The organism is Halodurantibacterium flavum, assembly GCF_042681825.1.
Lineage (GTDB): Bacteria > Pseudomonadota > Alphaproteobacteria > Rhodobacterales > Rhodobacteraceae > Halodurantibacterium > Halodurantibacterium flavum.
Map to the genome: position 1 here is coordinate 168,200 of NZ_JBHUGH010000012.1, position 108,571 is coordinate 276,770.

111 protein-coding genes and 1 pseudogene (1 of these 112 only partly in view) are annotated in these 108,571 nt (G+C 65.4%); 63 read left to right on the forward strand and 49 right to left on the reverse strand.

The features are described 5' to 3' along the window. The 6 genes in view from ytfQ to ACFSGJ_RS15785 are tightly spaced (at most 54 nt apart) and all read left to right on the forward strand, a layout consistent with a single transcriptional unit that may run on beyond the window. Nucleotides 1-280 carry the 3' end of a galactofuranose ABC transporter, galactofuranose-binding protein YtfQ gene (gene ytfQ / locus ACFSGJ_RS15760; RefSeq protein WP_390263877.1) on the forward strand. It extends 680 nt beyond the left edge of the window, so only the last 280 of its 960 coding nucleotides appear in the window; its start codon lies beyond the left edge, outside the window; the stop codon is at nucleotides 278-280. Between the two features lie 54 nt (nucleotides 281-334). Further along, a complete protein-coding gene (locus ACFSGJ_RS15765) occupies nucleotides 335-1,852 on the forward strand; it encodes a sugar ABC transporter ATP-binding protein (protein WP_390263880.1) in 1,518 nt (505 codons plus the stop codon). Then, nucleotides 1,852-2,853 carry an ABC transporter permease gene (locus ACFSGJ_RS15770; protein WP_390263883.1) on the forward strand — a complete coding sequence of 334 codons (1,002 nt, stop codon included), beginning with the start codon at nucleotides 1,852-1,854 and terminating at the stop codon, nucleotides 2,851-2,853. Before ACFSGJ_RS15765 ends, ACFSGJ_RS15770 begins: the two co-directional genes overlap by 1 nt. Continuing rightward, nucleotides 2,850-3,821, forward strand: coding sequence for a galactofuranose ABC transporter, permease protein YjfF (gene yjfF / locus ACFSGJ_RS15775; protein WP_390263886.1), 972 nt, complete (start codon nucleotides 2,850-2,852; stop codon nucleotides 3,819-3,821). The genes ACFSGJ_RS15770 and yjfF overlap by 4 nt, the downstream gene beginning before the upstream one ends. Continuing rightward, nucleotides 3,818-4,657, forward strand: a complete 840-nt coding sequence (locus tag ACFSGJ_RS15780; protein WP_390263889.1) for an SMP-30/gluconolactonase/LRE family protein — start codon at nucleotides 3,818-3,820, stop codon at nucleotides 4,655-4,657. The genes yjfF and ACFSGJ_RS15780 overlap by 4 nt, the downstream gene beginning before the upstream one ends. Next, the gene (locus ACFSGJ_RS15785) at nucleotides 4,654-5,634 is read left to right on the forward strand and encodes an aldose epimerase family protein (RefSeq protein WP_390263891.1); all 981 of its coding nucleotides are present in this window, start codon (nucleotides 4,654-4,656) and stop codon (nucleotides 5,632-5,634) included. Before ACFSGJ_RS15780 ends, ACFSGJ_RS15785 begins: the two co-directional genes overlap by 4 nt. 31 nt (nucleotides 5,635-5,665) lie before the next feature. Here ACFSGJ_RS15785 and ACFSGJ_RS15790 read toward each other — a convergent pair whose 3' ends face one another. Together ACFSGJ_RS15790 and ACFSGJ_RS15795 are read right to left on the reverse strand one after the other, a co-directional pair. Then, nucleotides 5,666-6,088: a GlcG/HbpS family heme-binding protein gene (locus ACFSGJ_RS15790; protein ID WP_390263894.1), complete on the reverse strand. Its 423-nt coding sequence runs from the start codon at nucleotides 6,086-6,088 to the stop codon at nucleotides 5,666-5,668. Then, nucleotides 6,082-8,214, reverse strand: a complete 2,133-nt coding sequence (locus ACFSGJ_RS15795; RefSeq protein ID WP_390263897.1) for a malate synthase G — start codon at nucleotides 8,212-8,214, stop codon at nucleotides 6,082-6,084. The genes ACFSGJ_RS15790 and ACFSGJ_RS15795 overlap by 7 nt, the downstream gene beginning before the upstream one ends. A 68-nt stretch (nucleotides 8,215-8,282) precedes the next feature. Between ACFSGJ_RS15795 and ACFSGJ_RS15800 the strand changes: the two genes are divergently transcribed. Beyond that, the gene (locus tag ACFSGJ_RS15800; RefSeq protein WP_390263900.1) at nucleotides 8,283-9,098 is read left to right on the forward strand and encodes an IclR family transcriptional regulator; all 816 of its coding nucleotides are present in this window, start codon (nucleotides 8,283-8,285) and stop codon (nucleotides 9,096-9,098) included. Between the two features lie 38 nt (nucleotides 9,099-9,136). On the opposite strand, the gene ACFSGJ_RS15805 is transcribed toward ACFSGJ_RS15800, so the two are convergent. From ACFSGJ_RS15805 to ACFSGJ_RS15850, 10 genes and pseudogenes are all read right to left on the reverse strand, one after another. After that, on the reverse strand, nucleotides 9,137-10,723 hold the full coding sequence (locus ACFSGJ_RS15805) for an FGGY-family carbohydrate kinase (RefSeq protein ID WP_390263903.1): 1,587 nt from the start codon (nucleotides 10,721-10,723) through the stop codon (nucleotides 9,137-9,139). Then, entirely contained in the window at nucleotides 10,724-11,395 is a 672-nt protein-coding gene (locus ACFSGJ_RS15810) for an HAD family hydrolase (RefSeq protein WP_390263907.1), read from the reverse strand. Continuing rightward, the gene (locus ACFSGJ_RS15815) at nucleotides 11,395-12,873 is read right to left on the reverse strand and encodes a mannitol dehydrogenase family protein (protein ID WP_390263910.1); all 1,479 of its coding nucleotides are present in this window, start codon (nucleotides 12,871-12,873) and stop codon (nucleotides 11,395-11,397) included. The genes ACFSGJ_RS15810 and ACFSGJ_RS15815 overlap by 1 nt, the downstream gene beginning before the upstream one ends. After that, entirely contained in the window at nucleotides 12,861-13,634 is a 774-nt protein-coding gene (locus ACFSGJ_RS15820; protein ID WP_390263913.1) for an L-iditol 2-dehydrogenase, read from the reverse strand. Before ACFSGJ_RS15820 ends, ACFSGJ_RS15815 begins: the two co-directional genes overlap by 13 nt. Then, on the reverse strand, nucleotides 13,631-14,629 hold the full coding sequence (locus tag ACFSGJ_RS15825; RefSeq protein WP_390263916.1) for an ABC transporter ATP-binding protein: 999 nt from the start codon (nucleotides 14,627-14,629) through the stop codon (nucleotides 13,631-13,633). The genes ACFSGJ_RS15820 and ACFSGJ_RS15825 overlap by 4 nt, the downstream gene beginning before the upstream one ends. A 10-nt stretch (nucleotides 14,630-14,639) precedes the next feature. Continuing rightward, complete coding sequence (locus ACFSGJ_RS15830) at nucleotides 14,640-15,470, reverse strand: carbohydrate ABC transporter permease (protein ID WP_390263919.1); 831 nt, start codon at nucleotides 15,468-15,470, stop codon at nucleotides 14,640-14,642. Between the two features lie 7 nt (nucleotides 15,471-15,477). Beyond that, entirely contained in the window at nucleotides 15,478-16,350 is an 873-nt protein-coding gene (locus tag ACFSGJ_RS15835) for a carbohydrate ABC transporter permease (RefSeq protein ID WP_390263922.1), read from the reverse strand. A gap of 57 nt (nucleotides 16,351-16,407) precedes the next feature. Further along, nucleotides 16,408-17,715, reverse strand: a pseudogene (locus ACFSGJ_RS15840) (ABC transporter substrate-binding protein). 148 nt (nucleotides 17,716-17,863) lie between these two features. Continuing rightward, the gene (locus ACFSGJ_RS15845) at nucleotides 17,864-18,805 is read right to left on the reverse strand and encodes a sugar-binding transcriptional regulator (RefSeq protein WP_390263925.1); all 942 of its coding nucleotides are present in this window, start codon (nucleotides 18,803-18,805) and stop codon (nucleotides 17,864-17,866) included. An 87-nt stretch (nucleotides 18,806-18,892) separates the two neighbouring features. Next, entirely contained in the window at nucleotides 18,893-20,521 is a 1,629-nt protein-coding gene (locus ACFSGJ_RS15850; protein ID WP_390264197.1) for an MFS transporter, read from the reverse strand. Nucleotides 20,522-20,771: 250 nt separating this feature from the next. On the opposite strand from ACFSGJ_RS15850, the gene ACFSGJ_RS15855 reads away from it, so the two are divergent. Further along, nucleotides 20,772-22,418, forward strand: coding sequence for a BCCT family transporter (locus tag ACFSGJ_RS15855; RefSeq protein ID WP_390263928.1), 1,647 nt, complete (start codon nucleotides 20,772-20,774; stop codon nucleotides 22,416-22,418). 56 nt (nucleotides 22,419-22,474) lie between these two features. On the opposite strand, the gene gyrB is transcribed toward ACFSGJ_RS15855, so the two are convergent. The 9 genes from gyrB to mutM all read right to left on the reverse strand — a co-directional run bounded on the left by gyrB (nucleotide 22,475) and on the right by mutM (nucleotide 32,357). Further along, entirely contained in the window at nucleotides 22,475-24,892 is a 2,418-nt protein-coding gene (gene gyrB, locus ACFSGJ_RS15860) for a DNA topoisomerase (ATP-hydrolyzing) subunit B (RefSeq protein ID WP_390263931.1), read from the reverse strand. Between the two features lie 78 nt (nucleotides 24,893-24,970). Continuing rightward, complete coding sequence (locus ACFSGJ_RS15865; protein ID WP_390263935.1) at nucleotides 24,971-25,591, reverse strand: LysE family translocator; 621 nt, start codon at nucleotides 25,589-25,591, stop codon at nucleotides 24,971-24,973. Then, entirely contained in the window at nucleotides 25,588-26,025 is a 438-nt protein-coding gene (locus ACFSGJ_RS15870) for a VOC family protein (RefSeq protein ID WP_390263938.1), read from the reverse strand. Before ACFSGJ_RS15870 ends, ACFSGJ_RS15865 begins: the two co-directional genes overlap by 4 nt. Next, the gene (gene recF / locus ACFSGJ_RS15875; protein WP_390263940.1) at nucleotides 26,022-27,128 is read right to left on the reverse strand and encodes a DNA replication/repair protein RecF; all 1,107 of its coding nucleotides are present in this window, start codon (nucleotides 27,126-27,128) and stop codon (nucleotides 26,022-26,024) included. The genes ACFSGJ_RS15870 and recF overlap by 4 nt, the downstream gene beginning before the upstream one ends. Before the next feature lie 9 nt (nucleotides 27,129-27,137). After that, on the reverse strand, nucleotides 27,138-28,256 hold the full coding sequence (gene dnaN / locus ACFSGJ_RS15880) for a DNA polymerase III subunit beta (protein WP_390263942.1): 1,119 nt from the start codon (nucleotides 28,254-28,256) through the stop codon (nucleotides 27,138-27,140). A 137-nt stretch (nucleotides 28,257-28,393) separates the two neighbouring features. Beyond that, on the reverse strand, nucleotides 28,394-29,761 hold the full coding sequence (gene dnaA, locus ACFSGJ_RS15885; RefSeq protein WP_390263945.1) for a chromosomal replication initiator protein DnaA: 1,368 nt from the start codon (nucleotides 29,759-29,761) through the stop codon (nucleotides 28,394-28,396). A 538-nt stretch (nucleotides 29,762-30,299) separates the two neighbouring features. Further along, the gene (gene rpsT / locus ACFSGJ_RS15890; RefSeq protein ID WP_390263948.1) at nucleotides 30,300-30,569 is read right to left on the reverse strand and encodes a 30S ribosomal protein S20; all 270 of its coding nucleotides are present in this window, start codon (nucleotides 30,567-30,569) and stop codon (nucleotides 30,300-30,302) included. Between the two features lie 97 nt (nucleotides 30,570-30,666). Then, entirely contained in the window at nucleotides 30,667-31,443 is a 777-nt protein-coding gene (locus ACFSGJ_RS15895; RefSeq protein ID WP_390263950.1) for an enoyl-CoA hydratase, read from the reverse strand. Nucleotides 31,444-31,505: 62 nt separating this feature from the next. Beyond that, the gene (mutM, locus tag ACFSGJ_RS15900) at nucleotides 31,506-32,357 is read right to left on the reverse strand and encodes a bifunctional DNA-formamidopyrimidine glycosylase/DNA-(apurinic or apyrimidinic site) lyase (RefSeq protein WP_390263953.1); all 852 of its coding nucleotides are present in this window, start codon (nucleotides 32,355-32,357) and stop codon (nucleotides 31,506-31,508) included. A 118-nt stretch (nucleotides 32,358-32,475) separates the two neighbouring features. Here mutM and ubiE point away from each other — a divergent pair, with 118 nt between their 5' ends. Beyond that, nucleotides 32,476-33,252 (forward strand): bifunctional demethylmenaquinone methyltransferase/2-methoxy-6-polyprenyl-1,4-benzoquinol methylase UbiE, encoded by a 777-nt coding sequence (gene ubiE, locus ACFSGJ_RS15905; RefSeq protein ID WP_390263956.1) that lies wholly within the window; start codon nucleotides 32,476-32,478, stop codon nucleotides 33,250-33,252. Beyond that, nucleotides 33,252-34,781: a 2-polyprenylphenol 6-hydroxylase gene (gene ubiB, locus ACFSGJ_RS15910; protein ID WP_390263959.1), complete on the forward strand. Its 1,530-nt coding sequence runs from the start codon at nucleotides 33,252-33,254 to the stop codon at nucleotides 34,779-34,781. Before ubiE ends, ubiB begins: the two co-directional genes overlap by 1 nt. Here the strand turns inward: ubiB and ACFSGJ_RS15915 are convergent. From ACFSGJ_RS15915 to fliK, 3 genes are read right to left on the reverse strand one after another with little or no spacing between them, the layout of a single operon-like run. Beyond that, nucleotides 34,744-35,619: a phosphotransferase family protein gene (locus ACFSGJ_RS15915; RefSeq protein ID WP_390263962.1), complete on the reverse strand. Its 876-nt coding sequence runs from the start codon at nucleotides 35,617-35,619 to the stop codon at nucleotides 34,744-34,746. The genes ubiB and ACFSGJ_RS15915 overlap by 38 nt on opposite strands. Nucleotides 35,620-35,668: 49 nt before the next feature. After that, nucleotides 35,669-36,325: a flagellar hook capping FlgD N-terminal domain-containing protein gene (locus tag ACFSGJ_RS15920; RefSeq protein WP_390263965.1), complete on the reverse strand. Its 657-nt coding sequence runs from the start codon at nucleotides 36,323-36,325 to the stop codon at nucleotides 35,669-35,671. A 9-nt stretch (nucleotides 36,326-36,334) separates the two neighbouring features. Beyond that, nucleotides 36,335-37,498, reverse strand: a complete 1,164-nt coding sequence (gene fliK, locus ACFSGJ_RS15925) for a flagellar hook-length control protein FliK (protein ID WP_390263968.1) — start codon at nucleotides 37,496-37,498, stop codon at nucleotides 36,335-36,337. A gap of 99 nt (nucleotides 37,499-37,597) precedes the next feature. On the opposite strand from fliK, the gene ACFSGJ_RS15930 reads away from it, so the two are divergent. From ACFSGJ_RS15930 to ACFSGJ_RS15955, 6 genes are all read left to right on the forward strand, one after another. Further along, nucleotides 37,598-37,888, forward strand: a complete 291-nt coding sequence (locus ACFSGJ_RS15930; protein WP_390263971.1) for a rod-binding protein — start codon at nucleotides 37,598-37,600, stop codon at nucleotides 37,886-37,888. Then, entirely contained in the window at nucleotides 37,885-38,241 is a 357-nt protein-coding gene (locus ACFSGJ_RS15935; protein WP_390263973.1) for a hypothetical protein, read from the forward strand. The genes ACFSGJ_RS15930 and ACFSGJ_RS15935 overlap by 4 nt, the downstream gene beginning before the upstream one ends. Before the next feature lie 196 nt (nucleotides 38,242-38,437). Beyond that, nucleotides 38,438-39,643 carry a flagellin N-terminal helical domain-containing protein gene (locus tag ACFSGJ_RS15940; protein ID WP_390263976.1) on the forward strand — a complete coding sequence of 402 codons (1,206 nt, stop codon included), beginning with the start codon at nucleotides 38,438-38,440 and terminating at the stop codon, nucleotides 39,641-39,643. Nucleotides 39,644-39,736: 93 nt separating this feature from the next. Next, entirely contained in the window at nucleotides 39,737-40,114 is a 378-nt protein-coding gene (gene flaF, locus ACFSGJ_RS15945) for a flagellar biosynthesis regulator FlaF (protein WP_390263979.1), read from the forward strand. Next, nucleotides 40,111-40,515: a flagellar biosynthesis repressor FlbT gene (gene flbT, locus ACFSGJ_RS15950; protein WP_390263982.1), complete on the forward strand. Its 405-nt coding sequence runs from the start codon at nucleotides 40,111-40,113 to the stop codon at nucleotides 40,513-40,515. The genes flaF and flbT overlap by 4 nt, the downstream gene beginning before the upstream one ends. A 59-nt stretch (nucleotides 40,516-40,574) precedes the next feature. Next, on the forward strand, nucleotides 40,575-41,324 hold the full coding sequence (locus ACFSGJ_RS15955) for a DUF1217 domain-containing protein (RefSeq protein ID WP_390263985.1): 750 nt from the start codon (nucleotides 40,575-40,577) through the stop codon (nucleotides 41,322-41,324). Here the strand turns inward: ACFSGJ_RS15955 and ACFSGJ_RS15960 are convergent. After that, nucleotides 41,321-42,637, reverse strand: coding sequence for a FliI/YscN family ATPase (locus tag ACFSGJ_RS15960; protein ID WP_390263987.1), 1,317 nt, complete (start codon nucleotides 42,635-42,637; stop codon nucleotides 41,321-41,323). The two genes, ACFSGJ_RS15955 and ACFSGJ_RS15960, sit on opposite strands and share 4 nt — an antisense overlap. Nucleotides 42,638-42,724: 87 nt before the next feature. Here ACFSGJ_RS15960 and ACFSGJ_RS15965 point away from each other — a divergent pair, with 87 nt between their 5' ends. Genes ACFSGJ_RS15965 through ACFSGJ_RS16005 form a run of 9 tightly spaced genes read left to right on the forward strand, consistent with a single transcriptional unit; the run spans nucleotide 42,725 to nucleotide 47,195 of the window. Then, nucleotides 42,725-43,102 (forward strand): FlgB family protein, encoded by a 378-nt coding sequence (locus ACFSGJ_RS15965; protein ID WP_390263990.1) that lies wholly within the window; start codon nucleotides 42,725-42,727, stop codon nucleotides 43,100-43,102. A 2-nt stretch (nucleotides 43,103-43,104) separates the two neighbouring features. After that, the gene (gene flgC / locus ACFSGJ_RS15970; RefSeq protein ID WP_390263993.1) at nucleotides 43,105-43,497 is read left to right on the forward strand and encodes a flagellar basal body rod protein FlgC; all 393 of its coding nucleotides are present in this window, start codon (nucleotides 43,105-43,107) and stop codon (nucleotides 43,495-43,497) included. A gap of 16 nt (nucleotides 43,498-43,513) precedes the next feature. Beyond that, complete coding sequence (gene fliE, locus ACFSGJ_RS15975) at nucleotides 43,514-43,804, forward strand: flagellar hook-basal body complex protein FliE (protein WP_390263996.1); 291 nt, start codon at nucleotides 43,514-43,516, stop codon at nucleotides 43,802-43,804. A gap of 10 nt (nucleotides 43,805-43,814) precedes the next feature. Beyond that, nucleotides 43,815-44,081 (forward strand): flagellar biosynthetic protein FliQ, encoded by a 267-nt coding sequence (locus ACFSGJ_RS15980; RefSeq protein ID WP_390263998.1) that lies wholly within the window; start codon nucleotides 43,815-43,817, stop codon nucleotides 44,079-44,081. Between the two features lie 10 nt (nucleotides 44,082-44,091). Next, nucleotides 44,092-44,805 (forward strand): flagellar hook-basal body complex protein, encoded by a 714-nt coding sequence (locus tag ACFSGJ_RS15985; protein WP_390264001.1) that lies wholly within the window; start codon nucleotides 44,092-44,094, stop codon nucleotides 44,803-44,805. A gap of 11 nt (nucleotides 44,806-44,816) precedes the next feature. Then, nucleotides 44,817-45,602 carry a flagellar basal-body rod protein FlgG gene (flgG, locus tag ACFSGJ_RS15990; protein ID WP_390264004.1) on the forward strand — a complete coding sequence of 262 codons (786 nt, stop codon included), beginning with the start codon at nucleotides 44,817-44,819 and terminating at the stop codon, nucleotides 45,600-45,602. After that, nucleotides 45,602-46,018: a flagellar basal body P-ring formation chaperone FlgA gene (gene flgA, locus ACFSGJ_RS15995; protein ID WP_390264007.1), complete on the forward strand. Its 417-nt coding sequence runs from the start codon at nucleotides 45,602-45,604 to the stop codon at nucleotides 46,016-46,018. Before flgG ends, flgA begins: the two co-directional genes overlap by 1 nt. Then, nucleotides 46,015-46,740: a flagellar basal body L-ring protein FlgH gene (gene flgH, locus ACFSGJ_RS16000; protein ID WP_390264010.1), complete on the forward strand. Its 726-nt coding sequence runs from the start codon at nucleotides 46,015-46,017 to the stop codon at nucleotides 46,738-46,740. The genes flgA and flgH overlap by 4 nt, the downstream gene beginning before the upstream one ends. Before the next feature lie 8 nt (nucleotides 46,741-46,748). Beyond that, complete coding sequence (locus tag ACFSGJ_RS16005; protein ID WP_390264013.1) at nucleotides 46,749-47,195, forward strand: flagellar basal body-associated FliL family protein; 447 nt, start codon at nucleotides 46,749-46,751, stop codon at nucleotides 47,193-47,195. A 52-nt stretch (nucleotides 47,196-47,247) separates the two neighbouring features. Here ACFSGJ_RS16005 and ACFSGJ_RS16010 read toward each other — a convergent pair whose 3' ends face one another. Further along, nucleotides 47,248-47,595 (reverse strand): hypothetical protein, encoded by a 348-nt coding sequence (locus ACFSGJ_RS16010; RefSeq protein ID WP_390264016.1) that lies wholly within the window; start codon nucleotides 47,593-47,595, stop codon nucleotides 47,248-47,250. Between the two features lie 96 nt (nucleotides 47,596-47,691). Here ACFSGJ_RS16010 and ACFSGJ_RS16015 point away from each other — a divergent pair, with 96 nt between their 5' ends. From ACFSGJ_RS16015 to ACFSGJ_RS16030, 4 genes are read left to right on the forward strand one after another with little or no spacing between them, the layout of a single operon-like run. Then, nucleotides 47,692-48,693, forward strand: a complete 1,002-nt coding sequence (locus tag ACFSGJ_RS16015) for an ABC transporter permease (RefSeq protein WP_390264200.1) — start codon at nucleotides 47,692-47,694, stop codon at nucleotides 48,691-48,693. After that, complete coding sequence (locus tag ACFSGJ_RS16020; RefSeq protein ID WP_390264019.1) at nucleotides 48,690-49,598, forward strand: ABC transporter permease; 909 nt, start codon at nucleotides 48,690-48,692, stop codon at nucleotides 49,596-49,598. The genes ACFSGJ_RS16015 and ACFSGJ_RS16020 overlap by 4 nt, the downstream gene beginning before the upstream one ends. Next, nucleotides 49,595-50,428: an ABC transporter ATP-binding protein gene (locus ACFSGJ_RS16025; protein WP_390264022.1), complete on the forward strand. Its 834-nt coding sequence runs from the start codon at nucleotides 49,595-49,597 to the stop codon at nucleotides 50,426-50,428. The genes ACFSGJ_RS16020 and ACFSGJ_RS16025 overlap by 4 nt, the downstream gene beginning before the upstream one ends. After that, nucleotides 50,425-51,150 (forward strand): ABC transporter ATP-binding protein, encoded by a 726-nt coding sequence (locus ACFSGJ_RS16030; protein WP_390264025.1) that lies wholly within the window; start codon nucleotides 50,425-50,427, stop codon nucleotides 51,148-51,150. The genes ACFSGJ_RS16025 and ACFSGJ_RS16030 overlap by 4 nt, the downstream gene beginning before the upstream one ends. Nucleotides 51,151-51,153: 3 nt before the next feature. Here the strand turns inward: ACFSGJ_RS16030 and ACFSGJ_RS16035 are convergent, their stop codons facing one another. From ACFSGJ_RS16035 to ACFSGJ_RS16045, 3 genes are all read right to left on the reverse strand, one after another. Then, the gene (locus ACFSGJ_RS16035; protein ID WP_390264027.1) at nucleotides 51,154-51,513 is read right to left on the reverse strand and encodes a ribbon-helix-helix domain-containing protein; all 360 of its coding nucleotides are present in this window, start codon (nucleotides 51,511-51,513) and stop codon (nucleotides 51,154-51,156) included. A 37-nt stretch (nucleotides 51,514-51,550) separates the two neighbouring features. Beyond that, nucleotides 51,551-52,108, reverse strand: a complete 558-nt coding sequence (locus tag ACFSGJ_RS16040; RefSeq protein ID WP_390264030.1) for a DJ-1/PfpI family protein — start codon at nucleotides 52,106-52,108, stop codon at nucleotides 51,551-51,553. An 88-nt stretch (nucleotides 52,109-52,196) separates the two neighbouring features. Further along, nucleotides 52,197-53,459: an ROK family transcriptional regulator gene (locus tag ACFSGJ_RS16045; RefSeq protein WP_390264032.1), complete on the reverse strand. Its 1,263-nt coding sequence runs from the start codon at nucleotides 53,457-53,459 to the stop codon at nucleotides 52,197-52,199. Between the two features lie 192 nt (nucleotides 53,460-53,651). Between ACFSGJ_RS16045 and xylF the strand changes: the two genes are divergently transcribed. From xylF to ACFSGJ_RS16090, 9 genes are all read left to right on the forward strand, one after another. Then, nucleotides 53,652-54,677: a D-xylose ABC transporter substrate-binding protein gene (xylF, locus tag ACFSGJ_RS16050; RefSeq protein ID WP_390264035.1), complete on the forward strand. Its 1,026-nt coding sequence runs from the start codon at nucleotides 53,652-53,654 to the stop codon at nucleotides 54,675-54,677. A 76-nt stretch (nucleotides 54,678-54,753) separates the two neighbouring features. Further along, on the forward strand, nucleotides 54,754-56,043 hold the full coding sequence (locus ACFSGJ_RS16055) for a sugar ABC transporter permease (RefSeq protein WP_390264037.1): 1,290 nt from the start codon (nucleotides 54,754-54,756) through the stop codon (nucleotides 56,041-56,043). After that, a complete protein-coding gene (locus tag ACFSGJ_RS16060; protein ID WP_390264039.1) occupies nucleotides 56,043-56,789 on the forward strand; it encodes an ATP-binding cassette domain-containing protein in 747 nt (248 codons plus the stop codon). The genes ACFSGJ_RS16055 and ACFSGJ_RS16060 overlap by 1 nt, the downstream gene beginning before the upstream one ends. Beyond that, nucleotides 56,789-58,225, forward strand: a complete 1,437-nt coding sequence (gene xylB / locus ACFSGJ_RS16065; RefSeq protein ID WP_390264042.1) for a xylulokinase — start codon at nucleotides 56,789-56,791, stop codon at nucleotides 58,223-58,225. Before ACFSGJ_RS16060 ends, xylB begins: the two co-directional genes overlap by 1 nt. Further along, nucleotides 58,222-59,526: a xylose isomerase gene (gene xylA, locus ACFSGJ_RS16070; protein ID WP_390264044.1), complete on the forward strand. Its 1,305-nt coding sequence runs from the start codon at nucleotides 58,222-58,224 to the stop codon at nucleotides 59,524-59,526. The genes xylB and xylA overlap by 4 nt, the downstream gene beginning before the upstream one ends. Before the next feature lie 267 nt (nucleotides 59,527-59,793). After that, a complete protein-coding gene (locus ACFSGJ_RS16075) occupies nucleotides 59,794-60,804 on the forward strand; it encodes a TRAP transporter substrate-binding protein (RefSeq protein ID WP_390264047.1) in 1,011 nt (336 codons plus the stop codon). Further along, complete coding sequence (locus ACFSGJ_RS16080; protein ID WP_390264049.1) at nucleotides 60,804-61,328, forward strand: TRAP transporter small permease; 525 nt, start codon at nucleotides 60,804-60,806, stop codon at nucleotides 61,326-61,328. The genes ACFSGJ_RS16075 and ACFSGJ_RS16080 overlap by 1 nt, the downstream gene beginning before the upstream one ends. Further along, nucleotides 61,325-62,683 carry a TRAP transporter large permease gene (locus tag ACFSGJ_RS16085; RefSeq protein ID WP_390264052.1) on the forward strand — a complete coding sequence of 453 codons (1,359 nt, stop codon included), beginning with the start codon at nucleotides 61,325-61,327 and terminating at the stop codon, nucleotides 62,681-62,683. Before ACFSGJ_RS16080 ends, ACFSGJ_RS16085 begins: the two co-directional genes overlap by 4 nt. A 15-nt stretch (nucleotides 62,684-62,698) precedes the next feature. Beyond that, nucleotides 62,699-63,814 carry a 5-methyltetrahydropteroyltriglutamate--homocysteine S-methyltransferase gene (locus ACFSGJ_RS16090; protein ID WP_390264054.1) on the forward strand — a complete coding sequence of 372 codons (1,116 nt, stop codon included), beginning with the start codon at nucleotides 62,699-62,701 and terminating at the stop codon, nucleotides 63,812-63,814. Between the two features lie 60 nt (nucleotides 63,815-63,874). Here ACFSGJ_RS16090 and ACFSGJ_RS16095 read toward each other — a convergent pair whose 3' ends face one another. From ACFSGJ_RS16095 to ACFSGJ_RS16120, 6 genes are all read right to left on the reverse strand, one after another. Beyond that, nucleotides 63,875-65,176, reverse strand: coding sequence for a TRAP transporter large permease (locus ACFSGJ_RS16095; RefSeq protein ID WP_390264057.1), 1,302 nt, complete (start codon nucleotides 65,174-65,176; stop codon nucleotides 63,875-63,877). Beyond that, the gene (locus ACFSGJ_RS16100; RefSeq protein WP_390264060.1) at nucleotides 65,173-65,688 is read right to left on the reverse strand and encodes a TRAP transporter small permease; all 516 of its coding nucleotides are present in this window, start codon (nucleotides 65,686-65,688) and stop codon (nucleotides 65,173-65,175) included. Before ACFSGJ_RS16100 ends, ACFSGJ_RS16095 begins: the two co-directional genes overlap by 4 nt. Nucleotides 65,689-65,759: 71 nt before the next feature. After that, nucleotides 65,760-66,881 carry a TRAP transporter substrate-binding protein DctP gene (gene dctP / locus ACFSGJ_RS16105; RefSeq protein ID WP_390264063.1) on the reverse strand — a complete coding sequence of 374 codons (1,122 nt, stop codon included), beginning with the start codon at nucleotides 66,879-66,881 and terminating at the stop codon, nucleotides 65,760-65,762. Nucleotides 66,882-66,912: 31 nt separating this feature from the next. Then, complete coding sequence (locus tag ACFSGJ_RS16110) at nucleotides 66,913-67,785, reverse strand: amidohydrolase family protein (RefSeq protein WP_390264066.1); 873 nt, start codon at nucleotides 67,783-67,785, stop codon at nucleotides 66,913-66,915. Next, complete coding sequence (locus ACFSGJ_RS16115) at nucleotides 67,782-68,261, reverse strand: MarR family winged helix-turn-helix transcriptional regulator (RefSeq protein WP_390264069.1); 480 nt, start codon at nucleotides 68,259-68,261, stop codon at nucleotides 67,782-67,784. The genes ACFSGJ_RS16110 and ACFSGJ_RS16115 overlap by 4 nt, the downstream gene beginning before the upstream one ends. After that, nucleotides 68,254-69,048, reverse strand: a complete 795-nt coding sequence (locus tag ACFSGJ_RS16120) for a crotonase/enoyl-CoA hydratase family protein (protein WP_390264072.1) — start codon at nucleotides 69,046-69,048, stop codon at nucleotides 68,254-68,256. The genes ACFSGJ_RS16115 and ACFSGJ_RS16120 overlap by 8 nt, the downstream gene beginning before the upstream one ends. A 132-nt stretch (nucleotides 69,049-69,180) precedes the next feature. On the opposite strand from ACFSGJ_RS16120, the gene ACFSGJ_RS16125 reads away from it, so the two are divergent. From ACFSGJ_RS16125 to ACFSGJ_RS16145, 5 genes are all read left to right on the forward strand, one after another. Next, nucleotides 69,181-71,028 carry a feruloyl-CoA synthase gene (locus tag ACFSGJ_RS16125; protein ID WP_390264075.1) on the forward strand — a complete coding sequence of 616 codons (1,848 nt, stop codon included), beginning with the start codon at nucleotides 69,181-69,183 and terminating at the stop codon, nucleotides 71,026-71,028. 25 nt (nucleotides 71,029-71,053) lie between these two features. Further along, a complete protein-coding gene (locus ACFSGJ_RS16130; RefSeq protein WP_390264078.1) occupies nucleotides 71,054-71,812 on the forward strand; it encodes an SDR family NAD(P)-dependent oxidoreductase in 759 nt (252 codons plus the stop codon). A gap of 3 nt (nucleotides 71,813-71,815) precedes the next feature. Beyond that, nucleotides 71,816-73,411: an acyl-CoA dehydrogenase family protein gene (locus ACFSGJ_RS16135; protein WP_390264081.1), complete on the forward strand. Its 1,596-nt coding sequence runs from the start codon at nucleotides 71,816-71,818 to the stop codon at nucleotides 73,409-73,411. 60 nt (nucleotides 73,412-73,471) lie between these two features. Further along, a complete protein-coding gene (locus tag ACFSGJ_RS16140) occupies nucleotides 73,472-73,741 on the forward strand; it encodes an EF-hand domain-containing protein (protein WP_390264084.1) in 270 nt (89 codons plus the stop codon). A gap of 143 nt (nucleotides 73,742-73,884) precedes the next feature. After that, on the forward strand, nucleotides 73,885-74,469 hold the full coding sequence (locus ACFSGJ_RS16145) for a HupE/UreJ family protein (RefSeq protein ID WP_390264086.1): 585 nt from the start codon (nucleotides 73,885-73,887) through the stop codon (nucleotides 74,467-74,469). On the opposite strand, the gene trhO is transcribed toward ACFSGJ_RS16145, so the two are convergent. Further along, nucleotides 74,470-75,390: an oxygen-dependent tRNA uridine(34) hydroxylase TrhO gene (gene trhO, locus ACFSGJ_RS16150; RefSeq protein WP_390264203.1), complete on the reverse strand. Its 921-nt coding sequence runs from the start codon at nucleotides 75,388-75,390 to the stop codon at nucleotides 74,470-74,472. 124 nt (nucleotides 75,391-75,514) lie between these two features. Here trhO and pncA point away from each other — a divergent pair, with 124 nt between their 5' ends. The 5 genes from pncA (at nucleotide 75,515) to ACFSGJ_RS16175 (ending at nucleotide 80,918) form a co-directional block, all read left to right on the forward strand. Beyond that, complete coding sequence (pncA, locus tag ACFSGJ_RS16155) at nucleotides 75,515-76,120, forward strand: bifunctional nicotinamidase/pyrazinamidase (RefSeq protein WP_390264089.1); 606 nt, start codon at nucleotides 75,515-75,517, stop codon at nucleotides 76,118-76,120. After that, a complete protein-coding gene (pncB, locus tag ACFSGJ_RS16160) occupies nucleotides 76,121-77,413 on the forward strand; it encodes a nicotinate phosphoribosyltransferase (RefSeq protein ID WP_390264091.1) in 1,293 nt (430 codons plus the stop codon). Nucleotides 77,414-77,524: 111 nt separating this feature from the next. Then, nucleotides 77,525-78,550 (forward strand): GTPase ObgE, encoded by a 1,026-nt coding sequence (gene obgE / locus ACFSGJ_RS16165; protein ID WP_390264094.1) that lies wholly within the window; start codon nucleotides 77,525-77,527, stop codon nucleotides 78,548-78,550. After that, nucleotides 78,547-79,653 (forward strand): glutamate 5-kinase, encoded by a 1,107-nt coding sequence (gene proB, locus ACFSGJ_RS16170; protein ID WP_390264206.1) that lies wholly within the window; start codon nucleotides 78,547-78,549, stop codon nucleotides 79,651-79,653. The genes obgE and proB overlap by 4 nt, the downstream gene beginning before the upstream one ends. Nucleotides 79,654-79,661: 8 nt before the next feature. Further along, nucleotides 79,662-80,918, forward strand: a complete 1,257-nt coding sequence (locus ACFSGJ_RS16175; RefSeq protein ID WP_390264097.1) for a glutamate-5-semialdehyde dehydrogenase — start codon at nucleotides 79,662-79,664, stop codon at nucleotides 80,916-80,918. A 2-nt stretch (nucleotides 80,919-80,920) separates the two neighbouring features. Here the strand turns inward: ACFSGJ_RS16175 and ACFSGJ_RS16180 are convergent, their stop codons facing one another. Next, nucleotides 80,921-81,514 carry a histidine phosphotransferase family protein gene (locus tag ACFSGJ_RS16180; RefSeq protein ID WP_390264100.1) on the reverse strand — a complete coding sequence of 198 codons (594 nt, stop codon included), beginning with the start codon at nucleotides 81,512-81,514 and terminating at the stop codon, nucleotides 80,921-80,923. Nucleotides 81,515-81,541: 27 nt separating this feature from the next. Between ACFSGJ_RS16180 and ACFSGJ_RS16185 the strand changes: the two genes are divergently transcribed. The 3 genes from ACFSGJ_RS16185 to olsA all read left to right on the forward strand — a co-directional run bounded on the left by ACFSGJ_RS16185 (nucleotide 81,542) and on the right by olsA (nucleotide 83,482). Then, nucleotides 81,542-81,724 (forward strand): DUF3553 domain-containing protein, encoded by a 183-nt coding sequence (locus ACFSGJ_RS16185; protein ID WP_390264103.1) that lies wholly within the window; start codon nucleotides 81,542-81,544, stop codon nucleotides 81,722-81,724. A gap of 148 nt (nucleotides 81,725-81,872) precedes the next feature. Continuing rightward, the gene (gene olsB / locus ACFSGJ_RS16190; RefSeq protein WP_390264105.1) at nucleotides 81,873-82,658 is read left to right on the forward strand and encodes an L-ornithine N(alpha)-acyltransferase; all 786 of its coding nucleotides are present in this window, start codon (nucleotides 81,873-81,875) and stop codon (nucleotides 82,656-82,658) included. Next, nucleotides 82,655-83,482 carry a lyso-ornithine lipid O-acyltransferase gene (gene olsA / locus ACFSGJ_RS16195; RefSeq protein WP_390264108.1) on the forward strand — a complete coding sequence of 276 codons (828 nt, stop codon included), beginning with the start codon at nucleotides 82,655-82,657 and terminating at the stop codon, nucleotides 83,480-83,482. The genes olsB and olsA overlap by 4 nt, the downstream gene beginning before the upstream one ends. Here olsA and ACFSGJ_RS16200 read toward each other — a convergent pair. Continuing rightward, complete coding sequence (locus tag ACFSGJ_RS16200) at nucleotides 83,463-84,077, reverse strand: thiamine phosphate synthase (RefSeq protein WP_390264111.1); 615 nt, start codon at nucleotides 84,075-84,077, stop codon at nucleotides 83,463-83,465. The two genes, olsA and ACFSGJ_RS16200, sit on opposite strands and share 20 nt — an antisense overlap. Nucleotides 84,078-84,195: 118 nt before the next feature. On the opposite strand from ACFSGJ_RS16200, the gene ACFSGJ_RS16205 reads away from it, so the two are divergent. The 4 genes from ACFSGJ_RS16205 (at nucleotide 84,196) to ade (ending at nucleotide 89,373) form a co-directional block, all read left to right on the forward strand. Further along, on the forward strand, nucleotides 84,196-84,948 hold the full coding sequence (locus ACFSGJ_RS16205; RefSeq protein ID WP_390264209.1) for an RNA methyltransferase: 753 nt from the start codon (nucleotides 84,196-84,198) through the stop codon (nucleotides 84,946-84,948). 62 nt (nucleotides 84,949-85,010) lie between these two features. Then, nucleotides 85,011-86,153, forward strand: coding sequence for a heme A synthase (ctaA, locus tag ACFSGJ_RS16210; RefSeq protein ID WP_390264114.1), 1,143 nt, complete (start codon nucleotides 85,011-85,013; stop codon nucleotides 86,151-86,153). Then, nucleotides 86,150-87,619, forward strand: coding sequence for a carboxypeptidase M32 (locus tag ACFSGJ_RS16215; protein ID WP_390264117.1), 1,470 nt, complete (start codon nucleotides 86,150-86,152; stop codon nucleotides 87,617-87,619). The genes ctaA and ACFSGJ_RS16215 overlap by 4 nt, the downstream gene beginning before the upstream one ends. A gap of 68 nt (nucleotides 87,620-87,687) precedes the next feature. Beyond that, nucleotides 87,688-89,373, forward strand: a complete 1,686-nt coding sequence (gene ade, locus ACFSGJ_RS16220) for an adenine deaminase (RefSeq protein WP_390264120.1) — start codon at nucleotides 87,688-87,690, stop codon at nucleotides 89,371-89,373. 31 nt (nucleotides 89,374-89,404) lie between these two features. Here the strand turns inward: ade and ACFSGJ_RS16225 are convergent, their stop codons facing one another. The 8 genes from ACFSGJ_RS16225 to ACFSGJ_RS16260 form a co-directional block, all read right to left on the reverse strand. Continuing rightward, nucleotides 89,405-90,562 (reverse strand): iron-containing alcohol dehydrogenase, encoded by a 1,158-nt coding sequence (locus ACFSGJ_RS16225; protein WP_390264123.1) that lies wholly within the window; start codon nucleotides 90,560-90,562, stop codon nucleotides 89,405-89,407. Beyond that, nucleotides 90,559-91,950, reverse strand: coding sequence for an aldehyde dehydrogenase family protein (locus ACFSGJ_RS16230; protein ID WP_390264126.1), 1,392 nt, complete (start codon nucleotides 91,948-91,950; stop codon nucleotides 90,559-90,561). Before ACFSGJ_RS16230 ends, ACFSGJ_RS16225 begins: the two co-directional genes overlap by 4 nt. A 29-nt stretch (nucleotides 91,951-91,979) precedes the next feature. After that, the gene (locus ACFSGJ_RS16235; protein ID WP_390264130.1) at nucleotides 91,980-93,347 is read right to left on the reverse strand and encodes a glutamine synthetase family protein; all 1,368 of its coding nucleotides are present in this window, start codon (nucleotides 93,345-93,347) and stop codon (nucleotides 91,980-91,982) included. 87 nt (nucleotides 93,348-93,434) lie between these two features. Then, entirely contained in the window at nucleotides 93,435-94,514 is a 1,080-nt protein-coding gene (locus tag ACFSGJ_RS16240) for a TRAP transporter substrate-binding protein (protein ID WP_390264133.1), read from the reverse strand. Nucleotides 94,515-94,560: 46 nt separating this feature from the next. Further along, a complete protein-coding gene (locus ACFSGJ_RS16245; protein WP_390264136.1) occupies nucleotides 94,561-95,883 on the reverse strand; it encodes a TRAP transporter large permease in 1,323 nt (440 codons plus the stop codon). Then, a complete protein-coding gene (locus ACFSGJ_RS16250; RefSeq protein ID WP_390264138.1) occupies nucleotides 95,880-96,413 on the reverse strand; it encodes a TRAP transporter small permease subunit in 534 nt (177 codons plus the stop codon). Before ACFSGJ_RS16250 ends, ACFSGJ_RS16245 begins: the two co-directional genes overlap by 4 nt. Next, nucleotides 96,410-97,165, reverse strand: a complete 756-nt coding sequence (locus ACFSGJ_RS16255) for a DeoR/GlpR family DNA-binding transcription regulator (RefSeq protein ID WP_390264141.1) — start codon at nucleotides 97,163-97,165, stop codon at nucleotides 96,410-96,412. The genes ACFSGJ_RS16250 and ACFSGJ_RS16255 overlap by 4 nt, the downstream gene beginning before the upstream one ends. Before the next feature lie 167 nt (nucleotides 97,166-97,332). Then, nucleotides 97,333-98,160, reverse strand: a complete 828-nt coding sequence (locus ACFSGJ_RS16260) for an aldo/keto reductase (protein ID WP_390264143.1) — start codon at nucleotides 98,158-98,160, stop codon at nucleotides 97,333-97,335. Between the two features lie 131 nt (nucleotides 98,161-98,291). Here ACFSGJ_RS16260 and ACFSGJ_RS16265 point away from each other — a divergent pair, with 131 nt between their 5' ends. Together ACFSGJ_RS16265 and ACFSGJ_RS16270 are read left to right on the forward strand one after the other, a co-directional pair. Next, a complete protein-coding gene (locus tag ACFSGJ_RS16265; RefSeq protein ID WP_390264146.1) occupies nucleotides 98,292-99,476 on the forward strand; it encodes a hypothetical protein in 1,185 nt (394 codons plus the stop codon). 65 nt (nucleotides 99,477-99,541) lie between these two features. After that, a complete protein-coding gene (locus ACFSGJ_RS16270; RefSeq protein WP_390264149.1) occupies nucleotides 99,542-100,450 on the forward strand; it encodes an alpha/beta fold hydrolase in 909 nt (302 codons plus the stop codon). Here the strand turns inward: ACFSGJ_RS16270 and ACFSGJ_RS16275 are convergent. Next, nucleotides 100,366-100,995: a DedA family protein gene (locus ACFSGJ_RS16275; RefSeq protein WP_390264152.1), complete on the reverse strand. Its 630-nt coding sequence runs from the start codon at nucleotides 100,993-100,995 to the stop codon at nucleotides 100,366-100,368. The genes ACFSGJ_RS16270 and ACFSGJ_RS16275 overlap by 85 nt on opposite strands. 186 nt (nucleotides 100,996-101,181) lie before the next feature. Here ACFSGJ_RS16275 and phnD point away from each other — a divergent pair, with 186 nt between their 5' ends. The 4 genes from phnD to phnE (ACFSGJ_RS16295) all read left to right on the forward strand — a co-directional run bounded on the left by phnD (nucleotide 101,182) and on the right by phnE (ACFSGJ_RS16295) (nucleotide 104,638). Beyond that, nucleotides 101,182-102,126: a phosphate/phosphite/phosphonate ABC transporter substrate-binding protein gene (gene phnD, locus ACFSGJ_RS16280; protein WP_390264156.1), complete on the forward strand. Its 945-nt coding sequence runs from the start codon at nucleotides 101,182-101,184 to the stop codon at nucleotides 102,124-102,126. 69 nt (nucleotides 102,127-102,195) lie between these two features. Continuing rightward, nucleotides 102,196-103,023: a phosphonate ABC transporter ATP-binding protein gene (gene phnC, locus ACFSGJ_RS16285; RefSeq protein ID WP_390264159.1), complete on the forward strand. Its 828-nt coding sequence runs from the start codon at nucleotides 102,196-102,198 to the stop codon at nucleotides 103,021-103,023. Further along, nucleotides 103,020-103,820 carry a phosphonate ABC transporter, permease protein PhnE gene (phnE, locus tag ACFSGJ_RS16290; protein ID WP_390264162.1) on the forward strand — a complete coding sequence of 267 codons (801 nt, stop codon included), beginning with the start codon at nucleotides 103,020-103,022 and terminating at the stop codon, nucleotides 103,818-103,820. The genes phnC and phnE (ACFSGJ_RS16290) overlap by 4 nt, the downstream gene beginning before the upstream one ends. Beyond that, nucleotides 103,817-104,638, forward strand: coding sequence for a phosphonate ABC transporter, permease protein PhnE (phnE, locus tag ACFSGJ_RS16295; RefSeq protein WP_390264165.1), 822 nt, complete (start codon nucleotides 103,817-103,819; stop codon nucleotides 104,636-104,638). Before phnE (ACFSGJ_RS16290) ends, phnE (ACFSGJ_RS16295) begins: the two co-directional genes overlap by 4 nt. A gap of 99 nt (nucleotides 104,639-104,737) precedes the next feature. Here phnE (ACFSGJ_RS16295) and efp read toward each other — a convergent pair whose 3' ends face one another. Next, on the reverse strand, nucleotides 104,738-105,304 hold the full coding sequence (gene efp / locus ACFSGJ_RS16300) for an elongation factor P (protein WP_390264167.1): 567 nt from the start codon (nucleotides 105,302-105,304) through the stop codon (nucleotides 104,738-104,740). Between the two features lie 96 nt (nucleotides 105,305-105,400). Between efp and epmA the strand changes: the two genes are divergently transcribed. Beyond that, a complete protein-coding gene (gene epmA / locus ACFSGJ_RS16305; RefSeq protein WP_390264170.1) occupies nucleotides 105,401-106,486 on the forward strand; it encodes an EF-P lysine aminoacylase EpmA in 1,086 nt (361 codons plus the stop codon). On the opposite strand, the gene ACFSGJ_RS16310 is transcribed toward epmA, so the two are convergent. After that, nucleotides 106,483-107,022: a hypothetical protein gene (locus ACFSGJ_RS16310; protein WP_390264173.1), complete on the reverse strand. Its 540-nt coding sequence runs from the start codon at nucleotides 107,020-107,022 to the stop codon at nucleotides 106,483-106,485. The two genes, epmA and ACFSGJ_RS16310, sit on opposite strands and share 4 nt — an antisense overlap. A gap of 358 nt (nucleotides 107,023-107,380) precedes the next feature. On the opposite strand from ACFSGJ_RS16310, the gene ACFSGJ_RS16315 reads away from it, so the two are divergent. Then, nucleotides 107,381-108,316 carry an NAD(P)H-dependent flavin oxidoreductase gene (locus tag ACFSGJ_RS16315; RefSeq protein ID WP_390264176.1) on the forward strand — a complete coding sequence of 312 codons (936 nt, stop codon included), beginning with the start codon at nucleotides 107,381-107,383 and terminating at the stop codon, nucleotides 108,314-108,316. Nucleotides 108,317-108,571 lie beyond the last annotated feature (255 nt).

The following is a 108,571-nucleotide window of genomic DNA, read 5'->3' on the forward strand; positions in this document are numbered from 1 at the left end:
GATCCAGGCCATCAAGGAGGCCGGGCTGACGCCGGGCGAGGATATCCTGATCGTGTCGATCGACGCGGTGCCGGACATCTTTGCCGCGATGGCCGCCGGTGAGGCGAACGCGACGGTGGAGCTGACCCCGAACATGGCCGGACCCGCCTTTGACGCGCTGGAGGCCTTCTGGGCCGATGGCACCGAGCCTGAAAAGTTCATCCAGACGGAATCGCGGCTTTACACGCAGGCCGACGACCCGGCAGGTGAATATGAAGCCCGCAAGGATCTGGGCTACTGACACCGGCGCGCGGGGCCGCCCCATGGCCCCGCGCGACCTTCCGGAAGGATGACCATGCTTCTTTCGATCACATCGCTTTCCAAATCCTTTCCGGGCACCCGCGCACTGGACGCGGTGAATTTCGACCTGCGCGCGGGCGAGGTTCACGCCCTTCTGGGCGAGAACGGCGCGGGCAAATCGACGCTGATCAAATGCCTGACCGGCGCCTATCGCCGCGACGCGGGCGTGATCGCGCTGAACGGCACCCCCATCGACCCGCAATCGACGGTCGAGGCGCAGGATCTCGGCATCGGCACCGTCTACCAGGAGGTGAACCTGCTGCCGAACCTGACCGTGGCACAGAACCTTCTGTTCGGGCGCGAACCGCGCCGTCTGGGCCTGATCAATACGCGCGCCATGCGGGCCGAGGCGCGCGCGATGCTGCAGCGCTACGGTCTCGATATCGACGTGGACCGCGATCTGGGCAGCTATTCGGTGGCGATCCAGCAGATCGTGGCCATCGCCCGGGCGGTGGCGCTCTCGGGCAAGGTTCTGATCCTCGATGAACCGACTGCCAGCCTCGATGCGCGTGAGGTGCAGATGGCGTTCGAGGTGGTCCGTGGCCTGCGGGCACAGGGGCTGGGGATCGTCTTTGTCTCCCATTTCCTCGACCAGGTTTTCGAACTCAGCGACCGGATCACCGTGCTGCGGAACGGGCGGCACATCGTTACCGCCGACACGGCCGCGCTGGACCGGGTCCGGCTGATCGAACATATGCTTGGCCGCGCGCTGGAGGATGCGGTGACGGGTCATGGCCCGGGTCATGGTGGGGGCAGCGCCCGGCCCGGTGAACGTCCCCCGATGCTCAGCTTCAGGGGGATGGGACGGCGCGGGGTGATCGAACCCTTCGACCTCTCGGTCGCGCAGGGCGAGGTCGTGGGGCTGGCCGGGCTTTTGGGCTCGGGACGGACCGAAACGGCAGAACTGCTGTTCGGCGTGCGCAGCGCCCATGGCGGCACTGCGCAGGACCGGGCGGGGCCGATCGACATCTCGAACCCGCGCGCGGCCATCGCGACCGGGTTCGGCTTTGCGCCCGAGGATCGCAAGACCGACGGCATCGTGGCGGATCTTTCCATCCGGGAAAACATCGTGCTGGGGCTTCAGGCACGGCGCGGCTGGATGCGCCCGATCCCGCGGGGCGAGCAGAACCGGCTGGCGGACGATTATATCAGGCGGCTCGACATCCGCACCTCGGGCCGCGAAAAGCGGATCGGAGAGCTTTCGGGCGGCAACCAGCAAAAGGTCATTCTGGCGCGCTGGCTGGCCATGAACCCGCGCTTTCTGATCCTTGACGAACCGACGCGCGGCATCGATGTGGGCGCCCATGCCGAGATCCTGCGCCTGATCCGCGAACTGGTCGGCAGCGGCATGTCGCTTTTGGTGATATCGTCCGAGATCGACGAGCTGATCGCGGTCAGCGACCGGGTGATCGTGCTGCGCGACCGTCAGCATGTGGCCGAACTGGAGGGCGAGCGGATCAGCGGCGAGACGATCATGCGCGCCATCGCCGACACCACCGAGAGGAGGATCTGATGCAGGCGACCCTATTGCGCATAGCACCGCAACTGATCGCGCTTGCCGCGCTGATCGCGTTGATAAGCCTGTTCTACCCGGCCTTTCTGAACGTGAACTATCAGGGCGGACGGCTGATCGGCGCGCCGATCGACGTGCTCAAGCGCGGGGCGCCGGTCGCGCTTCTGGCGGTGGGCATGACGCTGGTAATCGCGACGCGGGGCATCGACCTGTCGGTCGGCACGATCATGGCGATCAGCGGGGCGGTCGCCGCCTCGGCGCTGACCGGCGGGTCGGGGATGTGGGCGGCGCTGGCGCTCGGCCTCGGGGCCGGGGCGCTGGCGGGGCTCTGGAACGGGACGCTCGTCGCGGTCGTGGGCATCCAGCCCTTTGTGGCGACGCTGATCCTGATGACGATGGGGCGGGGCGTCGCGCAGCTGATCACCGACGGGCGCATCCTGACCTTCAACGATCCGGGCTTTTCCTGGATCGGGTCGGGCGTCTTGCTGGGGCTGCCCGTCCCGGTCTGGATCTGGGTGGCGACGGCGCTGGCGGTCACGATCCTGATGCGGCGCACGGCGCTGGGGCTTCTGGTCGAATCCATCGGGATCAACCGCCGGGCGTCTGCCCTTGCCGGGGTGAATGCAAAGGTGCTGCTGATCGCGGTCTACATGGCGTCGGGCCTTTGCGCGGCGCTGGCGGGGATGATCGTCGCGGCCGACATCCGCGGGGCGGATGCGAACAACGCGGGCCTGTGGCTGGAGCTTGACGCGATCCTCGCGGTGGTGATCGGCGGCAATTCGTTGCTGGGGGGCCGGTTTTCCATCGCGGCTTCGGTGATCGGGGCGCTGATCATCGCGACGATCACCATCGGTATCCGGCTGATCGGCTTCCCCTCGGAATACAACCTCATCATCAAGGCGGTTCTGGTGCTTGTGATCCTTGTCCTTCAATCCCCCCGGATCGCGGCCGAATGGCATTTCTGGCGGGCCGAGATCGCCCGGCGGAGGGCAGAGGCATGAATACCCGCGCGCTGCCGCTTTATGTCACCATCGCGATCTTCCTGCTGGCCTGGGTGATCTGCTGGATGCAGTTCCCGGCGATGCTGTCGACCCGCGTGATCGGAAACCTGCTGACCGACAACGCCTATCTGGGGATCGTCGCGGTCGGCATGACGCTGGTGATCCTCTCGGGGGGTATCGACCTCTCGGTCGGCTCGGTCATCGCCTTTTCGGGGGTTTTCATCGCGGTGATGCTGCGCGACACGGGGCTGCACCCGCTGGTCGTCTTTGCCATGCTGCTGGTCATATCGACCACCTTCGGCGGCGCGATGGGTTTCCTGATCGACCGGCTGGCGATGCCCGCCTTCATCGTGACCTTGGCGGGGATGTTTCTGGCGCGGGGTGCGGCCTATCTCCTGTCGATCGATTCCATCCCGATCCAGCATCCGTTCTTCCAGTCGTTGCAAAGCACCTACTGGCTGCTTCCGGGGCGCGGGCGGCTGACGCTGATCGGGATCGTGATGCTGGCGGTCTTTGCCCTGGGCATGATCATCGCGCACAAGACCCGGTTCGGCACCAGCGTCTACGCCCTTGGCGGGGGTGAGGCGACGGCGCGGCTGATGGGGGTGCGGCAGGGCCGGACGACGGTGCTTGTCTATGCGTTCTCGGGTGCGATGGCGGGGCTGTCGGGGATCGTCTTTGCGGTCTACACAGGCTCGGGCTATTCGCTGGCGACGGTGGGCACGGAACTGACCGCCATCGCGGCGGTGGTGATCGGGGGCACGCTGTTGACCGGGGGCGCGGGCTACATGTTCGGCACGCTGGTCGGCGTGTTGACCATGGGCCTGATCCAGACCTACATCGTCTTTGACGGAACCCTTTCAAGCTGGTGGACAAGGATCGTGATCGGCATTCTGCTGCTCTCCTTCATTCTGCTTCAGAAACTGCTTCTGAAACTGTCGCAGGCGCGGCTTGGGGCGGCTGGATGACTGCGTTCGATCCCCGCCCCTGCGCCCTGGGCGAAGGCGCGTTCTGGCACCCGGCGCGGCAGCAGTTCTTCTGGTTCGACATCCTCGGGCGGCGCCTTTTGTCGCGTCGCGGGGAGGAGGCGCTGGAATGGCGGTTCAACCGCATGGCCTCGGCCGCGGGCTGGATCGACGCGGACCGGCTGTTGATCGCGACGGAAACGGGTCTCGCCATCCTCGATCTGGAGGGGGGCGGGTTGTCCGACCATGTCGCGGTCGAGGAGGACCAGCCCGAAACCCGGTCGAACGATGGCCGGGCCGACCGGCTGGGCGGCTTCTGGTTCGGCACGATGGGCAAGGGGGCCGAGGACGGGGCCGGCGCGATCTATCGCTATTGGCGGGGTACGGTCCATTGCCTCTTTTCCGCCGTCTCCATTCCAAACGCGATCACCTTCAGCCCGGACGGGCGGATCGCGCATTTCGCCGATACGGCCGAAGGGCTGGTCTGGACGCAAGCACTGGATGCCGAAGGCTGGCCCGAGGGGCCGCGGCAGGTCTTTCTCGATCTCCGTGCCGAGGGGCTGAACCCCGACGGTGCCGTCATCGACGCCGAAGGCGGGTTCTGGTGCGCCAAGTACGGCGCGGGGGCGGTGATGCGTTACGACACGGCGGGGCGATGCACCCACCGTCTGCCGGTGCCGGGGCTGCAATCGACCTGCCCGGCCTTTGGCGGTGCGGATCTGGCCGAGATGATCGTGACGACTGCTTATCACGGCGGGCCCGACGATGCGGCGCAGGGTCGTACCTATCACTTGCGGCCCGGGATGCGCGGGCTGCCCGAGCCAAGGGTGATCCTGTGATCCGCCATTTCGACACATTGCCCGACGGGCGCGAGGTTCTGGCCGTGGATCTGGCCGGGCCGCAACTGCGGGCCACCGTGCTGACGCTGGGCGCGACGGTGCAGGACCTGCGTCTGGACGGTGTGGACCATCCGCTGGTCCTGCGCCTGCCGACATCCCGCGCCTATCTGGAGGAAGGGCTCTATGTCGGCGCCATCGTGGGCCGTTTCGCCAACCGGATCGGCAACGCCCGGTTCGAACTTGACGGCCGCACCCATGAGGTCGATCCGAATTTCCTGGGCCGGCATCTCTTGCATGGCGGCAGCGATGGCATCCATGCCCATCTGTGGCAGATCGCCGACGTCCAGCCGGCGCAGGTCACGATGACGCTCGACCTCGGGGACGGGCATATGGGCTTTCCGGGGGCGCTGCGGATCACCGCCACGCTGGGCGTTTCGGGCGATGCGCTGGATGTGGACCTGCGCGCGGTGGCCGAGGCGGCAACGCCCTGCAACCTGGCCCATCACGGCTATTTCGACCTGGATGGCGCAGGCGATATCCGCGGGCATGAACTGTGGATCGCGGCGGATCACTACGTCCCCGTCGACGCGGACCTGATCCCGACCGGAGAGATCGCGCCGGTCGAGGGGACACCCTTCGATTTCCGGACCATGCGGCCGATCGGGGATGCGGGCTATGACCACAACCTCTGCCTGTCGCCCACCCGACAAGAGATGCGGCATGTCGCGACGCTGAAGGGTCGCAACGGTCTGCGGATGGAGATCGAGACGACCGAGCCCGGCCTTCAGGTCTATGACGGGGCGATGTTCGGCAGGCTCGTCGTCGCTGACGGTCAGGTGCGCGGTCCCTATGCCGGGGTGGCGCTGGAAACGCAGGGCTGGCCGGACGCGCCGAACCAGCCCGGCTTTCCCGATGCGATCCTGCGGCCGGGGCAGGAATACCGCGCCCTGACCGCCTATCGCCTCGTCCGGCCGTGAGCTCGACGGAAATTTCGCCCAGCCCCCAGGATCAAAGCGTCGCGAGAAACGCGTCGATCCCCGCCTGCGCCACGTCGCGATCCTGCGCGGGCGTGCCAGAGCTTACGCCGATGCCGCCCACGACCTCAGCCGCCACGATGACCGGCAGGCCACCGCCCACCACCATCAGCCGGCCCTGGATCGCCGAGGCGATGCCATAGGCGGGCGCGCCGGGCTGGCTCGATTCCCCGTATTCATGGGTCGCCTTCTTTGCGGCGGCGGCGGTAAAGGCCTTGTCGATCGCGATGGTCGCGGATGTGACCTTGCCGCCGTCCATCCGCTCGAAGGCGATCAACTGGCCGCTCTCGTCGGTGATGGCGATGCACATGGGAACGCCGATCTCTGCGGCCCGGGCGCGGGCGCCCTGCAGCAGGATACGGGCGTCGTTCAGGTCCAGCCTGCGAATGGTCAGCATGATTTCAACTCCCGGCGGCGGCGATGCAGGATCGGTTCGGTATAGCCCGAGGGCTGGTTGATCCCCTCGAAGATCAGGTCGCGCGCCGCCTGAAAGGCGACCGAGCGGTCGTAATCGGCGGCCATGGCCCGATAGGCCGGGTCGCCCGCATTCTGCCGGTCCACCGCGACCGCCATCCGGCGGAGCGAGGCCTCGACCTCTTCGCGTGTCGTGATCCCGTGCAGCAGCCAGTTCGCGAGATACTGGGACGAAATCCGCAGGGTCGCGCGATCTTCCATCAGGGCCACGTCGTTGATGTCGGGGACCTTGGAACAGCCGACGCCCTGATCGACCCAGCGCACCACATAGCCAAGGATCGACTGGCAGCTGTTGTCGATTTCGCGGCGCACCTCTTCGTCGGACAGGTTCCGCCCGCGCAGGATCGGCGGCGACAGAAGATCGTCGAGCCCCGCCCGTTCGCGCGTCGCAAGTTCCGCCTGACGGGCGGCCACATCGACTTCATGATAATGGGTCGCGTGCAGCGTCGCCGCGGTGGGCGAGGGCACCCAGGCGGTGTTCGCGCCCGCAAGCGGATGGTTCTGCTTGGTGGCCAGCATCTCGGCCATGGCGTCCGGTTTCGCCCACATGCCCTTGCCGATCTGTCCGTGGCCGCGCAGCCCGGTTGCCAGACCCGCATCCACGTTTCCGTTTTCATAGGCGGCCAGCCACAGGGCGTCCTTCATCTCGCCCTTCGGGATGACCGGGCCGGCCTGCATCGAGGTATGGATCTCATCCCCCGTGCGGTCGAGGAAGCCGGTATTGATGAAGACGAGCCGGTCCTTCACCGCGCGGATACATTCGCGCAGATTGGCCGAGGTGCGCCGTTCCTCATCCATCACGCCGATCTTGAGCGTGTGGCGCGGCAGGCCGAGGATATCCTCGACCCGGTCAAAGAGCGTATTGGCAAAGGCGACCTCTTCCGGCCCGTGCATCTTGGGCTTGACGATATAGACCGAGCCCGCGCGCGAATTGCGCAACCCGTCCGTTTTCGCGAGATCATGCATCGCCGCGGCCGAGGTCACGAGCGCGTCGAGGAACCCTTCGGGCGTTTCCTCTCCGTCCAGCAGCACGGCGTCGGTGGTCATCAGATGGCCGACATTGCGCACCAGCAACAGCGCGCGGCCCGGCAGGGTCAGCGTGCCGTCGCGGGTCCGACAGGTGCGATCGGGGTTCAGGCGGCGGGTCATCACCTGTCCGCCCTTTTCAAAGCTCTCTTCCAGATCGCCCTTCATCAGGCCAAGCCAGTTCGCGTAGACCGCCACCTTGTCCTCGGCATCGACCGCGGCGACGCTGTCCTCGCAATCCTGGATGGCGGTCAGCGCGCTTTCAAGCACGACATCCCGCAGGCCAGCCGGATGGGCGCGGCCCACCGGGTGCTGCGGGTCGATCACCAGTTCGACATGCAGCCCGTTATGGCGCAAAAGGAAGCTGTTGTCGGTCCAGCCGACAAAGGCCGCCGGGTCCTTCAGCCCGGTGGACTGTCCCCCCACCTCGGCGTGAAAGACGCCATCTTCCTGCCAGTAGCGCGTCACATCCTGGTGGCTGCCCGAGGCAAGCGGAAGGGCGCGGTCAAGGAAATCCGCGGCCCATGCGACGGCCTGCGCCCCCCGTGCCGCGTCATAGCCTGCGCCCGAAGGCTTGCCCGGCAGCGCGTCGGTTCCGTAAAGCGCATCGTAAAGCGAGCCCCAGCGCGCATTCGCGGCATTGAGCGCAAAGCGCGCGTTCATCACCGGAACGACCAGCTGCGGCCCGGCGATCTGCGCGATTTCGGGATCGACATTCGCTGTCGTGACCTCGAAATCCGGGCCTTCGGGCTGAAGATAGCCGATCTCGGTCAGAAAGGCGCGGTAGGCTTCGGGGTCGTGATCCTGCCCGCGCCGCGCCTGCCACCAGCCGTCGATCTGGCGCTGCAGGTCCGCCCGTTTCTGCAACAGGGCGCGGTTCTGGGGCCAGAGATCCCGCAAAAGCGCCGCATAGCCCGCCCAGAAGGCCTCGGCCGCGACCGGAAGGCCCGGCAGCACCCGGTCCTCGATCAGCCGGGCAAGGGGGGCTGCGACCTGCAACCCGGAACGATCCACATAGGTCATTGCCATCCTCCGCATGTCATTCCTGTTCCATCTAGCGCATCGGCGGCGAAAGTGGCACGGATGGCTGCATGGTTTTCCACGATGCGGAAAAGGTCATGGCCAATCCCGACAGCGGCGTCCAGTCCGTCAGCCGCGCGCTGACGCTGCTCGAACTCCTGGGACAAGAGGAAGAGGGCCTGCGGCTCAGCGATCTTGCGCGGGCGGCGGGACTGGCCCTGTCCACCACCCATCGGTTGCTGACGACGCTGGAACTGCGCGGCTTTGCGCATTTCGACGGGCAGGGGGCGCGGTGGCATGTGGGCCGGCAGGCATTCGCCACCGGATCGGCCTATCTGCGGCGGCGGCATTTCACCTCGCCCGCGCTGCCGGTCCTGCGCCGCCTGCGCGACCAGACGCGCGAGACGGCCAATCTCGGCATCCTTGACGGGGCCGAGGTCGTGACCCTGCATCAGGCGGAAAGCCGGGAAATCGTGCGTGCCATCTCGCCGGTGGGGGGGCGGGCGCCGTGGCATGCCTCGGGGATGGGCAAGGCGATCGTCGCTGTCTGGCCCGATGACCAGATCGGGGCGATGGCCGCGCGCCACGGCCTGCGGCCGCTCACGCCGCGCAGCCTGACGACGCCAGACGGCCTGTGGGCGGAAATCGCGGTCATCCGGCACAGGGGCTATGCCGTGGATGATGAGGAATTCGTGCCGGGCCTGCGTTGCGTTGCCGCCGTGGTCTGGTCGCCCTCGGGCGAACCGGCCTGCGCGATCTCGGTCTCGGCCCATGCGGGGCGGTTGACCCGGCAGCGCGTCGCGGCCGTGGGCTCGATCGTGGTCGCGGCCGCCGATGCCCTGACCCGCAGCCTGGGCGGGAGGCGTCCCGATCAGGCATTGCCCTGAAAGGGCCAGGCGTCCCCCTGAAAGGGCCAAGCGTTGCCCTAGACAGTCTGTGACATCGCCTCGATCCGGCGGCGCTGGTCCTGCATCTCCAGAAAGACCGCGTAGTCGCGGGCGATAGCGGGGGCGCCCGATGGGTCGGGCCTGTGCAGAACGGTTTCGGCCCGCATCGCGGCTGCGGCGCTGCGCAGGTCGGGATGGATGCCCGCAGCCGTCATGGCGCAGATCGCCCCGCCCAAAAGCATGGCATTCGGCGCGGCTGACCGGTGCACCTCGCACCCTGTCGCGGTCGCATAAAGATCGGCGAGCATCGGGCTGCGCGCCTGCCCGCCCACCAGAAAAAGCCGCGAGACCGCCGTTCCATGCGCCGCGAAATGGTCCAGAACCTGTCTCAGCCCAAGGGCGAGCGACAGCGCCGCGCGCCAGTAGACCCGGCAGAGACCGTCAAAGCCCTGATCCATGCCCAGCCCGCTGAGAACCCCGAGCGCGGAGGGATCGCCCTGCGGCGACCGGTTGCCCTGAAAATCCGGCAGCACATGCAACCGGTGGCCAAGGTTCCAGCCCTCTTCCGCGCGCAGCTTGGCGATCCGGCGCATGACCGAGGCGTGAAGCGCCGCCGTCGGCTCGGCCCCCGTCCAGAGGCGGCAAAGGTGGTTCAGAAGCCCGCCCGAGGCGCTTTGCCCGGCCTCGCGCATCCAGAGGTCCGGCAGCGCTACGTCCGGAAAGGGGCCCCAGACGCCCCGCATGGGCCGGGGGTCAGGCGCAAAATGCATGATGCAGCCCGAGGTCCCGGCGACCAGCGCGGCAGACCCCTGCAAGCCCGCGTCGTCAAGTCCCCCAAGTGCTGCGAGCGCGCCCGCATGGGCATCTATCATCCCGGTGGCGACGGGCAGGCCGGGGGCAAGGCCCAGTTCCATCGCCGCCGCATCCGTCAGGCGCCCGGCAACGCCCCCGACCGGCAGCGGCGGGTCCGGGATGCCCGTCTGCCGGGGCAGGTCGACAAGCCCGGTCGCAGCCAGAAACGGCGCGCTGAAGCCGCCCTCTGCCGGCAGGTAGCCCCATTTGCAGGTGAGCGTGCAATGCGACCGCGCGGCATTCCCCGTCGCCCGCCATGTCAGGAAATCGGCAAGGTCAAAGGCGTATCCAAGCCGGCCCCACAGGTCGGGCCGTTGACGGCAAAGCCACATCAGCTTGGGCGGCTGCATTTCGGGTGACATGCTGCCGCCAAGATGGTCCAGAACCGGCCCGGTCAGCGCGCTGCATTCGGCGGCCTCGGCGGCGGCACGGTGATCGTGCCAGGCCAGCGTGTCGCGCAGGGGGGCCGAGAGGCCCAGCGGTCGCCCCGCGCGGTCCCGCAGCACGAGCGAACAGGTCGCGTCGAACCCCAGCGCGGCAATGTCGCCGGGGGCGGCTCCGGCGGCAAGGCGGGCCTCGGTCAGGGCACGGCAGAGGGTGAACCAGATTTCCTCGCTGTCCTGTTCCGCACCGGCCTGTTCCGCACCGGCCTGTTCGGGAAAGACGGTGGAGATCGGCGCCTCGGCCAGCCCATGCAACTGGCCTGCCGCATCAATGACCGCCGCGCGGACGCTTGCCGTTCCCACATCGACCGCCGCGACAAGGGGGGTCATTCAGCGCGGTCCGGCGTCCAGCAGGTCGGGCAGGTCATCCATCTCCTCCAGAATATGGTCGGGGTTGAGGGCGCCAAGCGTCGTCCGAAGGCCGGCCGCAGCGGCATGACCCCCGCCCACGAAACCCACCGCCCGCATCCCCGCCGCCTGCGCCGCGACAAGGCCCGCCGGGCTGTCCTCGATCACGAGGCAATCCGGCGGCGCCGCGCCCATCGCCGCGGCCGCGTGCAGAAAGAGATCGGGGGCCGGTTTGCCACGCTCTACCATCGTCGCACTGAACATCCTGCCCTCAAAATACGGCGAGAGGCGGGTCAACTCAAGGCTGAGCCGGATGCGTTCCGGCTGGCTGGACGAGGCGACGCAGAAGGGCAGGCGCAGACCGGCCAGAACGCCCGCGATCCCGGGGACCGGGCGCAGGTCCTTGCGGAACGCGGCATAAAGCCGTTCGCGCATCCCATCCAGATGCCGGGGGCCAAGGGCGAGGCCGAACTCCTGATCGAGGATGGCGATCGTGCTGGCAAGGCTCCGCCCCAGAAACCGCGTGTAGCCCAGGGCGGGGTCGAGCGTCAGCCCGGCCTCGCACAGGGTTTCGAGGAGCACCCGCATTGCGATCGGTTCGCTGTCGACCAGAACCCCGTCGCAGTCAAAGATCACAAGCGCGGGCCGCGCCATCAAAGCGTGCCGTCAAGGTACCGGCGCAACACGGCCTCGGTCCCCGCCTCGGTCAGGGCGTGGCGGGCGTGGGCAAAGGCCGTGCGGAACGCAGGGTCATCGGCGGTCGCCCCGTAGACGTCGCGCATGTCGAGCCAGGCGGCGGGATCATCGACGGCCCGGCGGGCCTGCGCCTGCAGGCGGTCCCAGGCGGGATCGTTCGGCGCGATTTCGGCGCCGCTGTCGGTCAGCCCGAGGCAATAGCGGCACCAGAGCGCGGATTCGAGCGCGAGGCCCTGGACCGGCAGCCCCTGTGCAAGACGATCGGCGATTGTCGGGACGATGAACTTGGGCTGCCGGTTCGACCCGTCGAGGCAGAGCCGGCGCACCGTGTCCCCGATGGCGGGATTGGCGAACCTCCCCTCGATCAGCGCCACATAGTCGTGCAGGTCGACACCGGGAACCGGCGGCACCACGGGCAGGATCTCTTCGCGTTCCAGCCTGGCGAGGAAGGCCGCGATCAGCGGGTTCTGCATCGCCTCATGAACGAAGTGGATATCCATCAGCCCGGCGGGATAGGCGATGATCGCATGGCCGCCGTTGAGGATGCGGATCTTCATGTTCTCGAAGGGCGTGACGTCGTCCACGAACGTCACCCCCGCCTGTTCGAGCGGCGGCCGCCCGGCGGGAAAGTGATCTTCCAGCACCCACTGGATGTAGTCTTCGCAAAAGACCGGCCATGCGTCATCGATGCCGAACTGGCTGCGGCAGATCCCCCGCTCCCGGTCGTTCGTCACCGTGGCGATGCGGTCCACCATCCCGTTCGGGAAGGCGACGTTGCCCGTCACCCAATCCGCAAGTGCGGGATCGGAAAGCCGTGCAAGACCGGCAACGGCATTGCGCGTGACGACGCCGTTATGGGGAACGTTGTCACAGCTCAGCACCGTGAAGGGCACGAGGCCCGCGTCACGCCTGCGGCGCAGCGCGGCAAGGATCAGGCCAAAGGCTGTCCGGGGCTGGTCGGGGGTGGCCGCATCCGCCCTGATCGCCGGATGCGCGGCATCGAACGCCCCGGTCGCCGGGTCGATGAAATAACCTCCCTCGGTTACGGTGAGCGAGACGATCCGCACCGCCGGATCGGCCATTGCCGCCAGAATGCCGGCCCGGTCCCCGGGGGCGATGAAATCGACCATCACCCCGGTGACACGCGCCTGCGCCTCTTCGGCGGTCTGTTCGACGACGGTGCTCAGCCAGTCCTGGGGTTCCAGCGCGGCGCGCATCCGTGCATCGTGATCGGTGACGCCGGTGCCGATGATCGCCCAGTCCCGCGCCAGCCCCTGGTTCATCAGCCGGTCGAGATAGACCGCCATATGCGCCCGATGGAAATTGCCGACGCCGATATGAACGATGCCGGCCCGCAGGTCGGCGCGCACATAGGACGGCAGGGCCGCGCCCGACAGATGCGGCAGCGCGGCGAGTGAAAGGGTCAGCTCATCCATTGGCCACCATCCACGTTGTAGGTTTGCGCCACGATATATTCGGCCTCATCCGACGCGAGGAAGATCGCCATGCCGGTCAGATCCTCCGCCCGGCCCATGCGGCCATAGGGGACCGAGGCGCCGACCTGCCGCTTTTTCTCGCCCAGCGGCAGGTTTTCATACCTGGCGAAAAGCGCATCCACCCCGTCCCAATGCGCCCCGTCGACCACACCGGGGGCGATGGCGTTGACGTTGATGCGATGCGCGATCAGGTTCAGCGCGGCGGATTGGGTCAGGCTGATGACGGCGGCCTTGGTCGCGCAATAGACGGCGACCAGCGGCTCGCCCCGGCGCCCGGCCTGGCTGGCCATGTTGATGATCCGCCCGCCCCGGCCCTGCGCGATCATCTGCCGCGCAGCCGCCTGCATCATGAAAAGCGTCCCCGAGACGTTGATGGCGAACAGCCGGTCATGGCTGTCGCGCGTGATGTCCACGATGGGGGCCGCGTCGAACACGGCCGCGTTGTTGATCAGGATATCGAGCCCGCCGGTCTGCGCCACGACACTTTCCATCGCCGCGTCGATCGACGCCTGTTGCGTCACATCGAGATGCACGGCATAGGCGCCGGGGCCGATTTCGGCCGCCGTCGCTTCCGCCCCCGCAAGGTCAATATCGGCGATGGCGACCGTCGCACCCTCGGCCACATAGGCGCGGGCAAAGGCCGCCCCGATGCCCCGGGCCGCGCCGGTGATCAGCGCCGATTTTCCGTCCAGTCGTTTCACAATGCCTGTCCTTCCCGGTCGAAGCGGTAGATCCGGTGCTCGGCCGGGGTCATCCAGACCTCGTCGCCGGGGCCAGCGCCGAATTCACCCGGCGCGCGGGCGGTGATCTGCCCCAGCCCCGGCACATCCACATGAAGGAACGTGTCCGAGCCGAGATGTTCGCCCACCACGACCTTGCCGCGCCAGAGCCCGCCCTCTCGGCTGACGGCCAGATGTTCGGGGCGCACCCCGATGGCGGCGGCGCCGTGGCGCGCCGCCTCTTCGCCCTCGATGAAGTTCATCCGGGGGCTGCCGATGAAGCCCGCGACAAAGCGGTTGGCGGGGCGGCTGTAAAGGTCGATGGGGCTGCCGACCTGTTCGATGCGGCCAGCGTTCAGCACGACGATCTTGTCGGCCATGGTCATCGCCTCGACCTGGTCATGGGTGACGTAGATCATCGTCGTGCGCAGCTTCTGGTGCAGTTCCGATATTTCGAGCCGCATGTTCACACGCAGCGCCGCGTCGAGGTTCGAGAGCGGCTCGTCAAAGAGAAAGGCCGCCGGTTCCCGCACGATCGCGCGGCCGATGGCGACCCGTTGCCGCTGGCCGCCCGACAGCGCGCCGGGGCGGCGGTCGAGGTAGTCCGTCAGGTTCAGGACGCGTGCGGCCTCCTGCACCTTTTGCTCGATCACGGCCTTGTCGGCCCCTGCCATCTTGAGCGGAAAGCCGATGTTCCGGCGCACGGTCATATGCGGATAAAGCGCGTAGGACTGGAACACCATCGCCAGCTTGCGCTGCGCGGGGCCGAGTTTCGTCGCCTCCTTGCCGTCGATCGTGATCTTGCCGCCGGACACGTCCTCAAGCCCGGCGATCAGCCGCAGCAGGGTGGATTTGCCGCAGCCCGAGGGGCCGACGAACACGACGAATTCGCCATCCTCGATGTCGAGGTCGAGGCCGGGGATGACCTCGGCGGCGCCGAAGGTCTTGCGAACGTTCCTGAGTTGGATCTGTCCCATTGGTCGGGTCCTATTTGACGGCGCCGAAGGTCAGGCCGCGCACAAGCTGGCGCTGGCTGAACCAGCCCATGATGAGAATGGGAGCGATGGCGAGGGTGGATGCCGCCGAAAGCTTGGCCCAGAAAAGGCCCTCGGGGCTGGAATAGCTGGCGATGAAGGCGGTCAGGGGCGCGGCCCGCGATGCCGTGAGGTTCAGGGTCCAGAAGGCCTCGTTCCAGGCGAGGATGATGTTCAGAAGCATCGTCGAGGCGATCCCCGGCACCGCCATCGGCAGAAGGACATAGATCACCTCTTTGGGCAGGCTGGCGCCGTCCATCCGCGCGGCTTCGAGGATGTCGTTCGGGATTTCCCGGAAATAGGTATAGAGCATCCAGACGATGATCGGCAGGTTGATGAGGCTGAGCACGATCACCAGCCCCGTCCGGGTATCAAGGAGCCCGTAATCCCGGAAAATCAGGTAGATCGGCACAAGGACACCCACCGCCGGCAGCATCTTGGTCGAGAGCATCCACATCAGCACGTCGCGCGTGCGGCGCGTCGGCGAAAAGGCAAAGGCCCAGGCGGCGGGGATCGCCACGAGAAGCCCCAGCAGCGTGGAGCCGAGCGAGATCACCACCGAGTTCAGCGCATGGAGCGGATAGTTCGACCGCGCGTTGACGGTGTAGTAGTTTTCCAGCGTCCAGCTGAAGTTGAGAAAGCGTGGCGGGATGGCAATGGCCTCCGCCTCGGTCTTGAGGCTGGTGAGCACCATCCAGAGGATCGGGAAGAACACCAGAAGCCCGACGGCCCATCCAAGGGCGGTGATGCCGGCCCGGCGGGCGGGTGTGGTTGCGCGTGCCATTATCCCCTCACTTGTCCAGGTTCTTGCCAAGCATCCGGATCAGGAAGATCGCGACGATATTGGCAAGGATGACGGCGATGATCCCGCCGGCCGAGGCGCCCCCCACATCGAACTGCAGCAGCGCCTGCACATAGACGAGGTAGGTGATCGTGGTGGTCGCGACCCCCGGCCCGCCATTTGTGGTGGTCAGGATCTCGGCGAAGATCGACAGAAGAAAGATCGTCTCGATCAGCACGACAACCGTCAGCGCGCGGCTGAGATGCGGCAGCGTGATATACCAGAACCGTGCCAGCGGCCCGGCGCCGTCCATCTCGGCGGCCTCCATCTGTTCCTGATCCAGCGATTGCAGCGCGGTCAACAGGATCAGCGTGGCAAAGGGCAGCCATTGCCAGGCGACGATCAGGATGATCGAGAACAGCGGCATCTGCCCGAACCAGTCGATCGGTTGCATCCCGAAGACGCGCGCGATCCAGGCAAAGAGCCCGTTCACAGGGTGCATCAGCAGGTTCTTCCAGACCAGCGCCGACACGACCGGCATGATGAAGAACGGCGCGATCACCAGAAGCCGGACGATGCTGCGCCCCCAGAACGGCTGGTCCATCAAAAGCGCGAGCAGCGTGCCGCCGATGGTGGTGATGGCCAGCACGCTTGCCACCATCACAAGCGTGTTGCGAAAGGCGGTGGTAAAGGCCGGGTCGGTCAGGAAGTAATGATAATTCTCCCACCCGACGAAGCTTTCCGTGCCCGGCATCAGCAGGTTGTAGCGGAGCGTCGAGAAATAGAGCGTCATGCCCAGGGGGATCAGCATCCAGGCCAGAAGCAGCAGGATTGCCGGTGCGGACATGATCCGCGCGGCCGCGCGGGTCTGGAGCGTCGCCATGGCAGGGTCTCCGGGAGGGGAAAGGGGGGCGGGCCGGTTGCGGCCCGCCCGGAAGGCTTACTGGAAGTAACCGCCGCGGCGCATCTCACGCTCGGTCAGTTGCTGGGCCGCCTGCAGCGCCGCATCGACGGTCGTCTGCCCGGCAAGGGCCGCCGAGAACTGCTGACCCACCGCGGTGCCGATCGCCTGAAACTCGGGGATGGCCACGAACTGCACACCGGTATAGGGCACCGGGTCCACGGTCGGGTTGATCGGGTCGGCCGACAGGATGCTGTCCAGCGTCATCTGCGCAAAGGGCGCGGCTTCCTGATATTCCGGGTTCTCGTAAAGCGAGGTGCGGGTTCCGGGCGGGACGTTGGCCCAGCCGTCGCGTTCCGCCACAAGCTCCAGATACTCCTTCGAGGTCGCCCATTCGATGAAGGTCTGCGCGGCCTCGGCGTTCTGGGTGCCGGCGGGGATGGCCAGCGTCCAGGCCCAGAGCTAGTTGCCGCGCTTGCCCAGGCCGTTATCGGGCGCCAGTGCGAAGCCCACATTCTCGGCCACCTGCGATTCCGCCGGGTTCGTCACGAACGAGGCTGCCACGGTCGCGTCGATCCACATTGCGCAATTGCCGGTCTGGAACAGCGCGAGGTTTTCGTTGAACCCGTTCGACGACGCGCCCGGAGGGCCGGCCTCGTTCATCAGGTCGACATAGAACTGGAGCGTGTTGCGCCATTCCTCGCTGTCGAACTGCGGCTGCCATTCCTCATCGAACCAGCGGGCGCCGAACGAGTTGGCCGTCGCGGTGAGGAAGGCCATGTTCTCGCCCCAGCCGGCCTTGCCGCGCAGGCAGATGCCGTATTGTTCGGCCCCGCGATCCGTCAGCTGGCGGGCGGCGTCGGCGATGAATTCCCATGTGGGCGCCTCGGGCATCTCCAGCCCTGCGGCCTCGAACAGGTCGGTGCGATACATCACCATCGAGCTTTCGCCGTAGAAGGGCGCCGCATAAAGCGCGCCGTCGCGCGAAAGGCCGTCGCGGATCGGGCCGATGATGTCATCCACATCGTAATCGGCATCGAATTCCAGCGGCAGCAGCCAGTCCTGCGCGGCCCAGATCGGAACCTCGTAGGTGCCGATGGTCATCACGTCATACTGGCCGCCGCGGGTGGCGATGTCGGTGGTGACACGCTGGCGCAGGATGTTTTCCTCCAGCGTGACCCAGTTCACCTGAATGTCGGGGTGCTGGGCGTTGAACTCGGACGTCAGACCCTGCATCCGGATCATGTCGCCGTTGTTCACGGTAGCGATGGTGATCGACTGGGCCTGCGCGGCCGCAGTCAGTGCCAGCGATGAGGCGAGCCCCATCAGCAGCGTCCGATACGTCATGATTTCCTCCTCCGTCGCCCTTCGGGCTTTTGCCTTTGGTGCGAGCGAATATTCGACTGTCAAAAAAATCTGTCAACGGGAAAATGAGCATCGGCCCGCAGGGCGGGCAAATGCTGCGGATGCGAGATTGCAGGTGCGGAATGGTCAGTCAGGCTTGCTGCAAGAGCGCGATCGCCGTCGCCTCATCCGTGATGAGGCCGTTGAGCAGCCGGCCGCGCAGGGCCGCGAGAATGGCCCTGACCTTGCGCGGCCCCTTGGCGAGCCCGATCACCACAGCGGTATCCCGCGACGGGATCGGGGCCGAGGCCGTCCGGTCGTTCGGTGTCGTCGTCAGTAAATGCCCCGCCTCATCATAAACCCAGCCGCAGATTTCCCCCGCACCGCCGAGCGCGTGCAAAAGCTCCAGATCGCCCCGGTCGAGGAAGCCGTCCAGAAACAGCGGTGCCTGCGGCCCGATCTCGCCGATCCCCACAAAGGCCACATCCGCCGAGGCCGCCAGCGACAGCGTATGCGAGATGAGCGCCTGACGGTGCATCAGGGCGCGTTCCTCGGCGCTGGTGACATAGACGGGCAGGGGGAAGGGGAAATGGCGCGCATTGATCGTGTCGGCCATGGAAAAGATCACGTTGTAATAGGCGGCCGAGCCGTCGATCCCGATATTCCCGGTCAAGGAGACGATCCGGTGCTGCGGACAATCCATAGGGGGCAGATGATCCACGGCGGCCTTCAGGCTGCGCCCGGTGCCGACCGCCATGACCATGGGCTTTTCCCGCCGCAGCCAGCGGTGCATCTCGGCGGCGCCCGCCTGCGCGATGCCAAGCGTTCCGTCGGTTTCATCGGCGATGCTGGGCACCACCTCCGCGCGCTTCAGCCCGAACCGGTCGGTCAGGCGCGCGGCAAGGTCCATGCATTCCGCGATCGGGTGATCGAGCCACACCTTGACCAGCCGTTCCGACACCGCGAGCGACACGAGGCGCTGCGCCGCCTGCCGCGAAATCCCCATGGCCGCCGCGATCTCGTCCTGCGTCTTGCCGGCGATGTAGTAGAGCCAGCCGGCGCGGGCGGCGTCGTTCAGGCGGGTGGTGTTCATAGGGCGCCTCGGGTCTTTGCGGATGCCCGGACGACGCTATAGGCAAACGCTTGCCACGGGCAAGATTGCGCCCGCGGGAATCGCGGATCAGGAAATGTCCACGGGGCTGCGCAGAGGCAGGTCGTCGGCGGGCGAGACGCTGTGGCGTTCGATCATGCGGTGAACGCGGGGCGGCTCGTCCCCACGGTGGAGCGCGCGCAGCGCCTCGGTCACTTCGGCATCGGCCTTGGTGCGGCGCAGATTGTGCCGCAGATATTCGTCCCAGGTCGCGACATGGTAGGATTCCGTCCAGATCTCCGGCGCCTCCAGATCCCTCAGCAGCGCCCAGTTGCGGGCCCCGTCGCGCCGGCGGATGCGGCGCCGCTCGGTCATCAGCCGCAGGAACTCCGGCACATCGGCCAGATCGATCCGGTAATCCACCATGATCATGATCGGGCCGCTGCTGCGGCGCAGGTCGAGCCGCAGGACCGGTTCGCGAAACCGTCCCAGCGGATCGAGATCGAGCGGCGTGAATTCCGGCAGCGCAAGGAATATCCCCGCCACCGCCCCCACCAGCATGGCCAGCGCCGAGGCGGCAAGGGCGGCATCCACCCCCTGCGCCGTGGCGACCATGCCCCAGACCCAGGACCCGGCCGCCATGCCGCCAAAGCTGGAGACCTGGTAAAGCGACAGCGCCCGCCCCAGAACCCAGCGCGGTGTCGAAAGCTGGACCGACACGTTGAAAAGCGACAGCGCCAGAACCCAGGCCGCCCCCGCCGGCAGCATCGTGAGCGCGCTGAGCGCGGGCACCCGGCTTTGCGACAGCACAAAGGCGGAAACGCCAAAGATCACGAAGGCCAGCCGCACGATCCATTCGTTACCCAATGCGGCCCGCAGCCGGGCGTTCAAAAGCGCGCCGCCGATCGCCCCGATCCCGAAACATCCCAGCAGGATGCCGTAGATGAACGACCCGCCCCCGGTCAGATCCCGCACCACAAGCGGCAGCAGCGCAAGGATCGAGACGGCCGAAAAGCCGAACAGCCCCGCGCGCAGCATGACCCGCAGGATATTGGGCGACAGCGCGACATAGCGCAGGCCCGCGGCAACGGCGGGTCCGAGCGATTCCCTTGTCATGGCGCGGTCGCGCCGCGTCGGGCGCCAGCGGGCCAGCGCGCCGATCAGCGGCAGATAGCTGACCGCGTTGACCGCAAAGGCCACCGAGGCGCCGAAGCTCGCCACGATGATCCCGCCCACCGCCGGGCCGACGCTGCGCATCAGGTTGAACCCCATGCTGTTGAGCGAGACCGCCGCGGGCAGGTCGTCCCGTGGCACCAGATCGCCCATCGATGCCTGCCACGACGGGTTGTGAAGCGCCGTGCCCGCACCGATCAGGAAGGTCAGCCCCAAAAGCAGCCACGGCGTCAGCCCGTCCATCCAGGCGATCACGGCCAGCAGCACGGAAAAGCCGAACATCAGGCTTTGGGCGGTCAGCATGATGCGCCGCCGGTCGAAATTATCCGCCAGCGCCCCGGAAAACATGGCAAAAAGCATCACGGGCAACGTGGTCGTCGCCTGCACCAGCGCGATGAGCGTGGGCGAGGTCGTCAGCAGCGTCATCGCCCAGGCCGCCCCCACGCCCTGCACCAGCCCGCCGAAATTCGACATGAGGCTCGCACCCCAGAGCGTGCGAAAGTCCCTGTGCCGGAACGGCACGAAGGCCGATTGCCGGTGCGGCATGGATGCGGAGGATCTGGGGGGCATCGACTTCTCCCGTATGGGCCGACCATAGGGAGCGCGGCTGCGCCTTGCAATCGGGCGCGGCGCGCGGCGGCGGGGGGTTGCAAAAACCGGCGGTGGTCACGAGCGCACGGATTTGTTACATGCCAGCAGGGGCTTCCCCTATCGCCGGGCGCTGACGCGCGCCCCTCTGACGTAACGGAACCCGTGCAGGCAGCCCGGGTTGTCCGCCAAAGCAAAGGGACAGCGGATGAACAACGACACACATCCAGACGAGTCAATCGAACCGATACCGGAACCCGAGGGGGAGACGGAGATCATCTCGACCGATTACGAAATCGGGCAGGACAATATCTCGCGCAGCTTCACGCTGACCTTTGATGTGCACCACATCGTCTTTACCGTGGCGGCGCTGGGCGTGGTCGCCTTCACCTTCCTCACGCTCGCCTTCCAGAATGAGGCAGAGCCCCTGTTCACCGGGTTGCGCGATGCGCTGACCTCCCGGCTCGACTGGTTCTTCCTGCTGGTGGGCAATGTCTTCGTGGTGCTTTGCCTTGCGCTGATCGTGTCGCCCCTGGGTCGCATCCGGCTGGGCGGACCAGACGCGACGGCGGATTTCAGCTATCCGGGCTGGATGGCGATGCTGTTCGCGGCGGGCATGGGGATCGGCCTCATGTTCTATGGCGTGTCCGAACCGCTTGGGCATTTCGATGCGGCCTTTGGCGGGATCGAGCGGGGCCCTGACGGGGCGCGGACCGACTGGGCGCCGCTGGGCGGGGCCGAGGGCGACGCCGAAACCGCGCGGCGGCTCGGCATGGCGGCGACGATCTTTCACTGGGGCCTGCACCCTTGGGCGATCTATGCCGTGGTGGCGCTGGCACTGTCGCTTTTCGCCTATAACAAGGGGCTGCCGCTGACCCTGCGGTCGTGTTTCTACCCGATCTTCGGTGAACGGGTCTGGGGCTGGCCGGGCCATATCATCGACATCCTCGCGGTCTTCGCGACCGTCTTCGGCCTTGCCACATCGCTGGGCATCGGGGCGCAGCAGGCCTCGGCCGGGCTTGGGTTCCTGTTCGGCTGGCCCACAACCGACCCGGCGATGATCATCCTGATCCTCTTCATTACCGCCATCGCGGTCGTGTCGATCATCCGGGGTCTGGAAGGGGGCGTGAAGATCCTGTCCGAGATCAACATGACGCTGGCTGGGTTGCTGCTGCTGTTCGTGATCCTTGCCGGGCCGACGATGCAGATCCTGAGCGGGTTCTTCCTGAACCTCGGGGCCTATGGCCGCTATCTGCCGGAGCTCGCCATGCCCTTCGGGCGCGAGGACGCGAATTTCGCCCAGGGCTGGACGGCCTTTTACTGGGCCTGGTGGATCAGCTGGTCGCCCTTTGTCGGAATGTTCATCGCCCGGGTCAGCCGTGGCCGCACGGTGCGCGAGTTGCTGATCGCGGTGCTGATCGTGCCGACGCTGCTGTCTGTCCTGTGGATGACGGCACTGGGCGGCACGGCCATCACGCAGGTGGTGAATGACGGCTTTACCGGGGTGCAGGAGGCGGCGCTTGAAATCCAGCTGTTCGAGATGCTCTCGCAACTGCCGCTGACGGCGATCACCTCGCTCGTGGGGATCACGCTGGTGATCGTGTTCTTCGTCACCTCGTCGGATTCGGGCAGCATCGTGATCGACACCATCGCCGCGGGCGGCAAGATCAACCCGCCGGTGATCCAGCGCGTGTTCTGGGCGACTTTCGAAGGGCTGGTGGCGATCGCGCTGTTGCTCGGCGGCGGGCTCGCGGCGTTGCAGGCGATGGCGGTGTCCACCGGGCTGCCCTTTGCGCTGGTTCTTCTGGGCGCGGCCTATGCCATTGTGCGGGGCCTGATGAACGAACCCCGCTGAAATGAAACGGGGGCGCCCTGTGGCGCCCCCGGATTATCTGTCGCTGTCAGCCTGTATCAGGCATCCAGGTTTTCGACGCTCAATGCGTTCTGCTGGATGAATTCGCGCCGCGGTTCGACCACATCGCCCATGAGCTTGGTAAAGATGTCATCCGCCTCGGCCAGATCCTCGACCCGCACCTGCAACAACGTCCGCGCCTCCGGGTCCAGCGTGGTTTCCCACAGCTGTTCAGGGTTCATCTCACCCAATCCCTTGTAGCGCTGCAGGCTCAGGCCCTTTTCCCCCTCGGTCAGGATCGCGTCGAGCAGTTCCACCGGCCCGTGGATCAACTGGTCGCGATCCTTGCGCATCAGCCGTGCGGGCGCTGCGTAAACGTCCTGGAGCGCCTGCGTATGGCCGGCAAGCCGCCGCGCCTCACCGGACCGCAGAACCTGACCATCAAGCGTGCGCACCTCTTCGACGCCGCGCAGAAGACGCGAAAAGCGCAGGCCGTGATCCTGGGTCGGGCGCCCCTTCCAGCCGCGTTCGTATTCGACGGCAACAAGGTCGAGCCGTTCGGCAACCGCATCGGCGGTGCCCTGCGGGTCCTGATCGACGCGGCCTTGCAGCAGCGCGCCGGCAATCGCCGCCTGTTCCAGGATGCGCTGCGGATAATGGGTCGGGAAGGATTGCAGGCTGCGCCGCACGGCGCGGGCCTCTTCGACCACGCGGGCCAGATCCTGCCCGCTGATCTCCTCACCCGTGCCAAGACGCAGCCGCGCACCGTCGACACCCTGCTGGATCAGATAGTTTTCCAGCGCCGCCTGATCCTTGAGATAGACCTCGGACTTGCCGCGGCTGACTTTGTAGAGCGGCGGTTCGGCGATATAGAGATGCCCCGCCTCGATCAGATCCGGCATCTGCCGGAAGAAGAAGGTCAGAAGCAGCGTCCGGATATGCGCGCCATCCACATCGGCATCGGTCATGATGACGATCTTATGGTAGCGCAGCTTGGCGATGTTGAACTCGTCCCGGCCGATGCCCGTTCCCAGCGCGGTGATGAGCGTGCCGATCTCCTGGCTGCTCAGCATCCGGTCAAAGCGCGCTCGTTCCACGTTCAGGATCTTGCCCCGCAGCGGCAGAACCGCCTGATTGGCACGGCTGCGCCCCTGCTTGGCCGAGCCGCCGGCCGAGTCGCCCTCGACCAGGAAAAGCTCGGACAGGGCAGGGTCCTTTTCCTGACAATCTGCAAGCTTGCCGGGCAGGCTGGCCACATCCATCGCGGTCTTGCGGCGCGTCAGTTCGCGGGCCTTGCGCGCCGCCTCGCGCGCCAGCGCCGCCTCGATCACCTTGCCGACGATCTGCCGGGCATGGGCCGGGTTTTCCTCGAACCACTCTGCCAGCTTTTCGTTCACCAGGTTCTCGACCGCCGGCCGCACCTCGGAGCTCACCAGCTTGTCCTTGGTCTGGCTGGAGAATTTGGGGTCGGGCACCTTCACGGACAACACACAGGTCAGGCCCTCGCGCGCGTCGTCGCCCGAAAAGCTCACCTTTTCCTTTTTTGCGATCCCCGAGGATTGCGCATAGATGTTCATCGTCCGCGTCAGCGCACCGCGGAAGCCCGCCAGATGGGTGCCGCCGTCGCGCTGCGGGATGTTGTTGGTAAAGGGCAGCACCGATTCATGGTAGCTGTCGTTCCACCACATCGCGACCTCGATCCCGATCCCGTCCCGTTCGCCGGTCATGAAGATCGGTTCCGGGATGAGCGGGCTTTTGGAACGGTCGAGGTAGCGCACGAATTCGCGCACCCCGCCCTCGTAGAAAAGCTCGGACCGGAGCGGTTCCGCCGGGCGCTCATCCTCCAGGATGATGCGGACGCCGGAGTTGAGGAAGGCAAGCTCGCGCAGCCGCGTTTCCAGCGTCTTGAAGCTGAAGTCGAGGTTCGAAAAGGTGGTGGTGGATGCAAGAAAACGGACCTCGGTCCCCTTGCGCCCGTTCGCGTCGCCGACGACCTCCAGATGCTTGACGGTCTCGCCGCGTTCGAACCGGGCGTAATGTTCCTTGCCGTTGCGCCAGATGCGCAGGTCGAGCCAGTCGGAAAGGGCGTTCACCACCGACACGCCCACGCCATGCAGACCGCCCGACACCTTGTAGCTGTTCTGGTCGAATTTCCCGCCGGCATGAAGCTGGGTCATGATGACCTCGGCTGCGGAAACGCCTTCTTCCTTGTGGATGTCCACCGGAATGCCGCGCCCGTTATCCGTCACCGAGACGCTGTTATCGGCATGGATCTTGACCGTGACAAAATCGGCATGACCCGCCAGCGCCTCATCAATGCCGTTATCCACCACCTCATAGACCATGTGGTGCAGGCCCGACCCGTCGTCGGTATCGCCGATATACATACCCGGACGTTTGCGGACGGCATCCAGGCCTTTGAGAACCTTGATGGATTCAGCGCCGTATTCTTCGGGCATCTGTGCAGCTTCGGCCATGCGGAACTTTCCTTTCAACGTGCGCGACTTATAGGGCTTTTGCCCGGGATTGTCACGCGCGGCACACCATATTTAGGGTCAGGCGACGCCGATTACCACGCCTACGAGGATCAACAGCACCCCGGCGATCCGATTGGTCCGCTGCAATGCGGCAGGCGAGGCGAGAAGCCGCCGCGCCCGGTCGATGAAAAGCGAAAAGGCGAGGTTCCCGGCAAGCGGAATGGTCATCGAAATCGCCACGATCGCGGCGATGTCCCAGCCCGTGACGCGGGTGAGGTCAAAGAACCCCGGCAGGACGCCCATGTAGAACAGGATCGCCTTGGGGTTCGCGAGGATGACCGCGACACCGGCCAGAAAGCCGGCCAGCCGCCCCGGTCGCGTCAACCGGCTGTCCGAAGAGATCTGGTGCCCCGCGTTGCGGATCAGCAGGGCGCCCATCACGATGAAGGTCGCAACGGCAACCCAGCGCATCAGGATGAGGAACCCGTCGAACGCCGCCAGCAGCCATGTCAGCCCGAAGATCGCCGCCAATGGCCAGAGCGCGTCGCCCAGCACCACCCCGACCGCGAGCGGCCAGGCCGAGGCGAAGCCGCCCGAAAGCGCGCGCGCCGTCAGCGCCACCCAGACCGGGCCGGGGGTGAAGAACAGCACCACGAGCGCGCCCGCGTAAAGCAGCAGTGAAGTGGCCGGGATCGTCACGACAGGGGCGCCTCTGGCAAGGTGAGGCTTCCATCCCCGTTCAGCGGCCAGAAGGGATTATGGGCCAGTTCCCACACATGCCCGTCGGGGTCCGCGAAATAGCCCGCATAGCCGCCCCAGAACACCTCGACCGGTGGTTTGAGCGGCGTGGCCCCGGCGGCCAGCGCCGTGGCATAGGCCGCATCCACCCCCGCGCGGTCAGGGAAATTCTGCGCAAGGGTCATCGCCCCTGTTCCCAGCCTTGTGTCTGGCCGGCCCTGATCGCGCGCCAGTTCGTCCAGATCGAACAGTGCCAGCGCCTGCCCGTGCATCTGGTAAAAGGCGACGCCCTCGGCCTCTTGCGCCGGGGTCCAGCCGAGCTGGCGGTAGAAATCCCGCGCCCGGTTCAGGTCGGCGACCCCAAGGGTAATCAGCGTCACGCGCTGCGGGGTCATGGCATCGTCCTCTCGGTTACGGTCGAAGAACCGCCGGCTTCGGTCACCTCAAAGCTCTGCGCCTGTCCTTCGAGTTCGGCGAAAAGCTCGGCCCCGGTTCCGGTCAGGAAGGCCTGTGCACCCAGACCCAGGATTTCGGCATAAAGCGCCGAGCGCCGGGCGGCGTCAAGATGGGCGGCGATTTCATCCAGCAGCAACACGGGTGCCGCGCCGGTTTCCTGTTTCAGCGCCCGCGCATTGGCAAGGATGAGCGATATCAGAAGCGCCTTCTGCTCGCCGGTCGAGCAGCTTGCGGCGGGCATGTCCTTGGCGGCATAGATCGCGCCCAGATCGACCCGGTGCGGGCCGGTCAGGCTGCGCCCGGCCGCCATGTCGCGGCGACGCCCCTCGGCAAAGGACGCGGCCATCGCATCAGCCGTTTCCGGAAAGGGCTCGGCGCCCTCGATCCGCAGAAGGGCCGCGGGAAAGGCCGTTTCCGCGCCCGCCTGCGCCGCCTCCAGCCGGGCAAGGGCATCGCGGCGATGTTGCATCAGGCTGGCGCCCGCCTGCGCCATCTGTTCCTCGAGCGCGCCATACCAGCGTGCATCGGCCACCTGATCGCGCAACAGCCGGTTGCGCTCGCGCATCGCCTTGTCATAGCTCAGCGCCGCCTCGGCATGATCGGGAAAGAAGCTGAGCGTGATGCGGTCCAGAAAACGGCGGCGGCCTTCAGCGGATTCGGTCCAGAGCCGGTCCATCGCCGGCACGAGCCAGAGCACCCGCACCAGCCGCCCCAGCATCACCTGTGTCGCGGGCTTTTCGTCGATGGCGACCTGCCGCCCCGACCCCGGTTCCGCCCAAGTCTCAACCAGATGTTCCGCGGCCGGGGCCTGCAACTGCGCCCGGATCTTCCATCCCAGCCGCTCCGGCCGCCGCATCAGATCCTCGGCCGCCGCCCCGCGCAGCCCCCGCCCGGGCGAAAGGAGCGAGACAGCCTCAAGAAGGTTGGTCTTGCCCGCGCCGTTGGGCCCATGGATCGTGATCACGCGCTGCCCGAAGGTCAGCCGCGCCAGCCTGTGCGATCTGAAATGCGAAAGGGTCAGTGCCTCAAGGGCGAGCGTCATGCAGACCCGTCAGACCCGCATCGGCATGACGACGTAAATCGCGCTGTCATCCCCGCCCTCGCGCATCAGCGTCGGATCGGCGGAAGAGTTGAACATGAAGACCGCATTCTCGCGGTCGACCTGGCTTGCGATTTCCAGCAGGTATTTGGCGTTGAAACCGATATCGAGCCGCTCGTCGGCATAGGCCACGGCCAGTTCCTCTTCGGCGGCACCGCTGTCGGGGGCGTTCACCGAAAGAACCAGCCGGTCGTCTTCGAGCGAGAGTTTCACGGCGCGCGACCGTTCCGAGGATACCGTGGCGACGCGATCCACCGCCTGCGCAAATTCGGTCGCATCGACCTCCAGCCGGCGGGTGTTGCCGGTGGGAATGACGCGGGCGTAATCGGGGAATGTGCCGTCGATCACCTTGGAGGTCAGCGTGATGTCGGGGGTCGCGAAGCGGACCTTGGTCTCCGAAACAGACACGGCGATTTCGGTCTCGTCATTGTCCAGAAGCTTGCGCAATTCCCCTACCGTCTTGCGTGGGACGATGACGCCGGGCATGCTTTCCGCGCCTTTGGGCAGGGGGGCATCGATGCGGGCCAGACGGTGGCCGTCGGTGGCGACACAGCGCAGGACCTGCCCGCCCTCCGTATCCGCCACATGCATGTAGACACCGTTGAGGTAATAGCGCGTCTCTTCGGTCGAGATCGCGAATTTCGACTTGTCGAAGAGCCGCCGCAGCGCCCCTGCGGGGGCGGCGAAATTGGCGGTGTATTCGGTGCTGGTCATCGCCGGGAAATCTTCGCGCGGCAGGGTGGCAAGTGCGAAGTTCGACCGCCCCGCCTGAACCGTCAGCCGGCCCGAGGCCGCGTCATCGGTCAGGGTCACAAGCGCGCCATCGGGCAGCTTGCGCACGATCTCATGCAGCATCACGGCGGAAACCGTGGTCGCCCCGGCCCGTTCGACCTGCGCGGGGGCACGATCGACCACCTCGATGTCGAGATCGGTCGCGCGAAAGCTCACGTTGCTGCCTTCGGCCTCGATCAGCACATTGGCGAGGATCGGGATGGTGTTGCGCCGTTCGACCACAGACTGCGCCTGGCCCACGGCCTTGAGCAAGGTGCCGCGCTCGATGCTGATCTTCATTCTGTTCCCCATCCGTCTCGGGCGCAAGGCCGGGGGGGCAACCTGTGCCAAATCCCCCGGACGCTCAAGCCTTTTTCTTGTCCGGACTTTCCGCCCGAAACGCCGCAGCGTCAAGGCCCGCGCTGCAGTCCGCCCGATCAGGCCTCCAGCAGGCGGCGCAGAAGCTGAAGATCCTCGGCGATCTGGTGGTCCGAGGTTATCAGTTCCTCGACCTTGCGCACACCGTGCATGATGGTCGTATGGTCGCGCCCCCCGAACCGCCGCCCGATTTCGGGCAGGCTGCGCGAGGTAAGCTGCTTGGCCAGATACATCGCGATCTGCCGGGGCCGCGCGATCGTGCGCAGCCGTTTCGGCCCGATCAGGTCCGACAGGCGGATGTTGTAATGTTCCGCCACCTTGCGCTGGATCTCCTCGACCGTGACCTTGCGGTCCGAGGCGCGCAGGATATCGGCCAGACAATCCTGCGCGAGATCGAGCGTGATTTCCCGCCCCACAAGCGAGGCAAAGGCGAAAAGCCGCGTCAGCGCCCCTTCCAGCACGCGGACGTTGGTCGTGATCCGGTGGGCCAGGAATTCGAGCACGCCCGGCGCCAGTTGCAGGCCATGATACTGCTGGCGATAGCTTTCGACCTTTTGCTGCAGGATGCCCAGACGCAGTTCGTAATCGGTCGGGTGCAGATCGACCACCAGCCCGCATTGCAGCCGCGACTTGATGCGATCCTCAAGGTCCTTGATCTCCCCGGGGGCTCGGTCCGCGGAAATGACGATCTGCTTGTGCTGGTCCACAAGGGCGTTGAAGGTGTGAAAGAACTCTTCCTGCGTGCTGTCCTTGCCGGCGATGAACTGCACGTCATCGACCATGAGCACGTCGACCGAGCGGAAAAGCTCCTTGAAGTTCATGATCTGCTTGTCGCGCAGGGCCTGAACGAAGCGATACATGAATTGTTCGGCCGAGAGGTAGAGAACCCGCATCTCCGGGCTGCGGCTGTGCAACTCATGCGCGATGGCGTGCATCAGGTGCGTCTTGCCAAGCCCGACCCCGCCATAAAGGAAAAGCGGGTTGAAGGTGGCAGGCCCGCCTTCGGCGACGCGGCGGGCGGCGGCATGGGCAAGCTCGTTCGGTTTGCCGACGACGAAGCTGTCGAAGGTGAAACGCGAATCGAGCGGCGCGCCCGGAAGCTCACCCTCGTCGGCGGGACGCCCTGGTTCGGCGCGGGTTTCGGCCCGGATTTCGGTAGCGCGGGCCGGCGGGTGCGGGCGGTTCGCGGCGGCCACCGCGAATTCGACCCGGTCCACCGACGCGCCCGTGGCCGCAAGCTGATAGCGGATCTGGTCCGCGAAATTGCGCGCCACCCAGTCGCCGATGAAGTTCGTCGGCGCCTCGAAGCGCGCTACGCCGTCGTTGAGCCCCGCAAAGCTCAGCGGCTCGATCCAGGTTACAAAGTTGTTCCGCCCGACCACCTTAAGAAGTTCTTCACGCGCCTGCCCCCAAGATTCTTGTTGCATTTTCCAACCGCCATTTGCCCCGACCTGATATCCGCCCGGCACACACACATCGCCGGAACAGACACCGCTGCTGGATTCGCAGGCCTTGGGGAACAACGGAACTGCCCCGCGACCAGGATCGCAGGTTGCCGTGATCGGCCATCCGGATTGCGCGGCAGCAGGGTGAATGTCGCACCCCAGCGCATCCGAAGGACCTCTGTCATAGACATGTCGCAAATGCAGGAGATGATCCCCGCATATCAGGCGCCGCGGAGAAGCCCCACTTCCCGCAACCCTTCCCTGCCTTCTGCCGCAAGCGCGGTCAGGGCAGAGTTCTGCTTCATGTCCCCCCAAGGCGATGTGAATCGCCCTGTCACGCTAGCTTGAGGCTGTGATGGGCTGCAACAGAACTCTTGGCTTGACTCAGCGATTGCCGAACCGAATCCGGAACAGCGATGAAATTTCGCCACGGTGGTAAAAAATCATCTAAAAACAAAGGATAAATGCAAAAAGGCGTGCCTGATGGCACGCCTTTGGAATAGCCGTTCTGGTCGCCTGATCAGGCTGCAGCGAGCGCTTTGACGCGGGCCGAGAGGCGCGACATCTTGCGGGCCACGGTGTTCTTGTGCAGCACACCTTTGGTGACGCCACGGGCCAGTTCCGGCTGCGCGATGCGCAGTGCCTGAGTCGCGGCTTCCTGGTTGCCGGAGGCGATTGCCTCTTCGACCTTGCGCAGGAAGGTGCGGATCCGCGAGCGGCGCGCCTTGTTTACGGCATAGCGCCGCTCGTTCTGGCGTGCGCGCTTCTTGGACTGGGGCGTGTTGGCCATGTATCCTGTTCCGGTTCGGGTTCGTGTAAATTCCTGAAGCCGCGCTATTACGCCCGACTCGGAACCGAGTCAACCGCCTGGCACAGCTTTTTCGTGATCAGCGGTCGCGAAACTGGGGTTCGCGTTTCTCCAGAAAGGCGTCCATGCCCTCTTTCTGGTCCTCGGTCGCGAAGAGCGCATGAAAGAGCCGGCGCTCGAACAGAAGACCCTCTCGCAGCGGCATTTCCTGGCTGCGGTTCACGGCCTCCTTGACCGCCATCGCTGTCAGCACGGATTTCTCGGCGATCTTGTGGGCGGCCGCCATAACCTCTTCCATCAGGCGTTTGGCGGGGACCACGCGGCTCACCAGGCCCGATCTTTCGGCCTCGGTCGCGTCCATGAAACGCCCCGTCAGGTGCATGTCCATGCTTTTCGACTTGCCCACCAGCCGGGTCAGGCGCTGCGTGCCGCCGATCCCCGCGACGATACCCAGATTGATTTCGGGCTGGCCGAATTTGGCGTTGTCTGCCGCGATGATGAAATCGCACATCATCGCAAGCTCGCACCCGCCGCCCAGGGCATAACCTGCGACGGCGGCGATGACGGGCTTTCTGACGCGGAGCATCGCCTCGACATCGGCACCAAAGAGATCGTCGGAAAAGACGTCGACAAAGGTCTTGTCGGCCATCTCGCGCACGTCGGCGCCGGCGGCGAAGGCCTTTTCCGACCCTGTCAGCACGATGCAGCGCACCCGGTCATTCGTATCCGCAGCCCGCAGTGCCGCCGCAAGTTCCGACAAGAGCCGCGCGTTCAGCGCATTCAGCGCCTCGGGCCGGTTGAGCCGGATCACCGCGACATGGTCGGAAATCTCGACGATCAGCGTTTCATAGGCCATGGGGGCACCTTTGTTGCCTCTGTCACGCCCGACTCAATAGCACTGCGCCCCCCGCGATCAAGCTATCTTTGGCAACGTGGGCAGTGGAAGCTTGAGCGTCCGGCCTGAACGCTGCGTCGGATCGTGCCGTCGCAGCCGGGGGTTGGGCAGGGGGCGCCTTCGCGGCCATAAACCCGGAAGTTGTGCTGGAAATAGCCCAGCTCGCCGCCCGTCTGGCGATAATCCCGCAGCGATGAACCGCCCGCCTCGATCGCTTCGGCCAGAACGTCGCGGATGATGGGGACGAGCCCCGCGACACGCCGCGCGGCAATCGCACCAGACAGGCGCGCGGGCGCGATCCCGGCCCGGTGCAGCACCTCGCAGACATAGATATTGCCCAGACCCGCGACCACACGCTGATCCAGAAGTGACGTCTTTATCGGCGTCCGCCGGCCGTTCAGGCGCGCGACGAGGTAGTCCTCGTTGAAGTCGTTCCCGAACGGTTCCGGCCCGAGTTGCGCCAGCAGCGGATGCAGATCGACCGTTGCCGTGGGCCAGAGATCCATCGCCCCGAAGCGCCGCGCGTCGTTGAACGTGACGCGTGCCCCGCCCTCCATGTCCAGGACCACATGATCGTGCTTTTCCGGTGCGGGATGGTCGTGGTGGAACCGGCCCTGAACCTGTCCCGAAACCAGCATCCGCCCCGACATGCCAAGGTGGATGAGCAGGGTTTCCCCCGATGCCAGATCGGCAAGGATGTATTTCGACCGGCGGCGCAGACGCTCCACCCGCTGCCCTGACAGGCGATCCGCCATGCCGGGCGGCAGGGGCCAGCGCAGATCGGGACGGCGGACATCGGCCCTCAGGATCACGCGCCCCTCCATCGCGGGCAGAAGCCCCCGGCGGACGGTTTCAACCTCGGGCAGTTCAGGCACGGCATTCCCCAAAACGTCTTGCGGCCCGTGGCGGGGCCGGCGGGCGGACATCGGGGCGCATTGTATCACCCCGCAGGCGCTCTATAAGAAGGGGAGGCGAAGAGGACGGCAAGACCCCATGACGGAAACCCCTGACGAAGCCCTCGGCGGCGAGACGCAGACGACCACCCATTTCGGTTTCCGGACCGTGGCAGAGGGCGACAAGGCGGGCATGGTGCACGGGGTCTTTACCCGCGTCGCCTCTCGCTACGATGTCATGAACGACCTGATGTCGGGCGGGGTGCACCGGCTCTGGAAGGATGCGATGATGGACTGGCTTGCGCCGCGCCCGCATCAGCGCCTGCTGGATGTGGCGGGCGGGACCGGCGACATCGCCTTCCGCTTTCTGCGCCGCGCGCCGGACGCGCAGGCCACCGTTCTCGACATGACGGAACAGATGCTGATCCAGGGGCGGCAACGCGCCGAGGCGGAGCAGATGGCCGACCGCCTGACCTGGGTCACAGGCGATGCGATGGCACTGCCCTTTGCCGACAGCAGCTTTGACGTCTACACGATCTCGTTCGGCATCAGGAACGTGACGCGGATTGAGGCGGCGCTGCAAGAAGCGCAGCGCGTGCTGCGCCCCGGCGGCCGGATCATGGTGCTGGAATTCAGCCAGATTCCGAACGCGGCGCTGCAATGGGCCTATGACCGCTATTCTTTCAACGTGATCCCGGTGATGGGCCAGATCGTCGCGAACGACCGCGACAGCTATCAATACCTAGTGGAATCGATCCGCAAGTTTCCCGACCAGGAAACATTTGCCGGGATGATCCGGCAGGCCGGGTTCGGGCAGGTCAGGTATCGCAACCTTTCGATGGGGATCGCCGCGCTCCATTCCGGCTGGAAGATCTGATGCGGGGTCCCCACAATATCTGGCGGCTGATCCGCACCGGCGCGACGCTGGAGCGGACAGGCGCGATGGGCGTGGTGCTCGAGGCGTTTCGCGCGCCCCCGCGGCTGCGGCTTGTCGCGCGCATCCTCGGCTGGCCGTTCAAGTGGCTGGGTCACGAAGGCGACCCGGCGCATCCGCCGCTGACCCGGGCGCTCACGGCGCTGGGGCCGGCCTATATCAAGTTCGGCCAGATCCTCTCGACCCGGCCGGACGTGGTGGGCGACGACCTTGCGCTGCAACTGCGCCTGCTTCAGGACCGGCTGCCGCCCTTTCCGACCGCCGATGCGCGCCGGGTGATCGAACAGGAACTGGAGCTGCCGGTCGAGGCGCTGTTTTCCGAATTTTCCGAACCTGTCGCCGCAGCCTCGATCGCGCAGGTTCACTACGCCCGCCGGGCCGATACGGGCGAAGAGGTCGCGGTCAAGGTGCTGCGCCCCGGTATCCTTCGGGCGTTCCGAAAGGATATCGACGCCTTTTACTTTGCCGCGTCGATGATCGAGTTTCTTTCGCCCTCTTCCCGCCGCCTGCGCCCGCGCGAGGTCATCGCGCATTTCGAGGGCGTGGTCATGGGCGAGCTTGACCTGCGGCTAGAGGCCTCGGCCTCGGCCGAGTTCGCCGCGAACACGGCGCAGGATGCGGGTTTTCGTGTACCGCGCGCCGACTGGATGCTGTCGGGGCGGCAGGTGATGACCATGTCCTGGGTCGACGGCGTCCCCCTAGGCGACAATGCGGCCCTGGATGCGGCGGGGCATGACCGGCCTGCAATCGCGGCAAGGGTCCTGCAGCTTTTCCTGCTCCATGCGCTGCGCGACGGCTATTTCCATGCCGACATGCATCAGGGCAACCTGAAGGTGGCGCCGAATGGCGATGTCGTCGCGCTCGACTTCGGGATCATGGGGCGGATCGATCAGTATACCCGTCGTGTCTATGCCGAGATCCTTTATGGCTTTATCCGCAAGGACTATCGCCGGGTTGCCGAGGTGCATTTCGAGGCGGGCTACGTCCCTGCCGATCGCGATATCGACGAGTTCGCGCGCGCGCTCCGCTCGGTCGGAGAGCCGATCTTCGGCATGGATGCAACGCGGATTTCGATGGCGCGGCTGCTCAACTACCTTTTCGAGGTGACGGAACGCTTCGGGATGGAGACGCGCACCGAACTTATCCTGCTTCAGCGCACGATGGTGGTGGTGGAAGGGGTGGCCCGCTCGCTCGATCCGCATATCAACATCTGGAAGGTGTCCCAGCCTGTGGTCGAGGGGTATATCCGCGACCATATCGGCCCGCGCGCCATGCTGCGCGATCTGGCCGAGACCGGGCGGGTCCTTTCCCGCTTCGGACCCCGTCTGCCGCAGATGGTGGAGATCATGCTGCGGCGGCAGATGCACGATCCGATCCCGGTGATTGTCGAGCGGCGCCGGACGCCCGTCCTGTGGATGGCGGCGGGGGCGGCGCTTACCGCGGCGGGGGTGTGGCTCGGGACGCTGATCTGAGCGCGGCGAGCTCAAGCGCAAAGGCGGTAGCGTAGTCGCCGAGCCCCTGCCGGCTGCGCCACAGACAATGCGCTGCAAGACGCCAGTGAAAGATCCTGCGGCGACGGTTCAGGCGGTCGATGGTGTCGCGGCAGGGATAGGCCGACAGAAACTCTGCCTCTTCCGCCGGCGACAGGACCTTGCCGCGATAGAGATGCTGCATCGCAGGCGACAGGAAGGCGGCAAGGTCCTCGCAAGGATCGCCAAGCCCGGGGGATTGCCAGTCGATCAGCGACATTTTTTCGCCCTGGACGATGATGTTTCCGGGCACGGGATCGCGGTGGATCAGGCGGGGGTCGGGCGCTGGCCCCGGGTCATCCGGGTCTGGCCGGTGACGCAGAAGCTCCGGCAGAAGCGGATCGTCGGTCGCGGGCAAAAGCCCCGCTGCCTCTTCAAGCAGCCCGTCGGCAGAGACGGGTCGATGCGGCAGCCCCGGGGGCGGGGGCAGGCTGTGCAGGGCGCCGAGCAATCGTGCCACGCCCGCCGTGCCCTGACGCCATGGGGCGCCGGGAATATGGCTGTAGATCAGACATTTCCCTGCCGGTGTTCCCTCAAGCCGTGCAGCGGTCGGCACAAGACCGGTTGTCGTCAGCGCGTGCAAGGTCGCCAGTTCCGCCCCCGGCATGTTTCGGAACAAGGGGCTGTTGCGGCAATCGCGGTACAGCCGGACGACAAGATCGACGTCACGCCCCTGCACACGCCACAACAGATTGACGCGACCCCCTTCCAGCCGTTCCCACCGGCAGACTGCGGGCACCGCGCCTGTCGCTATTAATGCGTCCCGGACGCGCTGTTCCACCGTTTCCATGGCCGGAGGAATAGCCCGGCTTTCGATCCTGCGGAAGGCTTCAGACCGGGTTGCGCATCCCCGATGCATCGCTGGCGAGGATGCGTTTCCCGCCTTCGAACACCAGGACGATCTGGCCCTGCTCGACCTGGGTTTCGACGACCCTGGCATAAAGCGGCACGACTTCAGTGGTGAGGACCTTGTCCCCTTCATAGCTGATCAGTTCGAAACTGTAATGCCCGCTGGGATAGGGGGTGCCGGCCGCCGAAAGGCCTGACCACTGCATCACCTCGGTCGTGAGCGCGATGTCGCGGCGCTCGACCTCATTTCCCATCTCGTTTTTCACGACAAGCGTCGCGCGATCCGCCACCATCGGTATCCGCGGTGTGAGCGTGACCGGATCGCCGTCATACCATGCGTCGACCGGGGCCCGCGCCTCCATTCCGACCCAATGGGCAAGCTGCCCCAGCCCCATCAGCGCCATTTGTGAGGCAAGCGCCTGCAGCAACTGATTCGTCTGCACCTGCTGTTCCACTCCGGAAAAGGTCGCGAGCTGGACGGCAAAATCACTCGCCTCCATCGGGTTGAGCGGGTCCTGATTCTGAAGCTGTGTCGTCAGCATCCTCAGGAAGGTCTCGTAGTCGCCGCCCACCGACCCCGTCTGGGTCATGGCGCCGTTTGTTGAAGTCGTCGTCGTGGAGGTTGATGTGATTTCCATGGTCCGTTCTCACAGCAAGAGGTCGAGGCCGCTGGCCGGCGGCAGGGTGAGCGTTCGCGCAAGGGATGGCGTCACGGGTGCGGGCTCTGCCTCGGCGGTGGCGGTGTGCGACCGGGGATTCGGCGCGCCGCCGCCCGAGGATTGGCCGAAGTGAAAGGCGATGCCGCCAAAGCCGATATTCCGGAATTCCTGCGCGAGCCCCTCGATGTTCCGGCGAAACAGCTCCAGCGTTTCGGGCCGTTCGGCCTGAACGAAAACGACCAGATCATTCTGGCTGGACCCGAGGCGCAGCTGAACCCGCCCCAGTTCCTCGGGCGAGAGGCGCAATTCCACCTGCCCCGGCGGACTATCAGCCAGAACCTCCGCGATCTGCGCGAGGACCGGCTGGGTCAGGGTCATTCGCGATGTGGCCGCCACCGTCTCCGTCCGGGCCATCTGAAAGCTGCTTTCGTGCAAGGCCAACTGGGCCGGCCCGGATTCGGATGCCGGGATCACCGAGATTTCCAAGCGAACGGGTTCTGGTGCTGCAGGATCAGGCAGCGGCGCCGCTGCGGCGACCGGGGCCGGTGTGTCGTCCTGAGGCGCCGGACCGGGTTGCGCGGCGCTGTCCGGACCCCCGGTTCTGGCGGCCTTTGGCGGCGCTTCCGGCCGGGGGGGCGGCAGATCAGCGGAGGCCTGTTCCGGCAGGGCCGGGGTCTTGCGGTCGGGTTGGCCGCTGTCAGGTGCATCGGGCAGCCGCGCCTCGGCTTCATCGACAACAGGCATTGGCGCCTGTGGTAAAGGGCTGCTTGCCGTTACGGGTGTTCCCAAAGTCATCGCGGCCGTTTGCGGCGCCTCTGTCGTGGTAGGCGGCGGTGGCGGCGAGAACCCGGAGTCCGGAACAAGAGCGGCATCAAAGGCCGGCGTCGCCGCCGCGCGCGGCACAGCTACCCAGAGGCGCTCAGGCGGGTCGTCGGGAACCGTGGCGTCAGGCTCCGGCGTCTCGGCCTCGGGCTCTTGCTCCACCACTTCCTCAGGCTGCAGCTCGGAAAGCGGCAGGACCTCGCCCTCCTCCTCCAGCAGGGCTGAGAACACCTCACCCCAGTCGAGGGACATCGCCCGGCCCAGCGGGGGCGCCGGTTGTTGCGGTGCGGCGGCCGGCGCGGCAGCAGGCGTCAATGGCGTCAGAATCATGGGTTCCCCCGTTTCTTCGGTCTGACGCCACTATCCCTACAGTTGATTACTGATCCTTTACCGCGCTGCCGGATGATTGCGCCGTTCGACAGGAGAGACATGATGATCGACACCGGCACCGCGACCCGCGCCACGCTTGTGGCAAATGAAAAACCCCGCCCCACGCCCGACCCGCAGTTGCGGGAGGTTGCGCAGAAACTGGAAGCCCAGTTTCTTGCGGAAATGCTGTCGAGCGCCGGTCTGGGCCGGCCATCCGAATCGCTCAACGGCGGAATCGGCGAAGAACAGTTCAGTTCGTTCCTCGTCCAGGCCTATGCGGCAGAGCTTTCGCGCGCGGGCGGCATCGGCCTCGCTGCGGCAATCGAGGCCGCGATGGAGCGGCGCTCATGATCTTCAAGTCGACGAAATCTCCCACTGCCGAGCTTCGGGATCTGCTTGGCGCGACGCGCGCACGCCTTGCGCAAGGCCATCTTCAAGGTCTGCAAGACCTTGGCGCGCGCCATATGAAAGCATTGGAGCGCTTCATATCGGGACCGGTACCCTCCGAGGCTGAGCTTTTGAAGCTGAAAACCGAAGCGCAGGCGACCGAGGCGATGATCCTCGCCGCCCGGGAGGGATTGCAAGCGGCAAGGCGCCGGCTTGCGGAGATCGAGCGGGAGCTTTCCGGTTGGAAAGCCTATGACAAGACGGGGCAGCGAAGTGAGGTTGCCGCAAGCCGTGTCACGCTGGAGCGAAAGGCATGACATCGGCGAGCGCATTTAACTCAATTGCGAGCTAACTGGACGTGTGCAGTTAGGCTTCCGTTAGAGGTTGAGCGTAATTCTGGGACAGCACCTTGGGGTGGCGCGGCGAACCGGCCGCACTGGGCAGAAAGTCCTGTTCCGTCGCCGTCTGGCGACACCTCAACCCGGCGCAAAGCGCCAATAGCGGAGATTTCGGATGTCGAGTATTCTGACCAACACGGGTGCCATGGTGGCGCTTCAGACGCTCAAATCGATCAACACCAACCTCAACAAGACCCAGGCCGAAATTTCGACCGGCAAGTCGGTCGGCTCGGCCAAGGACAATGCGGCCACCTGGGCAATCTCCAAGGTCATGGAGTCGGATGTGAGCGGCTTCCAGGGCATTTCCGAAAGCCTTTCGCTGGGTCTCGCCACCGTTGCCGTCGCCCGCCAAGCATCGGAGTCGGTGACCGAGCTTCTGAAAGAGATCAAGCAGAAGATCGTCGGCGCGCAGGGCGAAAACGTTGACCGCGGCAAAATTCAGACGGATATCGCCGGACTTCGCGATCAGATCTCGTCGGTTGTGGAAGCGGCGCAGTTCAACGGCCTGAACCTCGTCAACGGCATCAACACCGAGATGAACATCCTGTCGTCGCTGGATCGCAGCGGGTCGTCGGATGTCAAAGCCGCCCAGATCACCGTCAACGGCCAGAACCTTTCGCTTGGGGAATACGTGGGCAAGGCAGTGTTCAACGGTACGACGGGCGCGTCGACCCAGGGCGACACTGCGGCGTTCTTCCTTGATGCCGGTGACACCGCGGATCTCGTGATCGACCCGGCAGTTGTGTTTGAAGCCGGCGATCGGGTTTCGATCAGCATTGCCGGCAAATCGGTGAGCTATACCGTCCGCGAGCAGGATCTTGCAGCGGGTGCGAGCACGGCTGACCTCGTGGCGGTCGGTCTGAAGCAGGCCATCGACGCGCTCAACATTGCCGATCTTGAAGTGAGCTATGACAGCGGTACGCCGGGGACGCTCTCGCTCACCAACAACACCGCCAACGACATGACGGTGAATGCAAGCTTTCTGAACGCCGGTTCCGGTGCGCTGGGGATGCTGAACACCATCGACGTAACCACGGCCGGTGGTGCGGCGAACGCGCTGACGGAAATCGAAGCCCTGATCCAGACCGGTATCGACGCCTCGGCGGCCTTCGGTTCTGCCGAAAAGCAGCTCGATATCCAGAAGGACTTCGTGTCCAAACTGACGGACGCCCTGCGGACGGGTATCGGCGCCCTCGTCGATGCGGATATGGAAGAGGTTTCGGCCCGCCTTCAGGCACTTCAGGTGCAGCAGCAGCTTGGCATTCAGGCACTGTCGATTGCGAACCAGGCGCCGCAGAGCGTGCTCGCCCTGTTCCGCTGATCTGAGGATCGGGGGCCAATCGCGGCCCCCGACGCCCCCTGACCACCACCAATAATCGTAATGGACCAGCCCAATCCACGGGGAGGATGAAACTTGTACGCCCAGCATCTGGCGAAGACTGCTTATTCAGGACGGGAAACGCCCACACGCACGCTTCGCGGGATTGAATATGACGTGCTTGCCCGGGTGACCCAGGCATTGCGCGGGTCCGGAACGGGCGCGATCACGGATTTTTCGGCTACAGCCGCGGCCCTGCATGAGAACGGGCGCCTCTGGCGGCTCTTTCTGGTGGCGGTGGCCGACCCGCAGAACGGTCTGCCGGCACAGCTTCGCGCCAGCCTGTTCTATCTTGCGGAATTCACCGCGATTCATACGGAACGCGTTCTTGCCGGGCGCGCCACACCCGAGGCACTGGTCGATATAAATACCGCCGTGATGCGCGGCCTCCGCCAAGAGCGTTCGGCGCAATGAGCGGTCTCGTCATAAAGCTCGGCCCGAAAGAGCGTGTGCTGATCAACGGTGCGGTCATCGAAAACGGGGACAAGCGGTCCCGGATTTCGATCCTCACCCCCAAAGCGCATATCCTGAGGCTCCGCGACGCGATCCATCCCGAGGCGGCAACGACCCCTGTGCGGCGGGTGTGCTATGTGGCGCAACTTGTCCTGTCCGGCGATGCCACGCCCGAGGATGCAAGGCCGCAGCTCTTGCGCGGAATCGAGCAACTCAGCCAGGTGTTGACCGATCATGACAGTCGCAGTCAGCTTGCCCTTGCGACGGCCGCGGTTCTGCGGTCCGACCACTATCACGCGCTCAAGGCCCTTCGGGGGCTTTTGCCGAGAGAGGAGCGCCTCCTGGCGACGGATGAACCATGAGCTTTACCCCCTTGATCCCCGTCGGCGGCTTTGCCGGTTGGAGCTTTCTGAACCGGACGATGGATCGCCAGACCGAACTCTTCAATCGTGCCCCGCAGATCGAGCGGGACAAGGCCTATTTCCTTGAAAAGATCGGCAGCATCGATACGGCAGAGGAATTGGTCGGTGATCGCCGGCTGCTTCGCGTGGCCTTGGGGGCCTTCGGTCTGGAGGACGACGTCAACAACACATTCTTCATCAGGAAAGTGCTGGAAGAGGGGACGCTGGACCCGAAATCGCTTGCCAACAGGCTCGCGGACAAACGCTATCAGGAAATGGCGAAGGCGTTCAATTTCGATCTTTCGCCACCCAGCACCAAGATCAGCGACTTTGGCGCAAGGATCGTCGACGCCTATAAATCCCGCAGTTTTGAAGTCGCGGTAGGAGAGCAGGATCAGAACCTGCGCCTTGCCTTGTCGCTGCGTCGTGAACTGGCAAAACTGGCCGAAGGCAGCGCGTCAGAAAACACCAAATGGTTCACCTTGCTCGGTTCGGCCCCCATGCGTGAGGTCGTGCAAACCGCGTTCGGCCTGCCGTCCTCGTTTGGCTCGATTGATCTCGACATCCAGCTTTCGACGCTGAAGGCGAAGGCGCGCAGCATCTTTGGCGATGATTCCGTGAGCCAGTTCCAGGATCCGGACAAGGTTGAACAGCTGATCCAGCGGTTCCTCCTTCGGTCCGAGGTGAACAACCTCGGGACCGGGATGAACAGCGGGTCGATCGCGCTTCAGCTGCTGCAGACATCCGCATCGCGGTTCTCTGCGCGCTAGGGGAGCCTTCCCAGATACCGGCCCAGCCTTTGAAAGCTGTCGCTCACATCGCCGGTTTCCCCCTCGGCAAGGAAAGCATCAAGCTTTGGCCACAGCGCGACGGCGCGGTCGATCTCGGGGTTGGACCCGGCCGTGTAGAGGCCCGCCTGAATCATCATCTCGGCGGCATGATAGATCGAGAGGGTGTGCCGCGCTTCGGATATGAGAGCATTTTCCTCGTCGGTTGCAGCGGCGGGCAGGCTACGTGAAACCGAACGCAGAAGATCAATGGCGGGGTAACGGCCCCGCTCTGCGATCGCGCGATCAAGGACCACATGCCCGTCCAGAACCCCGCGCAGGATATCTGCAACCGGCCCCTCCATGTCGGAGCCGGCCACGAGCACGGTGAAGATCGCCGTTATATCCCCCGCCGTCGCCTCACCCGGTCCGGCCCGTTCCGCCAGAGACATGATCATGTGGGCGACCGAGGGCGGATAGCCCCGCAGTGACGGCGCCTCCCCTGCGGCAAGGGCGACCTCGCGATGGGCTTCCGCAAATCGCGTCACAGAATCCGCCACCAGAAGAACATGCCTGCCGGAATCCCGAAAATGCTCGGCCACGGCTATGGCCGTCCAGGCCGCCTGCCGCCGCAAAAGCGGCGACTGATCGGAGGTCGCGACGACGAGAACCGCCCGCTTCATGCCTTCCGGGCCCAGGACATGCTCCACAAATTCGCGCAGTTCACGCCCGCGCTCACCGATCAGGGCGATCACCACGACATCGGCCGAAACACCTTTCGCGAGCGTGCCGAGCAAGCTCGTTTTTCCCACGCCGGACCCGGCGAAAAGGCCAATCCTCTGACCGCGCACGATCGGCAGCATCGTGTTGAAAACGGCAACGCCGGTGCTCAACCTCGGCCCGAGAGGACGACGCCGGGCCGGGGCCGGGGGCGCTGTTCGCAGAGGGCGCGGCGAAGGCCCCGGCAGCAGCGGTGCATCATCCATGGGGTTCCCCAGCGGATCGACGACGCGGCCCAGCCAGCTGTCGTCCGGCGCAATGGTCAGGGCACCGTCAAGCAAGACCCGATCGCCAATTCGGAAACCATCGAGGGGGCTTTCGGGCAGCACGATGATATTGTCTTGGGTTACCTCGATCACCTCGCCGCCGACGCGGGCCCCGGGGGCGGCCAGAACGGTCACCCTGTCCCCCGCAGCCGCCGACAGGCCGCTGACGCTCAGCACCCCGCGGCCGACGCCCGTCACTCGCCCGAATCTTCGCGCGGCGCGGATCGTTCTGATTTCTGCCACCAGTCCGCCGAAAACCGAATCTCTCATCCATGACCCCTGAGCCGCTGCACTGGATACGGTTTCTAAAGGAATCACTCTTAAAGCTTGGTGTAGGCAACACGAGGCAGAACCCCGATGTTCAGGCAACTCGAACTTTTCAAGATGGCGCACGGGCTCGCGGCCCATGCGGCAAGCCGACAGGGCGTCATTGCCCAAAACGTCGCGCACGCCGACACTCCCGGATATCGCGCGCGGGATATTGCATCATTCTCGGATGTGTGGCGGCAGCAGGGCGGTGGCGGCCTGCGTCAGACCCGCATGTCCCACGATTTCGGTCCGGCCTCCGGCGCGCGCCTGCAGGAGGTTCGCGCCGGTAGCTCCGAGCCGAACGGCAATTCGGTCTCGCTGGAACAGCAGATGATCCACGCGGCAGAGGTGCGGCATCAGCACGATCTCGCGCTTAGCGTCTACCGCACCGCATCGACAGTCCTGCGCAAAAGTCTCGGAAGATAGCGATGTCCGACCTCATTCAAAGCCTCGCCATCTCCTCCTCCGGTATGCAGGCACAGGGGCAGCGGCTGCGCCATCTGTCCGAGAACGTGGCGAATGCGGACACTCCCGGTTATCGACGCAAGACGATCTCTTTCGAACCGGAACAGAGGTTCGGGCGCGACACCGGCCGGGTAGAGGCGGGGCCCGTCCAGCTTAGCCAACGGGATCTGACGCAGATATTTGCGCCGGATCACCCGCTGGCCGACGCGTCGGGCTATTATGCCGGGTCCAACGTCGATCTCATCGTCGAGATCGCGGATTCGCGTGAGGCGCAGCGGAGCTACGAGGCAAATCTGAGGATGTTCGACCAGGCCCGGCAAATGTCGGCCAGCCTGCTCGACCTGTTGAAACGGTAATCAAGGAGAATCCAGAATGGATGCCAAGGCAGTCATTGCGGCGCAGTCATATGTTCAGGCCCGGCCGGCGACGGCCCCCGGGGCCTCGTCCGGCGGGCTTGGCCCCAAATTCGCCGAAGTCGCACGCGATTTTGCGGAAACCCTCTCGCAGGGGGAACAGACAGCGAAATCCGCCCTGCTGGGTGAGGCGGATCCACACGCCCTGGTGCAGGCGCTTGCGGCCACCGAACTCGCGGTCGAAACGGCTGTGACAATCCGCGACAAGGTTGTCGAGGCGTATCAGGAAATCCTGCGGATGCCGGTCTGAGGTCACCCCCGTGCCCGAAGAGATTTTCTACGACATCCTGCGGCAAGGTCTCTGGACGGCGGTCGTCATCTCTGCCCCCATTCTGTCCGTGGCGCTGATTGCCGGCATCGCCGTCGGGCTGTTTCAGGCGCTGACCTCGGTGCAGGAAATGACCCTCACTTTCGTGCCCAAGGCGCTCGCGATGCTCGTCGTCTTCTGGGTCTCGATGAGCTTCATGTCGAAATCGCTCGTTTCGTTTTTCAGCGGTCAGATCATTCCCCTGATCGCCGGCTTTTAGGAAGGCTGTCATGGACAACGCCAGTTACACCACGCTCACGCGGCAGTCCGGGTTGAGGCGCGAGATGGATATCGTCGCGCATAACATCGCCAATGCGAATACGACCGGTTTCCGGCGCGAGGGGATCATCTTCTCGGAATTCCTTCGCGGCCTCGATGGGCAGGAACCGTCGCTCTCGATGGCGACCGTGAATGCACGGCATATCGGCGAGGCGCAGGGCGGCCTCACGGCGACGGGCGGCCCGCTCGATCTTGCGATCGAGGGACCCGGATACTTCGTCGTCCAGACCCCGGACGGTGAGCGGCTGACCCGGGCCGGTCATTTCACCGCGAATGCAGAGGGCGAGGTCGTGAACCAGGATGGCCACCCGCTCCTTGATCTGGGCGGCGGCGCAATTGCCCTTCCGCCCGAGGCCGGGTCGATTGCGGTTGGCGCAGACGGGACGCTCAGCGCCGATGGCGTGGCGGTCGCCCAGGTTGGCGTGGTTCTGCCGGTCGATCCGCTGAGCCTTCAGCGAGAGGCCGGGACGCTTTTGCGTGCCGGTGACGTGGAGCCTGTCGAGCAACCCTCTGTCCTCCAGGGATATCTGGAGGAATCGAATGTCGATGTCATCACGGAAGTGGCGCGGATGATCGAGGTGCAGCGCGCCTATGAGCTGGGCCAGACCTTTCTGGACCGTGAAGACGAACGTATCCGCGCCGTTGTCCAGACGCTCGGGAAATAGAAAGGGAAATCATGCGCGCCTTGCAAATCGCCGCCAGCGGCATGACCGCACAACAGATGCGGGTCGAGGTCATTTCCAACAACCTCGCCAACATGAACACGACAGCCTACAACGCGCGCCGCGCCGAATTCGCCGATCTGCATTATCAGCAGGTCACGCGCCCCGGCACGGTCACATCAACCGAAGGAACGTTGCTTCCGACCGGGGTCCAGATGGGTCTGGGCGTCAGGCCGGCGGCCGTCTCGGTGATGCTGTCCCAAGGGTCCCTTGCCCATACCGGCGGTGATCTTGATATCGCGATCGAGGGGCGCGGCTATCTTGAGGTGGTCTTACCCGACGGGGGCGCGGCCTTCACTCGCGATGGCAGCCTCAAACGCTCGGCCGAGGGGCTGATCGTCACCTCCGACGGCTATGAGGTCGTTCCGGGCATGGTCATTCCCGACGATGCGCGAAGCCTGTCGATCAATGCCGAGGGCGAGGTCTTTGTCTATTTCAATGACAGAGCCGAGGCCGAATTGCTGGGTCGCTTTTCCCTTGCGAGTTTCACGAATGAAAAGGGCCTTGAGGCGATCGGGTCCAACCTATTCCGCGAGACCGAGGCATCGGGGCAGGCCGCCGTCGCGGCGCCGGGGCAGGACGGGTTGGGGACGTTGCGGCAGGGCTATCTGGAGGACAGTTCCGTCGATGCCGTGCGCGAGCTGACAGAACTGATCAAGGCGCAGCGGGGCTATGAGCTCAATGCCAAGGTCATCACGGCGGCCGACCAGATGCTGGCTGCGACGGCACAAGTGCGATGATGATCCGGCTCGCCTTGCTCGGCCTCCTCTTCGCGGCCCCCGCTTTTGCGGACCCGGCGACTGCCGCCCGCAACCTCCGCCCCGGCACGATCCTGTCCGTTCAGGACATAACGCTCGCACCCGGCGCCGGTCCGGAGGTGCTGACAGGCCTCGTCGGGATGGAGACGCGGACGACCATTTATGCCGGCAACCCGGTGCGCGCTGCCGATCTCTCTTCTCCAACACTGGTCGAGCGAAACCAGCTTGTTTCGCTTGTGTATCAGCGCGGGGGCCTCAGCATAACGACCGAAGGGCGGGCCTTGGCGCGGGGTGGCGCGGGCGACGTCATCCGGGTGATGAACCTCGCCTCGCGCACGACGATCACGGGGCAGATAGACCCCTCCGGACAGGTTCTCGCCGTGGGGGGCTTGCAATGACGCGAGCGCTTGTCGTTCTTCTTCTGGTGCTGTCGGCCGGGTGTTCCAGGCTCTCGGAGGTGGGCAAGGCGCCCTCCTTCACCCCGCTCGAGGGCAGTTATCAGCATCACGCGCTTTATTCTGTACCGTTGCCGATGACCCAGGACCGGCAGCGCGCCTCTGACAGTGCGTCGCTCTGGTCTTCGGGGCATCGCTCGCTTCTGGGGGATCGCCGTGCCGGGCAGCGGGGGGATATTCTGACGGTCGTCATCCAGATAGACGACCGGGCAGAGATGACAAACACCTCGGACCGGACGCGGGCGGCGTCGGGAAACATGAGCATCCCGTCGCTCATGGGGATACCGCAGCGCGTGGATCAGCATCTGCCCGAAGGGGCCAGCATGGCCGATGCCGTCGATGCAAGCTCTGCCAGCAGTTATCGTGGCAACGGGTCCATCCGGCGGCGAGAGACGCTCACCCTGCGGATCGCCGCGACGGTGGTGGAACGGCTGGCGAACGGCGTCCTCAGGGTCGAGGGCGCGCAGGAGGTGCGGGTCAACCATGAGCTGCGGGAGCTTGTGGTCTCGGGCTATGTACGCCCCGAAGACATCTCCCGGCAGAACGAGATCACCTATGACAAGATCGCCGGCGCGCGCATTGCCTATGGCGGCCGCGGGCTCATCAGCGATGTGCAGCAGCCGCGCTATGGCCAGCAGATCGCCGATATTCTCCTTCCCTATTGAGGCGCCGCATGACCAGGATTCTGCCAATCATCATCGCCATGCTGGGAATAGTGGCCGGCGCCGGCGCCGGATTTTTTCTGCGACCGGGGCCGGAGCCGCAGGCGGATGTCGCGACAGCCCAGCACTCGCGCCCGACAACCATCATTCCCATGGCCAATCAGTTCGTCATCCCGCTGGTTGAAGGGGGGCGTGTGACCTCCATGGCGGTCCTGTCGATCAGCATCGAGGCGGATGCGGAATCTGCGGCAGAGGTGGAACAACGTCTGCCTCGGCTGCAGGACGCTTTCCTGCAGGTGATGTTCGACCATGCGAATGCGGGGGGGTTTTATGGGAATTTCACGTCCAGCAATACACGCTCGCAGCTTCGCGGCGCGCTGCGCGAACAGGCACAGGCGGTTGCCGGCCCGATTGTGCGCGATGTGCTGATCACCGAGTATCGGCGGCAGGACAGCTGAGCCGCGCAGCATGCAAGAGCATTGGGCCTGGCTGGGCTGATCTGGTCTTGAGTTACGAGACTATGGACGCTGGTTCCGGGGGAGTGACGACGTAGGGCTGGTTGACAGCGCGGGAAGCTATCTGCACCCGGTCCTCGGTGTCCTCGGTGTCCTCGGTGTCCTCGGTGTCCTCGGTGTCCTCGGTGTCCTCGGTGTCCTCGGTGTCCTCGGTGTCCTCGGTGTCCTCGGTGTCCTCGGTGTCCTCGGTGTCCTCGGTGTCCTCGGTGTCCTCGGTGTCCTCGGTGTCCTCGGTGTCCTCGGTGTCCTCGGTGTCCTCGGTGTCCTCGGTGTCCTCGGTGTCCTCGGTGTCCTCGGTGAAGGGCCCCTCCGGCCGCTCAGTATAAAAATTTTGATCAGCCAAAGTTTTTTGATATGGAGGGCAAAACGCAACCGCGACCAAGCTTGAAAGGATAAGGGCATGACGGCAACCGGTTCAGGCGTGCTGCTTTCCCGGGCGATGCCTCTGCTCTGGTTCCTGCTGATCGTTGCCCTGACATTTCTCGGGCTTTTGGCGATCACCTTTGTCATCGGCCGCGTCGTGCCGATCGATCCGGTTCTGGCGGTTGTCGGCGACCGCGCCTCGCGCGAAACATATGAGGCCGCGCGGATCGCAATGGGGCTTGATGACCCGCTGCCCGTTCAGTTCTTTCGCTATGTCGCCGACGTTGCGCAGGGGAATCTCGGTCGTTCGGTCAGCACAGGGCGCCCGGTGGCCGAGGATCTCGCCCGGGTTTTTCCGGCCACGCTTGAAATGGCGACGCTCGGCATCCTGATCGGCGTGGCGGTGGGTGTGCCGATGGGCGTCATGGCTGCGGCGCGACAGGGAAGCTGGACGGACCAGATCATCAGGGTCGTGGCCCTTGCGGGCTATGCCATTCCGGCCTTCTGGCTGGGGCTGGTCGGGCTGGTCATATTTTACGCCCGTCTGCGGCTGGTGGGCGGGCCGGGGCGGATCGACATTTTCATGGACGGGATGGTGCCGGTCCGAACGGGGCTTTTGCTGATTGACAGCCTGATTGCGGGCGACATGCGCGCCTTTCGTTCGGCCTGGTCGCATCTTGTTCTGCCGGCGACGATCCTCGGGTTCTTCAGCCTCGCCTATATCGCGCGGATGACGCGCAGCTTCATGCTGGAACAGTTGAACCAGGAATATATCACGACGGCACGGGTCAAGGGCGCGCCCGAGCGGGTGGTGATCTGGCGCCACGCCTTCCGGCCGATCCGCGTGCAACTGATCACTGTGATCGGGCTGAGCTATGCCGGCCTTCTGGAAGGGTCGGTGATGATCGAGACGGTCTTCTCCTGGCCGGGGATCGGGAACTACCTGACAACGGCCCTTCTCAACGCCGACATGAACGCGGTTCTTGGGGCGACCCTTGTGATCGGCGCCGTCTTCATCACGATCAACAAGGGCTCGGACCTGCTCTATCGTCTGCTGGACCCGAGGGCGCGCGCATGAACGCCCTGTCGCGCAACTGGCTGCTGAGCGAGGAACCCGAAACACGGGCGCAGGCGCGGCTCGGTCAGTTCTACCGGCTCTGCCGTGCTCTATTCCGGAACCCGCTTGCGATGGTCGGGCTTGCGATCATCGCGGGCCTGCTGCTGGTCGCGGCATTTGCACCGCTGATCGCGCCGTTCTCTCCGTTCGAGGGGAGCCTGCAGAACAGGTTGCAGCCTCCCTCGGCCACGCATTGGATGGGGACGGACGAACTGGGGCGCGACATCCTCAGCCGGGTGATCCATGGTGCGCGGATCACGCTGGTGATCGTGCTGCTCGTTGCGGTCATCGCGGCACCGCTGGGCCTGATCATCGGCGCAGTCTCGGGCTATTTCGGCGGCTGGGCGGACAGGTTGCTGATGGGCGTCACCGACATCTTTCTGTCCATGCCGCGGCTGATCCTTGCGCTGGCCTTTGTCGCGGCCCTTGGCCCGGGGATCGAGAATGCAGTGATCGCCATCGCGATTACCGCCTGGCCGGTCTATGCGCGGATCGCGCGGGCCGAGACGCTGACCTTCCGCAATGCCGATTTCATCGCGGCGGCACGGATGCAGGGGGCGGGGCCCGTGCGCATCATCGGCCGCCATGTGCTGCCGCTTTGTCTTTCGTCCTGCATCGTGCGGGTCACGCTCGATATGGCCGGCATCATCCTGACAGCGGCGGGACTCGGGTTTCTGGGGCTCGGCGCGCAACCGCCACTGCCGGAATGGGGCGCGATGATTTCGCGCGGGCGCGCCTTCATCCTGGATCAGTGGTGGGTCGCCACCATGCCCGGCTTTGCGATCGTCGTGGTGAGCCTCGGGTTCTGCCTCTTCGGGGACGGGTTGCGCGACGTGCTCGACCCACGCGGAAAGGCCAAGTCATGACGCTGCTGAAGGTCGAAAACCTCCGCGTCCGCTTTCCCACCGACCATGGGGAGGTCGAGGTCGTCAAGGGCCTCAGCTTTCAGCTGGGGCGCGAAAGGCTTGGCATCGTCGGCGAAAGCGGGTCGGGCAAGTCGATGACCGGGCGCGCCCTTATGGGATTGATCGCGCCGCCCGGAAGGGTGACGGCGGACCGGCTCGAATTCGACGGGACAGACCTGCGGGACCTGCCAGAGAAGCGCTTTCGCAAGTTGCGGGGCGCGCGCATGTCGATGGTGATGCAGGACCCCAAATTCAGCCTGAACCCGGTGATGCGGATCGGCGAACAGATCGGCGAGGCGCTGCAGTTTCATCGCAGCCTCGGCCCCCGTGCCCGTCGCACAGCGGTGCTGGAGGTTCTGGAAGCTGTCCGGATCAATGACCCGGAACGGGTCTATCGCCTTTATCCGCATGAGGTATCGGGCGGCATGGGGCAGCGGGTGATGATCGCCATGATGGTCGTCCTCTCGCCGGACCTGATGATTGCGGACGAACCGACCTCGGCGCTGGATGTTTCGGTCCGGGCGACCGTGCTGGAGATTCTCGACGATCTTGTCCGTCGCCGCGGCATGGGGCTGATCCTGATTTCGCACGACCTGGATATGGTGTCGCGCTGGTGCGACCGGATTCTTGTGATGTATGCGGGCCGGGTGGTCGAGGAATGTGCCGCGGGCCAGCTTCATGCGGCGACGCATCCCTATACGCGCGGGCTTCTCGCCTCGGTCCCGCGGCTGGATGAGGATCGGTCGCGCCTGCCGGTTCTGGATCGCGCAACTCTCGGGACGGGCACATGATCGAGATCGAAAACCTGACCGTCTCGTTCGGGCGCACGGCGGTGGTGCATGACCTGAGCCTTTCTGTCGCGGCGGGGGAAAGTTTTGCGCTGGTCGGCGAAAGCGGCTCGGGGAAGTCCACCATCCTCAAGGCGATTGCGGGGCAGGCGGATGACTGGACGGGCCGCATCGCGATCGGCGGCCAGCCCCTGGCGCGCCGTCGAGACAAGGCTTTCGTGCGGCGCGTGCAGATGGTCTTTCAGGACCCTTATGGCTCGCTCCACCCACGGCGCACGGTGGATGATACCCTGACGGAACCTTTGGCGATCCACGGCATCACCGGTCGCGACGGGCGGGTGCTCGCCATGCTCGACGCCGTGGGTCTGTCGCGGCGCTTTCGCTTTCGCCTGCCGCACCAGATGTCGGGCGGTCAGCGCCAGCGTGTCGCGATTGCCCGTGCCCTGATGCTGGAACCCGAGGTGCTGCTGCTTGATGAGCCGACATCGGCGCTCGATGTTTCCGTGCAGGCGGAGATCCTGAACCTGCTCGCCGACCTGCGGGCCGAGCGGCGCCTGACCTATCTTCTGGTGACCCATGACCTGCCCATCGTGTCGTTTCTCTGCGACCGGCTGGGCGTGCTGCGGGACGGGCGGCTGCAAGAGATCACGCCGACAGAGGCGCTGCGGGCCGGAACGTTGCAAAGCGCCTATGGGCGCGAACTGGTCGCGCGCAGCGGCCACTGACCGTCAGTTCATCCGGGCGCGCCGGTCGGCTTCGCGCGCAAGGATTTCCCGCGCCGGATGTCCCGCAATCGGGACCGAAAGATCCGCGGAGATCTCGCCTGCCGCGATCAGCGCGTGATAACGCGTGCAGCACACCCGCAGGAACGAGGTGAAGTTGCCGAGATCGTGGTCGGCATCCATCGCCTCATGCCAGAGTCGGGTGATAAGCTGCGCGACGGTCATGCCATCGCGCGCCCCGATTTCGGTCAGCGTGTCCCAGAAATGGTTCTCGATCCGGATCGAGGTGGCGACCCCGTCGATGCGCAAGGAATGGGTGCGGCTTTGCCATTGCCGGGCATCGGCCTTGATGAAGAGTTCGCACATCGCGGGGCCTCCCTTTCCCTGTGATGCCAGAATGACGTCAGAGGAGCGCCATGAACTGCTTCAGCCAGGCCGGATGGGCGGGCCAGGCCGGCGCCGTGACCAGATTGCCATCGGTGACCGCCTCTGTCACCGCAATATCGGCGAAGGTCCCGCCCGAGGCCGTGACTTCATAGGCGCAGGCGGGATAGGCGGAACAGGTCCGGCCCTTCAGCACCCCGGCGGCGGCAAGCAGTTGCGCGCCGTGGCAGATTGCGGCGACGGGTTTCCCTGCGTCGAAGAAATGGCGCACCATGGCCAGAACCTCGGGGTTCATCCGCAGGTATTCCGGCGCCCGGCCGCCCGGGACCACCAGCGCGTCATAGCCGGCGGCGTCCACCGCGTCGAAATCCGCGTTCAGCGCGAAATTGTGCCCCGGCTTTTCGGAATAGGTCTGGTCACCCTCAAAGTCATGGATCGCGGTCTTGACCGTGTCGCCCGCCTTCCTGCCGGGGCAGACCGCATCGACGCTGTGGTCGCAGGCCAGCAGTGTCTGGAACGGGACCATGGTTTCATAGTCCTCGGTGAAGTCGCCGGTGATCATCAGGATCTTCGCCATCTCATGCCCTCCCTTGCCGATGGTTGAGGCAGTCTAGGGCAATGCCGGCCGGCGAGGTGTTAACCGGATACTACAGGCGGCAGGCTGTTCAGGCCGCGACCTCCCGCGCCGGGACAAGCAGGCCGTCGCTGACCGCCGAAAGGGCCAGCGCCGCCGCACCATGCGCCCAGAGAAGATCGCCCCAGGCGTGGATGCGGATCGGCGGCGGCGGGCGGCCCGAGCTGAGCGCGAGCGCCTCCATCTCGGCCAGCGTGTCGGCAGCGTATAGGTAATCGTATCGCATCCGGTCGCCCGAAAGAAAGATCAGCGCCGGATCGAACAGGTTCACCACATTCGCAAGACCCACCGCGAGGTAGCGCCCCGCCCGCCGGAAGATCGAGCGTGCCGCCTGATTGCCGGCCTTGGCGTGGTCATAAAGGCTCTCCAGCACGACCGGCACGGGTTGCCCGTCCTTGTGCACCCAGTTGAGCGCGGTCGTCGCCTCTCGTACAAGGGCGTAGTCGGCCACATAAGCCTCAAGGCAGCCACGCTGTCCGCAGCGGCAAAGGGCACCGTCAAGCTGGACCTTGGTGTGGCCGAGCTCAAGGCCGAGCCCCTGACCCCCGCGATAGATGCGGTGGTTGATTACCAGGCCCATTCCCACGCCATGCTCGATCGTCACCACGGCGAAATCCGAAAGGTTGCGCCCGGCCCCGAACCAGAGCTCGGCCAGCGTCACGAGGTTTGCGTCATTGTCCACATGGACCGGCAGGCCCAGCCGCGCCGAGGCGAGCCGGGCGAGGTCGGTGTTCCGGTCGCGCATCACGGGCGACCAGAGAACCGTGCCGCTGGCGCTGTCCACGAACCCCGGCACGCCAAGCCCCACCGCAGACAGATCCTGACGCGACACGCCCGCCTTGGCGCAGACGCGGTCCAGCAGATGCGCGGCGGCCAGCAGGATTTCCTGCAGATCAAGGAGCCCCGGGCGCCGGGGAATGATGTCGTCGGCGACAAGGTTTCCGGCGAAATCCACGATCACGGCCGTATGTTCGCGATCCGAAAGCTTCATGCCCGCAACCAGATGCGCCGCGGGGTTGACCCCCAGCAGAACCGCGGGCCGGCCCCGGCCGCCGTCGCCATCCCTGATCCCCGAGACCTCGTGGATCAGGCCCCGTTCGATCAGTTCCGAAGTGATGGTCGTGACAGAGGCGGGGCTGACCCCCAACTCCTTGGCCACCTGAACGCGCGCGATCTGGCCTGCGGCGCGCACCCGGTCGAACACCTGCTGCCGCAGGGGGCGCTGCGTTTCGGCCAATGGCGGGATCAGCGGGCCACAGCCCGCCTTCCCGGGCGCGTCATCGCGACCGTACATTAATTCACCCCCCAAATCAAAACCTGTGAAGTGCCGGCCGGTCATGGCTGCCTTTGCCGCCATAAGACGCCGCCGGGCGCCTCATCCTCCATCACTGTCAAAATTGCGCAGCATTTATATTTTGACAACTAAAATTATTAACGCCATCTTCACAGAGTTTCGGCGAATCCGCCAAACCGTAGGGAGGTCTACATGCACAAGACAGTTCTGGCCGCCGTGCTTGCCACGGTGGGCTTTTCCGCAGCAGCATATGCGCAGGATATCACGGTCGGCGTAAGCTGGTCGAACTTTCAGGAAGAGCGGTGGAAAACCGACGAAGCGGCCATCGTTGCCGCGCTGGAGGCTGCGGGCGCACGCTATGTTTCCACCGACGCGCAGTCGTCGTCTTCCAAACAGCTTTCGGATGTCGAAAGCCTGATCGCACAGGGCGTCAACGCGCTGATCATCCTCGCGCAGGACAGCCAGGCCATCGGGCCGGCCGTGCAGGCCGCGGCCGACGAAGGCATCCCGGTCGTGGGCTATGACCGTCTGATCGAGGATCCGCGCGCCTTTTACCTGACCTTCGACAACGTCGAGGTCGGCCGGATGCAGGCGCGTGCCGTTCTCGAACAGGCGCCCGAAGGCAACTATGTGATGATCAAGGGCTCGCCCACCGACCCGAACGCGGATTTCCTGCGCGGCGGCCAGCAGGAAGTGCTGCAAGAGGCGATCGACGCCGGCCAGATCACCATCGTCGGCGAAGCCTATACCGACGCCTGGCTTCCGGCCAACGCGCAGCGCAACATGGAACAGATCCTGACCGCACAGGACAACAACGTTGACGCGGTCGTGGCCTCGAACGACGGCACGGCTGGCGGCGTGGTCGCGGCCCTGACGGCACAGGGGATGCAGGGCATCCCTGTTTCCGGACAGGATGGCGACCATGCGGCGCTGAACCGGATCGCGCTGGGCACCCAGACCGTTTCGGTGTGGAAAGACGCACGTGAACTGGGTCGCAACGCGGCCGAGATCGCGGTGGCCATGGCGAACGGCACGGAAATGGCCGATGTCGAAGGCGCACAGACCTGGACCTCGCCCTCGGGGACGGAACTGACGGCGCTCTTCCTGTCGCCGATCCCGATCACCGCTGACAACCTCAGCACCGTCGTCGACGCGGGCTGGATCACGCAAGAGGCGCTCTGCCAGGGCGTCTCCGCCGGCCCGGCCCCCTGCAACTGACACCAAGCGGCGCCCCTTTCACGGGGCGCCCCCTTTTCGGCCGCTTCATGCGGCTGCTCTGCCACAGGATAAGCCCATGACTGACGCGGCCCATGTCCCCGTCCAACGACGGAGCCTGATCGACACGCTGGAAATCGACACCCGCCTTCTGGGGATGATCGGTGCCTTCATCGTGCTCTGCATCGGCTTTCACCTGATCACGGACGGGCGCTTTCTGACCCCGAGAAACATCTTCAACCTGACGATCCAGACGGTGTCCGTCGCGATCATGGCGACCGGCATGGTGTTCGTCATCGTCACACGCCACATCGACCTGTCGGTCGGCGCATTGCTTGCGACTTGTTCGGCCATCATGGCGATGACGCAGACGGTGTTTCTGCCGCAGGTGATGGGGATCGGGCTCAACACGGGCATGAACGCCCCCCTGGCGATCGCGGTCGGCCTGGTCGCGGGCACCGCCATCGGCGCCTTTCACGGCTGGCTGGTGGGCTATCTGACGATTCCGGCCTTCATCGTGACGCTGGGCGGGCTTCTGGTCTGGCGCAACGTGGCCTGGTATCTGACCAGCGGCCAGACCATCGGTCCGCTCGACAGCACCTTCATGCTCTTTGGCGGTGCGAACGGCACGATCGGCGAGACCGCCTCATGGGTCGTCGGCGTGCTCGCCGTTATCGCCGCGCTCTATGCCCAATGGATGGCGCGCCGCGGCAAGATGAGTCATGGATTCGTCGTCAAGCCGCTCTGGGCCGAGGCCGCCATGGCCGCCGTCATCGCCGGGGCGATCCTGGGTTTTGTCGCGACGCTGAACGCCTATGCCGTTCCGGCAGCCCGTCTGCGTCGTATCTTCGAGATGCGCGGCGAGGTCATGCCCGAGGGCTATACCGAAGGTTACGGCCTGCCGATCTCGGTACTGGTGCTGCTGGCCGTCGCCATCGTCATGACGCTGGTCGCGCGGCGCACCCGTCTGGGCCGCTACATCTTTGCCACCGGCGGCAACCCCGAGGCGGCAGAGCTTTCGGGGATCAACACCCGTCTTCTGACGGTCAAGGTCTTCGCGATCATGGGGGCGCTTTGCGCGCTGTCCGCGGTCGTCGCCTCGGCCCGGGCGGCCAACCACGCGAACGATATCGGCACGCTGGACGAATTGCGCGTGATCGCCGCCGCCGTCATCGGGGGCACGGCCCTTTCGGGCGGGATCGGCACGATCTATGGCGCGATCCTGGGGGCTCTGATCATGCAGTCCCTGCAGTCGGGCATGGCGATGGTGGGCGTTGATGCACCGTTCCAGAACATCGTCGTCGGATCGGTTCTGGTGCTCGCCGTCTTCATCGACATTGTTTATCGCAAGCGCACGGGAGCGAACTGATGACACCTCTTGTCGAAATGCGCGACATCTCCATCGCCTTTGGCGGTATCAAGGCGGTGGATCATGTGTCGGTCGATCTCTATCCCGGCGAAGTCGTGGGCCTGCTGGGCCATAACGGCGCCGGCAAGTCCACGTTGATCAAGATCCTGTCGGGGGCCTATCAGGCCGATAGCGGCGAGATCCTGATCAATGGCGAAAAGGCCGATATCCGCAACCCGCGGGATGCCCGCAGCTACAATATCGAAACGATCTACCAGACGCTGGCGCTGGCAGACAATCTCGACGCGGCCTCGAACCTCTTTCTGGGCCGGGAACTGACGACGCCCCTGGGTTTCGTGGACGATTCCCGGATGGAGGCCGAGACGCGCAAGATCCTTGGCCGGCTCAACCCGAACTTCCGCAAATTCGCGGTGCCGGTGAAGGCGCTGTCGGGTGGGCAGCGGCAATCGGTGGCCATCGCGCGCGCGGTCTATTTCAATGCCCGCATCCTGATCATGGACGAGCCGACGGCCGCGCTCGGCCCGCAGGAAACCAAGATGGTGGGCGAACTGATCGACGAGCTGAAGCGTCAGGGTCTCGGGATCTTCCTGATCAGCCACGACATTCACGACGTGATGCATCTTTGCGACCGCGTGACGGTGATGAAGAACGGCAAGCTGGTCGGAACGGAACGGGTCGAGGATGTGACCGAGGATGATATCCTCGGCATGATCATCCTGGGCAAGAACCCTGCAAAGGCCGCATGATGTTCATCGGACTTGATCTGGGCACCTCCGGGCTCAAGGGGGTTCTGATTGACGCATCGCAGACGGTGGTGGCCGAGGCGACCGCGCCCCTGACTGTCAGCCGCCCGGCCGATGGCTGGTCGGAACAAAGCCCCGCCGACTGGATCGCCGCTGCCGAAGCCGTGTTCGACGCGCTTGCCCCAAAGGGGCTGTCGGCGGTGCAGGGCATCGGCCTTTCGGGCCAGATGCATGGGGCGACCCTGCTGGATGCGGCGGATGAGGTCTTGCGGCCCTGCATCCTCTGGAACGACACGCGCGCCCATGCAGAGGCCGCGGCGATGGACGGCAATCCGATGTTCCGCCGGATCACCGGCAACATCGTTTTCCCCGGCTTTACCGCGCCCAAGCTGCTTTGGGTCCAGAAGAATGAACCTCAGCTCTTTGACCGGGTGGCCAAGGTTCTTCTGCCCAAGGATTTTCTGCGGCTCTGGCTGACCGGGGAACATGTCGCGGAAATGTCCGATGCCGCGGGCACAAGCTGGCTTGCCACGGCGGACCGCGACTGGTCGCCGGACCTGCTGGAGGCGACGGGCCTTTCGACGGGCCACATGCCGCGCCTTGTCGAAGGGTCCGAGGTTTCGGGGCAGTTGCGCGACGCGCTGGCGGATCGCTGGGGTCTGCCAAGGGGCGTCGTCGTTGCGGGCGGGGGCGGGGACAATGCCGCCTCGGCCATCGGTGCCGGGGTGGTGCGGGCCGGGCAGGCTTTCGTCTCGCTCGGCACCTCGGGTGTGCTCTTTGCGGCCAATGACGGCTATGCGCCGAATGCGGCGACGGCGGTGCATACGTTCTGTCACGCGCTTCCGGACACATGGCACCAGATGGGTGTGATCCTTGCGGCGACCGACGCACTGAACTGGTTTTCCCGGCTCAGCGGTGAAACGCCGGCACAGCTTACGGCGGGGCTCGGCGATCTGCAGGCCCCCGGCAAGGCGCTCTTCCTGCCCTATCTGGGAGGAGAGCGGACGCCGCTCAACGATGCGGCGATACGGGGCGCGTTCATCGGCCTTGAACATGCAACCGATCGCGCGGCGGCTGCCCGGGCGGTGCTGGAGGGCGTGGCATTCGCCCTGCGCGACTGCCGCGATGCGCTGGCCGCGACCGGCACCACGATCGAGACCCTGCTGGCGGTCGGCGGCGGCAGCCGTTCCGAATACTGGCTGAAGGTCATCGCGACCGCGCTCGGCACACCCGTTTCGCTGCCGGTGGCGGGCGATTTCGGTGGCGCCTTTGGCGCGGCGCGCCTTGCGATGATGGCCGCGACCGGCGCCGGGACGGAGATCGCCACCCCGCCCGAGGCCGCACGGGTAATCGAGCCCGATCAGACACTTACCGAGGCTTTCGATGCCGCGCATGACCGCTACCGTGCCGCGCAATCTGCAATCAAGGGACTGACATGACCGACTTCTTCAAGGATATTCCCGCCCTCCGTTATGAAGGCGCCGACAGCGCGAACGACTTTGCGTTCCGGCACTACAACCCGGACGAAGTGGTGATGGGCAAGCGGCTGGAGGATCACCTGCGCTTTGCGGTGGCCTATTGGCACAGCTTTGCCTGGCCGGGGACGGACCCGTTCGGCGGCCAGACCTTTGACCGCCCCTGGTTCGGGGATGCGATCGATCTGGCCAAGCTGAAGGCCGATGTCGCCTTCGAGATGTTCGAGATCCTGAACGCGCCCTATTTCTGTTTCCACGACGCGGATATCCGCCCCGAAGGTGCGGATTTCGCCGAGAACACGCGCAACCTGGAAATCATCGTCGACTACCTTGGCGAAAAGATGCAAGTCTCGCGGACGAAACTGCTTTGGGGCACGGCGAACCTCTTTTCGCACCGGCGCTACATGGCGGGCGCGGCCACGAACCCCGATCCGGATGTCTTTGCCTTCGGTGCGGCGACGGTCAAGACCTGCATGGACGCCACGCTCAAGCTGGGCGGCGAGAACTATGTGCTTTGGGGCGGGCGCGAGGGGTATGAGACCCTGATCAACACCGATCTGGGGCGCGAAGCCGACCAGATGGCGCGTTTCCTGTCGATGGTGATCGACTACAAGCACAAGATCGGCTTCAAGGGCGCGATCCTGATCGAGCCAAAGCCGCAGGAGCCGTCGAAGCACCAGTATGACTATGACGTGGCGACGGTCTACGGTTTCCTGCGCCGCTACGGGCTTGAGAACGAGGTGAAGGTCAATATCGAGCAGGGCCACGCCATCCTTGCCGGCCATTCCTTCGAGCATGAGATCGCGACCGCTGCGAGCCTCGGCATCTTTGGGTCGATCGACATGAACCGGAACGACTACCAGTCCGGGTGGGATACCGACCAGTTCCCGAACAACGTCCCCGAAGTTGCGCTGGCCTATTACGAGATCCTCAAGGCCGGCGGGTTCACCACGGGCGGCACCAACTTCGACGCGAAGATCCGGCGCCAGTCGATCGAGCCTGCGGACCTGATCCTTGCCCATGCGGGCGCGATGGACATCTGCGCGCGGGGGCTCAAGGCTGCGGCGGCGATGCTGGAAGACGGCACGCTGGAGGCCAAGCGCCGCGAACGCTATGCCGGTTGGGACGCCCCTGCCGCCAAGGCGATGCTGACCGACGCCACGCTTGAAAGCATCACCGAGCGGGTCCTGTCCGAGGGCATCAACCCGACGCCCCGGTCCGGGCGGCAAGAGGCGCTCGAAAACCTCATCAACCGCTTCGTGTGATCCGAACATCTGCGGTTGCAAGGGCGCCTTCGGGCGCCCTTTTCCGTTGTGGCGCAGGCTTGTATCGCTATTGCGGGCGGTGCGTAGAAGTTGACGAGGTCAATCACTTGTGCCACCAAATCACCGGGGGCAGGAGGAAAAATCCGTCAGGGCTGCCCCGGAACCGCTTTGCTGGCGACGATTGGAACGCTATGACAGCAAGTGGGGATCATCATTATCGCAGGGAGGGAAGCGATGCGGAATTCAAGGATTTTCCGGACGGCAGCAATGGCAACAGTGCTGGCCTTCGCCACCGCGGGCGTTGCCGCCGCGCAGGAATTTGTCTTCAAGATGCACCAGCCGCTGAGCGCGCAATCGCCCTCTCAGACCCAGATGCTGGAGCCGTGGGCCCGTCAGGTCGAAGAAAACTCGGGCGGGCGCGTCCGGATCGAGATCTATCCGGCGATGACGCTGGGCGGCCGGCCGCCGGAACTGATCAACCAGGTGCGCGACGGCGTGGTCGATCTGATCTGGACGGTCAACGGCTATACTCCCGGTCTTTTCCCGCGGTCCGAGGTGTTCGAGCTTCCGAACGTTTTCGAAGGCGATCTGGCCGCGGCCAACCTCGCCATGCTCGACATGCTGGATGAACTGCGCGAAGATTATCGTGGCACCGAAGTCATGTTCCTGCATGTCCATGCCGGCAACGGCATCCAGATCGCCGGGCGCGAGGTCCGCTCGCCCACCGATATGGCCGGGCTCAGCCTGCGCACGCCGTCCCGCACCGGCGCTTGGGTGATCGAGGCGCTGGGTGCGACGCCGGTCGCGATGCCGGTTCCGGAACTGCCGCAGGCGCTGCAGCGTGGCACCGTTGCGGGCGCGCTGATCCCGTGGGAAATCATTCCCGCGCTGCAGATCCAGGAGCAGACCGATTACCAGATCGAGGGCGAGAACAACTATCGCTTTGGCACCACGGTCTTTCAGGTGACGATGAACCAGGCCCGCTGGGACGGCCTGCCCGAGGATATCCAGCAGGCGTTCCGCGATGCCTCCGGTCCCGACTGGTGGGCAGAGGTCGGGCAGATCTGGCGCAACACCGATGACTTCGGGATCGGCGTCGCAACCGATGCGGGCAACGAGCATATCGTTCTGACGGCCGAGGAAACGCAGGCCTTCCGCGACGCGCTCGAGCCGGTCGTCGACCGCTGGGTTGCCGAAGTGTCGGGCCAGGGCATCGACGCCGCAGGTCTCGTCGAGCGTGCGCGCGAGCGTATCGCCGCACACAGCGCCGGCAACTGATGGACGCGCCCGTCGCACAAACCTGTCGCCGCACCGGGATTCCCGGTGCGGTCGAACGTCTGGTCACGGCCTGGGCGGTGTTCGGGGGTGTCGTGCTGCTCGCCATCGTCCTGATCAACATCTACGCGGTGGTCACCAGCTTTGCCGGCAGCCGCTTTTCCGGCGATTTCGAGCTGACAGAGATGTTTGCCGCCGTCGCTGCCTTCTGCTTTCTGCCCTATACGCAACTGACCGACGCGAATGTAACCGCGGATATCTTCACCTCGCGGGCCTCGCCGCGCTGGGTCGCGCTCTTCAAGCTGGTGGCGGCCATCGTCGCGCTGCTCTTTGCGCTGCTTCTGCTGTGGCGGATGTATTACGGCATGATCGACCAGCGGGATTACCGTTATACCACGACGATCCTGCAGGTGCCGATCTGGTGGGCGTTCGTGCCGATCCTGATCTCGCTTGCGTTGCTTGCGCTGGCATCGGCGGTCAACTTCATCGAATACGGGCGCGACGCGCTTCGCGGAGGACGGGCATGACCGATCCCACCAGCCTGGGCTTTCTCGGGCTACTGGTTCTTCTGATCCTCATCGCGCTGCGGATGCCGATCGGCTATGCGATGATCCTTGTCGGCGGCGTGGGCATCACCCTTCTGAACGGCCCGGCGCTGATGCTCAACCAGCTCAAGACGCTCGCCTACGGGCAGTTCTCGGTCTACGACCTGTCGGTGATCCCGATGTTCGTGCTGATGGGGGCGCTGGCGACCAAGGCGGGGTTCAGCCAGCAGTTGTTCCGCTTCACCAACGCCTGGCTGGGCTGGATGCGGGGCGGCACGGCGATGGCGGGGATCGCCGCCTGCGCCGGGTTCGGCGCCGTTTCGGGGTCATCGCTTGCGACCGCATCCACCATGGGCAAGGTCGCACTGCCGGAACTGCGGCGCTATCGCTATTCGGGCGCGCTCGCCACCGGGTCGCTGGCTGCGGGCGGGGTGCTGGGCATCCTTATCCCGCCATCGGTCGTTCTCATCATCTATGCGATCATCGTTGAGGCGAACATCGTCACGATGTTCATGGCCGCGTTCATCCCCGGCATCCTCGCCGTGATCTTCTTTCTGCTGACGATCGCGATCTATGTGATCGTCGTCCCCGATGCAGGCCCCGCCGGCGGCACCAAGGACCGGGCGGAGTTCATTTCGGCGACCCTTGGCGTGATCCCCGTTCTGCTGATCTTCGGCCTCGTTCTGGGCGGGATCTATGGCGGGCTCTACAACCCGACGCCGGCCGCCGCCGTTGGCGTGTTCCTCGTCTTCGTCTTCGGGATCGTGCAGCGCAAGCTCTCGCTTCGGGCGATGTATGACTCGGTGATCGAGACGGCGAGCACTACGGGCATGATCTTTCTGATCCTTCTTGGCGCCGAGCTGATGAAGATCTACATGTCGCGCATCGGCCTGCCGCAGGCCGCCGCCGCATGGATCGGCAATTCCGGGCTGGAGCCGATGACGGTCCTGGTCCTGCTGCTTCTGGCGCTGATCCTTCTCGGCTGCCTGATGGACAGCCTCTCGATGATCCTGCTGGTCATCCCGTTCTTCTGGCCGGTGCTGGTGGAACTCAACGGCGGGCTCTATCAGGGTGCGGACGGCGCCGGTTTCGGGATGAGCACGAACGATCTCAAGATCTGGTTCGGCATACTTGCCTTGATCGTCGTGGAACTGGGGCTTATCACCCCGCCGGTGGGCATGAACGTGTTCGTCATCTCGGCGATGGCCCGCGATACGCCGATGATGGAGACCTTCAAGGGCGTGATGCCCTTCTTCGCGGCCGAAATCGTCCGGGTGGTGCTGCTTCTGGCCTTTCCGGGGATCGTGCTCTGGCTGCCGAAGTTCCTTGCCGGATAGACTGAAAGGAAGACCATGACACTGACCCCTCCGTTCCGCGCCGATCATGTCGGCAGCCTGTTGCGCCCGCCGGCGGTCGCCGCGGCGCGCAAGGCCCGTGCCGAGGGCGCCGACAATGCCGCCGAACTGCGTGCCGCCGAGGATGAGGCGATCCGCGATGTGATCCGGATGCAGGAAGACATTGGCTTCAAGGCCGTGACCGACGGCGAAATCCGCCGGTCCTTCTGGCATTACGACTTCATGGGGATGCTGACGGGCTTCGACATGGAGGAACGCGACCCGGAACAGGGCGCCCAGTTCGCGGGCGTCAAGCTCCGCCCGGTCTTCCCGACGATCAAGGGCAAGCTCGACTTTCCCGACGATCATCCGATGCTCGAGCATTTCCGGTTTGTCGCCGGGAACACGGGTGTCGTGCCCAAGATCTCGATCCCCGGGCCGTCCTGCTGCCATTTCCGCACCGCCAAGGCCGATATCCACCCGGTCGAATATCAGGACGCAGAGGTTCTCTTTGCCGATCTGGCGGCGACCTATGCAAAGGCGGTGGCGAAATTCTATGAGGCCGGCTGCCGCTATCTGCAGATGGACGACATCTTTTTCGCCTATCTCTGTGACCCCAAGCACCGCGCCGCCAAGGCCGCCGAAGGGCAGGATCCGGACTGGCTGATCGAGCAGTATGCAAAGATGATGCATGACGCGATCAAGGACCGCCCGGCCGACATGGTGATCGGGATGCATATGTGCCGGGGCAACTTCCGGTCCACCCACGCGGCCGAGGGGGCCTATGACCTGGCGGCGGATGCCGTCTTCAACAAGACCGGTGTCGATATCTTCTTCATGGAGTATGACACCGAACGCGCGGGCGGGCTGGAACCGCTGCGCCTGCTGGCCAAGGGCAAGCAGCGCGTTCTGCCGGGCTTCATCACGACCAAGACCGGCGAGATGGAAAGCATCGACGATCTGCGCCGCAAGTTCGACGAGGCGGCGAAATACGCCGATCTCGACCAGCTTGGAATCGCGCCGCAATGCGGGTTCGCCTCGACCGAGGAAGGGAACGCGGTCGCGTTTGACGATCAGCGGCGCAAGCTGGAGCTGGTGATCAGGACGGCCGAAGCGATCTGGGGCGGCGTCTGAACCAGCCCCGGACGTGGGACGTGATGCAAAAGCCCCGGCAACTGCCGGGGCTTTTTTCGTTCAGAGCAGGCTGGGCAGGAACAGCACGATCCCCGGGAAGGCCACCACAAGCGCGATCACCGCGAAATCGGCGATGATGAACGGGACCACCCCGCCAAAGATCTGCACCACGGTCGCGTATTTCGCGGCGACGTTCCGGATGACAAACACGTTCAGCCCCACGGGCGGCGTGATCATCCCGATTTCCAGCAGTTTCACCACGACCACGCCGAACCAGACAAGGCTGATGCCTTCGGCGTTGAAGATCGGGATCAGCACCGGCAAGGTGATCAGCAGCGCGCCGAACGGCTCCATCACCATGCCCAGGAGCACATAGATCAGCACCACGATCAGCATCAGCTGCACATAGGTCAGGCCGGCATCGCTCACATAGCTGGCGATGAAGCTCGAAAGGCCGGTGATCCCCAGAAAGCGGGTGAACATTGCCGCACCGATCCCGATGATGAAGAGCGAGGCCGAGGTCATCAGCGTTTCCAGCAGCGATTGCTTGAGCACCGGCCAGTTCAGCCGGCCGACAAGCGCCGCACAGCCGAGCGACCCGGCCGCGCCGACCGCGCCCGCCTCGGTCGCGGTGAAAAAGCCGCTGAACATGCCGCCGAACACCAGGACGATCAGCAAGAGGACCGGCCAGACCTTGCCAAGCGCCGCGCGGGCCGAGAGCTTTTCGTCCTCGATCGGGCGGCGGGGAACGATGTCGGGGCGCAGCCAGGCGATCACCAGCACGACGATTGCATAGCTCAGCGCGGTGACGATGCCGATGCCGATGCCGCCGATGAAGACGCGGGTGATCGAGGTTTCGGCAAAGACGCCGTAGATGATCATGAGGATCGATGGCGGGATGAGCGCACCGATCGTCCCGCCCGCGGCGATGGAGCCGGCGGCAAAGCCCGGGTTGTAGCCCGCGCGCACCATTTCCGGAATGGCGATGCGCCCCATCGCGGCGGCGGTGGCGAGCGATGATCCGCAGACCGCCGCGAAGCCTGAACAGGCAAAGATCGACGAAATCGCCAATGCGCCCGGCACCCGCCGCAAGAGCGCCTTTGCCGCCTCGAAGAGACCGCCCGTCAGGCCCGAATGAAACGCCACGAACCCCATCAGAAGGAACATGGGAACCGCGCTCATGGTCCAGCTGGCGACAAAGCTGTAGGGCGTGTTCGACAGGACCCCCAGCGCCGGCTGAACGCCGATCAGCGCGGCGATCCCGCCGAACGACACCGCCATCAGCGCAAGCGCCACGGGCACGCGGAACAGAAGCAGGAGGATCAGTATGCCTGCGCCCCAGAATCCGGCCTCTACGTTCATTCTCCGGCTCCTGCGCTGTGCCAGTCCCTGTTGGTGGCGATGAAGAACCCGCGCAGAAGCACGATGACCGCAGCCAGCGCGAACCCGAGCGGGGCAAGGAAATAGGTGGGCCAGACCGGAACCGCATATTGCAGCGCCGTCACGAAGGTGCCCGTGTTGTAGTTGCGCAGCGCGATGCCCCAGCTTGCATAGGCAAGTCCGGCATAGACCACCACGGCGATCAGCGCGACCACGACGTCAGAGATGCGGATCAGGCCCTGCGGCATGAAGCCTTCCAGAAGCTCGACGCTGACCATGCCGCCACGACGCTCGACCCAGGCAAGCGGCAGGAAGGCCACGAGGACCATGTAGTATCGCGACACGATTTCGACCGTCGCAGGCAGCGGCCCGCCCGAGACCTGTCGCCAGATCACGTCGGCGCAGACATGCACCATCATCGCAAGGACACCCACCGCCGCAAGCGTGGCAAGCACACTCATCAGAGCATCGACAGCGCGTCGGATCTGCTCCATTCCCCCCTCCCCAGGTAAAGGAACGTGTGGTCAATGGGGCCGCGGCAGGATCGCTGCGGCCCCGGTTCCGTTCAGCCGCCGTAGGTTGCGGGATCGACCTGATCCCAGACCTCGGACTGGAGCCGTTCGGCAATCGCCTCGGGGTCGCCATTGACCTCTTCGACGATCGCAGTCCATTTCTCGACCAGACCGAGGAAGGTTTCGACCCGCTCGCTCGCGTCGGTCATGCCGAACTGCTGTTCCGCGCGGGCAATGGCGTTCTGGCGGTCGGCAACCGCAAATTCCTCGCTTGCCGCAAGGAAATCGGCATCCGGCTCGATCATCTCGATCCCCGCCTCGGCGGCGGCGGCGCGCGCCTCTTCGGGCATCGCATAGCCCCAGCGCTGGGTAAAGTCGGCATTGGCGCGGTTGGCGGCGCGGATGATCGCGGCGCGATCCTCGGCCTCAAGCGACTGCCAGACCGGCAGCGAGAAGGCGAAGTTCGACGTGGCGTGATAGGTGCCAAGCTGGATGCCGGAATAGTTGCTGGCAAGCTCGACAAGGCGGAACGACAAAAGGTCCGCAACCGAGGCCATGGTGCCGTCGATCACGCCCTGCGACATGGATTCGAACTGGTCGTTCACCGACACATCCGTCGGCACCGCGCCGAAATGTTCGGCCCAGCGGGAAAACGGCGCGCCGCCGGACCGCAGCCGCAGGCCCCGCAGATCGGCGGCCGTCGCGACGGGGCGGTTGGTCAGGACGGTATAAACGTCGGAAGACCCGGACCCCAGATAGACGATACCGAAGCGGCGCATCTCTTCCTGGCAGCTGTCGCAGTTGACCATGTATTCGGTCATTGCGGCGGCCATCGCATGCGGGCTCCGCCCGGTCAGGGCAAGCTCGCCCGCGAGCGCCATGTTCGGAAGGTCGGCGGGGAAGTAGAGCGGCAGCAGGTTCCCCACCTCGACCAGCTGCGACTGCAGCGCGTCCTTCATCTGGCCCAGCGTCACGACCTCGGGGCCGAGGATCTGGGCCGTGAGGCGGCCATCGCTTTCTTCCGGCAGGTATTGCGAGAAATTGGTATAGAGCACGCCGTTGGCCGGATGCGGCGGCGGCGCTGCGGGTGCGGTGCGCAATTCGCGCGCCTCGGCCATGGCGCCGAGGCTCAGCGCGACACCAAGGGCAAACGCAGTCGTCTGAAGTAGTTTCATGATCTCTCCTCCCTGAATCGATCAGTAACGGTTACAGGCTCAGCAGTTTCCTCGCATTCTCCTTGAGGATGAGAGGACGGACCTCGTCGCGGATGTCGATCTTTTCGAAATCGGACAGCCAGCGGTCGGGTGTGATGGCGGGCCAGTCCGACCCGAAAAGCATCTTTTTCCTGAGGATCGTGTTCGCGTATTTCACGAAGATTTCGGGGAAATAGCGCGGCGACCAGCCCGACATGTCGATATAGACGTTGGGCTTGTGCGTCGCGACCGACAGCGCCTCTTCCGTCCAGGGAAAGGACGGGTGCGCCATCACAATCGGCATGTCCGGGAAATCCACCGCCACATCGTCGATGAACATCGGGTTGGAATATTTCAGCCGCATCCCCATGCCGCCGCGCATCCCCGACCCGACCCCGGTCTGGCCGGTATGGAACAGCGCGATCGCGCCTTCTTCGGCGATGGCCTCATACATCACATAGGCGGAACGGTCGTTGGGATAGAAGCCTTGCATGGTGGGGTGAAACTTGAAGCCCCGCACGCCGAATTCCCGGACCAGCCGGCGGGCTTCGCGCGCGCCCGCCCGCCCCTTGGCCGGGTCGATCGAGGCGAAGGGGATCAGCACATCGCTGTTCTCCGCGGCGAGTTTCGCGACATCCTCGTTGGAATAGCGGCGAAAGCCGGTTTCCCGCTCGGCATCGACCGGAAAGATGACGGCGCCGATCTTGCGTTCACGGTAATAGGCGGCGGTTTCGACAACCGTGGGCAGGTGGTTGTGCCCGGCGGGGTTCTTGAAATAGGCGGCCATCCCGGCCTGAAATTCGTCATAGCCATCGTCGCGGGGGCCGCAGCAGGGTTCCTCGGCATGGGTGTGGAAGTCGATGGCGATCAGGTCGTCGATGTTCATTTGTTCTCCCCCTCCGGCAGCGCGAGGTATTTGCGCAGCAGCCGGCGCAGTTCCGATTCTTCCGCGGCGGTCAGCGTCAGCTTTTCACGCGCCTCGAAGCTGGTGAAATGGCCGATATGTTCTGCCACCAGCGCCTCGCCGCCGGGGCTGAGCCGCAGTTCGACCGACCGGCGGTCGTCGTCCGGGATGGTCCGTTCCACAAAGCCCGCATCCTCGAAGGCGCGGATCATCTTGGTCATATGCGCGCGCTTGATGATCAGCCGCTGTGCCAGAACGCCTTGGCGGATGCCGGGATTCTGCCGGATGATCAGCAGCGCGGAAAACTCGCCCGGACGGATGCCGAAGGGGGCAAGCCCCGCATAGAAATCCTCAAAGCTCGCGAGCTGCGCCAGCCGCAGCAGAAAGCCGAGCGAGTCGGTGAGTGGCCCCATTTCCACCGCCTCGGGCGTGGTCACGGGCCGCAAGTCGTCAGCCATGGGCCGCACGCGGAATATCGAGCCGCTTGGCCCGCTTTTCCAGGAAGGCGCGCAGCCGCTCCTCGGCCTCGGGCGTGGCGGAGGTGAGCGCGGACATGAGCGATTCCGTAAAGAGGCCGTCCTCGTTCGACATGTCCTGAATACGCGGCAGGGCGTTCAGGATGGCGTAGTTGGACATTTCGGCATTGGTCGCCGTCTGGGCGGCAAGTTCCAGCGCCTTTTCCAGCGCTTTTCCCGGTTCCGAGATATAGTGGATCAGGCCCCAGCGTTCGGCCTCTTCGGGGGTCGCGACCCGGCCCGTCAGCATGAGGTCGGTCATCCGCGCCGCGCCCATCAGGCGCGCGATGCGCACCGAGCCGCCGCCGCCAACAAAGATGCCGCGCTGCCCCTCGGGCAGGGCAAAGAAGGTCTTGGGGTCGGCCACCCGCAGATGTGTCGAGGCCGCGAGTTCCAGCCCGCCACCCACCACGGCCCCGTGCAGCGCGGACACGAAGGGGATTGTCCCGCGTTCGATCCGGTCGAAAATCTCGTGCCACCGCCGCGATCCGCGGATCGCCTCGATCGGCGATTTCACGACATGTTCGCCAAGATCCAGGCCCGCACTGAAATGATCTCCGTGACCATGGATCACCGCGGCCTTCGCCTCGGCGCCCGCACGGGCGACGGCCTCTGCCAGCGCCTCGACCACGTTGTCGCTGATCGCATTGCGCTTGGCCGGACGGTTCAATCCGATGAGCGCGACGGCCCCCTTCTGTTCATAGGTGATGAAACTATCGCTGCTCTGCATGGGTTCCTCCGCTCCTCCGGCATGATCCTAAGCGGGGCGATGCGATATTGTCCACATGTGTTTTGTTTCCGTGTGGACAAAAACCGGATTTCGCGTCAGGTTCCCTGTGGGAGCATGTTGAGGGGGGATCGCATGGCCGATCAGGCGAGGGGGCCGGCGCTTTGGCAGCCGGAGGTCGAAATGCACACCGGGCCGGACGGCACGTTCTATGTGCGGCAGAAAGCCCCGCTGGACTCGTATCCGGCGCGGATGAATGAACGCCTGCTGCACTGGGCCGAAACCGAACCGTCGCGCGTCTGGATGGCACAGCGTGGCGATGACGGCGAATGGCAGCGCGTCACCTATTCCGAGGCGGCGGCAAAGGTGCAGTCGCTTGCGCAGGCCTTCATCGATCTGAGGCTTTCGGCGGACCGCCCGCTTCTGATCCTGTCGGGAAACAGCATCAGCCATGCCCTCGTGGCGCTGGCGGCGCAACATGTGGGGGTTCCCTCGGCGGCCATTGCGCCGGCCTATTCGCTCGTGTCGTCCGACTATGGCAAGCTGCGCGACATCCGCGACCAGCTGGAGCCGGGGCTGCTCTTTGTGGAAGAGGCCGCGCCGTTCGCCCCCGCCATCACGGCGGTTTTCGATCCATCGGTGCCGGTCCTGACCACCAAAGGGGAGATCCCGGGGCGGGAGACGTTGAGCCTCGGGGCCCTTGCCGCCACGCGACCTACCGACGCGGTGGCGCAGGCCTTTGATGCGACCGGCCCGGATACGGTGGCCAAGTTCCTCTTTACTTCGGGTACGACGGGATCGCCCAAGGCGGTGATCCAGACGCAGCGGATGCTGTGTTCCAATCAGGAGATGATCGCCGATTGCTATGCCTTCGTGCGGGATGTTCCGCCGGTCGTCGTCGACTGGGCGCCGTGGAACCACACCGCAAGCGGCAACAAGGTGTTCAACCTGATCCTTTATAACGGCGGCACCTATTACATCGATGACGGCAAGCCGACGCCCAAGGCCATCACGGCGACCATCCGCAACCTGCGTGAAATCTCGCCCACATGGTATTTCAACGTGCCGGTCGGCTATCAGATGCTGCTCGACGCGATGGAGACGGACGACCAGCTGCGGACGACGTTCTTCCGCCATCTGTCGATGATGATGTATGCCGGCGCGGGCATGAGCCAGCCTGTCTGGGACCGCCTTACCGCCGTGGCGGAACAGATGGTGCCGGGCGGGGTGCTTCTGGCCGGCGGGTTCGGCTCCACGGAAACGGGGCCTTTCGCGCTGATGTGCACCGACCGGCAGGACCGCGCGGGCAATCTGGGCGTTCCGGCGCGGGGGGTCGAGCTCAAGCTCGTGCCGCAGGGCGACAAGCTGGAGGCCCGGGTCAAAAGCCCTTCGGTCACGCCCGGCTACTGGCGGAACGAAAAGCTGACGCAAGAGGCGTTCGACGAAGAGGGCTATTACTGTTTCGGCGACGCGCTCCGTTTTGCGGTGCCGGGCCAGCCGGACAAGGGCTTTTTCTTCGACGGGCGACTGGCCGAGAACTTCAAGCTCGATACCGGGACATGGGTGGCGGTCGGGCCGCTGCGCGCGACCTTCACCGACGACATGAAAGGCATGGCAAGCGATGTGGTGATCGCGGGCGAAAACCGCGACCGCCTTGCGGCTCTGGTCTTGCCCGACTGGGCGGCGCTGCGGGCGCTGGTGGGACAGCGCGACCTGCCGGATGCCGACCTGCTGGCCCATCCCGTCGTGCGCCGGAAGGCGGCGCAGATGCTTGCCGAACACATGCGCAAGGCCACGGGATCGTCATCGCGCGTGACGCGCTTCATGTTCATCGAAAAGCCGCTTGAATTCGACCGGGGCGAAGTGACGGACAAGGGGTCGATCAACCAGCGGGGCGTGCTGCGGAACCGCGCGGATCTGGTCGAGGCGCTTTATTCCGACGATCCCCGCGTGATCGAACCGGCGCTGAGCGAGGCGCAATGAGTATCGCCGCAGGGAGGATGTCTGGATGCAGCTAGAAGGATCGGTGGCCGTCGTGACCGGCGCAGGTTCGGGGCTTGGGGCGGCGACGGCGCGGCATCTGGCGGAGCATGGCGCGCGGGTGATGTTGCTGGACCGAAACGGCGATGCCGCGCACGCCGTCGCGGCCGGGATCGGCGGGACCGCCCATGAATGCGACGTGACGCAGGAAGCGGACGTGGCCTCGGCGATGGAGGCGGCAGCGGCAATGGGCCCGCTGCGCGTGGCCGTAAGCTGCGCCGGCATCGGCACGGCCGGGCGGGTGCTGGGGCGGGACGGGCCGATGGCGCTGGGCGATTTCGACCGGGTGATCCGCGTGAACCTGATCGGCACGTTCAACGTGCTGCGTCTGGCGGCCGCGATGATGGCGGAGACCGAGCCGGACGCGGATGGCCAGCGGGGCGTCATCATCAACACCGCTTCGGTCGCGGCCCAGGACGGGCAGGTAGGGCAGGCGGCCTATGCGGCCTCCAAGGGCGGGATCGTGTCGATGGCCTTGCCGGCGGCGCGGGAACTGGCCCGGTTCGGCATCCGCGTGAACACCATCGCGCCGGGCATCTTTCGCACGCCCCTGCTGGAAAGCCTGCCGCAAGAGGTGCGGGACGGCATCATCGCGACGATCCCCTGCCCCCACCGGCTGGGAGAGCCGGAGGAATTTGCCCGCACCGTCCGCTTCATCATCGAGACGGACTATCTGAACGCCGAGGTGATCCGCCTTGACGGCGGGGTCCGCCTGCCGCCGCGCTAGACCATGGACGATCTGGAACAGACGCGCGCCCTTATGGCGGTCACGCCGGGCTGGCAGGTGCAGGCAGAGGCGGCGGGGCTCGACGATGCAACCGTGACGGCGATCCTGTCCGAGGCCGCCAAGTTTGCCGAGGGTGTGCTCGCGCCCCTCAATCCCGTCGCCGACAGGACGGGCTGCCGGTTGCAGGACGGCCGCGTCGCGACGCCGCCCGGCTATGCGGGGGCGTGGCTGCGGCTTGGTCAGGATGGCTGGCTGTCGATGGACCTGGCCGAGGGGGCGGGGGGGCAGGGGTTGCCCCTGACGCTTCATGCGGCGGCGGCACCGTTCTTTGAAGGCGCCGCAATGGCCTTCATGATGCTGGCGGGGTCGACCCGCGCGGCGGCGCATCTTTTGACGCAGACGGGCGGGGCGGTCGCGGCTGAATGGGTGCCCCGGCTCGCCAGCGGCGACTGGACAGCGACGATCTGCATATCAGAGCCGGATGCGGGATCGGATGTGGGGCGTATCCGCACCCGCGCCGAAGAGGTCGAGGGCGGCTGGAGGATCACCGGGTCCAAGATCTGGATTTCCTTCGGCGATCACGACATGGCCGATCGTATCGGGCATCTGCTGCTGGCCCGCACCGGGCCGGCCAGCGCCGGAACCCGCGGGCTGAGCCTGTTTCTGGTGCCCGACCGGACCGACAGCGGGGCAAGGAACGGGATCACCGTCACCCGGATCGAGGAAAAGATGGGCCTTCATGGCTCTCCGACCTGCGCGCTGAGCTTCGCGGGGTCCGAGGGGATCCTTCTGGGCGAAGCAGGGCGCGGTCTGCCGCAGCTTTTCCGGATGATCGAGCTGATGCGCCTGCAGACCGCCTGCCAGGGTCTTGGGATCGCGCAGCGCGCGCTGGCCATTGCCCGCAGCTATGCGTCCGAGCGGTTGCAGGGTGGCCCGCCCGATGCGCCGCCTGTGCCGCTGGGCAGCCACCCGGATGTGCGCCGTCAGCTTCTGGCGATCGCGGCGCCCACGGCCGTGCTGCGGGCATTGGTGCTGGAGCTTTCGACCCTCATGGACGGCGATGAGGGGTTGGCGGGCTATCTCTTGCCCCTGGCCAAGAATTTCGGGGCCGAAACCGGCTTTCAGGCGGCAAGCGGCGCCATGCAGGTTCTGGGCGGCGCGGGCTATACCCGTGAATGGCCGGTCGAACAGCTTTTGCGCGATGCGCGGGTAATCGCGATCTATGAGGGCACAACGGGGATGCAGGCGCAGGATTTCCTGATCCGCCGCCTGATCCGGGACGGGGGGCAGACCCTTGGCCGCTTTCTGGACCGGGCGCGCGCGGGTGTGGCTGCCTGCCGCGACGAGGCCGCCCGCGATACCGCAACTGCCGTGCTCGACCGGTTTGACGCGCTTTCGCGCGATCTTCTGGCCGGCGCTGCGTCGCCCGAACTTGCCGCCGACGGCTATCTTCGCGCGGGGTGGCTCGCGGTGACCGCCTGGCTTGCCTGCCGCCTGATCGAGGCAGGATCCGAGCGGGAGGGTCGTTTTGCCCTGCATGACCTGTCTGAGCGCATGGCCGGGGCCGAGGCGCTCTGTCATCTGCCCGCCTGGGTCTGAGGGAACCGGCCCGCCCCTTCGGGCCTTCTGTCGCAGAGTGACATGCTTCAGGAGATGGAAATGAAACCGATACTGACGGCGATGTTCGTTCTGCTGGCTGCGCCGGCCCTTGCCCAGACGGCTGCGCAAGAGATGGAGGCGCTCGATACAGATGGCGATGGCGTCCTGTCCTTCTTTGAGCTTGAGATGGGCTATCCCGATCTCGACGCCGCGACATTCGACCGGATCGACCTGAATGGCGACGGCCTGATCGACCCGTCCGAATTCGAGGCCGCGCGGGAGCAGGACGTGCTGGGCACCCCCGGCGAGACCGAGGCGGCGCTGCGCTAGGGTTTTCCTGCCGCTGAAAGCCGCGGCGTTTCGCTGCAAAATTGTGCGTCGCCGCTGCCCCTCGGTCATCTTGCCGGACCGCCCCTTGATGCAGGCCAAGGCAGCGGACAGAGTGACGCAAAAGACCACTTCGGGGGATGAAGATGAAGCGCCTGTTCCTTTCCGCGATCCTGACGGCGGCGGCATCGCCCCTTTGGGCGCATCCCGGTCACGATCATGCCGATGCGGGCTTTGGCGCGGGGTTTTCCCACCCGCTCCACGGCGCCGACCACATCCTCGCGATGGTCGCGGTCGGGCTCTGGGCGGCAAGCGTCGGGGGACGCGCGCTCTGGGCTTTGCCGGCCGCGTTCGTGGGCGCCATGGTCATGGGCTTTGGTGTGGCGCTTGGCGGGATGACCCTGCCGCTGGTCGAGCCGATGATCCTTGGCTCGGTGATCGTGCTGGGGCTTGCCCTCGCGCTTGCGATGCGGCTGTCGCTTGCGGCCTCGGCTGCGATCGTGGCGCTCTTCGGAGTATTTCACGGCTTTGCCCATGGGCAGGAAATGGGTGCGGGCGGCGCGGCTGCTTTCGGCGCCGGCTTTGCGCTGGCGACGGCGATGCTGCATGCGGGCGGAGTGGCCCTTGGTGCGACGCTGGTGCGAGAGCTTGAGGGTCGCCGCGGCCGTCTGATCATGCGCGGGCTGGGGGCGGGTGCCGTTCTGGGCGGCGTCGTGCTGGCGCTTGGCTGATCAGCCCTTGGCGGGGCGGCTGGCGCCAAGGTGGCGCGCGCCCCGTTGCGCCGCCAGCCTGATCTGGCGCTGACGCTCGCGAAACCCTTCCCGCCGCGCCTCGCTGAACTCGTCGATGCATTGGTGGCAACTCACGCCCTCTTCATAGGCGGGGTGCGCGTGATCCTCGGGCGTCAGCGGGCGGCGGCAGGCGTGGCACATGGTCAGTTCGCCCGGCGTGAGGCCGTGACCCACCGAAACGCGCTGGTCGAAGACAAAGCATTCGCCCTGCCAGAGGCTTTCTTCCTCCGGGACCTCCTCAAGATATTTCAGGATGCCGCCCTTCAGGTGATAGACGTCCTGAACCCCCTGACCCAGCAGGAAGTTCGTCGATTTCTCGCAGCGGATGCCGCCGGTGCAGAACATCGCGATCCGCTTGCCCTCGAACCGGTCGCGGTTCGCCGCCCACCAGTCGGGAAAGTCGCGAAAGGCGCGGGTGCCCGGATCGACCGCGCCGGCAAAGGTGCCTATCGCGACCTCATAATCGTTGCGCGTATCGATCACCGCCACATCGGGCGCCGAGATGAGCGCGTTCCAGTCCTGCGGCGCCACGTAATGCCCGGTCCCCGCAAGCGGATCGACCCCTGGCTGGCCCATCGTGACGATTTCACGCTTTAACCGCACCTTCATGCGGCCAAAGGGCATCGTCGGGGCCGGGCTTTCCTTCCAGTCGAGCGTCTCGCAGCCGGGCAGGGACCGGATATGGGCGATCACATGGTCGATCCCCTGACGCGTTCCGGCAATCGTGCCGTTGATCCCTTCCTGCGCCAGCAGCAGCGAGCCGCGCACGCCCTCGGCCTCGCAGAGCGCAAGGAGAGGACCGCGCAGCGCGGCCGGATCGTCAAAGCGGGTGAAATGGTAAAGCGCGGCAACGGTCAGCATGTGATGCAGATAGGCGAGCCGGGCCACCCCGCGCAAGGGCCAGCGAAAGGCCCGGCGAAAGTGCGGTGGCATTGACGTGCCGGGTCATCGCACTTACGCAGACGTAAAGCGACCGGAGGATGCCATGCAGGGCCAGAATGCGCTGATCGTCATTGATGTGCAGAACGATTTCTGCTCCGGGGGCGCCCTGGCGGTGCCGGACGGCGACGGGGTGATCGGACGCATCAACGGGCTGATGGAGGATTTCGGCACCGTGATCCTGACGCAGGACTGGCATCCCGCGACGCATCGTTCCTTTGCCAGCCAGCATCCCGGCGCCGCAGCCTATGACCTGACGGAAATGCCCTACGGGCCACAGGTGCTTTGGCCCGACCATTGCGTCCAGGGCACGCCGGGGGCCGCGTTTCACCCCGACCTGCGTACCGATCCCGCCCATCTGATCCTGCGCAAGGGCTTCCGCGCGGGCATCGACAGCTATTCGGCGTTCTTCGAAAATGATCGCACGACCCCCACGGGGCTGGAGGGGTATCTGCGCAGCCGGGGCATCACCGGCGTGACGCTGGTCGGGCTCGCCTTCGATTTCTGCGTCGCATATTCGGCGCTAGATGCGGCGCGGCTCGGTTTTGACGTGCGCGTGCTGGAAGGGGCGTGCCGTGCCATCGACCTTGACGGATCGGCGGCGGCCCAACGCGCGGCGATGCAAAACGCCGGCGTCCTGCTGGAGGCATAGATGGCTGATATCGCCACCCGGGTCTACAACCATAAATGGAAGATCGACCCGATCGTCCGCTCTCTGATCGACACCGATTTCTACAAGCTTCTGATGTGCCAGTCGGTGTTCCGGAACCGTGCCGACACGCGCGTGACCTTCAGCCTGATCAACCGCACCAAATCGGTGCGCCTTGCCGATCTGATCGACGAAGGCGAACTGCGCGAACAGCTTGACCACATTCGCACGCTGCGCCTGTCGCGGGGCGAAAGCACCTTTCTGCGCGGCAACACCTTCTACGGCAAGCGCCAGATGTTCCGCCCCGATTTCATGGAGTGGTTCGAGAACCTTGCGCTGCCGGACTACCATCTGGAAAAGCGCGACGGCCAGTATGAGCTTACGTTCGAAGGGCGCTGGCCCGAGGTGATGCTGTGGGAAATCCCCGCGCTCGCCGTGCTGATGGAACTGCGGTCGCGCGCCGTGCTGCGGGCGATGGGCCGGTTCGAGTTGCAGGTGCTTTATGCCCGGGCGATGACCAAGCTTTGGGAAAAGGTCGAGCGCCTGCGCCGCGTCGAGGGGCTGCGGGTGGCCGATTTCGGAACGCGGCGACGGCACAGCTTCCTGTGGCAGGACTGGTGCGTTCAGGCCCTGATCGAGGGGTTGGGCGACAAGTTCACCGGCACCTCCAACTGTCTGATCGCCATGCGGCGAGAGGTCGAGGCGATCGGCACCAATGCCCACGAACTGCCGATGGTCTATTCGGCGCTGGCCCGCAGCGACGAGGAACTGGCGCGCGCGCCCTATCAGGTGCTTGCCGACTGGCATGAGGAACATGACGGCAACCTGCGCATCATCCTGCCCGACACCTACGGGACCGAGGGTTTCCTGCGCCGCGCGCCCGACTGGCTGGCCCGCTGGACCGGCATCCGTATCGACAGCGGCGACCCGGCCGAAGGCGCAGAGACCGCGATCCGCTGGTGGCGCGACCGCGGCGAGGACCCGCGCGAAAAGCTCGTGATCTTTTCCGACGGGCTCGATGTCGAAAAGATCGAGGAGCTTTCCGCCCGCTTTGCCGGCCGCGTCAAGGTGAGCTTTGGCTGGGGCACGATGCTGACCAACGACTTTCGCGGGCTGGTGGCTGGGGATGCGCTCGCGCCGTTTTCGCTGGTCTGCAAGGCGGTTTCGGCCGATGGCCGGCCCACGGTCAAGCTGTCGGACAACCCGAACAAGGCCATGGGCCCGGCGGATGAGGTCGCCCGCTACAAGCGCGTGTTCGGCGTGGGCAATCAGGTCGCGCGCGAGGTTGTCGTCTGACCCTGCGCATTGCCCTGCCGGGGGCGCAAACCCGCTGACGCCCCTGCAAGGGTTGAGCCTGCGGCGATTCCCCTCTATCGCGTAGGACAAAGAACACAAGGTAATCGCAACATGAAGTTTCTCGATCTCGCCAAGGTCTATATCCGCTCGGGCGGCGGCGGGTCGGGCTGCGTCAGCTTTCGCCGTGAGAAGTTCGTGGAATTCGGCGGCCCCGATGGCGGCGATGGCGGCAATGGCGGCTCGGTCTGGGCCGAGGCGGTCGAGGGGCTGAACACCCTGATCGACTTTCGCTATCAGCAGCATTTCTTTGCCAAGTCGGGCCAGCCGGGGATGGGCCGGCAGATGACCGGCAAATCCGGCGACGACATCGTTCTGCGCGTGCCGGTCGGAACGGAAATCCTGGATGAGGACGAAGAAACCCTGATCGCCGACCTCACCGAACCGGGCCAGCGGGTGCTGCTGGCGCGGGGTGGCAATGGGGGGTTCGGGAATCTTCACTTCAAATCGGCCACCAACCAGTCGCCCCGCCGCGCAAATCCGGGACAGGAAGGCGTGGAACGCACGATCTGGCTGCGGCTCAAGCTGATTGCCGATGCGGGGCTTCTGGGCCTGCCCAATGCCGGGAAGTCGACCTTCCTTTCGGCGACCTCGAACGCGCGGCCAAAGATCGCGGATTACCCCTTTACCACCCTGCATCCCAATCTTGGCGTGGTGGGAATCGACGGCAAGGAATTCGTGATGGCCGATATCCCGGGCCTGATCGAGGGCGCGTCCGAGGGGCGCGGCCTTGGCGATCTGTTCCTTGGCCATGTGGAACGCTGCTCGGTTCTGCTCCATCTGGTCGACGGCACCTCCGAGGACGTGGCCCATGACTACGGCGTCATCATCGGTGAGCTTGAAGCCTATGCCGAGGAACTTGCGCAGAAGCCCCGGATCACCGCGCTGAACAAGATCGACGCGCTGGACGAGGAAGAGCGTGCCGAAAAGAAGGCGGAGCTTGAGGCCGCGTCGGGCGGTCGGGTCTACATGATCTCGGGCGTCGCGGGCGAAGGCCTGCCGGAGGTGCTGCGCGCCATCTATGCCGAGATCGCCCGGGACCGCGCCGCCCCCGAGGAGGAAGCGCCTTGGCAACCCTGACACCGGCGATTGCCCGTGCGCGGCGGCTGGTCGTCAAGATCGGGTCGGCGCTGCTGGTGGACCGGGCGACGGGGCTGCGCGCCGACTGGCTGCGTGGCCTGGCCGAGGATGTGGCCGCGATGAAGGCCCGCAAGGCCGATGTGGTGCTTGTCTCCTCCGGCTCCATCGCGCTGGGGCGGGCAGTCCTTGGTCTGCCGGACGGGGCCCTGACGCTTGAACAGAGCCAGGCTGCCGCGGCGGTCGGCCAGATCCGTCTGGCCCGCGCCTACGAAGAGGTGCTGGCGCCGCATGGCATCACCACGGCGCAGATCCTCGTGACGCTTGAGGATACCGAGGACCGCCGGCGCTATCTCAACAGCCGGGCGACGCTGCAGACATTGCTGGGCCTGGGTGCCGTGCCCATCGTGAACGAAAACGACACGGTCGCCACGGACGAGATCCGCTTTGGCGACAATGACCGGCTGGCGGCGCAGATCGCGGTGACGGTCGGGGCGGATCAGCTTGTGCTTCTGTCGGATGTGGACGGGTTCTATTCCGCGAACCCCAAACAGGATGCGACGGCGCGCCGGTTCGACCTGATCGAAGACATCACGCCCGAGATCGAGGCGATGGCGGGCGATCCGGTCTCGGGCCTGTCCAAGGGCGGGATGAAGACCAAGCTCTTGGCCGCGCGGACCGCGGTGCGGGGCGGATGTTCGATGGCGATCACCGAGGGTTCCGTCCTGCGCCCGCTGCGCGCGCTGGAAGACGGCGCGCCCTGCACCTGGTTTCTGGCGCAGGGCGATCCGCAGGTGGCCCGCAAGCGCTGGATCGCCGCGATGAAGGAAAAGGGCATGATCCGGATCGACGCGGGCGCCGAGGCTGCGCTACGTCAGGGGCGGTCGTTGTTGCCGGCTGGCGTCGTGGCTGTGTCGGGCAGCTTTGGCCGGGGCGATCCGGTGGCGATTTTGGGGGCTGGCGGCGACGCGCTGGGCAAAGGGCTCGCGCGCTACACCGCCGCCGAGGCGCAGGCCATCGCCGGGCGCCGCTCAGCCGAGATCGAGGCGGTGCTGGGCTATCCGGGCCGGGCGGCGCTGGTGCACCGGGATGACATGGTTCTGTGAGGGACGCGATGAGCGAGATCGAAGGGCTGATGCGGGCGATCGGCCTGCGCGCGAAAGAGGCCGCGGCGGATCTGGCCTTTGCGACGCCAGAGGCGAAGACGCGGGCGCTTGAGGCTGCTGCGGATGCGCTCTGGTCTGGCCGGGCGCGTCTGATCGAGGCGAACGCGCTCGATCTCGACTTCGGACGGGAAAAGGGTCTCTCTCCGTCGATGATGGACCGGCTGATGCTGGACGACGGGCGGATTGCGGCAATGGTCGAGGGTCTCCGCGCCGTGGCCGCGCAGCCCGATCCCGTTGGGCAGGTGATGGCGGAATGGGACCGGCCCACAGGGTTGCATATCCAGCGGGTCCGTACGCCGCTTGGCGTGATCGGCGTGATCTACGAAAGCCGCCCGAATGTGACGGCCGACGCGGGCGCGCTCTGCCTCAAGTCGGGGAATGCGGTGATCCTGCGCGGCGGGTCCGAGAGCTTTCACTCCTCGGGCGTGATCCATTCGGCCCTGGTCGAAGGGCTGCGCGCCGCGGGTCTGCCGGAAGATGCGATCCAGCTTGTGCCGACCCGTGACCGGGCGGCGGTGTCGGAAATGCTGCGGATGACGGGGGTGATCGACGTGATCGTCCCGCGCGGCGGCAAGGGTCTTGTCGGGCTGGTGCAGGCCGAGGCGCGCGTGCCGGTCTTTGCCCATCTCGAAGGGATCTGCCACGTCTATGTGGACCGGGCCGCCGACCCGGACAAGGCGCGGCGTGTGGTGCTGAACGCCAAGACGCGGCGCACCGGGGTCTGCGGCGCGGCGGAATGCCTGCTGCTGCATCGTGACATCGCCGATACGCTGGGCGCCGAGATCATCGCCGATCTGGTGGCCGCGGGCGTCGAGGTGCGCGCGGGCGAGGGGCTGCAACACCTGCCCGGCGTCCTGCCCGCCGCTGCCGGGGATTTCGGGACGGAGTTTCTGGACCGGATCATCGCCGTGAAACTGGTCGAGGACGTGGACGCGGCGATCAGCCATATCCGCCGGTTCGGGTCGGGCCATACCGAGGCGATCCTGACCGAGGACGACGCCACCGCCGGCCGCTTTTTCGCACGGCTCGACAGCGCGATCCTGATGCGCAACGCCTCGACCCAGTTCGCCGACGGGGGCGAGTTCGGGATGGGCGCCGAGATCGGGATCGCCACGGGCAAGATGCACGCGCGCGGTCCGGTGGGCGCGGAACAGCTGACCAGCTTCAAGTATCTGGTGACCGGGGACGGGACGATCCGCGCCTGACCTCAGTAGCGCAGGCGGATCGTGCTGCCCGTGACCTCAACCCGCAGGCGGCGGCCCTGCGCCTGCACCTCGGCCGGAAGCAGCGCGAAATGCACGAGCGAGGCCGCGGGTTCGGGCGCGACCTCGGGCCGTTCGAGGCTGTCCCAAAGTGCGTAATCGACCCGCAGGCGCGGGCTGGCCCCGACGATCTCCCATCCCTCACCGTCCTGGGTGATGGTGACGGTGCCGCCGAAAGGCATGGCGGTTTCGATGCACTGGACCACCAGAAACGCGAGCCGCACCTGATCGCGCGGAACTTCGCCCGTCGGGCGCCAGTCGACCCGCAGCCGCCCGCCCGAGGTCATGTCGCGCAGGATGCCGGTGATTTCCTGCCGGCCCATGCGTTGCGGCCCCGCAACGCCATAGGCCACCCGGAAAAACCGGATGCGGGCATTCGCGCTCAGCACGCTTTCGGCGATCAGGTCGGCCTCGGGGCCGCGCGCCTGACCGGCCATCATCATCAGTTCCAGCCCGTTGCCGATCGCGCCGAGAGGGCTGATAAGGTCGTGGCAGATGCGCGAGGCGAGAAGCGCGCTGATATCGGTCGCGGCGGTCATGCGGCGACCCGGGACAGGAAGGATGACATGCTGGGCATCAATGCGATCCTTGAGCCGGGGATGCTGGTCCGGCACCCGGACCGGCCGGATTGGGGGCTGGGGCAGGTCCAGTCGCGCATCGGCACGCGCATCACCGTGAATTTCGAGCATGAGGGCAAGGTTGTCATTGATGGCCAGAGAGTTGGTTTGTTGCTGGTTCACGATTCCTGAAAACGGTAAACAAAGCGTTTAACAACTCAAGGTTGTGTCGCGGTGACGTTACGCCGCTGCCTGTTTCAGTTGCATAATTGTCGCGCACGCCCTACAACCGGCCCACGGTCTGGCCCTTTCGGGCCGCCTGCCCAACGACAGCGATCTGATGACCCCGGAAGAGCCGCATTTCGAACTGAGACTGGCCACGGAAGAACGTGACCTTCTGGCGGCGCAGCGGCTTCGTTACAATGTGTTCGTGACCGAACTGGGCGGCGACGGCGATCTGGTCGACCATGACCGGCGGCTGGAACGCGATGCCTATGACCCCTATTACGACCACCTGTTGCTGATCGACCGGCGCCGCGATGCCGCAGCGCTCGACCATGTGGTCGGTGTCTATCGCCTGCTGCCCTGCGACCGGGTGGCCAAGCTCGGGCGGTATTACAGCGAGGGCGAATACGATCTTGCGCCGCTCAAGGCGTCGGGGCGGCGGTTGCTGGAACTGGGGCGGTCCTGCGTCCATGCCGAGTATCGCGGCGGCACGGCGATGTTCCACCTCTGGAACGGGCTGGCCGATTACGTCCTGCGCCGGGAAATCGAGATCCTGTTCGGGGTCGCGAGCTTTCACGGCACGGATATCGAGGCGCTGCGCCAGCCGCTGAGCTATCTTTACCGCAACCACCTGGCACCCGAGGGGCTGCGCGTGCGCGTGCAGCCGGATCATTTCCAGTCCATGGATCTTTTGCCGCCCGACGCGATCGACCGGCGCGAGGCGATGCGGCTGACGCCTGCGCTCATCAAGGCCTATATCCGGCTTGGCGGCTTCGTTGGCGACGGTGCCTTTGTCGATCATGCCTTCAACACGACCGATATCTGCCTGTTGATGGACACCCGCGTCATGTCCGAAAAGCACCGGGGCTTTTACACCCGCAAGCAAGAGGCCCGCGTGTGACCACCTGGCATTCTGCCGAGGCGCCGCCGGAAAACCCGATCATCACGCCGCTTGGCTGGGGGCTGGTCATGCTGCGCGGCCTGGCGCTGGGGGTCGTGACCTATGGCTGTCTGGCGTTGTTGCTTATGCTGCGGCTGGTCGAACGGCCGCTTTTCGGGCTGAATCGTCCGTGGACGCCCTTTATCACCCAGTTCGTCTGCCGGGCGGCCTTTGTGATCCTTGGCATTCGCCTGCGTGTGACCGGGCGGCCCATGACAGGCCGGGGCGCGATTGTGGCCAACCATGCCTCATGGCTGGATATCTTCACGCTCAACGCGCCGCAGCGGATCTATTACGTGTCCAAGTCCGAGGTCGCGGGCTGGCCGGGGATCGGCTGGCTGGCGCGGGCGACCGGCACGGTCTTCATCACCCGCAGCGGGCGCGAGGCCCAGACCCAACGCGCGCAATTCGAGGCGCGGCTCCGGGCGGGGCACAGGCTCTTGTTCTTTCCGGAGGGCACGAGCACCGATGGCCGCCGCGTGCTGCCGTTCAAGTCGACCCTGTTCGCGGCGTTCTTCAGCGACGGTCTGGACGATATCCTGGAAATCCAGCCGGTGAGCGTGATCTATCACGCGCCGGACGGCGCCGATCCCCGTTTTTACGGCTGGTGGGGTGATATGGCGTTCGGGCCGCACCTGCTGCGAGTTCTTGCCCAGCCCCGGCAGGGCGCGGCCGAGGTGATCTTTCATCCGCCCGTCCGCGTTTCGGATTTCGCCGACCGCAAGGCGCTGGCCGCCCGGTGCGAGGCGGCCGTGCGCGCGCCCTTCAGCCCAGCGGCGCCGTAAGGGCGCGCAGCGCTGCGAGCGCGTCGTCCTGCGACCAGATTTCGTCGCCGATGCCGAAAAAGTCGGTCATCGGCGCAAGCCGGGCGACATCCGCCTGAGTCAGGGCGCCCTCGGCCACCACCGGCACCTCGATCATTTCGGACCACCAGGAAAAGAGCTCGTCATCGGCGCGGCTGCCATCGCCAAGCGGCGTCTGCCCCACCGGGCCGAAGGCCACATAATCCGCCCCGGCCTCGGCCGCGTTGATCCCGTCATGGCGGGTCGTGCCGCAAAAGGCGCCGACGATCGCGTCTTCGCCCAGATCCTTGCGCGCCTTGCGCAGGACGCGGATGTCCGACAGGTGGACACCATCGAGCCCCAGCCGTTCCACCATCAGCAGGTGACGCTCAATCACCAGCGCCACGTCGCGCGCATGGGTGATCTCGCGCAGCGTATCGGCGGCGCGGGCGATCTCATCCTCATCGCGGGTGGCAAGGGCGAGCCGCACGCAGGCGATGTCCGCCGCGTCGAGGATTGCCGCAAGCCGGTCGCCGAACACGTCGGTCTCAAAGGCGGGCGGCGTAATGAGGTAAAGCTGGGGACGGTCTTCGGCCATGGTCCACTCCGTTTCCGGCCCTCTTACCCTGCGACCGGCATGGCGGCAAGCGCGCCTTGGGCTTGCCCTCGGGCAAAGCGGGGCCTATGGGGTCGGGGCAGTCAAGGTGAGCGATGGCATGGTGGAAAGCTGGTCAGGCCCGGCGCCCGCGGTGGTTCTGGTGCGTCCGCAGATGGGCGAGAACATCGGCGCGGCGGCACGGGCGATGTGGAATTTCGGGCTGGACCGGATGCGGATCGTCGATCCGCGCGACGGCTGGCCCAATTCGCGCGCGGTCGCCATGGCAAGCGGGGCCGGGCGCGTCCTGGACAATGCCGGGATTTTCCCGACCGTGCCCGAGGCGCTGGCCGACTGCACCTATGTCTTTGCCACCACGGCGCGCGGGCGCGGCCTGACCAAGCCGGTGATGACGCCGGAACGGGCGATGGAACATGCGCGCGCGCTGATCGCACAGGGGCAGAAGGTCGGCATCCTGTTCGGCCCCGAACGCGCGGGACTGGAAAATGAGGATGTGGCACGCGCCAACGCCATCATCTCGGTCCCGGTGAACCCGGAATTCCCCTCGCTCAATCTTGCGCAATGCGTGTTGCTGGTGGGCTATGAATGGCGCCGCCAGACGGTCGCGGCGGTGCCCGAGGTGATGGAGATGGCAAAGACCGAGTTCGCCGAGGCCATCGAGGTCGAGAAGCTGGGCGATCATTTCGAGGCGCAGCTGGAAGAGGCGGGTTTCTTTTTCCCGGACCACAAGGCAGCCGGAATGAAGATAAACCTGCGCAACATGTGGTCGCGGATGCCCCTGACGCGCGCGGATGTGCAGACGCTGCACGGTATCCTGCGGCAGATGGTGCGACGCCGTGGCAGGCCCGACTGACGCGGGCCCGACTTGAAGACCAGAGGGCCGGGGCCTAGTTTCCCGCGCGACAGGAGGCATCCATGGCAAAGACTCGTTCGATCTTCGAAGAGGTCGCGACCCCGGGCCGCGCCGCGCCCGTCGCGGGTGGCATCGACCGGGGCCGGGGTGGCGGCCGAGGGGCGATCCGCATCTGGCTGATGGTGCTCTTTGCGCTTGTGGTGCTGATGATCGCGGTGGGCGGGCTCACGCGGCTGACCGGGTCGGGCCTTTCGATCACCGAATGGCGGCCTGTCACCGGCGCGATCCCGCCCCTGTCCGAGGCGCGCTGGCAAGAGGAATTCGAGCTCTATCGCCAGATCCCCCAATACGAGTTGCTGAATTACGGGATGAGCCTGGAGGAATTCAAGTTCATCTACTGGTGGGAATGGGGGCACAGGCAGCTTGGCCGGGTGATGGGGCTGATCTGGGGCGTGGGCTTTGTCTTTTTCTGGGCGACGGGGCGCATCCCGACGGGCTGGACGCGGCGCCTGTTGCTGATCGGCGCGCTCGGGGGGCTGCAAGGGGCGATCGGCTGGTGGATGGTGGCCTCGGGCCTCTCGGGCGACATGACGCGGGTGGCGTCCTACCGGCTGGCGACCCATCTGGGGCTGGCTTTTGTCATCCTCGGGTTCATCGCGTGGTATGTCTTTTTGCTGGGGCGGTCGGAAACGCAGCTTTTGCAGGCCCGTCGTGCGCGCGAGGGGCGGCTCTTCAGCCTTGGAACGGGGCTGATGCATTTCGCCTTTCTCCAGATCCTGCTGGGTGCGCTGGTCGCGGGCATCGACGCGGGCCGCAGCTATACCGACTGGCCGCTGATGCACGGCGTCTTCTTCCCGCCCGAGAGCTTTGACCTGCGGCCGCTCTGGTCCAACTTTTTCGAGAACCCGGCGCTGGTGCAGTTCATGCATCGCATGGCGGGCTATCTGCTTTTCGCTTTCGGCATCGTGGCCTTTCTGCGCGGGCGCCGCAGCGCCCATGGGGAGACCCGGGCAGCATTCACGCTCATGCTGGCGGTGATGGTGTTGCAGGTTGTGCTGGGCATCCTCACCGTCATGGCCGGCGCCCCTTGGCAGCTTGCCATCCTGCACCAGTTTACCGCGGTGCTTCTGTGGGTCATGATCCTGCGGGTGCGGTTCCTTGCGCAATATCCCATCGTAACCTCGATCCGCGGAGCGAAGGCATGAGCAGCTATGAAGACCTGATGGCGTTCCAGCGAGACACCGAGGCGCTGGCGCAGGTCGCGGGCCGTCTCGGCTGGGATCAGGAAACCATGATGCCGCGCGGCGCCGCCGAACAACGCGGCGAGGAAATGGGTGCGCTCGAATCCGTGCTGCACGCCCGGCGCACCGATCCCCGGCTGGGCGAATGGCTGGAAACCGTGACCCCGGGGGATGAGGTCGCGGTCGCGCAGCTGCGCGAAATCCGCCGCAGCTATGAACGCAATGTCAAGGTTCCGGCCCGGCTGGCCTCTGAAATCGCGCGTGTCACAAGCGTGGCGCAGGGGATCTGGGCCGAGGCGCGCGCGAATGAGGATGTGGCGGCCTTTCTGCCGACCCTGGCCGAGGTGCTGCGCCTGCGCCGCGAAGAGGCCGCGGCCCTGGCCGATGGCGGCGACCCTTATGACGCGCTGTTGCAGGATTATGAGCCAGAGACCTCGGGCGCGCTGATCGCCGCGCTGTTCGACCGGATGCGCCCGCGGCTTGTCGCGCTGCGCGAGGCGGTTCTGGGGTCAGACCGCCAGCCCGCCGCCCTGACAGGCCACTACCCCGAGGCCGCGCAGATCCGCCTGTCGCGCGAGATCGCGCGCAACTTCGGCTATGACTTCAGCCGCGGGCGGCTCGACCTTGCCGTCCATCCGTTCAGCTCCGGGTCGGGCAACGATGTGCGGATCACCACGCGGGTGAATGAAAAAGACCCGTTCAACTGCTTTTATTCCACGATCCACGAGGTCGGGCACGCCTGCTACGAACTGGGGGTCGATCCGGATTTCCTGCTGACGCCGCTGGGGCGCGGTGCATCCATGGGCGTTCACGAAAGCCAGAGCCGGATCTATGAGAACCAGCTGGGCCGCAGCCGCGCCTATACCGGCTGGTTGTTCGGCCGGATGCAGCAGGTCTTTGACATGGCGCCGGGGGATGCCGAAGCCTTCTATGCGACGGTGAACCGGGTTCAGCAGGGGTTCATCCGCACCGAATCCGATGAGGTCCAGTATAACCTGCATGTGATGCTGCGCTTCGATCTGGAACGCGCGCTGATCGCCGGCACGCTGGAGGTCGCCGATCTGGAAGAGGCGTGGAACAGCCGCTTCCTCGCCGATTTCGGGGTTGCGGTCGAAAAGCCTTCGGACGGGGTTCTGCAGGACGTGCACTGGTCGGTCGGACTTTTCGGCTATTTCCCGACCTACACGCTGGGCAATGTCTATGCGGGCTGCCTGCACCACGCGTTGCGTGAGGCTGTGCCCGACCTTGATGCCGCGCTGGCCGAGGGGCGCAGCGCCCCCGCGACCGAATGGCTGCGCGAAAACGTGCAGCGCCATGGCGCGCGGCTTGCCCCGCGCGAGGTGATCGCGACGGCCTGCGGGTTCGAGCCGGATGAAGAGCCGCTCCTGACCTATCTGGAGGCCAAGTTCGGCGAGCTTTACGGCATCTGACCCTTGCCATTCCTGCCCGCGCTGCCCACCCTGCGCAGGCAGGGGAACCGGGCCAACGGGGGCATCGCATGACGCTTGAAAGACGGATCGACCAGGGCCGGGGGGCAGAGCCTGCGGATCTCGTACTGCGCGGGGGACGGGTGCTCGACCTCGTGACCGGCGACCTTCTGGAGGGCGATGTCGCGATCTGCGGCGATACGATCGTGGGAACCTGCGCCGGCTACGAGGGGCGGGAGGTCGTCGACGTATCGGGCAAGACGCTCGTCCCCGGTTTCATCGACACGCATCTTCATATCGAGTCGAGCCTTGTCACCCCGTTCGAATTCGACCGCTGTGTCGCCCCGCGCGGTGTCACCACCGCGATCTGCGACCCGCATGAGATCGCGAATGTCGCGGGGTTGGAGGGGATACATTATTTCCTCGAAGCGAGCAGCCGGACCCTCATGGACATCCGCGTCCAGCTGTCGTCCTGCGTGCCCTCGACCGCGATGGAAACGGCGGGGGCGGACCTTTCGGCCGCGGATCTTGCGGCGCTGAAGGACCATCCGCGCGTCATCGGGCTGGCGGAGTTCATGAACTACCCCGGGGTGATCCACAAGGACCCGGGCGCGATGGACAAGCTGCGCGCCTTTGCCGGGCGCCATATCGACGGGCATGCCCCCCTGTTGCGCGGGCGCGACCTGAACGCCTATCTCAGCGCAGGCATTCGCACCGAGCATGAGGCGACCACCGCCGAAGAGGCGCGGGAAAAGCTGCAAAAGGGAATGCGCATCCTGATCCGCGAAGGGTCGGTGTCAAAGGACATGAACGCGCTCGCGCCGCTTTTGACCGAACGGACGGCACCCTACATGGCGCTTTGCACGGATGACCGCAATCCGCTCGACATCGCTGAACACGGGCATCTCGACTACATGATCCGGAGCCTGATCGCGCTGGGTGTGCCGCCGCTGGCCGTCTATCGTGCGGCCAGCCTCTCGGCGGCCGAGGCGTTCGGGCTCAAGGACCGGGGGCAGATCGCGCCGGGCAAGCGCGCCGATATCGTCGTTCTGGACGACTTGGCAACGTGTCGGGCGACACTGGTGCTGTGCGGCGGCAGACGGGTGGATGAGGCAGGCTTTGCCGCGCGCGAGACCCTGCCGCCGGTCGCACGCCAGAGCGTGAAGGCCCCGACGGTGCAGGCCAGCGATTTCCGCCTGCCCGGCGGACCGGAAACCCCTGTGATCGGCATCCTGCCGGGCAAGATCATCACCGAGCACCTGACCGAGGATATCCCCGCGCGGGACGGCGACCGCCGCCCCGACCCGTCCCGCGACCTTGTCCGCATCACCGTGATCGAGCGGCACGGACGGAACGGCAATATCGCGAACGGCTTCGTGCGCGGCTTCGGGCTGCAGCGGGGGGCCATCGCCTCGACCGTCTGCCACGATCATCACAACATCGCCGTTGTCGGCGCGGATCACGACGACATGGCGCTGGCCGCGAACCGGCTGGGGCAGATCGAAGGCGGCTTTGTCGTTGTCGCGGGGGGCGAGGTTCTGGCCGAACTGCCCCTGCCCGTCGCGGGGCTGATGAGCCTCGATCCCTTCGAGACGGTGCATGAGGCGCTTGTGACCCTGCGGGCCGCCGCCCGGTCGCTTGGCGTGACGCTGGAAGAGCCGTTCCTGCAACTCGCGTTCCTGGCCCTGCCGGTGATCCCGCATCTCAAGATCACCGACCACGGCATGGTCGACGTGGATCGTTTTGCGGTGATGTGACATGCGCCTTTGCGGCGCATGCCACTGGTTTTCAGTGGTTCGCCCTGAAACACTCCTCGAAGAGCGCGCGGGTGTTGCCCTGCGTCATCTCGACGGGGTTGCCGCCGACCGAGGGGTCCTCCAACGCCATGGCGGTCAGCTCTTCCAGCCGGTCGGTGCCCAGGCCAAGATCCCCCAGCGTGTCGGGGATAGAGAGGTCGTGGCGCAGCGACAGGATACGCTGATAAAAGCCGTCAAAGCCGCCACCGATGCCAAGATAATCGGCCGCGCGGGAAATGCGGTCCTCGATCGCGGGGCGGTTGAAGCGCAGGCAGGCGGGCATCACCACCGCATTCGTTGTGCCGTGATGGGTGTTGTAGACCGCGCCCACGGGATGCGACAGCGCGTGGATCGCCCCCAGTCCCTTCTGGAATGCGACGGCGCCCATGGCGGCGGCTGACATCATCTCGGCCCGGGCCGTCAGATCGGTGCCGTCCGCATAGGCGCGGGGAAGGTTCTCGAGGACAAGCCGCATCCCCTCCAGCGCGATGCCCTGGCTCATCGGGTGGTAGAAGGGGCTCGAATAGGCCTCAAGGCAATGGGCGAGCGCGTCCATTCCGGTGCCGGCCGTGATGACCCGGGGCATCCCGACCGTCAGTTCGGGGTCGCATATGGTGATCGTGGGCAGGATCCTGGGGTGGAATATGATCTTCTTGACGTGCGTCTCGCTATTCGTCAGAACGCCGGCGCGGCCCACCTCGGACCCGGTGCCCGCCGTCGTCGGAACGGCAATGATCGGCGCAATTCCGGCAGCATCGGCCCGGGTCCACCAGTCGCCGATATCCTCGAAATCCCAGACCGGGCGGCTTTGTCCCGACATGAAGGCGATGAGTTTTCCGAGGTCGAGCGCCGATCCGCCGCCAAAGGCCACGACGCCGTCATGCCCCCCCTCACGATAGACCTTGAGGCCTGCAGCCAGGTTCACCTCGGAAGGGTTCGGATCGACCTCGGCAAAGACGGCGCGACCAAGGCCGGCGGCATCCAGAACGTCAAGCGCGGCGCCCGTGATCGGAAGCGCCGCAAGCGCCTTGTCGGTCACCAGCAGCGGGCGGGCGATGCCTGCGGCCGTGCAGGCCTCGGCCAGCTCGGCGATGCGCCCCGCCCCAAAGCGGACGGCGGTAGGGTAGGACCAGTTGGCGCGCAGCGTCATTTCAGCACCTTCTTCAGATGGTAGGATTTCGGTCGCGTGACCGCGTGATAGCCGATGACCGACAGCGCGCCGCCGCGCCCGGTATCCTTGCAGCCCGTCCAGCAGAGCGCCGGATCGAGATAGTCGCAGCGGTTCATGAAGACCGTCCCGGTCTCGATCTGCGCGCCGACCCGTTCGGCATTGGCGGGGTCCTGCGTCCAGATCGAGGCGGTGAGGCCATAGGGGCTGTCATTCATCAGGCGGATCGCCTCGGCCTCGTCCTGCACGGGCATGATGCCGACCACGGGGCCAAAGCTTTCTTCGCGCATCACGCGCATGTCGTGGGTCACGTTGATGAGGATCTGCGGCGCCAGGTAGGTGCCGCCATCGTCCGCCGGGAAATGCGCCGGATCGATCAGCGGCGTCGCGCCCTGCGCCACCGCCTCGGCCACCTGCGCGCGCACCGTATCGGCGAAACGGCGGCTGGCCATCGGCCCCAGCGTCGTTTCCGGATCGAGCGGGTTGCCGAGCCGCAGGCCCTTGACCCAGTCGACCGCCTTGTCCACGAAGGCGCTGTAAAGCGTATGGTGGACATAGATCCGCTCGATCCCGCAGCAGCACTGGCCCGCGTTGAACATCGCGCCGTCCATCAGCCCGTCGACAGCGGCGTCAAGATCGGCATCGGCCATGACATAGCCCGGGTCCTTGCCGCCCAGTTCCAGCCCCATGGCGGTAAAGGTGCCCGCAGCGGCGCGTTCCATCGCCTGCCCGCCGCCGACCGAGCCGGTGAAGTTCACAAAGCCGAAGGCCCGCTGGCCGATCAGGGCCTCGGTCGTTTCATGGTCCAGAAAGAGGTTCTGGAACACCTCGGTTGGGACGCCGCCCTGGTGAAAGGCCTGCGCCAGCCGCTCGCCCGCCAACAGGGTCTGGCTGGCATGTTTCAGGACGACCGCATTTCCCGCGATCAGGGCGGGGACGATCGTGTTGATCGCGGTCAGGAAGGGATAGTTCCACGGCGCCACGACAAAGACGACGCCATAGGGCACGCGCTCCAGCCGGCGGGTAAAACGGTCGCTGTCCTCGACCGCGGTGGGAGCCAGCGCCTCGGCGGCAATGCCGGCCATGTATTCGGTGCGTTCGTTCACGCCGCCGAACTCGCCACCATAGCGGACCGGACGGCCCATCTGCCGGGCAAGCTCGGTCACGATGTCGTCCTTCATCGCGTTCAGCGCCGCGATCCCGGCGCGGACGCGGGCGATACGCTCGGCCAGCGGCAGGGCGGCCCAGGCGGGTTGCGCAGCGCGGGCGCGTTCCACTGCGGCCTGCGCCTCGGCCAGCGGCAGGGCAGGGCGTTCGGCATAGACCCGCCCGTCGATGGGCGAGATGCACTGGATCATTCTGGGGATCATTCTGGTCCTCCGGTCCTCGTTTGGGCCGATCAGGCCCGTTCCAGCCCGCGGCGCAATTCCCAGTCGGTCACGACGCGATTCTGTTCCTCTATCTCCCAAAGTGCCGCGCGGTGATAGTGGTCAATCACAGCATCCCCGAAGGCCGTTCGCAGCATTGCCGAGCCCTTCATCAGGGACGCAGCCTCGCCCAGCGTCTTGGGTACCTCGGGCATGTCTGTGCCGAGATAGGCATCGCCGGACATGGCCGGCGCGAGGTCCAGCTTTCGCTCGATCCCGTCAAGCCCGGCGGCAAGCAGTGCCGCCATGGCGAGATAGGGGTTCAGGTCGGCGCCCCCGATGCGGCATTCCACGCGCACTCCCTTGGTGCCCTCGCCGCAGATGCGGAAACCCGCAGTGCGGTTGTCGAGGCTCCAGACCGTTTTCGTGGGCGCAAAGGTTCCCGCGACAAAGCGCTTGTAGCTGTTGACGTAGGGCGCCAGCAGGCAGGTGATGTCGCGCGCGTGATGTAAAAGCCCGGCCACATAATGCCGCATCAGGGCCGACATTCCGTGATCCGCTGTTTCGTCAAAGAACGCAGGCGCCCCGGCGGCGGTCCAAAGAGACTGGTGCACATGGCTCGAGGATCCGACGCGGTCATGGCGGTACTTGGCCATGAAGGTGACGGAACGGCCCTTGGCATGGGCGATTTCCTTGACGCCGTTCTTGACGATGCTGTGCATGTCGGCGGTGTCGAGCGCGTCGGAGTAGCGGATGTTGATCTCTTCCTGCCCCGTTTCGGCCTCGCCCTTGGAACATTCCACCGGGATGCCCGCGCCGTAAAGCCCGTTGCGGATGGCGCGCATGACCTCTTCTTCCTTCGACGTGCCGAAGATCGCGTAATCCACGTTGTAGCCGCCGAGCGTTTTAGGGTCGCGCCAGTTCGCGTCGCGCAGCGCCTCGTAGCTCTGCTCGAACAGGAAGAATTCGAGCTCGGTCGCCATCATCGGCACGAATCCCATCGCGCTGGCCCGGGCGATCTGGCGCTTGAGGATCGCGCGCGGGGCGTGCGGCACCTCTTGATGGGTGTGGTGGTCCAGAAGATCGCAGAGCACGAGCGCCGTTCCCGGCAGCCAGGGGACAAGACGGAGGGTCGAAAGGTCGGGCTTCATCACATGGTCGCCATAGCCCGAGGCCCAGCTTGTGGCGGCATAGCCCTGCACCGTCATCATCTCCATGTCGGTGGCGAGCAGATAGTTGCAGCAATGGGTTTCCTCCCAGCCGCCGTCGAGGAAATGCCGGGCATGGAACCGCTTGCCCATCAGGCGGCCCTGCATGTCGATGGTGCAGACGAGCACCGTGTCGATCTCCCCGGCGGTGACGGCCGCCTTCAGGCTTTCCATACTGAGGTTTGCGGGCATGGCCCCTCCCTTGGTCCCTGGCTGCGGCGAGGCTGCGACCCCGACCGCGATCTGGTTGCGGCCCGGCCCGAAGGCCGGGCGGCGGTATCAGTAACGATAGGGCACGCCAGCCCTCTCCATGATCTGGTTGTAATCCTTGAAGATCTGGACGACCCGGCCGGCGCGGTCGCTGCTGGCCGCGATCTCTTCCCAGAATTCCTCGGCATCGGCGGTGACCTGGTTCCATTCCTCGGCGGGAATGGTGGTCAGTTCCATCTTGTCGCCCTCGACGCGGAGCTTGGCCTCGCCGCCCCAATACCAGACCTGGCGGTAGTAATGGGACTGGTCGATGGTGATGCGGAACAGTTCCTGCAGATGCGGGGGAACGCGGTTCCAGCTGTCGGTATTGGCGAAATAGGACCCGCACCAGGCCCCGGTCACGTTGTTGGCCAGCGCATAGTTGCAGATGTCGGCCCAGCCCACCTCATAGGCTTCGGTAAAGCCGCACCATGCGACGCCATCCAGTTCACCGGTCTGCAGCGCGACCTCCACGTCATCCCACGGCACGGTCACGGGGATCAGGCCATAGCGCGACAGGAACCGCCCCGCGGTGGGCACGCCGAAGACGCGTTTGCCGCGCATGTCGGCCAGGCTGCGGATCGGGTCCTTCGTAAAGATGTGCAGCGGGTCCCATGCCCCGGCGCTGAGCCATTCGACGCCCCGCACCTCGCCATAGGCCTCGGCCCAGATCTCGTTCAGGCCGTATTGGTTGAAGAGCACCGGCAGATCGAGGCTGTAGCGCGTCGAGAACGGGAAATAGCCGCCGAAAACCGCGATATCGACCGGCGAAGCCATGGTGGCATCATCCGACTGCACCGCGTCGATCGTGCCGTTCTGCAGCGCGCGGAACAGTTCCGAGGTCGGCACAAGCTGGTCGGCGTAATAGAGGTCGATTACCATTTCGCCATTCGCCGCCGTGTTGAAGGCGTCGATCTGCGGCTTGATGACATGCGCCCCGAGCGGCGCGCCCGAATAGGTCTGCAGCCGCCAGCGGATCGGGCCGCTTTGCGCGTTGACGTAAGGCGCCGCCAGCGTTCCGGTGGCAAGCGCCGCGCTGCCGGCACCCGCCCGCCGCAGAAAGTCGCGCCGGCTGGCGAGTATCCTTGAGGTCTTGGTCTCTTCGGTCATCGTATCACTCTCCTCTGTTGGGGCCTTCGGGCCTCTTGCCTGTGTTTCAGCGTGCGTTCACGTATTGCGGCAGCCAGAGTGCGATCTGCGGAAAGATCATCAGCACCACGACCGCAAGCACCATGATCGCCACGAAGGGGATGATCGAGCGGTAGATATCCAGAAGCGAGATGCCCGGCGGCGCCATCGCCCGCATCAGAAAGAGGTTATAGCCAAAGGGCGGCGTCATGTAGGCGATCTGGCAGGTCATCGTGTAAAGCACCCCGTACCAGATCGGGTCAAAGCCCAGCATCCGAACCAGCGGCACGTAAAGCGGCGCGACGATCACCAGCATCGCCGTATCGTCGAGGAACATCCCCATCAGCAGGTAGGAGAGCTGCATCATGATCAGCACCTCCCAGGGCGAAAGCTCCCACCGCGTGATAAAGAGGCCCTCGATCGCGCGCACCGCGCCGATCCCGTCAAAGACCGATCCGAAAGCCAGCGCCGCAAGGATGATCCACAGGAACATGCAAGAGATCATCAGCGTCTTTTTCGCCGTCTCATGCAGGACGCGGAAGGTCAGCCGCCGTTTCCATGCCGCCGCAAGCGTGGCGCTGGTCGCCCCCACGGCAGAGCTTTCGACAAGGCTCGTGTAGCCCAGCACGAACAACCCGGTCATGAAGAAGAATATCAGGAACGGAATGATCCCCGCCCGCAACAGCCGCAGCTTGTCGCGCAGGGGCATGTTCAGTTCCTCCTCGGACACCGTCGGGGCCAGATGCGGCTGCAAGCGGCAACGGATGACGATGTAGAGGATGAACATCGCGGCGATCATCAGCCCCGGCACGACCCCCGCGAGCCAGAGCTGGCTGACCGGCTGGCGCGCGATCATGCCGTAAAGGACCAGCACGACCGATGGCGGCACGAGGATGCCGAGTGAACTGCCGCCCTGCACGACCCCGGTGATCAGCACCTTGTCATAGCCGCGCCGCAACATCTCGGGCAGGGCGATGGTGGCGCCGATGGCCATCCCCGCGACCGAAAGTCCGTTCATCGCCGAAACCACGACCATCAGAAGGATCGTGCCAATGGCCAGCCCGCCGCGCAACCGCCCGAACCAGACGTGAAAGGCGCGGTAAAGATCCTCGGCAATGCCCGATTCCGACAGCACATAGCCCATGTAGACAAAGAGCGGCAGCGTCAGCATCGGGAACCAGTTGAAGAGCCGGAACGCCGCGTTGAACGGCATTTCCGCCGCCCCTTGCCCATAGAGGAGCAGCGCCGCCCCCGCCGCCACAAATCCGATGGCCCCGAATATGCGCTGCCCCGTCAGGAGCATCAGCAGCATCGCCGCGAACATCAGAAGGGCGATCATCTCATAGCTCATGCCGGGGCCCCCTGGCGCAGGCGCGCCCAGTCCTTGAAGATCATCGCAATCGCCTGAAGGATCATCAGAACGATGGCGCAGACCATCACCACCTTGATGGGGATCATCGACGGGTTCCACATCGAGAAATTCCGCTGGTCGTATTCGATCGCGTAGAGCGTGCTGGAGATCGAGCCCCAGAGCAGCACACCGAGGTAGAAGAGCAGGCAGAAGGCCGTCAGAAGGTCCATCCGCGCGCGGCCCCGTTCGGTCAGGCGTTCGTAAAAGACGTCCATCCGGGCATGCGCGCCTTCCTTGAGCGTGTAGGCCCCACCGGCAAAGTAATAGGCCGTCAGCATGAACTGCGCCGCCTCGATGCACCAATGCAGGGGGATGTTGATGACGTTTCGCGTGATCGCATCGAGCAGCAGGACGGCGACCATCGCAAAGATCAGGTACATCGCGATGATGCCCACCACCTGCGACAGGCCGTCGGTCCAGCGCACGTAGAGCCGTATCGCCCGGGGCATCCGGTCCATCGCATCCGTCATCGCACCACGACCCCTGCATCCTCCAGCGCCCGCGTGATGGGGGGCGCGGGCGGCTGATCCGTCAAAAGCATGTCGATTTCCCCTGTCCGGCAGACGCGGAAGCCCGCGGTCTTGCCCAGCTTGGACTGATCGGCGAGCACGACGACCTGCCGCGCCGCGTCGATCATGGCGCGGGCAACCTGGGCTTCGTCTATGTTCGAATCCATCGCGCCCACCGCGGGGTCGAGCGCCGTGACCGTCAGAACGGCATAATCCGCCTGAAATGCCCCAAGCTGCCGGATGACCAGCGGCCCCACCGTCTGCGCGTTCGAGGGGCTGTATTCGCCCCCCAGCAGGAACACCCGCGCCCCGCGCGCGCGATAGCCCAGGGCCCGCGCGATGGCGACGGAGTTCGTGATGACCGTCAGGTCTGCGACAAATGCAATCTCCTCGGCGCAGGCGAGCGTCGTCGATCCCGTATCGAGGAAGATCGTGTCGCCGGGCTGCAGAAGCCCCGCCAATTTTCGCGCGATTTCCGATTTGGCGGCCGCATTGGTCGCCAGCCGTTCGTCAAAGCTGCCTTCCTGATGCAGACGCAGGCGCTTGGCGCCGCCATGGATCTTTTGCAGGACGCCCTGTTCGGCCAGCAGGCTCAGGTCACGGCGGATCGTTTCCGGCGAGACCGAGAACCGGCGCGCCAGTTCCTCGACCGTCAGCTGCCCGCTGTCCCGGATCACCCCGGCGATCAGGCCGCGCCTGTCCTTCGCCTTCATCCCATCCCCGCTGGCCCGGATTTTCCGGTTTCTTGATCACATTTTTGCCAGCTAACGTCTTTGGAATTGCCCGAGTCAACGAAAAACTGCGGGCAGGGGGCCACAACTGCCCAAAATCAGTGCAAAGCTATGGGCGGTCGTGACCGTTCGGGCGGATCTTGCGCGGATCAGTCCCAGCGCGGCGCCAGACCTTCCGGATCGGTAATGCGCCCATCGGGTCGGGCCATGGCAAAGATGCGCGCCATTTCTTCATCGGAAAGTTCAAAGTCGAAGATCGCGACGTTCTCGGCCAGTCGTTCGATCCGGGCGGTCTTGGACAGGGCGATCACGCCTTCCTGCTGCACGAGCCAGCGCAGGGCGACCTGCGCGGCGGTGCGACCATGGGCAGAGCCGATCTCGGCCAGTACCCGATCGGTGGCGGAGGCGCCATTCGCCATGGCGTAGTAGGCGGTGACCGAAAGGCCGGCCGTCCGGGCGGCCTCGATCACGCGGGTCTGGTTCAGCCAGGGATGATATTCCACCTGATTGGTGACAAGCGGCGCCTCTGACATTGCCACGGCCTCGGCGGTCTGGGCGGCGTTGTAGTTGCTTATGCCGATATGCCGGGTCATGCCCGCAGCGCGCACCGCGTTCAGGGACCCGATCCGGTCGGCCATCGGGACATCGCTGCCGCCCGGCCAGTGGAGAAGCAGCAGGTCGACCTGATCCACCCGGAGCTTCTGGAGGCTCTGCTCGACCGAGCGCCGGAAATCTGCGGCCGCGAAATTCGTCACCCAGACCTTGGTCGTCAGAAAGATGTCGTCCCGGGGGACGCCGCATGCCTTGATGGCGGCCCCGACGGCGTCCTCGTTCTGATAGATCTGTGCGGTATCCACATGCCGGAAGCCCGCGCGCAATGCCTCGGGCAGGACCTCGTGAACCTCCGCCTCGGACATGCGGAAGGTGCCGAAGCCGAGGGCAGGAATTTCCGCGCCGTTGCAGACCACCGTTTTCATGTGCGTTCCTTTTGTCGGGTTGGGCCGGGACTGCGTTGCAGATAGGTGCAGCCAACACGGTGTAAAGCGCGCGACGATCCGCCGGGGCGGATTTGGTTGGGTCCGGGGCAGGTCTGGGCTAGATGGACGTCATGACCAAAAGACATGACCCACGCCACACCGCGAGCCAGTCCACCCCCGCATTTGCTGCGCCCGCTACAGGTTCCCTTCCCGCCAAGGGGCTGCATGTGCACGACGGGATGCCGCGTCTTGACCCCGCCCCGCGTTACCCGTGGTTCAAGCGCAACCTGTCAGACCCGTTCTTTTACCTTGTACCGGGTCTGATGTGGCTGGCGCTGGCGCTGCGCCATGGCAGCCTGTCGCTGCCGAGCGCGGCAAATCCGGGAATGGAGGCCGGCGGGCTTTGGGGCGAAAGCAAATCGCAGGGGCTGGAGCTTTTCGGGCCCGGCGGGCAGCGTCATCTGGCGGCCTATGTGCGGCTTGAACGTGGAAACGACTCGGGTGAGGCCGCGAGCGGTCGCGCGCTGGCCGCGATGGCTGTGGCGGGACTGGCCTTTCCGGTCGTGGGCAAGCCCGACCGCGGCTATCAGGGCTGGGGCGTGCGCAAGCTGATGGACGATCGCGACCTGCGCGATTACCTGATCCCGGCGCGGCCCGAACTGACGCTTTTGCTGCAAAAGCTGATCGACTGGCAGGGCGAGGCCGGGATTTTCTACATACGCCATCCCGATGAGGCGCAGGGGCGGATCGCGTCCTTCGCGCTCAACTACGCGCCGCATGTGGTGGGGGACGGGCAAGGTCGGGTCGCGGATCTGGTCCGGGCGGACCCTGTGCTGCGGCAGAATGCCGAGATCTATCGGGCCAGAAACCGGGGCCGTTGGCAGGCTGTTCCGGACAAGGGTGAGGTCGTGATCCTGACCAATGCGCGCAGTGCGCGGCTGGGCGCCGTCTATCGCGACGCCGCGCACATGGTCACACCAGAGCTTGAGGCCTGCATCGACAACATCGCCCGGGAAATCCCCGGCTTTCACTTTGGTCGCTTCGACATCCGCTTTCGCAGCATCGGGGCGTTGTTGCAGGGGCGGGACTTTTGCATTGTCGAGCTGAACGGGGCAGGGGCCGAGATGCTGCATCTGTGGGATGGCCGCAAATCGACGCTTGAGGCCTATCGCACCTTGTGGGGGCAGTATCGCGCGCTGTTTTCCATCGGGGCTGAGATGCGCCGTCAGGGCCACCACCCGACCGGTCTGCGAGAGCTTTTGCGGCTGCAGCGCCGGCAGGAAAAGCTGCGCCGCAGCTATCCGCCCACCTCCTGACGCCAAAGCTGGTGCGGCGCGTCGCGCTGCGCTAGGCAGATCCAAAGACCGCCGGAGAGCCACCCGTGTTGCCCGAGCTTGCCACATGCCCGATCCCCGCCGAGATCACCATCTCCGCGCCGGAGCCCAATTTGGCGGAGCTGGCGCTGGATACGATCCTTGCGCCGTTCCAGCCGCTGCGGGAACAGTTCACCGCGATCACCGGCCTGGGGCTTGAGGCCGATCTGCCCGAGAATGTGGGCCTGCGGCGGATCTTTCGCCCGGCAGAAGGCGGCACGCTCAGCTATCTGGCCGTGGGATCGCCGGCGGGGCAGCGTATCCTCTTTCTCCACGGAAGCCCCGGCCTTGCCGAGGAATGGGCGCATTTTCTGGTCGATGTGCCGGGGCAATACCGTATCGCGGTCGACCGGCCCGGCTTTGGCGACAGCCGGACCGAGGTTCCGGTCACCGCCCTCGACGCGCAGGCCGGGGCGGTCGCGCCGCTTCTGGGGCCGCCCGGCACTGCGCCGGCGGTCCTTGTGGGGTATTCCTATGGCGGGCCGGTGGCCCTGCGGCTGGCCGCGGATCATCCGGACCGGGTGGCGGCCGTTCTGCTGATCGGCTCGGCGGCCGATCCGGGGCTGGAAGAAACGCATCCGCTGCAATTGCTGGCGGCGCAGGAGTTCTTTTCCGGCCTTTTGCCGGACGAACTGGCACATGCGAATGCCGAGCTTCTGGACCTTCCGGACGGGCTGCAGGATCTGGGCGAGGCGCTGGCGGGCATCACCGCGCCGGTAACGATGGTTCAGGGGCTTTCCGACAGTCTGGTGCCCCCCGAGAATGTGTCATATTTGCGCGCCCGTCTGCCGCCGGATCTGCCGCAGCGCGTCATCCTGGTCGAGGGTGCCGATCACTTCCTGCCCTGGACGTCCACGTCCTTGCTGGAGGATGCGTTGGGCTGCGCGCTGGGCGATGCCGGGTGGGTCCGGCGGTAACGATACCCCACCCAGCGCGTCAGCGCCATGAGCGCCGCGGCCAGCCCGATCACCCCCACCCAGCCCCAGCCGGCAAGCCAGTCGAAAAGCACGAGGTTGAAGCCGTAGATCCCGAAGAACAGGATGGCGAGATAGGCGATCCCGATCGCCGCGTTCGCAAGGGCAAAGCGCAGGAACCCCACGCCCAGAAATCCGCTCGCCACGAAGACGGGAAAGAGGAGCCAGGGCACCAGCCGCGCCGTGAGCCCCGCGGGCCAGACCCCCCGCGCAAGCAGGTCGCGCCCCCGGGCGATGTTTTCCTCGCCCAGCTTTTGCCGGAACCAGCCGATCCGTGCTGCGGCGGCACCGATTGCGTAAAGAACCCAGTCGCTCACGATCAGCCCGAGCGAAAGCGCCGCAAACGCAAGGGGCGCGGAAAGATCCTGTGCGGCGGCCAGTGCGGCGCCGGTGACGATCGCGGCCTCTTCCAGAATGAATGTGCCTGCGAAAAGAAGCGCCGCGAGGACCAGCGGCGCATCCATGAAACGCTCGATCAGTTGTTCCATCGCCCCCCCTTTCTGGAGGGTTTAGCGCGTTTGTCGGACTCGTGCGAGCGGGACTGGACTTCGGGTGCGGTGGAAAGCGCCGTGGCGATGTCGGTTTTTACCCTTCTGTTACACCAGTGTCAGGAAACTGGCATCCGCGGGGGCTAAGCGGCACCGAACGCAAAAGAAAGAGGAAGAGTAACCGCCATGAAAGCCCTGCTTCTCTCCGTGGCCGCGCTTGGCTTTGCCGGTGCCGCCCATGCGGAATTCGCACTCGACAGCCGCTATGTCGATGATGACGGCGACATGATCGCCGATATCCCCGGCGACTCGGCGCAACAGGTCGATCCCTCGACGCTGATCTTTGCCTATACCCCGGTCGAGGACCCGGCCGTCTATGCCGAAGCCTGGTCCGATTTCCTTGCGCATATGGAAGAGGTGACGGGCAAGCCCGTCCAGTTCTTCCCGGTTCAGTCGAACGCCGCCCAGATCGAGGCGATGCGCGCCGGCCGCCTGCATGTCGCGGGCTTCAACACTGGCTCGAACCCGCTGGCCGTCGCCTGCGCGGGCTTCCGTCCCTTTGCGATGATGGCCGCCGAAGACGGCAGCTTTGGCTATGAGATGGAATTCATCACCTATCCCGGGTCGGGTATCGAAACGGTCGAGGATATCGCAGGCCGGACGATGGCCTTTACCTCCGAGACCTCGAACTCGGGCTACAAGGCGCCTTCGGCCCTGTTGGCCGCGAATTACGGTCTTCAGGCAGAGGTCGATTTCACGCCCGCCTTTTCGGGTGCCCATGACAACTCGATCCTTGGCGTGGCGAACCGTGACTATGATGCGGCCGCCATCGCGAACTCGGTCAAGACGCGCATGATCGACCGTGGCGTCGTCAGCGCCGACCAGTTCGAGATCATCTACACCTCGGAAACCTTTCCGACGACGGGGTATGGCGTGGCCCACAACCTCACCCCGGAACTGCAGGAGCTGATCCAGGAGGCGTTCTTCAGCTTCGACTGGGCGGGCACCTCGCTGGAGGAGGAGTTCTCCAAGTCGGGCGAGGCGCAGTTCATCCCGATCTCGTTCCAGGAGCACTGGTCGGTCATCCGCGAAATCGATGCGGCGATGGACGTAAGCTACAGCTGCAGCTGAGCGATCGCAGACCCGAACGGCAGGCGGGGGACATTTCCCCGCCTGCGTCATTTGCGAAAGGAACAGGGAATGCTGAGCGTCGAGAACCTGACCAAGACCTACAAGACCGGCGACAAGGCCCTGACGGACGTAAGCTTTTCCGTGCCCAAGGGGCAGGTGGTGGGGCTGATCGGGCCATCGGGTGCGGGCAAGTCCACGCTGATCCGCTGCATCAACCGGCTGGTAGAGCCGACGTCGGGCGCGATCCGGCTGAACGAGATGGACCTGACGCGGCTGGGACAGGGCGACTTGCGGCGCGCGCGGCGGCGCATCGGCATGATCTTTCAGGAATACGCGCTGGTCGAGCGGCTGACCGTGATGGAGAACGTCCTGTCGGGGCGCCTTGGGTATGTGCCCTTCTGGCGCAGCTTTACCCGGCGCTTTCCGGGCGCGGATATCCAGAAGGCCTATCGCCTGCTGGACCGGGTCGGTCTGTCGGCCCATGCCGACAAGCGCGCGGATGCCCTTTCGGGCGGCCAACGTCAAAGGGTGGGTATCGCCCGCGCGCTGGAACAGGACCCGGAACTGCTATTGATCGATGAGCCGACCGCCAGCCTCGACCCCAAGACGAGCCGCCAGATCATGCGCCTGATCGTGGAAATCTGCGCGGAACAGGGCCTGCCAGCGATCATCAATATCCATGACGTGGTGCTTGCGCAGCAGTTCACGCAGCGCATCATTGGCCTGCAGGCGGGACGCATCGTGTTTGACGGCACGCCGGCGCAACTGACCGAGGACGTGCTGACCACGATCTATGGCGCCGAGGACTGGACCGCGATGCGCCAGGGCGCCGATGAGGACGCCGCCGCCGAGGCCGAGGAAAAGGCCGAGACGCAAAAGCTGATGAGCGCGCTATGATCGGTTACGCGACCACATGGCGCCGCCCGCCGCAACTGATCCGGGACCGCCGCTGGCGGATCGTGCTGGGGGTTGGGGCGATCCTCTATCTGGTGCTCGCCATCGGCAGCGTCGATATCAACTGGACCCGCATGGCCGAGGGCTGGGAACGCGGCCTGCGCTTTGTGGGCGGCTTTCTGCAGCCCGATTTCACCACGCGGTGGCGCGACATCTCGAACGGGCTGGTGGAAAGCCTGACGATGACCTTCACCTCGACCGTGGTGGGCATCCTCATCTCGGTTCCCATCGGCATCGGGGCCGCGCGCAACGTCGCGCCGGTCTGGCTCTATTCGGTCTGTCGCGCGATCATCGCGGTGTCGCGCGCCGTGCAGGAAATCATCATCGCGATCTTCTTCGTGGCGCTGTTCGGGTTCGGGGCATTCGCCGGGTTCCTGACGCTGACCTTTGCCACGATCGGCTTCATCGCGAAACTGCTGGCCGAGGATATCGAGGATATCGACGAAGCCCAGGCCGAGGCGATCCGCGCGACCGGTGCAAGCTGGTTCCAGTTGATCAACTATGCCATCCAGCCGCAGGTCATGCCGCGCCTGATCGGGTTGTCGCTCTACCGGCTCGACATCAATTTCCGCGAAAGCGCGGTGATCGGGATCGTGGGGGCCGGGGGCATCGGCGGTACGCTGAACACCGCGCTGAACCGCTACGAATACGACAGCGCCGGCGCGATCCTGATCATCATCATCGCAATCGTCATGGTTGCCGAATATTCCTCCAGCCATCTGCGGAGGTGGGTGAAATGACCGAGACGTTGATGCACCCCCGCTCTGACGCGCAATGGCGCCACCGGACGCCGCGCGGACAGTTGTTGCTGTGGCTGTTCTGGCTGATCGTGGTCGCGCTGTTCGTCTATTGCTGGAACGTGATGACGGCGCGGACGATGTGGGTCTTTGTCTATGACGCCCCGCAGGCGGCGCAGGACCTTGTGGGCCGGATGTTTCCGCCCCGCTGGGACTACATGACGCGCCTCTGGAAACCCCTGTGGGACACGATCAACATCGCAACGCTCGGCACATTGCTGGGGATCGTGATGGCGGTGCCGCTCGCGTTTCTGGCGGCGCAGAACACGACGCCATCCCGGCTGCTTGCCCGTCCGGCGGCGCTCTTCATCATCGTGGCCAGCCGCTCGATCAACTCGCTGATCTGGGCGCTCTTGCTGGTGTCGATCCTCGGGCCGGGGCTGCTGGCAGGTATCCTCGCCATCGCGTTCCGGTCGATCGGCTTCATCGGCAAGCTGCTCTATGAGGCGATCGAGGAAACCGACCCGAAGCAGATCGAGGCGGTGACCGCCACGGGCGCCAGCCGCGCGCAGATCCTCAATTACGGGATCGTGCCGCAGATCATGCCGACCTTTTATGGCATCAGCGTGTTCCGCTGGGACATCAACATCCGCGAAAGCGCGATCCTGGGGCTGGTGGGCGCAGGCGGCATCGGCGCGCAGCTTCAGGCGAGCCTCAATGTGCTGGCATGGCCGCAGGTCACGATGATCATCCTTGTGATCCTGGGCACTGTGGTGGTCAGCGAATGGGTGTCGGCAAAGGTCCGCCACGCGATCATCTGATGCCACCGCGCGGGCGGTTGCGGCTGCCCGCCCCTGATGATTACCCAAAAGAAAAGGGCGACCCAGGGGCCGCCCGCTTCCACACCCCGCAGGTACGGTTCAGTCCTTGGCGCGCTCGACGTACGAATTGTCTTCGGTCGAGATGATGATCCTCGTGCCGGCGCTGATATGCGGGGGCACCATGACCCGGACACCGTTGGTGCACATCGCGGGCTTGTAGGACGAAGAGGCGGTCTGGCCCTTTACGACGGGCTCGGTCTCGGCGATCTCGACCGTGACTTTCTGCGGCAGTTCGATGGCGATCGCCACATCCTGATAGGTCTTGATGAAGACGCGGATGCCTTCGGTCAGAAAGACATTCTGGTCGCCGATCACGTCAGGGGACACGGTGATCTGCTCATAGCTCTCCGGCTCCATGAAGTGAAAGCCTTCGCCGTCTTCATAGAGGAAGTCGTATTCCCGCTCGTCGACATGGGCGCGTTCGACCTGTTCGGTCGTGCGCCAGCGTTCCGAGACCTTCACCCCGTCCGAGATGCGGCGCATGTCCACCTGCGTCACCGGTGTGCCCTTGCCGGGGTGGAAGTTCTGGGCGGTGAGGACGACATAGAGCTTGTCGTCCATCTCGACGACATTGCCCTTGCGAAGGCTGGAGGCGATGACTTTCACGTCAGGTCTTCCTTGTAGTTGCGGGGGCCGCAGCGTAAGCGGGAACTCGCGTCTCCGCTAGCGCAATTCGCCACGCTCTTCCAGACGAAAGCCGCCATGGCCACGACCTTTTCAACCCCGACTGCATCAGAATGGTGGCGGCCCGGCCGCCATGCCGACCGGCGGCCCCTGCTGCTGGCGCGCAACCGGATCCAGCGCGCGATCCGTGACTGGCTGGACCATGAGGATTTCGTCGAGGTCGATCCGTCGGCCCTGCAGATCTCGCCGGGGAATGAGGCGCATCTTCATGCTTTCGGGACCGCGGCAGTCGGAAATGACGGGACTGCGCGGCAGATGTATCTGCACACTTCGCCGGAATTTGCGATGAAAAAGCTGCTGGCGGGAGGCGAGACGCGGATCGCGGCCTTTTCCCATGTCTGGCGCAACCGGGAACGTGGGCCGCTGCATCATCCGGAATTCACGATGCTCGAATGGTATCGCACGGGCGCACCCTATGAGGTGCTGATGCAGGACTGCGCCGAGATCCTGCGCCTTGCCGCAACGGCTGCCGGGACCGGCCGCCTGCGCTGGCGGAATATCGAATGCGACCCCTTCGCGGCGCCCGAGCGTCTGAGCCTTGCCGAGGCGTTCGGGCGTCATGCGGGCGTGGATCTCCTCTCGACCCTTTCGGCGGACGGCACGCCCGATGCGCCGGCGCTGGGGCGGGCGCTCGATGCGGCAGGTATCGGCCGGTCGGGGGACGATACGTGGTCCGACATGTTTTCAAAGGTGCTGGTGGAGCGGATCGAGCCGCATCTTGGCCATGGGCGCATGACGTTTCTCGACCGCTATCCGGTCGCCGAAGCGGCGCTTGCCCGACCCGCCGCAGACGATCCGCGCGTCGCGGAACGGTTCGAGCTTTATGCCTGCGGGGTCGAGCTTGCCAACGGGTTCGGTGAACTGACGGACCCCCCGGAGCAGCGCCGTCGGTTCGAGGCGGAGATGGCCGAGAAGCAGCGCGTCTATGGCGAGCATTACCCGCTGGACGAGGATTTCCTCGCCGCCCTTTCCCTCATGCCGGAGGCGAGCGGTATCGCGCTCGGCTTTGACCGGCTGGTTATGCTTGCCACCGCCGCCCCACGGATCGAGGCCGTGCTCTGGGCGCCGGTGCCGGAACCGGTGCCGGATGTCGATCCGCGTTAGAGAAACGTTTCGACCTGGCTGATCTGGAAGTTGTCGATGAACGCCTTGTGCAGGGTATAGGCCGCGCGGTTCCGGCTGTCGGTCGAGGTGATGAACTGCAGCGCCAGATTTTCCGACACGAGATAGGAGTGCAGGGTCAACACGTCCTGCCCGCTTGAGGCCTGCAGTTCATAGACGATCGTGCCGACCAGATCGTTTCCGTATTCGCCGCCGTCGCGTTCGGTCACCTCGACCGTGCCGCCGGCGGATTCGATCTGGCGGGTGATCATCGCCACGATCGTCTCTTGGATCTGTTCCTGATCGACGGAGGTAGATACCGGAATCTCTTCCAGAATGATCTTGCCAAAGCCGCCTTCGGGCAGCCGAAAGAACGCAAGCGTTTCCGGCGCGGTCCGGTCGACCTGCTGCCACTCGGCCCGGTCGGCGCAGAAATCCACCTGCGGATGCAGCGAGATGCACGCCTCGTCAGCCTGTGCCGGCCATGCGGATATAGCAAGACCTGCGACGCAAAGCGCCGCCGCGACATGATGTTTCATGTGCCGTCCCTCTCCTGTGCGGGGCCATTCGCGCTGATCCTGCGCCAGCCTGTGGCCGTGCCCCTTGGTTAGTCCCGGGCGGGCCCGGGTCGGTTACTTGTCAGGGCTGCCGCCCATCGGGCGTTCATAGCACCGCGATCCGAAATCACACAGAACTCCTTTGCGAGATGTGATGCACGTTCGCGTGCGGGCGTGATACTTTTGAGACCTGCCCAATTCCTGGGCGGCTGCGCCATGCCCTGCGGCACATTCTGTCGGTTTTCGGCGCGCCGCCGAGAGGCGTGACGTGGCGTCCCCTCTGCATTCCTTGCGCGGGACTGCTAGCAAAAGGGGGATACGTCATCCGTGGAGGGTCAGAATGACGATACCGGAGAGCCTGCGCCGCAACCTGCGCCTGCCAGCAATCGCCGCGCCAATGTTCCTGGCCTCGGGGCCGGAGCTTGTCATTGCAACCTGCAAGGCCGGAATGGTCGGCAGCTTTCCCGCGCTCAACCAGCGCAGCACCGAGGGGTTTTCCGACTGGTTGTCCGAAATCGCCGAGGCGCTTCCGGACAACGCGGCAGCGTTCGGCGTCAATCTGATCGTCCACCGGTCCAACCCGCGGCTGGAGCCGGATCTGGCGCAGGTTGTCCGCCACAAGGTGCCTCTGGTGATCACCTCGCTGGGGGCGGTTCGCGATGTGGTGGATGCGGTGCATTCCTATGGCGGGCTGGTCTTTCACGACGTCATCAGCCGCCGCCACGCGGAAAAGGCGGCCGAGGCCGGGGTGGATGGCATCATCGCGGTCGCTGCCGGCGCGGGCGGACATGCCGGCACGATGAGCCCCTTTGCGTTGGTGAACGAGATCAGGGCGGTTTTCGACGGAACGGTCGTGCTTGGGGGCGCGATCAACACGGGGGCGCAGATCCTCGCCGCGCGGATGATGGGGGCCGACATGGCCTATCTCGGAACGCGGATGCTTGCCACCCGGGAGGCGATGGTCGACGCTGAATACAAGGACATGATCCTGTCCTCGCAGGCCGCAGATATTCTCTATACCTCGGCGATCTCGGGCGTGAATGCCAATTTCCTGCGCCCCAGCATGGTGCGCGCGGGGCTCGATCCCGACAACCTGCCGGCCCATGGCCGCATGGACATGGCGAGCGAGGCAAAGGCCTGGAAAACGGTCTGGTCCGCGGGTCAGGGTGTGGGCGGAATCGGCGATCTTCCGGCCGCCGGCGATCTGGCTGGGCGTCTTTTGGCGGAATACCACACCGCCTTGGCGGCTGTCGCAACCGATCCGTTCGGCCCGTAAAGGCCGCCGGCCAAGAAGGCAGGGCGCGCCAGGGGCAAGAGTGATTATTTTGACGAATGCCTCTTGCAAGCCCCGCGACGACTCGCTAGATACGCCTTCACCGGGCCGGGGGCTTGTTGTTCTCGGTTTGGTTTTCTGGATGGATGCATGCGGGTGGCGCTGCTTTGTGGCGTTTGCTCGTTTGTTTTTGTCTTTTGCTCTTTGACATTGTTGTTTTTTTTTGAAGGGATATGCGGGCGGTTTGGTCTGTTTTTC

What these genes read in the sequence shown, in the direction of transcription:
- ACFSGJ_RS15815 (WP_390263910.1), bottom strand. Translation starts at nt 12,873, where the DNA reads ATGGATGAGCTGACCCTTTCACTCGCCGCGCTGCCGCATCTGTCGGGC.
- xylA (WP_390264044.1), top strand. Translation starts at nt 58,222, where the DNA reads ATGACCGACTTCTTCAAGGATATTCCCGCCCTCCGTTATGAAGGCGCC.
- ACFSGJ_RS15805 (WP_390263903.1), bottom strand. Translation starts at nt 10,723, where the DNA reads ATGACCCCCCTTGTCGCGGCGGTCGATGTGGGAACGGCAAGCGTCCGC.
- ACFSGJ_RS16315 (WP_390264176.1), top strand. Translation starts at nt 107,381, where the DNA reads ATGACGATACCGGAGAGCCTGCGCCGCAACCTGCGCCTGCCAGCAATC.
- ACFSGJ_RS15780 (WP_390263889.1), top strand. Translation starts at nt 3,818, where the DNA reads ATGACTGCGTTCGATCCCCGCCCCTGCGCCCTGGGCGAAGGCGCGTTC.
- obgE (WP_390264094.1), top strand. Translation starts at nt 77,525, where the DNA reads ATGAAGTTTCTCGATCTCGCCAAGGTCTATATCCGCTCGGGCGGCGGC.
- ade (WP_390264120.1), top strand. Translation starts at nt 87,688, where the DNA reads ATGACGCTTGAAAGACGGATCGACCAGGGCCGGGGGGCAGAGCCTGCG.
- ACFSGJ_RS16240 (WP_390264133.1), bottom strand. Translation starts at nt 94,514, where the DNA reads ATGACCGAAGAGACCAAGACCTCAAGGATACTCGCCAGCCGGCGCGAC.
- olsB (WP_390264105.1), top strand. Translation starts at nt 81,873, where the DNA reads ATGACCCCGGAAGAGCCGCATTTCGAACTGAGACTGGCCACGGAAGAA.
- phnE (WP_390264165.1), top strand. Translation starts at nt 103,817, where the DNA reads ATGACCGAGACGTTGATGCACCCCCGCTCTGACGCGCAATGGCGCCAC.
- ACFSGJ_RS15930 (WP_390263971.1), top strand. Translation starts at nt 37,598, where the DNA reads ATGATGATCGACACCGGCACCGCGACCCGCGCCACGCTTGTGGCAAAT.
- ACFSGJ_RS15850 (WP_390264197.1), bottom strand. Translation starts at nt 20,521, where the DNA reads ATGCCGCACCGGCAATCGGCCTTCGTGCCGTTCCGGCACAGGGACTTT.
- ACFSGJ_RS15940 (WP_390263976.1), top strand. Translation starts at nt 38,438, where the DNA reads ATGTCGAGTATTCTGACCAACACGGGTGCCATGGTGGCGCTTCAGACG.
- ACFSGJ_RS16215 (WP_390264117.1), top strand. Translation starts at nt 86,150, where the DNA reads ATGAGCAGCTATGAAGACCTGATGGCGTTCCAGCGAGACACCGAGGCG.
- ACFSGJ_RS16015 (WP_390264200.1), top strand. Translation starts at nt 47,692, where the DNA reads ATGCCTCTGCTCTGGTTCCTGCTGATCGTTGCCCTGACATTTCTCGGG.
- dnaA (WP_390263945.1), bottom strand. Translation starts at nt 29,761, where the DNA reads ATGCAACAAGAATCTTGGGGGCAGGCGCGTGAAGAACTTCTTAAGGTG.
- ACFSGJ_RS16030 (WP_390264025.1), top strand. Translation starts at nt 50,425, where the DNA reads ATGATCGAGATCGAAAACCTGACCGTCTCGTTCGGGCGCACGGCGGTG.
- ACFSGJ_RS16230 (WP_390264126.1), bottom strand. Translation starts at nt 91,950, where the DNA reads ATGATCCCCAGAATGATCCAGTGCATCTCGCCCATCGACGGGCGGGTC.
- pncA (WP_390264089.1), top strand. Translation starts at nt 75,515, where the DNA reads ATGCAGGGCCAGAATGCGCTGATCGTCATTGATGTGCAGAACGATTTC.
- ACFSGJ_RS16055 (WP_390264037.1), top strand. Translation starts at nt 54,754, where the DNA reads ATGACTGACGCGGCCCATGTCCCCGTCCAACGACGGAGCCTGATCGAC.
- ACFSGJ_RS16175 (WP_390264097.1), top strand. Translation starts at nt 79,662, where the DNA reads ATGAGCGAGATCGAAGGGCTGATGCGGGCGATCGGCCTGCGCGCGAAA.
- gyrB (WP_390263931.1), bottom strand. Translation starts at nt 24,892, where the DNA reads ATGGCCGAAGCTGCACAGATGCCCGAAGAATACGGCGCTGAATCCATC.
- pncB (WP_390264091.1), top strand. Translation starts at nt 76,121, where the DNA reads ATGGCTGATATCGCCACCCGGGTCTACAACCATAAATGGAAGATCGAC.
- xylB (WP_390264042.1), top strand. Translation starts at nt 56,789, where the DNA reads ATGTTCATCGGACTTGATCTGGGCACCTCCGGGCTCAAGGGGGTTCTG.
- ACFSGJ_RS15920 (WP_390263965.1), bottom strand. Translation starts at nt 36,325, where the DNA reads ATGGAAATCACATCAACCTCCACGACGACGACTTCAACAAACGGCGCC.
- ACFSGJ_RS16090 (WP_390264054.1), top strand. Translation starts at nt 62,699, where the DNA reads ATGACACTGACCCCTCCGTTCCGCGCCGATCATGTCGGCAGCCTGTTG.
- phnC (WP_390264159.1), top strand. Translation starts at nt 102,196, where the DNA reads ATGCTGAGCGTCGAGAACCTGACCAAGACCTACAAGACCGGCGACAAG.
- ACFSGJ_RS15770 (WP_390263883.1), top strand. Translation starts at nt 1,852, where the DNA reads ATGCAGGCGACCCTATTGCGCATAGCACCGCAACTGATCGCGCTTGCC.
- ACFSGJ_RS16255 (WP_390264141.1), bottom strand. Translation starts at nt 97,165, where the DNA reads ATGAAGGCGAAGGACAGGCGCGGCCTGATCGCCGGGGTGATCCGGGAC.
- rpsT (WP_390263948.1), bottom strand. Translation starts at nt 30,569, where the DNA reads ATGGCCAACACGCCCCAGTCCAAGAAGCGCGCACGCCAGAACGAGCGG.
- ACFSGJ_RS15870 (WP_390263938.1), bottom strand. Translation starts at nt 26,025, where the DNA reads ATGACCCCGCAGCGCGTGACGCTGATTACCCTTGGGGTCGCCGACCTG.
- ACFSGJ_RS16125 (WP_390264075.1), top strand. Translation starts at nt 69,181, where the DNA reads ATGGCCGATCAGGCGAGGGGGCCGGCGCTTTGGCAGCCGGAGGTCGAA.
- ACFSGJ_RS16185 (WP_390264103.1), top strand. Translation starts at nt 81,542, where the DNA reads ATGCTGGGCATCAATGCGATCCTTGAGCCGGGGATGCTGGTCCGGCAC.
- ACFSGJ_RS15795 (WP_390263897.1), bottom strand. Translation starts at nt 8,214, where the DNA reads ATGACCTATGTGGATCGTTCCGGGTTGCAGGTCGCAGCCCCCCTTGCC.
- flgC (WP_390263993.1), top strand. Translation starts at nt 43,105, where the DNA reads ATGTCCGACCTCATTCAAAGCCTCGCCATCTCCTCCTCCGGTATGCAG.
- ACFSGJ_RS15935 (WP_390263973.1), top strand. Translation starts at nt 37,885, where the DNA reads ATGATCTTCAAGTCGACGAAATCTCCCACTGCCGAGCTTCGGGATCTG.
- flgG (WP_390264004.1), top strand. Translation starts at nt 44,817, where the DNA reads ATGCGCGCCTTGCAAATCGCCGCCAGCGGCATGACCGCACAACAGATG.
- ACFSGJ_RS16005 (WP_390264013.1), top strand. Translation starts at nt 46,749, where the DNA reads ATGACCAGGATTCTGCCAATCATCATCGCCATGCTGGGAATAGTGGCC.
- ACFSGJ_RS16045 (WP_390264032.1), bottom strand. Translation starts at nt 53,459, where the DNA reads ATGTACGGTCGCGATGACGCGCCCGGGAAGGCGGGCTGTGGCCCGCTG.
- ACFSGJ_RS15985 (WP_390264001.1), top strand. Translation starts at nt 44,092, where the DNA reads ATGGACAACGCCAGTTACACCACGCTCACGCGGCAGTCCGGGTTGAGG.
- ACFSGJ_RS16075 (WP_390264047.1), top strand. Translation starts at nt 59,794, where the DNA reads ATGGCAACAGTGCTGGCCTTCGCCACCGCGGGCGTTGCCGCCGCGCAG.
- ACFSGJ_RS16310 (WP_390264173.1), bottom strand. Translation starts at nt 107,022, where the DNA reads ATGAAACATCATGTCGCGGCGGCGCTTTGCGTCGCAGGTCTTGCTATA.
- ACFSGJ_RS16025 (WP_390264022.1), top strand. Translation starts at nt 49,595, where the DNA reads ATGACGCTGCTGAAGGTCGAAAACCTCCGCGTCCGCTTTCCCACCGAC.
- ACFSGJ_RS15845 (WP_390263925.1), bottom strand. Translation starts at nt 18,805, where the DNA reads ATGAACACCACCCGCCTGAACGACGCCGCCCGCGCCGGCTGGCTCTAC.
- ACFSGJ_RS16135 (WP_390264081.1), top strand. Translation starts at nt 71,816, where the DNA reads ATGGACGATCTGGAACAGACGCGCGCCCTTATGGCGGTCACGCCGGGC.
- ACFSGJ_RS16265 (WP_390264146.1), top strand. Translation starts at nt 98,292, where the DNA reads ATGACCAAAAGACATGACCCACGCCACACCGCGAGCCAGTCCACCCCC.
- ACFSGJ_RS16275 (WP_390264152.1), bottom strand. Translation starts at nt 100,995, where the DNA reads ATGGAACAACTGATCGAGCGTTTCATGGATGCGCCGCTGGTCCTCGCG.
- ACFSGJ_RS15895 (WP_390263950.1), bottom strand. Translation starts at nt 31,443, where the DNA reads ATGGCCTATGAAACGCTGATCGTCGAGATTTCCGACCATGTCGCGGTG.
- ACFSGJ_RS16130 (WP_390264078.1), top strand. Translation starts at nt 71,054, where the DNA reads ATGCAGCTAGAAGGATCGGTGGCCGTCGTGACCGGCGCAGGTTCGGGG.
- ACFSGJ_RS16120 (WP_390264072.1), bottom strand. Translation starts at nt 69,048, where the DNA reads ATGCAGAGCAGCGATAGTTTCATCACCTATGAACAGAAGGGGGCCGTC.
- ACFSGJ_RS15855 (WP_390263928.1), top strand. Translation starts at nt 20,772, where the DNA reads ATGAACAACGACACACATCCAGACGAGTCAATCGAACCGATACCGGAA.
- recF (WP_390263940.1), bottom strand. Translation starts at nt 27,128, where the DNA reads ATGACGCTCGCCCTTGAGGCACTGACCCTTTCGCATTTCAGATCGCAC.
- ACFSGJ_RS16225 (WP_390264123.1), bottom strand. Translation starts at nt 90,562, where the DNA reads ATGACGCTGCGCGCCAACTGGTCCTACCCTACCGCCGTCCGCTTTGGG.
- ACFSGJ_RS15835 (WP_390263922.1), bottom strand. Translation starts at nt 16,350, where the DNA reads ATGGCGACGCTCCAGACCCGCGCGGCCGCGCGGATCATGTCCGCACCG.
- xylF (WP_390264035.1), top strand. Translation starts at nt 53,652, where the DNA reads ATGCACAAGACAGTTCTGGCCGCCGTGCTTGCCACGGTGGGCTTTTCC.
- ACFSGJ_RS16020 (WP_390264019.1), top strand. Translation starts at nt 48,690, where the DNA reads ATGAACGCCCTGTCGCGCAACTGGCTGCTGAGCGAGGAACCCGAAACA.
- phnD (WP_390264156.1), top strand. Translation starts at nt 101,182, where the DNA reads ATGAAAGCCCTGCTTCTCTCCGTGGCCGCGCTTGGCTTTGCCGGTGCC.
- ACFSGJ_RS16100 (WP_390264060.1), bottom strand. Translation starts at nt 65,688, where the DNA reads ATGGAGCAGATCCGACGCGCTGTCGATGCTCTGATGAGTGTGCTTGCC.
- ACFSGJ_RS15965 (WP_390263990.1), top strand. Translation starts at nt 42,725, where the DNA reads ATGTTCAGGCAACTCGAACTTTTCAAGATGGCGCACGGGCTCGCGGCC.
- ACFSGJ_RS15800 (WP_390263900.1), top strand. Translation starts at nt 8,283, where the DNA reads ATGGTTTTCCACGATGCGGAAAAGGTCATGGCCAATCCCGACAGCGGC.
- ACFSGJ_RS15790 (WP_390263894.1), bottom strand. Translation starts at nt 6,088, where the DNA reads ATGCTGACCATTCGCAGGCTGGACCTGAACGACGCCCGTATCCTGCTG.
- ACFSGJ_RS15765 (WP_390263880.1), top strand. Translation starts at nt 335, where the DNA reads ATGCTTCTTTCGATCACATCGCTTTCCAAATCCTTTCCGGGCACCCGC.
- fliK (WP_390263968.1), bottom strand. Translation starts at nt 37,498, where the DNA reads ATGATTCTGACGCCATTGACGCCTGCTGCCGCGCCGGCCGCCGCACCG.
- ACFSGJ_RS16250 (WP_390264138.1), bottom strand. Translation starts at nt 96,413, where the DNA reads ATGACGGATGCGATGGACCGGATGCCCCGGGCGATACGGCTCTACGTG.
- flgH (WP_390264010.1), top strand. Translation starts at nt 46,015, where the DNA reads ATGACGCGAGCGCTTGTCGTTCTTCTTCTGGTGCTGTCGGCCGGGTGT.
- ACFSGJ_RS16110 (WP_390264066.1), bottom strand. Translation starts at nt 67,785, where the DNA reads ATGAACATCGACGACCTGATCGCCATCGACTTCCACACCCATGCCGAG.
- ACFSGJ_RS15960 (WP_390263987.1), bottom strand. Translation starts at nt 42,637, where the DNA reads ATGAGAGATTCGGTTTTCGGCGGACTGGTGGCAGAAATCAGAACGATC.
- ACFSGJ_RS16085 (WP_390264052.1), top strand. Translation starts at nt 61,325, where the DNA reads ATGACCGATCCCACCAGCCTGGGCTTTCTCGGGCTACTGGTTCTTCTG.
- ACFSGJ_RS16060 (WP_390264039.1), top strand. Translation starts at nt 56,043, where the DNA reads ATGACACCTCTTGTCGAAATGCGCGACATCTCCATCGCCTTTGGCGGT.
- phnE (WP_390264162.1), top strand. Translation starts at nt 103,020, where the DNA reads ATGATCGGTTACGCGACCACATGGCGCCGCCCGCCGCAACTGATCCGG.
- dctP (WP_390264063.1), bottom strand. Translation starts at nt 66,881, where the DNA reads ATGAAACTACTTCAGACGACTGCGTTTGCCCTTGGTGTCGCGCTGAGC.
- ACFSGJ_RS15830 (WP_390263919.1), bottom strand. Translation starts at nt 15,470, where the DNA reads ATGGCACGCGCAACCACACCCGCCCGCCGGGCCGGCATCACCGCCCTT.
- ubiE (WP_390263956.1), top strand. Translation starts at nt 32,476, where the DNA reads ATGACGGAAACCCCTGACGAAGCCCTCGGCGGCGAGACGCAGACGACC.
- ACFSGJ_RS16260 (WP_390264143.1), bottom strand. Translation starts at nt 98,160, where the DNA reads ATGAAAACGGTGGTCTGCAACGGCGCGGAAATTCCTGCCCTCGGCTTC.
- ACFSGJ_RS15810 (WP_390263907.1), bottom strand. Translation starts at nt 11,395, where the DNA reads ATGGCGCGGCCCGCGCTTGTGATCTTTGACTGCGACGGGGTTCTGGTC.
- yjfF (WP_390263886.1), top strand. Translation starts at nt 2,850, where the DNA reads ATGAATACCCGCGCGCTGCCGCTTTATGTCACCATCGCGATCTTCCTG.
- ACFSGJ_RS16245 (WP_390264136.1), bottom strand. Translation starts at nt 95,883, where the DNA reads ATGAGCTATGAGATGATCGCCCTTCTGATGTTCGCGGCGATGCTGCTG.
- ACFSGJ_RS15955 (WP_390263985.1), top strand. Translation starts at nt 40,575, where the DNA reads ATGGATCGCCAGACCGAACTCTTCAATCGTGCCCCGCAGATCGAGCGG.
- ubiB (WP_390263959.1), top strand. Translation starts at nt 33,252, where the DNA reads ATGCGGGGTCCCCACAATATCTGGCGGCTGATCCGCACCGGCGCGACG.
- trhO (WP_390264203.1), bottom strand. Translation starts at nt 75,390, where the DNA reads ATGCTGACCGTTGCCGCGCTTTACCATTTCACCCGCTTTGACGATCCG.
- epmA (WP_390264170.1), top strand. Translation starts at nt 105,401, where the DNA reads ATGGCCACGACCTTTTCAACCCCGACTGCATCAGAATGGTGGCGGCCC.
- flbT (WP_390263982.1), top strand. Translation starts at nt 40,111, where the DNA reads ATGAGCGGTCTCGTCATAAAGCTCGGCCCGAAAGAGCGTGTGCTGATC.
- ACFSGJ_RS15825 (WP_390263916.1), bottom strand. Translation starts at nt 14,629, where the DNA reads ATGGGACAGATCCAACTCAGGAACGTTCGCAAGACCTTCGGCGCCGCC.
- ACFSGJ_RS16140 (WP_390264084.1), top strand. Translation starts at nt 73,472, where the DNA reads ATGAAACCGATACTGACGGCGATGTTCGTTCTGCTGGCTGCGCCGGCC.
- ACFSGJ_RS16200 (WP_390264111.1), bottom strand. Translation starts at nt 84,077, where the DNA reads ATGGCCGAAGACCGTCCCCAGCTTTACCTCATTACGCCGCCCGCCTTT.
- ACFSGJ_RS16235 (WP_390264130.1), bottom strand. Translation starts at nt 93,347, where the DNA reads ATGCCCGCAAACCTCAGTATGGAAAGCCTGAAGGCGGCCGTCACCGCC.
- ACFSGJ_RS16080 (WP_390264049.1), top strand. Translation starts at nt 60,804, where the DNA reads ATGGACGCGCCCGTCGCACAAACCTGTCGCCGCACCGGGATTCCCGGT.
- ACFSGJ_RS16115 (WP_390264069.1), bottom strand. Translation starts at nt 68,261, where the DNA reads ATGGCTGACGACTTGCGGCCCGTGACCACGCCCGAGGCGGTGGAAATG.
- flgA (WP_390264007.1), top strand. Translation starts at nt 45,602, where the DNA reads ATGATCCGGCTCGCCTTGCTCGGCCTCCTCTTCGCGGCCCCCGCTTTT.
- fliE (WP_390263996.1), top strand. Translation starts at nt 43,514, where the DNA reads ATGGATGCCAAGGCAGTCATTGCGGCGCAGTCATATGTTCAGGCCCGG.
- ACFSGJ_RS16095 (WP_390264057.1), bottom strand. Translation starts at nt 65,176, where the DNA reads ATGAACGTAGAGGCCGGATTCTGGGGCGCAGGCATACTGATCCTCCTG.
- ACFSGJ_RS16145 (WP_390264086.1), top strand. Translation starts at nt 73,885, where the DNA reads ATGAAGCGCCTGTTCCTTTCCGCGATCCTGACGGCGGCGGCATCGCCC.
- ACFSGJ_RS16180 (WP_390264100.1), bottom strand. Translation starts at nt 81,514, where the DNA reads ATGACCGCCGCGACCGATATCAGCGCGCTTCTCGCCTCGCGCATCTGC.
- ACFSGJ_RS16205 (WP_390264209.1), top strand. Translation starts at nt 84,196, where the DNA reads ATGGTGGAAAGCTGGTCAGGCCCGGCGCCCGCGGTGGTTCTGGTGCGT.
- ACFSGJ_RS16035 (WP_390264027.1), bottom strand. Translation starts at nt 51,513, where the DNA reads ATGTGCGAACTCTTCATCAAGGCCGATGCCCGGCAATGGCAAAGCCGC.
- ctaA (WP_390264114.1), top strand. Translation starts at nt 85,011, where the DNA reads ATGGCAAAGACTCGTTCGATCTTCGAAGAGGTCGCGACCCCGGGCCGC.
- dnaN (WP_390263942.1), bottom strand. Translation starts at nt 28,256, where the DNA reads ATGAAGATCAGCATCGAGCGCGGCACCTTGCTCAAGGCCGTGGGCCAG.
- ACFSGJ_RS16040 (WP_390264030.1), bottom strand. Translation starts at nt 52,108, where the DNA reads ATGGCGAAGATCCTGATGATCACCGGCGACTTCACCGAGGACTATGAA.